The 92,693-nt window shown below is 70.0% G+C and carries 88 protein-coding genes, 1 tRNA gene, 2 rRNA genes and 2 pseudogenes (2 of these 93 only partly in view); 54 read left to right on the top strand and 39 right to left on the bottom strand.

What is annotated here, in order from left to right; all coding sequences use genetic code 11:
* The 4 genes from ACSP50_RS31285 to ACSP50_RS31260 form a co-directional block, all read left to right on the top strand.
* A 23S ribosomal RNA gene (locus ACSP50_RS31285) occupies nucleotides 1-2,075 on the top strand (it extends 998 nt beyond the left edge of the window).
* A 176-nt stretch (nucleotides 2,076-2,251) separates the two neighbouring features.
* Nucleotides 2,252-2,368 (top strand): 5S ribosomal RNA (gene rrf / locus ACSP50_RS31280).
* Nucleotides 2,369-4,479: 2,111 nt separating this feature from the next.
* Entirely contained in the window at nucleotides 4,480-5,427 is a 948-nt protein-coding gene (locus tag ACSP50_RS44900) for a Replicase polyprotein 1ab (RefSeq protein ID WP_014693310.1), read from the top strand.
* Nucleotides 5,424-6,422 carry an HAD-IIA family hydrolase gene (locus ACSP50_RS31260; protein ID WP_014693309.1) on the top strand — a complete coding sequence of 333 codons (999 nt, stop codon included), beginning with the start codon at nucleotides 5,424-5,426 and terminating at the stop codon, nucleotides 6,420-6,422. Before ACSP50_RS44900 ends, ACSP50_RS31260 begins: the two co-directional genes overlap by 4 nt.
* Nucleotides 6,423-6,594: 172 nt before the next feature.
* On the opposite strand, the gene ACSP50_RS31255 is transcribed toward ACSP50_RS31260, so the two are convergent.
* Complete coding sequence (locus tag ACSP50_RS31255; RefSeq protein ID WP_014693308.1) at nucleotides 6,595-6,825, bottom strand: hypothetical protein; 231 nt, start codon at nucleotides 6,823-6,825, stop codon at nucleotides 6,595-6,597.
* A 164-nt stretch (nucleotides 6,826-6,989) separates the two neighbouring features.
* Between ACSP50_RS31255 and ACSP50_RS31250 the strand changes: the two genes are divergently transcribed.
* Nucleotides 6,990-8,255 carry a methyl-accepting chemotaxis protein gene (locus tag ACSP50_RS31250; protein ID WP_231956757.1) on the top strand — a complete coding sequence of 422 codons (1,266 nt, stop codon included), beginning with the start codon at nucleotides 6,990-6,992 and terminating at the stop codon, nucleotides 8,253-8,255.
* A 96-nt stretch (nucleotides 8,256-8,351) separates the two neighbouring features.
* On the opposite strand, the gene ACSP50_RS31245 is transcribed toward ACSP50_RS31250, so the two are convergent.
* Nucleotides 8,352-8,687, bottom strand: a complete 336-nt coding sequence (locus tag ACSP50_RS31245; RefSeq protein ID WP_014693306.1) for an SCP2 sterol-binding domain-containing protein — start codon at nucleotides 8,685-8,687, stop codon at nucleotides 8,352-8,354.
* Nucleotides 8,688-8,782: 95 nt separating this feature from the next.
* On the opposite strand from ACSP50_RS31245, the pseudogene ACSP50_RS31240 reads away from it, so the two are divergent.
* The 13 genes and pseudogenes from ACSP50_RS31240 to ACSP50_RS31180 form a co-directional block, all read left to right on the top strand.
* Nucleotides 8,783-9,310 (top strand): annotated as a pseudogene (locus ACSP50_RS31240) (phasin family protein); the annotation flags it as partial.
* 799 nt (nucleotides 9,311-10,109) lie between these two features.
* Nucleotides 10,110-10,253 (top strand): hypothetical protein, encoded by a 144-nt coding sequence (locus tag ACSP50_RS31235; RefSeq protein ID WP_231956756.1) that lies wholly within the window; start codon nucleotides 10,110-10,112, stop codon nucleotides 10,251-10,253.
* A gap of 24 nt (nucleotides 10,254-10,277) precedes the next feature.
* Complete coding sequence (locus ACSP50_RS31230; RefSeq protein ID WP_014693303.1) at nucleotides 10,278-11,204, top strand: TlyA family RNA methyltransferase; 927 nt, start codon at nucleotides 10,278-10,280, stop codon at nucleotides 11,202-11,204.
* A complete protein-coding gene (locus ACSP50_RS31225; RefSeq protein WP_014693302.1) occupies nucleotides 11,201-12,088 on the top strand; it encodes an NAD kinase in 888 nt (295 codons plus the stop codon). The genes ACSP50_RS31230 and ACSP50_RS31225 overlap by 4 nt, the downstream gene beginning before the upstream one ends.
* 109 nt (nucleotides 12,089-12,197) lie before the next feature.
* The gene (gene recN, locus ACSP50_RS31220; protein WP_014693301.1) at nucleotides 12,198-13,955 is read left to right on the top strand and encodes a DNA repair protein RecN; all 1,758 of its coding nucleotides are present in this window, start codon (nucleotides 12,198-12,200) and stop codon (nucleotides 13,953-13,955) included.
* 73 nt (nucleotides 13,956-14,028) lie between these two features.
* Nucleotides 14,029-15,207, top strand: a complete 1,179-nt coding sequence (gene steA, locus ACSP50_RS31215) for a putative cytokinetic ring protein SteA (protein ID WP_014693300.1) — start codon at nucleotides 14,029-14,031, stop codon at nucleotides 15,205-15,207.
* Between the two features lie 7 nt (nucleotides 15,208-15,214).
* Entirely contained in the window at nucleotides 15,215-16,141 is a 927-nt protein-coding gene (locus ACSP50_RS31210) for a copper transporter (protein WP_014693299.1), read from the top strand.
* A gap of 292 nt (nucleotides 16,142-16,433) precedes the next feature.
* Entirely contained in the window at nucleotides 16,434-17,261 is an 828-nt protein-coding gene (locus ACSP50_RS31205; protein WP_014693298.1) for a hypothetical protein, read from the top strand.
* The gene (murJ, locus tag ACSP50_RS31200) at nucleotides 17,219-18,973 is read left to right on the top strand and encodes a murein biosynthesis integral membrane protein MurJ (RefSeq protein WP_231956755.1); all 1,755 of its coding nucleotides are present in this window, start codon (nucleotides 17,219-17,221) and stop codon (nucleotides 18,971-18,973) included. Before ACSP50_RS31205 ends, murJ begins: the two co-directional genes overlap by 43 nt.
* A 140-nt stretch (nucleotides 18,974-19,113) precedes the next feature.
* The gene (locus ACSP50_RS31195; RefSeq protein ID WP_014693296.1) at nucleotides 19,114-20,250 is read left to right on the top strand and encodes a glycosyltransferase family 4 protein; all 1,137 of its coding nucleotides are present in this window, start codon (nucleotides 19,114-19,116) and stop codon (nucleotides 20,248-20,250) included.
* On the top strand, nucleotides 20,247-22,484 hold the full coding sequence (locus ACSP50_RS31190; RefSeq protein ID WP_014693295.1) for a hypothetical protein: 2,238 nt from the start codon (nucleotides 20,247-20,249) through the stop codon (nucleotides 22,482-22,484). The genes ACSP50_RS31195 and ACSP50_RS31190 overlap by 4 nt, the downstream gene beginning before the upstream one ends.
* A gap of 124 nt (nucleotides 22,485-22,608) precedes the next feature.
* Nucleotides 22,609-24,288: a CTP synthase gene (locus ACSP50_RS31185; RefSeq protein ID WP_014693294.1), complete on the top strand. Its 1,680-nt coding sequence runs from the start codon at nucleotides 22,609-22,611 to the stop codon at nucleotides 24,286-24,288.
* The gene (locus tag ACSP50_RS31180; protein WP_014693293.1) at nucleotides 24,288-24,836 is read left to right on the top strand and encodes an NUDIX hydrolase; all 549 of its coding nucleotides are present in this window, start codon (nucleotides 24,288-24,290) and stop codon (nucleotides 24,834-24,836) included. The genes ACSP50_RS31185 and ACSP50_RS31180 overlap by 1 nt, the downstream gene beginning before the upstream one ends.
* 1 nt (nucleotide 24,837) lies before the next feature.
* Here ACSP50_RS31180 and ACSP50_RS31175 read toward each other — a convergent pair whose 3' ends face one another.
* The 3 genes from ACSP50_RS31175 to ACSP50_RS31165 form a co-directional block, all read right to left on the bottom strand.
* Nucleotides 24,838-26,181: an alpha/beta hydrolase gene (locus tag ACSP50_RS31175; RefSeq protein WP_014693292.1), complete on the bottom strand. Its 1,344-nt coding sequence runs from the start codon at nucleotides 26,179-26,181 to the stop codon at nucleotides 24,838-24,840.
* A gap of 78 nt (nucleotides 26,182-26,259) precedes the next feature.
* Nucleotides 26,260-28,122 carry a hypothetical protein gene (locus ACSP50_RS31170; protein WP_155123691.1) on the bottom strand — a complete coding sequence of 621 codons (1,863 nt, stop codon included), beginning with the start codon at nucleotides 28,120-28,122 and terminating at the stop codon, nucleotides 26,260-26,262.
* 49 nt (nucleotides 28,123-28,171) lie between these two features.
* Nucleotides 28,172-28,648: a YdbC family protein gene (locus ACSP50_RS31165; protein WP_014693290.1), complete on the bottom strand. Its 477-nt coding sequence runs from the start codon at nucleotides 28,646-28,648 to the stop codon at nucleotides 28,172-28,174.
* 60 nt (nucleotides 28,649-28,708) lie between these two features.
* Here ACSP50_RS31165 and ACSP50_RS31160 point away from each other — a divergent pair, with 60 nt between their 5' ends.
* Complete coding sequence (locus tag ACSP50_RS31160; RefSeq protein ID WP_014693289.1) at nucleotides 28,709-29,125, top strand: VOC family protein; 417 nt, start codon at nucleotides 28,709-28,711, stop codon at nucleotides 29,123-29,125.
* On the opposite strand, the gene ACSP50_RS31155 is transcribed toward ACSP50_RS31160, so the two are convergent.
* A complete protein-coding gene (locus ACSP50_RS31155; RefSeq protein ID WP_043512538.1) occupies nucleotides 29,095-29,475 on the bottom strand; it encodes a helix-turn-helix domain-containing protein in 381 nt (126 codons plus the stop codon). The two genes, ACSP50_RS31160 and ACSP50_RS31155, sit on opposite strands and share 31 nt — an antisense overlap.
* 89 nt (nucleotides 29,476-29,564) lie before the next feature.
* Between ACSP50_RS31155 and ACSP50_RS31150 the strand changes: the two genes are divergently transcribed.
* The 3 genes from ACSP50_RS31150 to ACSP50_RS31140 all read left to right on the top strand — a co-directional run bounded on the left by ACSP50_RS31150 (nucleotide 29,565) and on the right by ACSP50_RS31140 (nucleotide 32,574).
* On the top strand, nucleotides 29,565-30,368 hold the full coding sequence (locus ACSP50_RS31150; RefSeq protein WP_014693287.1) for an NAD(P)H-binding protein: 804 nt from the start codon (nucleotides 29,565-29,567) through the stop codon (nucleotides 30,366-30,368).
* A 37-nt stretch (nucleotides 30,369-30,405) separates the two neighbouring features.
* Complete coding sequence (locus ACSP50_RS31145; protein ID WP_043515886.1) at nucleotides 30,406-31,038, top strand: maleylpyruvate isomerase family mycothiol-dependent enzyme; 633 nt, start codon at nucleotides 30,406-30,408, stop codon at nucleotides 31,036-31,038.
* An 87-nt stretch (nucleotides 31,039-31,125) separates the two neighbouring features.
* Nucleotides 31,126-32,574, top strand: coding sequence for a cellulose binding domain-containing protein (locus tag ACSP50_RS31140; RefSeq protein ID WP_231956754.1), 1,449 nt, complete (start codon nucleotides 31,126-31,128; stop codon nucleotides 32,572-32,574).
* Nucleotides 32,575-32,627: 53 nt separating this feature from the next.
* Here ACSP50_RS31140 and ACSP50_RS31135 read toward each other — a convergent pair whose 3' ends face one another.
* Nucleotides 32,628-33,836, bottom strand: a complete 1,209-nt coding sequence (locus tag ACSP50_RS31135) for a barstar family protein (protein ID WP_014693284.1) — start codon at nucleotides 33,834-33,836, stop codon at nucleotides 32,628-32,630.
* A gap of 74 nt (nucleotides 33,837-33,910) precedes the next feature.
* On the opposite strand from ACSP50_RS31135, the gene ald reads away from it, so the two are divergent.
* The 4 genes from ald (at nucleotide 33,911) to ACSP50_RS31115 (ending at nucleotide 37,657) form a co-directional block, all read left to right on the top strand.
* Nucleotides 33,911-35,026: an alanine dehydrogenase gene (gene ald, locus ACSP50_RS31130; RefSeq protein WP_043512536.1), complete on the top strand. Its 1,116-nt coding sequence runs from the start codon at nucleotides 33,911-33,913 to the stop codon at nucleotides 35,024-35,026.
* Nucleotides 35,023-35,937: a site-specific tyrosine recombinase XerD gene (xerD, locus tag ACSP50_RS31125; RefSeq protein ID WP_043515883.1), complete on the top strand. Its 915-nt coding sequence runs from the start codon at nucleotides 35,023-35,025 to the stop codon at nucleotides 35,935-35,937. Before ald ends, xerD begins: the two co-directional genes overlap by 4 nt.
* 100 nt (nucleotides 35,938-36,037) lie before the next feature.
* Complete coding sequence (locus ACSP50_RS31120; RefSeq protein WP_014693281.1) at nucleotides 36,038-36,967, top strand: ParA family protein; 930 nt, start codon at nucleotides 36,038-36,040, stop codon at nucleotides 36,965-36,967.
* Between the two features lie 12 nt (nucleotides 36,968-36,979).
* The gene (locus tag ACSP50_RS31115; RefSeq protein WP_014693280.1) at nucleotides 36,980-37,657 is read left to right on the top strand and encodes a hypothetical protein; all 678 of its coding nucleotides are present in this window, start codon (nucleotides 36,980-36,982) and stop codon (nucleotides 37,655-37,657) included.
* A 16-nt stretch (nucleotides 37,658-37,673) separates the two neighbouring features.
* Here ACSP50_RS31115 and ACSP50_RS31110 read toward each other — a convergent pair whose 3' ends face one another.
* Complete coding sequence (locus tag ACSP50_RS31110) at nucleotides 37,674-38,522, bottom strand: SDR family NAD(P)-dependent oxidoreductase (protein ID WP_014693279.1); 849 nt, start codon at nucleotides 38,520-38,522, stop codon at nucleotides 37,674-37,676.
* Nucleotides 38,523-38,660: 138 nt separating this feature from the next.
* Between ACSP50_RS31110 and ACSP50_RS31105 the strand changes: the two genes are divergently transcribed.
* A complete protein-coding gene (locus tag ACSP50_RS31105; RefSeq protein WP_014693278.1) occupies nucleotides 38,661-39,104 on the top strand; it encodes a hypothetical protein in 444 nt (147 codons plus the stop codon).
* 99 nt (nucleotides 39,105-39,203) lie between these two features.
* On the opposite strand, the gene ACSP50_RS31100 is transcribed toward ACSP50_RS31105, so the two are convergent.
* The gene (locus ACSP50_RS31100; RefSeq protein ID WP_014693277.1) at nucleotides 39,204-39,794 is read right to left on the bottom strand and encodes a hypothetical protein; all 591 of its coding nucleotides are present in this window, start codon (nucleotides 39,792-39,794) and stop codon (nucleotides 39,204-39,206) included.
* Between the two features lie 92 nt (nucleotides 39,795-39,886).
* Here ACSP50_RS31100 and ACSP50_RS31095 point away from each other — a divergent pair, with 92 nt between their 5' ends.
* Nucleotides 39,887-40,453: a MarR family winged helix-turn-helix transcriptional regulator gene (locus tag ACSP50_RS31095; protein ID WP_157432811.1), complete on the top strand. Its 567-nt coding sequence runs from the start codon at nucleotides 39,887-39,889 to the stop codon at nucleotides 40,451-40,453.
* Between the two features lie 90 nt (nucleotides 40,454-40,543).
* Here the strand turns inward: ACSP50_RS31095 and ACSP50_RS31090 are convergent, their stop codons facing one another.
* Nucleotides 40,544-41,299, bottom strand: coding sequence for a DJ-1/PfpI family protein (locus tag ACSP50_RS31090; protein ID WP_014693275.1), 756 nt, complete (start codon nucleotides 41,297-41,299; stop codon nucleotides 40,544-40,546).
* A 90-nt stretch (nucleotides 41,300-41,389) separates the two neighbouring features.
* Nucleotides 41,390-42,376 (bottom strand): GlxA family transcriptional regulator, encoded by a 987-nt coding sequence (locus tag ACSP50_RS31085; RefSeq protein WP_014693274.1) that lies wholly within the window; start codon nucleotides 42,374-42,376, stop codon nucleotides 41,390-41,392.
* Between the two features lie 84 nt (nucleotides 42,377-42,460).
* On the opposite strand from ACSP50_RS31085, the gene ACSP50_RS31080 reads away from it, so the two are divergent.
* From ACSP50_RS31080 to ACSP50_RS31060, 5 genes are all read left to right on the top strand, one after another.
* Nucleotides 42,461-43,570, top strand: coding sequence for a hypothetical protein (locus tag ACSP50_RS31080; protein ID WP_014693273.1), 1,110 nt, complete (start codon nucleotides 42,461-42,463; stop codon nucleotides 43,568-43,570).
* 10 nt (nucleotides 43,571-43,580) lie between these two features.
* Nucleotides 43,581-44,525, top strand: coding sequence for a hypothetical protein (locus tag ACSP50_RS43595; RefSeq protein WP_014693272.1), 945 nt, complete (start codon nucleotides 43,581-43,583; stop codon nucleotides 44,523-44,525).
* 81 nt (nucleotides 44,526-44,606) lie between these two features.
* Entirely contained in the window at nucleotides 44,607-45,557 is a 951-nt protein-coding gene (locus ACSP50_RS31070; protein ID WP_014693271.1) for a ScpA family protein, read from the top strand.
* The gene (gene scpB / locus ACSP50_RS31065; protein WP_014693270.1) at nucleotides 45,554-46,444 is read left to right on the top strand and encodes an SMC-Scp complex subunit ScpB; all 891 of its coding nucleotides are present in this window, start codon (nucleotides 45,554-45,556) and stop codon (nucleotides 46,442-46,444) included. Before ACSP50_RS31070 ends, scpB begins: the two co-directional genes overlap by 4 nt.
* Complete coding sequence (locus ACSP50_RS31060) at nucleotides 46,413-47,177, top strand: pseudouridine synthase (RefSeq protein WP_014693269.1); 765 nt, start codon at nucleotides 46,413-46,415, stop codon at nucleotides 47,175-47,177. Before scpB ends, ACSP50_RS31060 begins: the two co-directional genes overlap by 32 nt.
* 42 nt (nucleotides 47,178-47,219) lie before the next feature.
* Here the strand turns inward: ACSP50_RS31060 and ACSP50_RS31055 are convergent, their stop codons facing one another.
* The 4 genes from ACSP50_RS31055 to ACSP50_RS31040 form a co-directional block, all read right to left on the bottom strand.
* On the bottom strand, nucleotides 47,220-47,720 hold the full coding sequence (locus ACSP50_RS31055) for a permease-like cell division protein FtsX (RefSeq protein WP_155123689.1): 501 nt from the start codon (nucleotides 47,718-47,720) through the stop codon (nucleotides 47,220-47,222).
* Between the two features lie 23 nt (nucleotides 47,721-47,743).
* Nucleotides 47,744-48,538 (bottom strand): alpha/beta fold hydrolase, encoded by a 795-nt coding sequence (locus ACSP50_RS31050; RefSeq protein WP_014693267.1) that lies wholly within the window; start codon nucleotides 48,536-48,538, stop codon nucleotides 47,744-47,746.
* Between the two features lie 62 nt (nucleotides 48,539-48,600).
* Nucleotides 48,601-50,430, bottom strand: coding sequence for a metallophosphoesterase family protein (locus ACSP50_RS31045; protein WP_014693266.1), 1,830 nt, complete (start codon nucleotides 50,428-50,430; stop codon nucleotides 48,601-48,603).
* A 10-nt stretch (nucleotides 50,431-50,440) separates the two neighbouring features.
* On the bottom strand, nucleotides 50,441-51,790 hold the full coding sequence (locus ACSP50_RS31040; RefSeq protein ID WP_014693265.1) for an acyl-CoA synthetase: 1,350 nt from the start codon (nucleotides 51,788-51,790) through the stop codon (nucleotides 50,441-50,443).
* Nucleotides 51,791-51,920: 130 nt separating this feature from the next.
* Here ACSP50_RS31040 and ACSP50_RS31035 point away from each other — a divergent pair, with 130 nt between their 5' ends.
* The 3 genes from ACSP50_RS31035 (at nucleotide 51,921) to ACSP50_RS31025 (ending at nucleotide 54,767) form a co-directional block, all read left to right on the top strand.
* Entirely contained in the window at nucleotides 51,921-53,018 is a 1,098-nt protein-coding gene (locus tag ACSP50_RS31035) for an RNA ligase RtcB family protein (RefSeq protein ID WP_014693264.1), read from the top strand.
* A 185-nt stretch (nucleotides 53,019-53,203) separates the two neighbouring features.
* Nucleotides 53,204-53,815 (top strand): peptide chain release factor-like protein, encoded by a 612-nt coding sequence (locus tag ACSP50_RS31030; RefSeq protein ID WP_043515872.1) that lies wholly within the window; start codon nucleotides 53,204-53,206, stop codon nucleotides 53,813-53,815.
* A gap of 1 nt (nucleotide 53,816) precedes the next feature.
* A complete protein-coding gene (locus tag ACSP50_RS31025; RefSeq protein ID WP_014693262.1) occupies nucleotides 53,817-54,767 on the top strand; it encodes an HD domain-containing protein in 951 nt (316 codons plus the stop codon).
* Between the two features lie 347 nt (nucleotides 54,768-55,114).
* Here the strand turns inward: ACSP50_RS31025 and ACSP50_RS31020 are convergent, their stop codons facing one another.
* Nucleotides 55,115-56,353 carry an alpha/beta hydrolase gene (locus ACSP50_RS31020; protein WP_014693261.1) on the bottom strand — a complete coding sequence of 413 codons (1,239 nt, stop codon included), beginning with the start codon at nucleotides 56,351-56,353 and terminating at the stop codon, nucleotides 55,115-55,117.
* Between the two features lie 499 nt (nucleotides 56,354-56,852).
* Between ACSP50_RS31020 and cmk the strand changes: the two genes are divergently transcribed.
* The 3 genes from cmk (at nucleotide 56,853) to ACSP50_RS31005 (ending at nucleotide 59,091) form a co-directional block, all read left to right on the top strand.
* Entirely contained in the window at nucleotides 56,853-57,533 is a 681-nt protein-coding gene (cmk, locus tag ACSP50_RS31015) for a (d)CMP kinase (protein ID WP_014693260.1), read from the top strand.
* On the top strand, nucleotides 57,530-58,966 hold the full coding sequence (der, locus tag ACSP50_RS31010) for a ribosome biogenesis GTPase Der (RefSeq protein WP_014693259.1): 1,437 nt from the start codon (nucleotides 57,530-57,532) through the stop codon (nucleotides 58,964-58,966). Before cmk ends, der begins: the two co-directional genes overlap by 4 nt.
* Nucleotides 58,967-59,017: 51 nt before the next feature.
* Nucleotides 59,018-59,091: transfer RNA gene (locus ACSP50_RS31005), tRNA-Pro, on the top strand.
* 69 nt (nucleotides 59,092-59,160) lie between these two features.
* On the opposite strand, the gene ACSP50_RS31000 is transcribed toward ACSP50_RS31005, so the two are convergent.
* From ACSP50_RS31000 to ACSP50_RS30925, 15 genes and pseudogenes are all read right to left on the bottom strand, one after another.
* Nucleotides 59,161-60,327: a site-specific integrase gene (locus ACSP50_RS31000; RefSeq protein ID WP_014693258.1), complete on the bottom strand. Its 1,167-nt coding sequence runs from the start codon at nucleotides 60,325-60,327 to the stop codon at nucleotides 59,161-59,163.
* Complete coding sequence (locus ACSP50_RS30995) at nucleotides 60,324-60,485, bottom strand: helix-turn-helix domain-containing protein (RefSeq protein ID WP_052311966.1); 162 nt, start codon at nucleotides 60,483-60,485, stop codon at nucleotides 60,324-60,326. The genes ACSP50_RS31000 and ACSP50_RS30995 overlap by 4 nt, the downstream gene beginning before the upstream one ends.
* Before the next feature lie 73 nt (nucleotides 60,486-60,558).
* Nucleotides 60,559-62,355: a replication initiator gene (locus tag ACSP50_RS30990; protein WP_014693256.1), complete on the bottom strand. Its 1,797-nt coding sequence runs from the start codon at nucleotides 62,353-62,355 to the stop codon at nucleotides 60,559-60,561.
* A gap of 1 nt (nucleotide 62,356) precedes the next feature.
* Nucleotides 62,357-62,650, bottom strand: coding sequence for a hypothetical protein (locus ACSP50_RS30985; RefSeq protein ID WP_014693255.1), 294 nt, complete (start codon nucleotides 62,648-62,650; stop codon nucleotides 62,357-62,359).
* Nucleotides 62,647-63,476 (bottom strand): annotated as a pseudogene (locus tag ACSP50_RS30980) (DUF2637 domain-containing protein). Before ACSP50_RS30980 ends, ACSP50_RS30985 begins: the two are co-directional and overlap by 4 nt.
* Complete coding sequence (locus ACSP50_RS30975) at nucleotides 63,473-63,763, bottom strand: hypothetical protein (RefSeq protein WP_014693252.1); 291 nt, start codon at nucleotides 63,761-63,763, stop codon at nucleotides 63,473-63,475. The pseudogene ACSP50_RS30980 and the gene ACSP50_RS30975 overlap by 4 nt, the downstream one beginning before the upstream one ends.
* Nucleotides 63,764-63,941: 178 nt before the next feature.
* Nucleotides 63,942-64,358 (bottom strand): RRQRL motif-containing zinc-binding protein, encoded by a 417-nt coding sequence (locus ACSP50_RS30965; RefSeq protein ID WP_014693250.1) that lies wholly within the window; start codon nucleotides 64,356-64,358, stop codon nucleotides 63,942-63,944.
* Nucleotides 64,355-64,681 carry a hypothetical protein gene (locus ACSP50_RS30960; RefSeq protein WP_014693249.1) on the bottom strand — a complete coding sequence of 109 codons (327 nt, stop codon included), beginning with the start codon at nucleotides 64,679-64,681 and terminating at the stop codon, nucleotides 64,355-64,357. The genes ACSP50_RS30965 and ACSP50_RS30960 overlap by 4 nt, the downstream gene beginning before the upstream one ends.
* Nucleotides 64,678-65,127, bottom strand: coding sequence for a hypothetical protein (locus ACSP50_RS30955; protein WP_014693248.1), 450 nt, complete (start codon nucleotides 65,125-65,127; stop codon nucleotides 64,678-64,680). The genes ACSP50_RS30960 and ACSP50_RS30955 overlap by 4 nt, the downstream gene beginning before the upstream one ends.
* Before the next feature lie 86 nt (nucleotides 65,128-65,213).
* Complete coding sequence (locus ACSP50_RS30950) at nucleotides 65,214-65,414, bottom strand: hypothetical protein (RefSeq protein WP_014693247.1); 201 nt, start codon at nucleotides 65,412-65,414, stop codon at nucleotides 65,214-65,216.
* Nucleotides 65,411-66,235 (bottom strand): FtsK/SpoIIIE domain-containing protein, encoded by an 825-nt coding sequence (locus ACSP50_RS30945; RefSeq protein ID WP_052311964.1) that lies wholly within the window; start codon nucleotides 66,233-66,235, stop codon nucleotides 65,411-65,413. Before ACSP50_RS30945 ends, ACSP50_RS30950 begins: the two co-directional genes overlap by 4 nt.
* Before the next feature lie 123 nt (nucleotides 66,236-66,358).
* Complete coding sequence (locus ACSP50_RS30940; protein WP_014693245.1) at nucleotides 66,359-66,733, bottom strand: hypothetical protein; 375 nt, start codon at nucleotides 66,731-66,733, stop codon at nucleotides 66,359-66,361.
* A gap of 11 nt (nucleotides 66,734-66,744) precedes the next feature.
* Complete coding sequence (locus tag ACSP50_RS30935; RefSeq protein WP_014693244.1) at nucleotides 66,745-67,665, bottom strand: hypothetical protein; 921 nt, start codon at nucleotides 67,663-67,665, stop codon at nucleotides 66,745-66,747.
* A 114-nt stretch (nucleotides 67,666-67,779) separates the two neighbouring features.
* A complete protein-coding gene (locus ACSP50_RS30930; protein WP_014693243.1) occupies nucleotides 67,780-67,989 on the bottom strand; it encodes a hypothetical protein in 210 nt (69 codons plus the stop codon).
* Between the two features lie 168 nt (nucleotides 67,990-68,157).
* Nucleotides 68,158-68,475, bottom strand: a complete 318-nt coding sequence (locus ACSP50_RS30925; protein WP_014693242.1) for a hypothetical protein — start codon at nucleotides 68,473-68,475, stop codon at nucleotides 68,158-68,160.
* Between the two features lie 236 nt (nucleotides 68,476-68,711).
* Here ACSP50_RS30925 and ACSP50_RS30920 point away from each other — a divergent pair, with 236 nt between their 5' ends.
* Together ACSP50_RS30920 and ACSP50_RS30915 are read left to right on the top strand one after the other, a co-directional pair.
* Entirely contained in the window at nucleotides 68,712-70,046 is a 1,335-nt protein-coding gene (locus ACSP50_RS30920) for a hypothetical protein (RefSeq protein ID WP_014693241.1), read from the top strand.
* 14 nt (nucleotides 70,047-70,060) lie between these two features.
* Entirely contained in the window at nucleotides 70,061-70,579 is a 519-nt protein-coding gene (locus tag ACSP50_RS30915) for an NUDIX hydrolase (protein ID WP_014693240.1), read from the top strand.
* A gap of 11 nt (nucleotides 70,580-70,590) precedes the next feature.
* Here the strand turns inward: ACSP50_RS30915 and ACSP50_RS30910 are convergent, their stop codons facing one another.
* Complete coding sequence (locus ACSP50_RS30910) at nucleotides 70,591-71,133, bottom strand: HD domain-containing protein (RefSeq protein WP_080128096.1); 543 nt, start codon at nucleotides 71,131-71,133, stop codon at nucleotides 70,591-70,593.
* A 541-nt stretch (nucleotides 71,134-71,674) separates the two neighbouring features.
* Complete coding sequence (locus ACSP50_RS42655) at nucleotides 71,675-72,211, bottom strand: hypothetical protein (protein WP_155123688.1); 537 nt, start codon at nucleotides 72,209-72,211, stop codon at nucleotides 71,675-71,677.
* A gap of 151 nt (nucleotides 72,212-72,362) precedes the next feature.
* Here ACSP50_RS42655 and ACSP50_RS42650 point away from each other — a divergent pair, with 151 nt between their 5' ends.
* Entirely contained in the window at nucleotides 72,363-72,560 is a 198-nt protein-coding gene (locus ACSP50_RS42650; RefSeq protein WP_155123687.1) for a hypothetical protein, read from the top strand.
* Between the two features lie 345 nt (nucleotides 72,561-72,905).
* Nucleotides 72,906-74,042 carry a site-specific integrase gene (locus ACSP50_RS30905; RefSeq protein WP_014693236.1) on the top strand — a complete coding sequence of 379 codons (1,137 nt, stop codon included), beginning with the start codon at nucleotides 72,906-72,908 and terminating at the stop codon, nucleotides 74,040-74,042.
* Between the two features lie 73 nt (nucleotides 74,043-74,115).
* Here the strand turns inward: ACSP50_RS30905 and ACSP50_RS30900 are convergent, their stop codons facing one another.
* Nucleotides 74,116-74,514, bottom strand: coding sequence for a hypothetical protein (locus ACSP50_RS30900; protein ID WP_014693235.1), 399 nt, complete (start codon nucleotides 74,512-74,514; stop codon nucleotides 74,116-74,118).
* A 71-nt stretch (nucleotides 74,515-74,585) separates the two neighbouring features.
* The gene (locus ACSP50_RS30895; protein WP_043512524.1) at nucleotides 74,586-74,852 is read right to left on the bottom strand and encodes a hypothetical protein; all 267 of its coding nucleotides are present in this window, start codon (nucleotides 74,850-74,852) and stop codon (nucleotides 74,586-74,588) included.
* A 221-nt stretch (nucleotides 74,853-75,073) separates the two neighbouring features.
* On the opposite strand from ACSP50_RS30895, the gene ACSP50_RS30890 reads away from it, so the two are divergent.
* Both ACSP50_RS30890 and ACSP50_RS30880 read left to right on the top strand, forming a co-directional pair.
* Complete coding sequence (locus ACSP50_RS30890) at nucleotides 75,074-75,292, top strand: DUF397 domain-containing protein (RefSeq protein ID WP_014693234.1); 219 nt, start codon at nucleotides 75,074-75,076, stop codon at nucleotides 75,290-75,292.
* A 1,616-nt stretch (nucleotides 75,293-76,908) separates the two neighbouring features.
* Nucleotides 76,909-77,103 (top strand): hypothetical protein, encoded by a 195-nt coding sequence (locus ACSP50_RS30880; protein ID WP_014693233.1) that lies wholly within the window; start codon nucleotides 76,909-76,911, stop codon nucleotides 77,101-77,103.
* 119 nt (nucleotides 77,104-77,222) lie between these two features.
* Here ACSP50_RS30880 and ACSP50_RS30875 read toward each other — a convergent pair whose 3' ends face one another.
* Nucleotides 77,223-77,525 (bottom strand): transposase, encoded by a 303-nt coding sequence (locus ACSP50_RS30875; RefSeq protein ID WP_197688102.1) that lies wholly within the window; start codon nucleotides 77,523-77,525, stop codon nucleotides 77,223-77,225.
* A gap of 191 nt (nucleotides 77,526-77,716) precedes the next feature.
* Between ACSP50_RS30875 and ACSP50_RS30870 the strand changes: the two genes are divergently transcribed.
* Complete coding sequence (locus ACSP50_RS30870; protein WP_369793969.1) at nucleotides 77,717-78,850, top strand: IS30 family transposase; 1,134 nt, start codon at nucleotides 77,717-77,719, stop codon at nucleotides 78,848-78,850.
* Complete coding sequence (locus tag ACSP50_RS30865) at nucleotides 78,847-79,410, top strand: hypothetical protein (RefSeq protein ID WP_155123686.1); 564 nt, start codon at nucleotides 78,847-78,849, stop codon at nucleotides 79,408-79,410. The genes ACSP50_RS30870 and ACSP50_RS30865 overlap by 4 nt, the downstream gene beginning before the upstream one ends.
* Before the next feature lie 299 nt (nucleotides 79,411-79,709).
* Here ACSP50_RS30865 and ACSP50_RS30860 read toward each other — a convergent pair whose 3' ends face one another.
* Complete coding sequence (locus tag ACSP50_RS30860) at nucleotides 79,710-80,252, bottom strand: DUF4240 domain-containing protein (RefSeq protein WP_043515865.1); 543 nt, start codon at nucleotides 80,250-80,252, stop codon at nucleotides 79,710-79,712.
* Between the two features lie 515 nt (nucleotides 80,253-80,767).
* Entirely contained in the window at nucleotides 80,768-81,259 is a 492-nt protein-coding gene (locus tag ACSP50_RS43215; RefSeq protein ID WP_014693228.1) for a hypothetical protein, read from the bottom strand.
* 238 nt (nucleotides 81,260-81,497) lie between these two features.
* Here ACSP50_RS43215 and ACSP50_RS30850 point away from each other — a divergent pair, with 238 nt between their 5' ends.
* The 6 genes from ACSP50_RS30850 (at nucleotide 81,498) to ACSP50_RS30825 (ending at nucleotide 89,710) form a co-directional block, all read left to right on the top strand.
* Entirely contained in the window at nucleotides 81,498-84,875 is a 3,378-nt protein-coding gene (locus ACSP50_RS30850; RefSeq protein ID WP_043512523.1) for a LamG-like jellyroll fold domain-containing protein, read from the top strand.
* Between the two features lie 161 nt (nucleotides 84,876-85,036).
* Nucleotides 85,037-86,527 carry an RHS repeat protein gene (locus ACSP50_RS30845; protein ID WP_043512521.1) on the top strand — a complete coding sequence of 497 codons (1,491 nt, stop codon included), beginning with the start codon at nucleotides 85,037-85,039 and terminating at the stop codon, nucleotides 86,525-86,527.
* Entirely contained in the window at nucleotides 86,434-88,158 is a 1,725-nt protein-coding gene (locus tag ACSP50_RS30840) for an RHS repeat protein (protein WP_043512519.1), read from the top strand. The genes ACSP50_RS30845 and ACSP50_RS30840 overlap by 94 nt, the downstream gene beginning before the upstream one ends.
* 11 nt (nucleotides 88,159-88,169) lie before the next feature.
* The gene (locus ACSP50_RS30835) at nucleotides 88,170-88,580 is read left to right on the top strand and encodes a hypothetical protein (RefSeq protein WP_014693227.1); all 411 of its coding nucleotides are present in this window, start codon (nucleotides 88,170-88,172) and stop codon (nucleotides 88,578-88,580) included.
* Nucleotides 88,580-88,882: a hypothetical protein gene (locus ACSP50_RS30830; protein ID WP_014693226.1), complete on the top strand. Its 303-nt coding sequence runs from the start codon at nucleotides 88,580-88,582 to the stop codon at nucleotides 88,880-88,882. Before ACSP50_RS30835 ends, ACSP50_RS30830 begins: the two co-directional genes overlap by 1 nt.
* Before the next feature lie 22 nt (nucleotides 88,883-88,904).
* Nucleotides 88,905-89,710, top strand: a protein-coding gene (locus ACSP50_RS30825) for an IS5 family transposase (RefSeq protein ID WP_085945605.1) whose coding sequence is annotated in 2 segments (ribosomal slippage) — nucleotides 88,905-89,235 and nucleotides 89,235-89,710 — 807 coding nt in all. Because the reading frame shifts where the segments join, the coding sequence is not laid out codon by codon here.
* Nucleotides 89,711-90,243: 533 nt separating this feature from the next.
* Here the strand turns inward: ACSP50_RS30825 and ACSP50_RS30820 are convergent.
* Nucleotides 90,244-90,840 carry a hypothetical protein gene (locus ACSP50_RS30820; RefSeq protein WP_043512516.1) on the bottom strand — a complete coding sequence of 199 codons (597 nt, stop codon included), beginning with the start codon at nucleotides 90,838-90,840 and terminating at the stop codon, nucleotides 90,244-90,246.
* A 1,340-nt stretch (nucleotides 90,841-92,180) separates the two neighbouring features.
* On the opposite strand from ACSP50_RS30820, the gene ACSP50_RS44335 reads away from it, so the two are divergent.
* Nucleotides 92,181-92,693: the 5' portion of a hypothetical protein gene (locus ACSP50_RS44335; RefSeq protein ID WP_043512514.1), read on the top strand. The gene runs 18 nt beyond the window's last position; the window shows 513 of its 531 coding nt (coding positions 1-513); the start codon lies at nucleotides 92,181-92,183; the stop codon falls past the right edge of the window.

The following is a 92,693-nucleotide window of genomic DNA, read 5'->3' as shown; positions in this document are numbered from 1 at the left end:
CGAATGCCGGTAAGTGAGAGCGCGGCAGTGAGACTGCGGGGGATAAGCTTCGTAGTCGAGAGGGAAACAGCCCAGATCGCCAGCTAAGGCCCCTAAGCGTGTGCTAAGTGGAAAAGGATGTGGGATCGCATGGACAACCAGGAGGTTGGCTTAGAAGCAGCCACCCTTTAAAGAGTGCGTAATAGCTCACTGGTCAAGTGGTTCCGCGCCGACAATGTAGCGGGGCTCAAGCACACCGCCGAAGCTGTGGCATTCACACTTGTGTGGATGGGTAGGGGAGCGTCGTGCAGCGGGTGAAGCGCCGGAGTGATCCAGGTGTGGACGCTGTACGAGTGAGAATGCAGGCATGAGTAGCGAATGAAGGGTGAGAACCCCTTCCGCCGGATGACCAAGGGTTCCAGGGCCAGGCTAATCCGCCCTGGGTGAGTCGGGGCCTAAGGCGAGGCCGAGAGGCGTAGTCGATGGATAACGGGTTGATATTCCCGTACCCGCAAAGAAACGCCCAAGACGAACCTCATAGTACTAACCACGCAAAGCCGGGGAGGACTTCGGTCTGAGTCGGTGGAGTCTGGGACCTCTGTGGGTAGTAGTTTAGTGATGGGGTGACGCAGGAAGGTAGATGATCCCGGCCGGTGGTTGTGCCGGGGTAAGCGTGTAGGCCGTACCGTAGGCAAATCCGCGGTGCATGAGGCTGAGACGTGATGCCGAGCCGTTCTGGTGAAGTCATTGATCCTATGCTGCCGAGAAAAGCCTCTAGCGATGTTTCGAGCGGCCCGTACCCTAAACCGACACAGGTGGTCAGGTAGAGAATACCGAGGCGACGGGTGAACTGTGGTTAAGGAACTCGGCAAATTGCCCCCGTAACTTAGGGAGAAGGGGGGCCGGACGCGTGAAGCCACTTGCTGGTGGAGCGTGGTATGGCCGCAGAGAGCAGGGGGAAGCGACTGTTTACTAAAAACACAGGTCCATGCGAAGTCGTAAGACGATGTATATGGACTGACGCCTGCCCGGTGCTGGAACGTTAAGGGGACCTGTTAGCTCTTCGGGGCGAAGCGGAGAACTTAAGCGCCAGTAAACGGCGGTGGTAACTATAACCATCCTAAGGTAGCGAAATTCCTTGTCGGGTAAGTTCCGACCTGCACGAATGGCGTAACGACTTCCCCACTGTCTCAACCACAGGCCCGGCGAAATTGCAGTACGAGTAAAGATGCTCGTTACGCGCGGCAGGACGGAAAGACCCCGGGACCTTTACTATAGCTTGACATTGGTATCTGAATTCGATTGTGTAGGATAGGTGGGAGACTGTGAAGCTCGGACGCCAGTTCGGGTGGAGTCATTGTTGAAATACCACTCTGTTGGGTTTGGGTATCTAACTTGCGGCCCTGATCGGGTCGAGGGACAGTGTCTGGTGGGTAGTTTAACTGGGGCGGTTGCCTCCTAAAGGGTAACGGAGGCGCCCAAAGGTTCCCTCAGCCTGGTTGGCAATCAGGTGTTGAGTGTAAGTGCATAAGGGAGCTTGACTGTGAGACTGACGGGTCGAGCAGGGACGAAAGTCGGGACTAGTGATCCGGCACTTGCGTGTGGAAGCGGTGTCGCTCAACGGATAAAAGGTACCCCGGGGATAACAGGCTGATCTTCCCCAAGAGTCCATATCGACGGGATGGTTTGGCACCTCGATGTCGGCTCGTCGCATCCTGGGGCTGTAGCAGGTCCCAAGGGTTGGGCTGTTCGCCCATTAAAGCGGTACGCGAGCTGGGTTTAGAACGTCGTGAGACAGTTCGGTCCCTATCCGCCGTGCGCGTTGGATACTTGAGAAGGGCTGTCCCTAGTACGAGAGGACCGGGACGGACGAACCTCTGGTGTGCCAGTTGTTCTGCCAAGAGCACGGCTGGTTGGCTACGTTCGGAAGGGATAACCGCTGAAAGCATCTAAGCGGGAAGCTCGCTTCGAGATGAGGTATCCCACCACCTTGAGTGGGTAAGGCTCCCAGCTAGACTACTGGGTTGATAGGCCGGAGATGTAAGCACGGTAACGTGTTGAGTTGACCGGTACTAATAGGCCGAGGGCTTAACCACACCAAACTTTATGCTCGATATGCGTCCACTGTGTGATTCACAGCAAACGAACAACCACCCTGTATTCGGGGGATTCCGGTTGGCCTGGGAAGAAGGCCGGCCGGTGTCTGCGGATCGATGCGAATCGGTCCGGCCCGGGTGTCAGGTTGCTGGTTTGGTTCCGCGCTGACAAGCGTTTCGGTGGTCATAGCGGAGGGGAAACGCCCGGTTACATTCCGAACCCGGTAGCTAAGCCCTCCAGCGCCGATGGTACTGCACTCGGGAGGGTGTGGGAGAGTAGGACGCCGCCGGACTCAACGTAACGGTCGAGGGCCGCCCCACACGGGGTCGGCCCTCGACTGCGTTTATGACTTCGTTCCCTAGTAACTTTGTGTTTGAGGCAAGGCCGCCCGCACCGTGGGGCCGCAGCCGTACCCGGAAGGATTGATCCGTGACTACAGGACCGCAGGACGGCGGCTCCAGCAACCGTGACGAGGCCCGGGAGGGCCGCGGTCGCGATGGCGGCGACGCCCGCCGCGGCGATGGAGGCGGATACCAGGGCGGAAACCGGACCGGCGGCGGTGACCGCGGCGGCTTCCGTGGCGGCGCCGGCGACCGTGGCGGCTTCCGCGGCGGTGACCGTGACCGGGGTGGCTACCAGGGGGGCGGTGACCGGGGCGGCTACCAGGGTGGCGGTGACCGGGGCGGCTTCCGTGGCGGCGATCGTCCGTCCGGTGGTGGTGGTTTCCGGGGTGGCGACCGTGATCGGGGCGGTTACCAGGGCGGTGGCGACCGGGGTGGTTTCCGGGGTGGCGACCGTGATCGGGGCGGTTACCAGGGCGGTGGCGACCGGGGCGGGTTCCGCGGTGGCGACCGTCCGTCGGGCGGCGGCTTCCGGGGTGGCGACCGTGACCGTGGCGGTTACCAGGGCGGTGGCGACCGCGGCGGTTTCCGTGGTGGCGACCGTGCCGTAGGCGGCGGTGACCGCGGCGGCTTCCGTGGCGGCGACGGTGAGCGCCGTCCGTTCCGCGACGATCGGGGGGGCGACCGCCCCTCGGGTGGTTTCCGTGGCGGCGATCGTCCGTCCGGTGGTGGTTACCAGGGTGGCGGTGACCGCGGCGGTTTCCGCGGTGGTGACCGTCCGTCCGGTGGTGGCTACCAGAGTGGTGGCGACCGGGGCGGTTTCCGTGGCGGCGACCGCCCCTCGGGTGGCGGTTTCCGCGGTGGCGACCGTCCGTCGGGTGGTGGCTATCAGGGTGGCGGCGACCGCGGCGGCTTCCGTGGCGGCGATCGTCCGTCGGGTGGTGGCTACCAGGGTGGCGGCGACCGGGGTGGTTTCCGCGGCGGCGATCGTCCGTCCGGTGGCGGTTACCAGGGTGGTGGCGACCGGGGTGGTTTCCGTGGCGGCGATCGTCCGTCGGGTGGTGGCTACCAGGGTGGTGGCGATCGGGGCGGTTTCCGTGGCGGCGACCGTGACCGGAGCGGCCCCCGTGAGGGCTTCCAGGGTGGCGGCGACCGGGGCGGCTTCCGCGGTGGTGACCGTCCGTCCGGTGGTGGCTACCAGGGTGGTGGCGACCGCGGCGGTTTCCGTGGCGGCGACCGTGACCGCGGTGGCTACCAGGGTGGTGGCGATCGGGGCGGCTTCCGTGGCGGCGACCGCCCCTCGGGTGGCGGTTTCCGCGGTGGCGATCGTCCGTCGGGCGGCGGCTTCCGTGGCGGCGACCGTGACCGCGGTGGCTACCAGGGTGGCGGCGACCGCGGCGGCTTCCGCGGTGGTGACCGTCCGTCGGGTGGTGGCTACCAGGGTGGCGGTGACCGCGGTGGTTTCCGTGGCGGCGATCGTCCGTCGGGTGGTGGCTACCAGGGTGGCGGTGACCGGGGCGGTTTCCGTGGCGGCGACCGTGACCGGAGCGGCCCCCGTGAGGGCTTCCAGGGTGGTGGCGACCGGGGTGGTTTCCGTGGCGGCGATCGTCCGTCGGGTGGTGGCTACCAGGGTGGCGGTGACCGAGGTGGTTTCCGTGGCGGCGACCGTGACCGCGGTGGCTACCAGGGTGGCGGCGACCGGGGCGGGTTCCGTGGCGGCGACCGTGACCGCGGTGGTTTCCAGGGCGGTGACCGTGACCGGGGTGGCTACCAGAGTGGTGGCGACCGCGGTGGCTTCCGGAGCGACCGGGACGGCGACCGCGGTGGGTTCCGCGGCGACCGGGACCGTGGCGCTGACCGGGGTGACCGTGGTGGGTTCCGGGGCGACCGGGAGCGGGACGGCTTCCAGGGGGACCGGCCCGAGCTCGACCAGGACGGGCAGCCGGTCTTCCAGGCGCCCGAGATCCCGGCCGACATCGACGCGAACGACCTCGACCAGGAGGTGCGCTCGGAGCTGACCGCGCTGGCCCGGGACGTGGCCGACAAGGTCGCCCGGCACCTGGTGGCGGCCGGCACGATCATCGACGAGGACTCCGAGGTCGCCCTGCAGCACGCTATCGCGGCGCGCCGGCTGGCGTCGCGGATCGCGGTGGTGCGCGAGGCGGTCGGCCTGGCGGCGTACGCGGCCGGCGACTGGACCACGGCGATCGCGGAGCTGCGCACCTACCACCGGATGACCGGGCGGCAGACGCACCTGGCCGAGATCGCCGACTGCGAGCGGGCGCTCGGCCGTCCGGAGCGGGCGATCGACCTGTACCGCGGCGCCGACATGGCGAAGCTGGAGAAGTCCGGCGCGATCGAGCTGCTGATCGTGGCGGCCGGCGCCCGGGGTGACCTCGGCCAGCACGACGCGGCCGTGGCGATGCTCCAGGTCAAGGAACTGACCGCGGAGGAGACCGCGGACTGGGCGGCCCGGCTGCGGTACGCCTACGCCGACGCGCTGCTCGCCGCCGGCCGGCGTGACGAGGCCCGCGAGTGGTTCGTCCGGGCCGCCGCCGTCGACGAGGACCAGCTCACCGATGCGGCCGAGCGGATCCTCGAACTCGACGGCGTGGTCATCGAGGGCGACGACGAGGACGACGAGGACCTCGACGACGATGCGGCCGAGGACGGCGAGGGCGGCGACGTCAGGGCCCGGTCCGGCGCCGATGACGACGAGGACCGGGACGACGACGAGGACGAGGACCTCGACGACGAGGACCGGGCCGACTCGGACGAGGACGACGACTTCGACGACGAAGACGACGAGGACGATGACACGGACGAGGCGGACGCCGAGCCGGTCACCGTGGCCGAGACCGACGTCAACACCGACGCCGTGAAGGCCGACAAGCACGAGGTTCCGGCGGCCGTGTTCGAGGCGCCCCCGGCCGGCAAGGCCGAGGACGAGGACGACGAGAAGGGCGGCGACGAGTTCGACAGCCGCCCGGACGACCGGCCGCGGGCATGACCGACCACCTCGCCGGCGGTTACGACCTCGCCATCTTCGACCTGGACGGCGTCGTCTTCCTGATCGACAAGCCGATCCCGGGCGCGGCCGAGGCGGTCGAGCGGCTGCGCGCGGACGGGACGTCGATCGCGTACGCGACGAACAACGCGTCCCGCCGGGCCGCCGATGTGGCCTCGCTGCTCACCGGCATGGGTGTCAGCGCCGCACCGGCCGAGGTGCTCACCTCGGCCGGCGCGGCCGCCGCGCTCATCGCCGAGCACGTGCCCGCCGGTTCGCCGGTGCTGGTGGTGGGTGCCGAGGCGCTGCGTGGCGAGGTGCGGGACGCCGGCCTGACCCCGGTCGAGTCGGCGGACGAGTCGCCGGTCGCCGTGGTGCAGGGCTACGGCCCCGAGGTGGGTTGGCGGATCCTGTCCGAGGCGGCACTCGCCGTCCGGGCCGGGGCCACCTGGTACGCCACCAACACCGACCGGACCCTGCCCAGCCCGCGCGGCCCGCTGCCCGGCAACGGCTCGCTGGTCGCGGTGCTGCGCACGGCCCTGGACCGGGAACCGGACGTGGTGGTCGGCAAGCCCGAGCCCGCCCTGTTCACCACCGCGGCCTCGCTCGCGAAGGCGGAGCGGCCGCTGACCATCGGCGACCGTCTGGACACCGACATCCAGGGGGCGGTCACCGCCGGCATGGACAGCCTGCTCGTCCTGACCGGGGTCAGCGGGCCGAGGGAACTGCTGGAGGCACCGGCCGAACGGCGCCCGAAGTTCGTCGCCGCCGACCTGTCCGGGCTGTTCCGCCCGGCCGGTCAGGCTGCGGTGCCGGCCGCCGAGGTGGACGGCTGGTCGCTGGACCGGGACGGTGACCGGGTCACCCTGACCGGCTCCGGCGACCCGGTCGACGCACTGCGCCTGCTGTGCGGGGCCACCTGGGACGGCGTCCCGGCCGGTACCGTCAGCGCCGGCTCGGCCGCGGCCACCGAACTGCTGAAATCCTGGGGCCTCTGATCCTGGGCATCAGCCGCTGAATGAGCGCGATCATGAGCAGCCCCGGCCGTCATCGGCCGGGGCTGCGGCGTTTCGGCGCGTGATGGTCCGGTCCGTCGCGGTCTCGCGCGGGCCGCGGCGGGGCGGCGATGCGGGGGGGGTGTGGTCACCCGCGTACCCCCGCAATCGGGTCTCAGAAGGGTTGCACCGGGTCGGTGTGGTACTGCGCCGGGCGCGGTCGGTGATGACGCCGGGGCAGCGGCGGGGCATCCGGATCGATGTGGAAGATGCCGTCGACCATGGCGACCATCGGCGAGCTCATGTAGTCGAAATCGGGCACCGCGACCCGCTCGGCTCTCTCATGCACATTCTCACCGGTGCAGGTGCCGTCGATCTGGGGAACGTCGGGGCGGACGTGATTCATGGGTTGCCTCCCAGTGACCCGGGGCGGCCGTCGTCCGGCGGTCGCAAGCTCCTCAACCTCATCGTGCCACCGCGGAACCCGGCCGGCGAGGAAAATCGCTCTGCCGCGATCAGGGTCAAGCGGAGGGGGAATCCGCCGATCGGGGAGGTGTGACTTCGCTTACGTTGCCACGCGGCGCGCGGCTGTCCGATGCCTCCTGGCGTGCCCGGCACCGGATCATCAGCCGGCTGCTCTGGTGCCACGTCCCGGTCTTCCTGGTGGTCGGCATGCTCGGCCCGCGCCCCCGCTGGGAGGTGTTGATGCTGGTCGCGGGCGTCGCCGGCTGGGCCGCGCTGATCCCGGTCATGCCCAACCAGCAGGCGCAGGCGTCACACACCGGCGTCGGGTTGATCGCCTGCACGTTCGTGGCGATCGAGCTGTCCGGCGGATCGATGACCGCCCACATCCACCTGTACGCGATCCTGATCTTCGTGGCGCTCTACCAGATGTGGGCGCCGCTGATCTGCGCCGTGCTGGTCGTGGTGGTGCACCACGGCGTACTCGGGCTGATCGCGCCGGAACGCGTGTTCGGCATGCACCACATGGGTGTCGGGTCCGCGATCGAACAGGTCGCCGTGCACGCCGGCCTGGCCGCCGTCGAGGTCGCCGGAATCGTCGTCTTCTGGCACTTCGCCGAACAGGCCGAGCGGGAGAACGAGCAGCTGGCGGCCGAAGCCGCGGCGGCCCGGGAGGAGACCGAACGGGCCGAGCGGGAAGCCGACCACCGGGCTGCCGAAGATCTGCGGCTGCGCTCCGCGGAGGCCGCCGCCCAGGCCCGCCGGATCAGCGAGGACGTGGCGTCGATCAGCGCGCAGGCGCACGCGGCGATCTCCGCGGTCACCGCGGTCGACCGGGAGCTGGCCGCGCTGACCGCGTCGGTGCGCGACATCGCGTCCCGGTCGGCGACCGCGGCCGGCACCGCCGCCGACGGCAAGGAGGCGGCCGCGTCGGCCGGCGAGAAGGTGCGCGCACTGGAACGCTCGGTCGGCGAGATCGCCGACGTGAACGCGATCATCGCGTCGCTGGCCGACCAGACGAACCTGCTCGCGCTCAACGCCACCATCGAGGCGGCCCGGGCCGGGGAGATCGGCAAGGGCTTCGCGGTCGTCGCCGGCGAGGTGAAAGACCTGGCCCGGGAGACCGCGACCTCGGTGGAACGGGTCAACACGGTGATCACCGCGATCGTGGCGGAGACCGACGACGTCGCGCAGACCTTCACCAGGACGACCGAGGCGGTGGACGGGATCCACGAGCTGCAGCTCTCCATCGCGTCGTCGGTGGAGGAGCAGGCGACCGTGCTGGCCGAGGTGACCAAGCAACTGTCGACGGCGACCGCGTCGGCCGATCAGGTGCTGACCGGGCTGCAGGAGCTCGCCGCCACCGCGCGGTAGCGGGTCGCCGGCCGTCCCCCGGCGATCACGTTCTTCCGCGGATGGGCTTGAACGATTCCGCGGCCGCCGTCCGTACTCGCTGGCGTGATCGTCGGGCTAGAGCAGCTTGCGGAGCTTGAGCAGGTCGAACGGGTTCGCCTTGATCGAGATCTGGCGAGTGGCGATCGCACGGGTGATGTCCAGCCGGCCGGCGATCAGGGCCAGCAGGTCGTCGCTGGTCGTGCTGAGGGCGATCTTCGCCTGGGGGTCGTCGCCGTCGGCGATGCCGGTCAGCAGGCCGCCGGTGATCCGGGCGTGGAAGGCCGTGGCCAGGTCGGTGACCCGGCAGGCCAGGGAGCGGTCGAAGTCGAGGCGGCCGCGGGCCTCCGCGTTCGCCTCCAGGCGCGTGGCCAGGTCGTGCAATGCCTGCCGGCACTCGTCCACGGTGGCCATCGGCATCCCCCCTCGCGACACCAGCACCGTACCTCAGGAAGTTGTCGGGGGCTCCCGGTAGCGTGGCACCCGACGTGGCGAGAGGAGGACCGATCATGCCAGACGCATGGCGGGCTTATCTGGACCTGGCGCTCGGGCTTACCGAGGCGCCCCGGAAAAAGGCGCAGCAAGTCGCCGGTGAGCTGCTCAGCCGGGGTGGTGCGACGGCGGCGCAGGTGCAGGGCCTGGTCGAGGACCTGCTCTCGGCCGGCATCGCCAACCGGGAGGCGCTGACCAACATCGTCCGCTTCGAGGTGGATCGCGCGCTCGGGCGGGTCGGGCTGGCCACCGCGGACGAGGTGTCCGAGCTGACCGGGCGGGTGCGGGACCTGGAGAAGCGGCTGCGGGAGGCACAGGCGCGGGCGGGTGCCCCGGCAGCCGAGCCGGCGCCGGCGGGTGCCCGGCCCGCCGAGGCCGCGCGAGCGGGTGCCCGGGCTGCCGAGGCGGTGCCCGGCTCGACCGTGCCTCCGGTGAAGAAGGCCGTCGCAAAGAAGGCCGTCGCGAAGAAGGCGGTGCAGGCTACGCCGAACGCGATGCCTTCGGCGGCGACCGGGCAGGGAGTCTCTGCGGCGCCGGCCAGGAAGGCGGGAGCGGCCGGGTCCCTTTCGGCTTCCGGCCGGAAGCCGGCCGGCCGGGCGGGGTCGTCGCCGACGACCGGGCCGTCCGTGACGCCGGCCAAGCGGGGGCCGCGGGCGGCGCCGGTCAAGCGGGCCGAGGTCGCGCCGCCGGCCGGGACGGTGGCGTCGCCGGTCATTGAGGTGAAAGAGGCGGCGGCCGCTACGGTCCTGCCGGATGTCGCTCCCGTGGAGAGCGTCGCGGCGCAGGCGGCACCCGCCAAGCGGGCCCCGGCCAAGCGGGCGCCGGCTCCGGTCAAGGGTGCGACGGCCAAGGCTGCGGCGGCTGCCGGGAGCGCGGCCGCGGGCGAGGGGTCGGCGGCTGTCGACGGTGCGGCGGCCGGCAAGGGCGCGCCGGTCGGGAAGGCGGCGGTCGGCAAGGCCGCGGCGAAGGGTGCGCCGGTCAGGAAGACGGCGGCCGGCAAGGCCGCGGCGAAGGGTGCGCCGGCCGGTGGCGCGCCGGTGAAACGGGCGGCGCGCAAGGCGGCGCAGGTGCCGGCGCAGTCGCAGGCCAGGAAGTCGCAGCCGGTGGCGGAGAGCTCCGGCCGGACCGAGAGCACGGAGGCGTGATCCCGTGACGTTCCCGCAAGGTGCGCAGGGCGGGCCGCGGCCCGGTGGTTTCCGGCCGGGTCCGCCATCCGGTGAATTCCGGCCCGGTCCGCCACCCGGTGGGTTCCGTCCGGGGCCGCCGCCGGGCGGCCCACGGCCGCCGGCGGATGGCGGCGAGCCGGTGGCGGCGGCGCATTACCGCACCGGCGACGATGGACTGGTGGCGGAGACCGGTCACGCGGCGGTGGACGCGGTGCTAAGTTCGCTCGCCAACGCCGCGCGGCTGGCCCCGGCCGAGCAGATCGCCGAGTACGAGGCCGCGCACCAGGTGCTCCAGGACACCCTGGCCGGCATCGACCGCTGACCGACGTACCGACAAAGGATCCCGATGGCCCGCCGTGCGCGTCTCGACGCCGAGCTCGTCCGCCGTAAGCTCGCCCGTTCCCGGGAACAGGCCGCCCAACTCGTGGCGGCCGGCCGGGTCCAGGTCCGGGGGACCGTGGCCCACAAGGTGGCGGCCATGGTCGACCCGGCCGATCCGGTGCTGGTCACCGGCGAGGACCCGCAGACCGAGTACGTGTCCCGGGGCGGGCACAAGCTGGCCGGGGCGCTCGCCGCGTTCGGCCCGAAAGGGCTGACCGTCCAGGGGCGGCGGTGCCTGGACGCGGGCGCGTCCACCGGCGGGTTCACCGACGTGCTGCTGCGCGCCGGGGCCGGCCGGGTGGTCGCCGTCGACGTCGGGTACGGGCAGCTGGCCTGGCCGATCCGGACCGACGGGCGGGTCGACGTGCACGAGCGGACCAACGTGCGCACGCTCACCGCCGAGGCCATCGGCGGGCCGGCCGACCTGGTGGTGGCCGACCTGTCGTTCATCTCGCTGCGGCTGGTGCTGCCCGCGCTGGCCGCCTGCACCGCGCCGGACGGCGACCTGGCGCTGATGGTCAAACCACAGTTCGAGGTCGGCAAGGAGCGGGTCGGCACCGGTGGTGTGGTGCGCGACTGGCGGCTGCGGGCCGAGGCGGTGCTGGACGTCGCGGCGGCCGCGGCCGAGTCGGGCCTCGGTGTGGTCGACGTGACCGCCAGCCCGTTGCCCGGGCCGAGTGGCAATGTGGAGTTCTTCGTCTGGTTCCGGCGCGGCGCCCCGGCCGCGGACCGGGAGCGGGTGGAAGCGGTGGTCGCGGCCGGCCCGTCCGGCGTGGTGCTGCCCGAGGAGTCCGTGGCGTCGGCCGGTTCGTCCGGCGCGGTGCTGCCCGAGGAGTCCGCGTCCGTGGTGGCGCGGGAGAATCAGCCGGTTGCCCCACTGGAGGACAGATGACTCGGTCGGCTTTGCTGGTCACGCACACCGGACGCCGGCAGAGTACGCAGCATGCCCGCACCGTGGCGCTCGATCTGATCGCCGCGGGGTTCGAGGTGCGGGTGATCGCCGACGAGGTGGCCGATCTGGGCCTGCCCGACGAGGTGATGGCGGTCGAGGGGCCGGCCGCGGCCGACGACGTCGAGATCGTGCTGGCGCTCGGCGGGGACGGCACCTTCCTGCGGGCCGCCGAGCTGGCCCGGCCGGTCAAGGCCCCGCTGCTCGGGATCAACCTGGGCAAGGTGGGCTTCCTGGCGGAGGCCGAGATCGAGCACATCGACCAGGCGGTGGCCGAGATCGTGGCCGGCGACTACGCGGTCGACGAACGGCTGACCCTGGACGTGCGCGCGGAGTACGACGGCCGCCTGATCGCCGAGTCCTGGGCGCTCAACGAGGTGACCGTGGAGAAGGGCCAGCGGGCCCAGATGCTCGAACTGATGGTCGACGTGGACGGGCGGCCGCTGTCCCGCTACGGCTGCGACGGTGTGGTGTGCGCCACACCGACCGGGTCGACGGCGTACGCGTTCTCGGCCGGCGGCCCGGTGGTCTGGCCCGAGGTGGAGGCCCTGCTGCTGGTGCCGATCAGCGCGCACGCGCTGTTCAGCAAGCCACTGGTGACCGCGCCCACCTCGACCTTCGTGCTGACCGTCGACCCGTACACGTCGTTCGCGGTGCTCTGCTGTGACGGACGCCGCACCTGGGACCTGCCGCCCGGCTCCCGGGTGACCGTCGAGCGGGGGCAGCTGCCGGTCCGGCTGGTCCGGCTGGCCCCCCGGCCGTTCACCGACACCCTGGTGGCGAAATTCGAGCTCCCGGTGGTCGGCTGGCGCGGCAACCGGCGCTGACCCGGGTGGGACGGATGGGCGGGCCGGCCCTCCCGCGTACCCCCGATTGACGCTGATCAGAAACACCCGCGCTGGGCATTTGTCGGGGGGTCCCACTACCCTCTGCCGTGTGCTGGAGGAACTGCGCATCACCGGACTGGGCGTCATCGACGACACGACCCTGCGGCTGTCGGCGGGGATGAACGTGATCACCGGTGAGACCGGCGCCGGCAAGACGATGGTCGTGACCGGTCTCGGACTGCTGTTCGGCGGCCGTGCCGACGCCGGGCGGGTCCGCGCCGACCCGGGCCGGGCCACGGTCGAGGGACGGCTGCGGCTGCAGGGCACCCTGGGCGACGCGGTCCGTACCCGGATCACCGACGCCGGCGGGGAGACCGACGAGGACGGTTCGCTGCTGCTGAGCCGTACGGTCACCGCCGAGGGCCGGTCCCGGGCGCACGTCGGCGGCCGCAGCATGCCGGTCGCCACCCTGAGCGAGCTGGGCGAGCAGGTGCTGGCCGTGCACGGGCAGTCCGACCAGCTGCGCCTGTTGCGCCCGAGCGAGCAGCGGTCCGCGCTGGACCGGTTCGCCGGCCCCGGCCACGAAAAACTGCTGGACGGCTATCGGGAGGCGTTCGCCCGCTGGCGCAAGGTGGTCGACGACCTGGCCGACCGCCGGCGCAACGCGCGCCAGCGCTCGCAGGAGGCCGACCTGCTCAAGCTGGGTCTCGACGAGATCACCCGGGTCGACCCGCAGCCCAACGAGGACGAGGACCTGCGCGCCGAGGTGCAGCGCCTGGAGCACGCGGAGGGGCTGCGGGTGGCTGCCGCCCTGGCCGCGCAGGCGCTGGCCGGCGGGGTCGAGGCGGCCGACGACACCGCCGACGCGACCACCCTGCTCGGCACCGCCCGGCGCACCCTGGAGGGCCAGTCCGGCGTCGACGCCAAGCTGGGCGACCTGGCGCTGCGCATCGAGGAGGCGGCCACCCTGGTGGGTGACGTCGCCTCGGAGCTCTCCGCCTACCTCGGCGAGCTGGACGCCGACCCGGCCCGGCTGGAGGCGATCTACGAGCGGCGGGCCGCGCTGCGCGGGCTGACCCGCAAGTACGCCGACGACATCGACGGCGTGATCGCCTGGGCGGAGAACGCGAAATCCCGCCTCGGTGAGCTGGACAGCTCCGACGAGCTGCTCGACGAGCTGGACAAGGAGCGGCAGCGGCTGGCCGCCACGGTCGGTGAGCTGGCCGGCCGGTTGACCGCGGCCCGGCGCGAGGCGGCGACCCGCTTCTCCGAGGCGGTCAGCGTCGAGCTGGCCGGCCTGGCGATGCCGCACGCCCGGGTCGAGGTGGCGGTGCTGACCCATGCCCCGTCCCGGGACGAGCCGGCGGTCACCGTCGACGGCCAGGAGCTGGGCGCCGGGCCGGACGGCGCGGACGAGGTGGAGCTGCGCCTGCTGGCCCACCCGGGCGCCCCGTCGCTGCCCCTGCAGAAGGGTGCCTCCGGTGGTGAGCTGTCCCGGGTGATGCTGGCCATCGAGGTGGTCTTCGCCGGGGCCGGTGGCCCGCCGACGCTGGTCTTCGACGAGGTCGACTCGGGGGTCGGCGGGACCGCGGCGGTGGAGATCGGGCGACGGCTGGCCCGGCTCGCGCGCACCCATCAGGTGTTGGTCGTCACACACCTGCCGCAGGTGGCCGCTTTCGCCGACCGGCACCTCGTGGTGGCGAAAGACACCGGTGGCGCGATCACCACGAGCGGGGTGCGCATCGTCGAGGAGACCGAGCGCGCCCGGGAGCTCTCCCGGATGCTGGCCGGCCTGCCCGATTCCGATCTGGGTATCGCCCATGCGGAGGAGTTGCTGGCGGTCGCCGGTCGAGAGAAGCGCGGATGAAAAGTCCCTTTTGTCGATGAGCTAGCGCATGTCTAACGGGGGCCGCGTGAAGCGGCATGTCAGGATGGCCGGGATGCGACTTCCCACCTTGCGCCGTGTGCGCACCAGCGAGCCGGGCCCGGTCTCCGGCGTGGCCCGGCTCGACCGGCGCACCAAGCGGCTGACCGGCCGGCTGCGTCCCGGCGAGATCGCCGTGATCGACCACGTCGACCTCGACCGGGTCGCGGCCGACTCGCTGGTCGCCTCCGGGGTGACCGCGGTGCTCAACGCCAAGCCGTCGATCTCCGGGCGGTATCCGAACCTCGGGCCCGAGGTGCTCATCCAGGGCGGCGTGGTGCTGGTCGACAACCTGGGCGAGGAGGTCTTCGCCGGGCTGCGCGAGGGCCAGGTGGTCAGCGTCGAGGGCGACCAGGTGCTGCTCGACGGCAAGCCGGTGGCCAGCGGCACCCGGCAGGACGCGGAGACGGTCGCCAAGAGCATGGCCGACGCCCGCGAGGGCCTGTCGGTGCAGCTCGAGGCGTTCGCCGCGAACACCATGGATTACCTCAAGCAGGAGCGTGACCTGCTGCTCGACGGCGTCGGCGTGCCCGACGTGCAGACCCGGATCGCCGGCCGGCACGTGCTGATCGTCGTCCGCGGTTACGACTACAAGGAGGACCTCGACGTCCTCCGCCCCTACATCCGGGAGTACAAGCCGGTCCTGATCGGCGTCGACGGCGGTGCCGACGCCCTGGTGGAGAACGGCTACACCCCCGACATGATCATCGGGGACATGGACTCGGTCACCGACGACGTGCTGCGCTGCGGCGCCGAGGTGGTCGTGCACGCCTACCCGGACGGGCGCGCCCCCGGCCTGGAACGCGTCCGCAACCTCGACGTCGACGCGCTCACCTTCCCGGCCGCGGCCACCAGCGAAGACCTCGCCATGCTGCTCGCCGACGAGAAGGGCGCCTCGCTGATCGTGGCCGTCGGCACGCATGCCAACCTGGTCGAGTTCCTCGACAAGGGGCGCGGCGGGATGGCCTCGACGTTCCTCACCCGGCTCAAGGTCGGCGGCAAGCTGGTCGACGCTAAAGGCGTCAGCCGGCTCTACCGGCAGAACATCTCCGGCTCGGCGCTGCTGCTGCTGGTCCTGTCGGCGCTGGCGGCGATGGCCGCTGCGGTGGCGGTCTCCACGGTCGGCAAGGCGTATCTGACCGTGGTGTCCGAGTGGTGGGACAATCTCGTCTTCCAGCTCGGCAATCTTCTCTGAGGGCGTCGTGATCAACTTCAGGTACCACGTGGTGTCGCTCACCGCGGTCTTCCTCGCGCTGGCGATCGGCCTGGTGGTCGGCACCGCCGCGCTCAACGGCCCGGTCTCGGAGAACCTTCGCGAGCAGCTCACCACGCTCAACAAGGACAACAACGTCAAGCGGGACCAGGTCAACCAGTACAAGGAGGAGCTGAACCGCAGCCAGGACTTCGCCGCCCAGGTCGCGCCGTGGCTCACCACGAAGCTGACCGGGCGCAAACTGGCCGTGGTGGTGCTGCCCGGCGGCAGGGACTCGGCCGACGGCGTCGTCAAGATGCTGACCACGGCCGGCGCGACGATCACCGCGCGGATCACCGTCGAGGACAAGTTCCTCGACCCGGGGTACGCGACCCAGCTGCTCGACCTGGCCGATCAGTCGTCGCAGCCGACCATCCCGTCGGCCGGCCTGCCGTCCAACAGCGACGGGGTGGAGACCGCCAGCGCGCTGCTCGCCCTCACCCTGGACCAGGGCGCCACCGTGGTGAACCCGGACGACGTCACCGCGGTGCTGACCGCGCTCGCCAAGCCCGGCTACATCTCGGTGGCCGAGAAGGCGAGCGGTGGCGCCGAGGGGATCGTGCTGGTCGCCGGTGCCCCGGCCACCGACAAGGACGCCGGAAAGAAGACCGCCAACGCGGTCACCGTGGCCAACCAGTTCCACCGCTACCGTCCGCTGGTCGTGGCCGGGGACGGCGCCGGCGACAACAACCTGGTGTCCGCGATCCGCAGCGACCCGACACTGGTCAAGCAGATCTCCACGGTGGACAACGCGAGCTCCGTGCAGGGGCAGGTCGCCACCGCGATGGCCACCCACGAGCGGCTGGTGCAGAACAAGGTCGGCCAGTACGGCCTGGGCACCGGCGCCACCTCCCTGGTCCCCTCCGCCGCGCCGTAGGCCGTGGCCGCAATCCGGCCGTGGCCGCAATCCGGCCGTCGCCGCAATCCGGCCGTGGCCGCAATCCGGCCGTCGCCGCGGCCGCCGGCCCGGCGATCGGGGCGCGAGGACAGCCCGGCCGCGGTGGTGCGCGTGTGTGGCTGCGCTGGTGCGCATGCCCGCGGGCTGCGTGGTGCGCCTGTGTGTTGGCTGCGGTGGTGCGCGTGCCTGCGGGCTGCGGTGGTGCGCGTGGTGCGGGCTGCGGCACCGACCCGGTCGGGTTTCGGTTGCCGGGCTAGGGCAGACTTTCGCCATGGGTTTTCTGCGTTCGCTCGGGACCGGCGCCTCGGTGGCGCGTGCCGTGCTCGGCTGGGTGCGCCGCGATCCGCAGGCGGCCGGCCTGCGCCGGACCAACTTCCACGGGCGCACGGTCACCCTGGCCGGCGGGCCGGCCCTGGCCGCCGGAGCGACCATCGGCGCGGCCAGCGGAGCGGCCACCGGCCGGCTCACCGCGGCGGTGGTCGCCGCGGGCGCGGTCAGCGGCGCGGTCGGCCTCTATGACGACATCGTCGGCAACCGGCCCGAGCAGACGACCGCGAAAGGCTTCGCCGGCCACCTGGGCGCGCTGCGCGAGGGCCGGGTCACCAGCGGCCTCGTCAAGATCGGCGGGGTGGGCGCGGCCGGGCTGGTCGCCTCCGCGCTGATCGGCAGTCGCCGCGACGGTGCGTTCGGCCGCGGCGTCGACGTGCTGCTCGGCGCCGGCGTGATCGCCGGCACGGCGAACCTGCTGAATCTGCTCGACCTGCGCCCCGGCCGGGCGATCAAGGCCGGGATGATCCTCGGCGCCCCGCTCGCGGTGGGCCGGCACGCGGCGATCACCGCCGGCACGCTCGGCGCGAGCGCCGCCCTGCTCCCCGCCGACCTGAACGAGGAGATCATGCTCGGCGACTCGGGGGCCAACGCCCTCGGCGCCCTGCTCGGCGTCGCGTACACCGCCCGCACCGGCACCTTCGGCCGCCTGGCCGCCCTGGCCGCGCTCGCCTCGCTCACCGCGGCCAGCGAGAGGGTCAGCTTCACCAAGGTCATCCAGGACACGCCGTGGCTGCGCAGCCTCGACGACCTCGGCCGCCGACCGGCGTGACCTCCCCGAACAACGCCGACGCCACTCCCGCGCCGCCGGCTGCTTCGGCAAGCCCGGCCGCTCCGGCGCCGCCGGTCCCCGCCGCCGGCGCGTCCACGGTCCCGGCCGGGTCGGCGAGTGCCGTTGCGGGCAGCGGGACGGGGACGGCGGCGAAGATCGCCGGCGCGGCGGCGCTGATCACCCTGCTCACCATCCTGGCGCGGATCGTCGGGTTCGGCCGGACCGTGGTCTTCTACTACACCGTCGGTGAGGGCGGGCACGGTGGCCTGCCGGATCTTTACTTCGCCGCGAACACCGTGCCGAACATCGTCTTCGAACTGGTCGCCGGCGGGGCGCTGGCCAGCCTGGTGGTTCCGCTGCTGGCCGGGGCGGTCGCCGACGGGGACCGCGCCCGGGTCGGCCGGATCACCTCGGCGCTGCTCACCTGGATGGTGGCGCTGACCGTGCCGCTCGCGCTGGGGGTGGCGCTGGCGGCCGGCCCGATCGCCGGCCTGCTGCACGGTGTGCCGCCGGAGCATCAGGCCATCGCCGCCCGGATGTTGCGGATCTTCGCGCCGCAGCTGCCGCTCTACGGCATCGGCATCGTGCTGACCGGTGTCCTGCAGGCGCACCATCGGTTCGCGTGGCCGGTGATCGCGCCGCTGCTGTCCAGCGTGACGGTGCTGACCGCCTATCTGGCGTATGCCGGGGTCGACGGCGCCCGGACCGATGTCGACGGGCTGTCCACCGCGGGCGAGCTCATCCTGTCGGTGGGCACCACCCTCGGCGTCGTGGTGCTCAGCCTGTGCCTGCTGATCCCGCTGGTCAGGTTGCGCCTGCCGATCCGGCCGGGCTTCCGCTTCCCGGGTGGCGAGGGCCGCCAGGCGGTGCGGCTCGGCTGGGCCGGTGCGGTCACAGTCGGCGCGCAGCAGGTGGTGGTCGCGTTGATCGTCACGCTGGGGGCGCAGCAGCTGGCCCGGTACAACGGCGCCCAGACGGTGTTCCTGCTGCCCTGGGCGGTGCTCGCCGTGCCGCTGGCGACCGCGGTCTACCCCCGGCTCGCCGATGCCGTGGTGCGGCGCGACGAGGACGCCTACGCGGTCTCCCTGGCCGGCACCGCGCGTTCGGTGGTGCTGCTGGCCGGGTTGGGGACGGCGGCGCTGGCCGGTCTGGCCGTCCCGGCGTCGCACCTGATGAACGCCGAGGGCGCCGCCCCGGGAATCGTCGGCTTCGCGCCCGGGCTGTTCGGCTACGCGCTGTTCGCCCTGCTGTCCCGTGCGCTCTACGCCCGGGGCGCGACGGTCGCGGCAGCGACCGCGGCCGGGATCGGATGGCTCTGCGCCGGTGTCGCCGTCGTGGTGGCCACCGCCGGTTTCGCCGGCGGCGCGGAGCTGGCCGGGCTGGGGCTGGCCAACGCGCTGGGCATGACCGTGACCGGGGTGCTGCTGGTACTGGCGGTGCGCCGGCATGCCGGGCCGGCGGCGCTCGCCGGGCTGGGCCGGGCCGCCGTGGCCGCGGTGGTCGCGGCCGGTCTGGCAGCGCTCGCCGGGTGGGGTGTGGTGGCCGGGCTCCGGTCGGCTTTCTGGCCGACGGCCGGGATTTTCGGCAGCCTGGCGGAGGGGGTGTCGGGCGGCGCGGTGGTGGCGGCGGTGTTCGTGGCGGTCGCGTTCGCGCTGGACCGGCGTGACCTGGGGCCCCTCGCCGGGACCGTGTCCCCGCGATGGCGAAGGTAGGGTCGGCGGCCGGAACGGACACGGGACGGTTACCGAGGTAACCGCGTCGCGGCCCGGATGGCAGCGGTCCCCGCCGATCCGGTAAACCGTTGGCCGAGGCAGGACGATCGGTGGCGGCCGGCAGGACGGGACGCGCGCGGATGAGGCGCGAGGAGAGGGGTAGACCGCTCGTGAGCAGCGACGACGGGTGGCACGGTTCGGTCGTGCTGGTGCTCGGCTCGGCGACCGGCGGCACCGGCGGACACGTCCTCTCGCTGGCCCGCGGCCTGGTCGCGGCCGGCTGCCGGGTGCTGGTCTGCGGTCCGGCCGCCAACGACGAGCACTACGGGTTCGGCGCGGCCGGGGTGGAGTACGCGCCGGTGGAGATCCCGGCGGATCCGGGGCCGCAGGATTCCGGGGCGATCCGGGCGTTGCGCAAGGCGATCGCCGGGCGGGACGCCGACGTGATCCACGCGCACGGGTTGCGGGCCGCGTTCGTGGTGTCGCTGGCCCGCACCGGGGTGCCGCTGGTGGTCACCTGGCACAACGCGGTGCTCGCCAAGGGGCTGCGCGGGCAGGCCGGCGCCCTGGTGGAGCGGATCGTGGCGCGCAACGCGGCGCTGACCCTGGGCGCCTCCGAGGATCTGGTGGAGCGGGCGGTCGCGCTGGGCGCGAGGAACGCCCGGCTCGGTCCGGTGGCGGCGCCGGCGATGCGGGCGCCGAAACGGACCCGGCAGGCGGTCCGGGCCGAGTTCCAGATCAAGGGGAGCACGCCGCTGATCCTGTCGGTCGGCCGGCTGCATCCGCAGAAGCACTATGACCTGCTGGTCGATGCGGCGGCCCGGTGGCGGGAGCTGGACCCGGCGCCGGTGGTGGTGGTGGCCGGGTCGGGTCCCAGCTACATGCCCCTGGCGCAGCGGGCGTCGCGGCTGCACGCCCCGTTCCAGCTGCTCGGCCACCGGGGGGACGTGCCGGATCTGCTGCTCGGCGCCGACCTGGCGGTGGTCACCAGCGACTGGGAGGCGCGGCAGTTGTTCGCCCAGGAGGCGTTGCGGGCCGGGGTGCCGCTGGTCACGACCGCGGTGGGCGGGTTGCCCGGGCTGGTCGGGGACGCCGCCGTGCTCATCCCGCCGAACGATCTGGACGCGCTGGACAACGCCGTACGCTCCGTGTTGTCGGACCCGCAGCGCCGGGCGGACCTGGCCGCCCGCGGTCCGCTGCAGGCCGCGACCTGGCCGGACGAGACCGCCGTGGTGACCGCGGTCCGCGCCGTGTACGCCGAGGTCAGCGCCCGGTGACCGGCCGGCTGGACCAGATCCGGCGGGTGCGTCCGCCGGGCACCCCGCGGGGCCGCGGCGCCGCCGCCTGGGTGCCCTACCTGCTGGTGCTGCTGATCGGCGCCGCGACGCTGGCCGGGTTGACGATCCGCCCGGCCGGGGACACCAAGCGGGGTGCCGCCGACTACGTGGTGATCGCCGCCGCGGCCGGGCTCCGCTGGGACGACCTCGACCCGCAGCGCACCCCGGCGCTGTGGCGGGAGGCGGCCAAGGGGTCCACCGGCTGGCTGTCGGTGCGCTCGGCGGATCAGGTGACCTGCCCGTCGGACGGCTGGCTGACGCTCGGCTCGGGCAACTACGCGGCCTGGGACACCCGTCCGGTGCGCGGCCGTTGCCCGGCGATCACCCCGGATCTGACCCGGCCGGACACGATCGGCGCGAGCGTGACCGCGCAGAGCACCGTGGTCCGGATGAATCAGGATCGGCTGCCGTACGGCACCACCCCGGGCGCCCTGGCCGAGTCGGTGCGATGCACGGTGGCGGTGGGCCGCAACGCCGCGGTGGCCGCCGCCCGCCCGTTCGGCCGGGTCGACGAGTACGTGGACACCCTGCCCGACGATCCGCGCAAGCTGCTCTCCGACTGTGTGCTCAGCATCGTCGACCTCGGCACGATCGCCGGTTCCGGTGCGGAGCGGCAGGCCGCGGTCGCCGCCGCGGACGCGAACCTGGCCCGGGTGCTGGCGGCCCGCCCGGAGCGGTCGCTGATGCTGATCGCCGGGGTGGCCGACACCGACGCCACCTCCCGGCTGCACGTGGCGATCGCCGAGGGGGAGGGCTGGCAGGGTGGCCGGCTGACCTCGGCCGGCACCGGGCGCGACGGTTACCTGCAGCTGATCGACGTGGCGCCGACGGTGCTGGCGGTGCTCGGCCGGCCGGCCCCGGACAAGCTGTTCGCCGGGTACGCGGCGAGTGTCTCGGGGGACCGCCCGGACGACCCGGCCAAGGCGATGCAGGGGCACAACGACGCGGATCGGCGGGCGATCGCCCAGCGCGGCGTCGCGTCGATCTTCTTCACGGTGCTGGCTGCCGTACAACTCATCCTGTTCGTCGGTGTGATTCCGGTTTTGATCCGTGCTCGCCGGCATGCCGGACCGGTCGCGCCGCCGCTGCCGCCGCGCCGCCTGGTCGCGGTGCTGGAGGCGGCGCTGATCGCGGCCGCGCTGGCGATCCCGGCCGGGCTGGTCGCCGACGTGGCGCCGTGGTGGAGTGCGGATCATCCGGCCTGGATGTTCGGCGCCGCCACGTTCGCGCTGATGGTGGCCGGGACGTGCGCGGTGCGGCTGGCCCCGCGGTTCCGGATGACGCTGTGGCCGATGGGCGCGACCGGGGCGCTGAGCGCCATCGTGATCGTGGTGGATCTGCTCACCGGGGCGCGGCTGCAGCTCAACGGGGTGGCCGGGTATTCGGCGACGCACGGTGTCCGGTACGCCGGTCTGGGCAGTGTCGGCCTGGGCGTGTTCGTGGCCGGTCTGCTGCTGGCCGCCGGCTGTCTGGCCCAGTGGGTCGGGCGCCGGTGGCGGCCGACCGTGGTGGTGCTGTTCGGCGGCCTGGGCGTGGTGATGGTCGGCAGCCCCTATCTGGGGGCCGATCCGGTCGGCGCGATCGCGGTCACCACCGGGGTGTGCGTGGCCGCCGCGATGAGTTCGGGGGGCTGGCTGACCTTCGCCCGGTTCGCCTGGGCGGGGGTCGGCGCGATCGCGGTGACCGCCGGGTTCGCCGCCTTCGAGCTGCACCGGGCGCCGCTGGAGCAGGGCACCCTGGGCCGGTTCCTGAGCGCGCTGGGCAGTGGGACGGCCGGTCCGGCGATGCAGCGGGCTGCCGCGGCCAACGGGCAGGCCCTGCTGGACAGTCCGCTGAGCCTGCTGGCGCTGGCCGGGGCACTGATGCTGGTCTTCGGCCAGTTCTCGCCGTGGGGTGGCCTGAACAGGGTGTACGGACTGCATCCGGCGGTGCGGGCGGCGATCGCCGGCACCGTGGTGGCGTCGATCACGGCCGGAGTGTTCGGCGGCACCGCGCTCGGGGTGGCCGGCGCGGCCGCCGCGACCGCGGTCCCGGTGGCCGTGCTGACCGCGTTGCGGGTGCTGCTGCATGCCGCGGATCGCACCCCGCCGCCCGGTCAGACCGACGGGCCGGGCGGCCCGTTGTTGCGCAAAGCCGACGAGGATCAACGGACAGTGACCGAAGGGGCCGGCTGACACGCACGCCCACCAGCCCGAACGTGGCGGGCCCGGCAATGAGTGTTACGGTGAATTCCCGTGGATGGGGCGAGGACGCCCCGGTCTGCAGATCTGGAACGACAGGCGACCACGGGAGCGGGCCTTGGCCTCAACAGTGCGCGACACGCGGCACATCTTCGTCACCGGGGGCGTCGCCTCCTCGCTGGGCAAGGGCCTCACCGCCTCCAGCCTCGGCAATCTTCTCACCGCCCGCGGACTGCGCGTCGTGATGCAGAAGCTCGACCCTTACCTGAACGTCGACCCGGGGACGATGAACCCGTTCCAGCACGGTGAGGTCTTCGTCACCGAGGACGGGGCGGAGACCGACCTGGACGTCGGGCACTACGAGCGGTTCCTCGACCGTGACCTGTCCGGCAAGGCCAACGTGACGACCGGCCAGGTCTACTCGGCGGTCATCGCCCGGGAGCGGCGCGGCGAGTACCTCGGTGACACCGTGCAGGTGATCCCGCACATCACCAACGAGATCAAGAGCCGGATCTTCGCGATGGCCGACCCGGACGAGAACGGAAACGTCCCGGACGTGGTGATCACCGAGGTCGGCGGCACGGTCGGCGACATGGAGTCGCTGCCGTTCCTGGAGGCGATCCGCCAGGTGCGTCACGAGGTCGGCCGGGACCACGTGTTCTACCTGCACGTCTCGCTGGTGCCGTACCTGGCGCCGTCCGGCGAGCTGAAGACCAAGCCGACCCAGCACTCGGTGGCGGCGCTGCGCAACATCGGCATCCAGCCGGATGCCCTGATCTGCCGCAGTGACCGGGAGATCCCCGAGAAGATGAAGCACAAGCTGGCGCTCTACTGCGACGTCGACGCCGAGGCGGTCATCGCCTGTCCGGACGCGCCCAGCATCTACGACATCCCGAAGGTGCTGCACGACGGCGGGCTGGACGCCTACGTCGTGCGCCGCCTGGGTCTGTCCTTCCGCGACGTCAACTGGCAGACGTGGAACGACCTGCTGGAGCGGGTGCACCACCCGAAGCGCACGATCACGATCGCGCTGGTCGGCAAGTACGTCGACCTGCCCGACGCCTACCTGTCGGTCTCCGAGGCGATCCGCGCGGCCGGTTTCGGCAACACCGTGAAGATCCAGATCCGCTGGGTGCCGAGCGACAGCTGCGAGACGCCGGCCGGCGCGGCCGCCGCCCTCAAGGGTGTCGACGGCATCGTGATCCCCGGCGGCTTCGGGGTGCGCGGCATCGAAGGCAAGGTCAACACTTCCCGGTACGCCCGGGAGAACGGCGTGCCGATCCTGGGCCTCTGCCTCGGGCTGCAGTGCATGACCATCGACGCGGCCCGCAACCTGGCCGGTCTGGCCGGGGCGAACTCGCTGGAGTTCGACGAGACCGCCACCTACCCGGTGATCTCCACGATGGCCGACCAGGAGGACATCGTCGCCGGCAAGGGTGACATGGGCGGCACCATGCGGCTGGGCGCCTACCCGGCCAGGCTGAAGGACGGCTCGATCGTCGCCGAGGTGTACGGCGCGACCGAGATCTCCGAGCGGCACCGGCACCGGTACGAGGTGAACAACGACTACCGGGACAAGCTCACCCAGGCGGGCCTGATCTTCTCCGGCACCTCCCCGGACGGCCGGCTGGTCGAGTTCATCGAGCTGGACCGTGCGACCCACCCGTACTTCGTGGCCACCCAGGCGCACCCGGAGCTGAAGAGCCGCCCGACCCGCCCGCACCCGCTCTTCGACGGTCTGATCAAGGCCGCGGTCGCGTACGCGGCCGCCGACGAGCTGCCGGTCGAGGCGAGTTGATGGGCTTCGAGCACGAGACGGTCGGCACCGTCGAGCGCTACCGGGGGGCGATCTTCGACGTGGTCACCGACGAGGTGACGATGTCCGACGGCGGCACCGCCCACCGGGACGTGGTCCGCAACAAGGGCGCGGTCGTGGTGGTCGCCCTCGACGAGGACGGCCGGGTGGTGCTGATCAAGCAGTACCGGCACGCGATCGGCGCCAAGATCTGGGAGCTGCCGGCCGGGCTGCGCGACGTCGACGGCGAGGACCCGGCGGTCACCGCGGCCCGTGAGCTGGCCGAGGAGGCCGACCTCACGGCCGGCCGCCTCGAGCACCTGATCGAGCTGCACACCTCGCCCGGGTTCAGCACCGAGCACGTGCTGGTCTACCTGGCCCGCGACCTGGCTCCGGTGCCGGTGGCGGACCGGTTCGCCCGGCACGACGAGGAGGCCGATCTGGAGGTCGTCCGGGTCGCGCTGGACGAGGCGGTCGCGATGATCTTCCGCGGGGAGATCACCAACGCGGCCGCGGTCGCCGGTCTGCTCGCGGCGGCCCGCACCCGCTGACTCACTCCGCCGCCGGGCACGACGCGCCCGGCGGCGGGATCGTGAGGTCGATCAGGTAGCGGTCGACCATCGCGGTGGTGCAGGCGGTGGCCTGGTACGAGCCGTGGCCGGCGCCCTCGTAGGTGACCAACCGACCGCTGGCGCCCAGTTCGGTGGCGACGTGCCGGGCCCAGCCGTACGGCGTCCGCGGGTCGTGCACGGCGTTGAGCAGCAGCAGCGGGGTGCGGGTGTGCACGTCGAGGCGGTGCGGCGGGTTGGCGAGCGGCTGCGGCCAGCCCAGACAGGTGCGGATCGCCAGCATCCCGGCGCCGTACGGCACGTCCGGTGACACCTTCGCGGTGATCGCGAGCAGCCGCTGGTAGGCACGGAAGTCGCGGACGTCCGCCGGGAAGTCCGCGCAGAAGATCCCGGAGGCCACGTCGAGCTTCGGTACCGGCGGGGGCGTGCCGTTCGCCGCGTTCCTGATCGTGGTGGCCAGCAGCGCCCAGTTCGGGGTCAGGCCCATCGGCAGCGCGGCCACCTCGAAGGTGCTCACGCCCGGGTAGTCGTGCAGCACGGACCGCCAGACGGCGCGGACGTCGCTGCCGTGCAGCGCGCACCCGGTGTGCCCGGCACACCAGGCCACGAACTCCTCGAAAACGTCCTGCGAGGCGGCGGCCTCGGAGCGGACGAACTCGGTGAGCGGCAGGTAAGGGTCGAAGACGCTCTCCAGCACGATGGCACGCACCCGATCGGGGAACCGTTCGGCGTACATCTGGCCCAGCACCGTGCCGTAGGAGCTGCCCTGGAAGGTCAGCCGCCGCTCGCCGAGCGCCCGTCGCAGCGCGTCCAGGTCGCGGGCGATGCTCACCGAGTCGGCGTGCGCGAACACCTCGTTGCTCGCCCGGCACCGCTGCCAGTAGGACCGGTTGGTGGTCACCGCGGCGTCGAAATCCGCCTGGTCGCGCAGGATGAGGGGCGGGCGGTCCGGTTCCGGCGCGCAGGTGGGCGCGGCCGTCCGCTTGACGGTACGGGGGTCGAAGCTGACGATGTCGAACCGATCCCGCTGTTCGGCGCTGAACCGGTTGTTGATCCGGACCCGGTCCACCCCGGAGTCGCCCGGCCCGCCGGGGCCGAAGACGAGCGTGCCCACCCTGGCGTCCTGGTGCGGCGTGGCCCGCTTGGTCACCACCGTGCCGAAGGTGGCGCCGTGCGGGTCGGCCCAGTCCACCGGCAGGGTCAGGGTGGCGCAGGTGAGGTTCGCGTCCGGCTGCTCGCACGGGCCCCAGTCCAGGCCGGGCGGGCGGTGTACCGCCACCGGGCCGGCGGCCAGGGCGAGTGCGGTGAACACGGCGGTCAGGCGCATGCCGACTCCTCGGATCGAGTGATGCTGACCGATTCATCGAACGCCCGCGCCGCCCCGAAGATCCATCCGGCGTAGCCCTTAGGGTGCCCCGGAGATCCGGTTCAGGGTCGCCGTGCACGCCGCCCGCCACGCCTCGTCCTTGAGGATCCGGTCGTAGTCGGCGCCGTGCGTCCAGACCGGCAGCGGCGGCTCCACCTCGGCGCGCAGCAGCGGGACGGCGGCGGCCGCGGCCGGGCCGATCTCGCCGAGGCAGGCGACCACCTGCAGCGCCGACCGGCGGCACCTGAGGTGGGCGGTGAGGACCGGGACGACCGGTGCGGCCTCGCCGGTCACCCGCCAGTAGGCGACCGCCGCCTCACCGGCCGTCGCGCAGTCCGGCGCGGCGAACAGCTCGCGCAGCGGGCCGGCGAACTCGGCGGCGGCCGGGCCCAGGTCGGCGACCAGCGCCCGGGCGGCGGCGTCCAGGGTGGTGGCGCGCAGCAGGCGCAGGGCGGCGGACGGGTCGCCGGCGATCCGCCAGAACGCCCGGGCGACGGCGTGCCGGGCCCGCTCGCTGCCCAGTGCGGCCAGGTCGGGCAGCGCGTCGGCGGCGGCCGGGCCGAGATCACCCAGGACGGTCGCGACGGTGACCGGATGCTCCCGGGCGAACCGGCGCAGCAGCGGGACCAGATCGCCGGCCGGCACCCCGGTGCGGGCCGCCGCCCGCAGCAGCGGGTCGCGCAGGCTTGCAGGGGCGGCCGGGAGCACGCCGGCGAGCACGTCGCGGGTGGCGGTGGCCCAGGGGCCGAGCAGGTCCAGGGCCGGGCCGAGCCCGTCGCAGCGCCCCGCGGTGAGCTGCCCGGCGAGGTACGCGTCGGCCCGTGGATCGGCCAGCCGGGCGAGCGCCACCAGGGCGGACCGGTCGTCGTGGCGCCGCATGGCGTCGGCGAGCAGCCCGGTGACCGGCGCGGCCGCGGAACCGGACACCGCGAGCCGCCGCCCGGCCCAGGAGCGCACCTTCTCGGCCGGGTCGTCGAGCGCCTCGGCGAGCGGCCGGACCAGTCGGCCGGCCGCCGGGCGCCAGCGCAGCAGCGGCTCGTCGGCGGCGAACGCGGCGTCCTCGCGGACCGCCTCCTCGGGGTGCCGCAGCCAGCCGGCGACCAGCCGGACCTGCAGCTCCCACCGGGGCCGCAGCCGGCGCAGCACCCACGGCAGCGGGTCGCTGCCGTGCGCCGGCAGCTCCTCGATCAGGCTGAACGCGTCGGGCGTGTCACGTTCCAGGATCTGCACGACCGGACCGGGCAGCGCCGCCGCCGGGTCCGCGGCGGCCAGCACCAGCGCGGCGGTCACCCGCACCAGCGGGGCCGGGTCGGCGAGCCGGTCGTCGGCGGTCTCGCCGCGGTCGCCCAGGGCCAGCACGGCGGCCGCGCGGACCACCTCGGAGCGGTCCCCGGCGGCGGCCTGGCGCAGGGCCGCGGAGGCGCCGCCGGCCACCTGCGGCCCGAGCGTGCCGATCACCCCGGCCGCCGCGGTCCGCACCGGGTCCTCCGGGTGGGCGGCGAGCAGCCGGAGGTAGCTGGGCAGGCCGGCGGCGACCGCGGTGCGCGCGGCGGCGACCCAGCCGTGCTCGGCGGCGATCCGCTCGCGCATCGCCAGGCCGGCGCGGACCGCCTGGTCGTGCTCGTGCACGTCGTGGTAGCCGGCGCCGGTGGCGATCACGGCGAGCAGCCCGAGCACCCCGGCCGGGTCGGCGCCGGGCGCGTCCAGGATCCGGATCAGGAACGGCACCGCGGGCGCGGTGGCCGGGTAGACGGTGCCCTGGTGCCAGATGTTGCCGTGCAGGTCGTGCAGCGCGTCGTCGTCACCGCCGGCGAGCGCCCGGATCAGGTCCGGGACGTCCTCCGCCGGGCCGTACGCGTGGGTCAGCGACGCCCAGTCCACCGTTGCAAGATCGTCCAGCACATGCAAGAAGGTACCGAGTTGCGGCCGGCGCAGGGGCCAAAGGGGGTGGTCACACCGTCCAGGCCGGTTCCAGCGGGACGCCGTCTCCGGACGAGCACGCGGCGACCGCCAACGGCTGCCCGTCGTCGGCGACCGCGAGCAGCGCGGCGAGCGTGTGCCCGGGCCGGACAAAATCGGCATCGGCCGGAGGATGGGACGGACCGTACGCGAACCGTATGATCCGGGCGGTGGCGAGGGTGGCCGGGAACGGCTTGCCGAAGGCGCGGACCACCTGGAAGTGGTGCACTTCGGCGCGCCGGAAGGTGTCGCGCTGGCCGGCGGCGATCGCGTCGTGGCCGTCGGCCATGAACGCCCGCAGGGCGGCCCGGTCCCGCCAGCAGCCGACGATCCGGGCGGTGCACGGGTCGCTCCAGCCGCCCGCCTGGGCCAGGAAGCCGGGCCGGCCGCGCAGCGCCGACCAGCCGGCCTGCGCGGCGGCGAAGCCGGCCACGTCGGTCACTTCGCAGACGATCACCTTGAGGAGCACGGCGATATTTTGTCGGACCCGGGTAGTAGGTTCACGACGCCCTACTGGATGGAGGGGATCGTGACCTTTCCGAAGCTGCAGTCCGTGGTGCTGGACACGCCGGACGCGCGGGCCCTGGCCGAGTTCTACCGGCACCTGCTGGGCCTGCGATATCGGCCCGGCGACGAGCCCCCGGCACCGGGGGAGGACGACGAGAAGGGCCGCGACTGGCTGGTGCTGGAGGGTGACGGCGGCATGCGGCTCGCCTTCCAGCAGGAGCCCGGGCTGAAACCGACCACCTGGCCGGACGGCACCGTCCCGCAGCAGATGCACCTGGACACCGCGGTGGACTCGGTGGCCGAGCTGAACCGGCAGCACGAGCGGGCCCTGAGCCTGGGCGCCACGCTGCGGTTCGACCGCAGCGACGACGAGGACGAGCCGCTGCGCGTCTATGCCGACCCGGCCGGTCACATGCTCTGCATCTTCGTCGCGTCGTAAGCGGCGCGTGCCCGGTCCACCTCGCCCAGGTGACCGCCGGCCCAGGTGGCCAGCTGGGCGAAGACCGGGGCGAGACTGCGGCCCAGGTCGCTGATCTCGTACTCCGCGCGCGGCGGCACCTCCGCGTGGTAGGTGCGGGTGATCAGGCCGTCGCGTTCCAGCTGCCGCAGCCGCTGGGTGAGCACCTTCGGCGTGATCGTCGGGAGGCGGCGCTCCAGCTCGACGAAACGCAGCCGGCCGCTCTCGTGCAGCGTCCAGAGGATCGGTGTGGTCCATCGGCTGAAGACGATGTCGACCACCGGGGCGATCGGGCAGGCCTGCAGGGGGTCGGTGCTGGTAACGCTCGTCACAAAATCATTACTATCCTCTAGGTACCTACCGTGTCCAGGCATTTAGCGTCTTTCTCACAGGTCCACGAGGGACCGGAGAGGGAGTCGCAATGATCGTGGTGACGGGGGCGACCGGCAATGTGGGCCGGCCGCTGGTGGCGACGCTGACCGAGGGCGGCGCACGGGTGCGGGCGGTGTCCCGCGCGGCGCCGCGGTGGCCGGCCGACCTGGCCGACCCGCCGAGCCTACGGCCGGCGCTGGCCGGGGCGGAGGCGTTCTTCCTGCTGGTCTCGGGCGCCGGTGCGCACCTGGATGGGCCGACCATCCTGGACGAGGTGAAAGCCGCCGGGGTGCGGCGGGTCGTGCTGCTGTCCTCGCAGGGCGCCGCGGCCCGGCCGGCGCACGCCCCGCTGCGGGCGTTGGAGGAGACCGTGCGGGGGTCCGGGCTGGAGTGGACGGTGCTGCGGCCGGGCGGCTTCGCCTCGAACGCGCTGGCCTGGGCCGAGTCGATCCGCGCCCGGCGGGAGGCGCGAGCCCCGTTCGGTGACGTCGGGCTGCCGCTGGTCGACCCGCGGGACATCGCCGGGGTGGCGGCCGCGGCGCTGACCGATCCGGCGCACGCGGGGCGGGTCTACGAGCTGACCGGGCCGGAGCTGAGCACACCGCGGCAGCGGGCGGCCCGGATCGGTCAGGCGCTCGGCGAGGCGGTGCGCTTCGTCGAGCAGACCGTGGACGAGGCCCGTGCGCAGATGCTGGGATTCATGCCGGCGCCGGTCGTCGATGGCACACTCGCCATCCTCGGCGCGCCGACCGCCGCTGAGCAGCGGATCACCCCGGATGTCGAGCGGGTGCTGGGGCGTCCGGCGGGCACTTTCGGAGGGTGGGCCGACCGGAACCGGCACGCATTCCAGTGATCATCCGGTGTCGCACGGTAACTTGTCCGCTGTGGACATGCTGTCGATGATCGCCGATGAGCGCCGCCGGATCGCGGAGCTGATCGAGTCGCTGAAGCCGAGTCAGCTGATCACGCCCAGCCTCTGTGCCGGCTGGACGGTGCACGAGGTGGCGGCGCACCTCTGCGCGCCGTGGATCTTCGGGGCCCGGCGGATCGTGCCGGCGGTGATCCGGCACGGCTTCCGGGTGCACCGGGCCAATGCCGACCTGGTCCGCGACCTGGCGCTGGACCTGACCGCCGACGAGATCGCGCTGCAGCTGCGGGCGAACGCCGAGTTCGACTTCAACCCGCCGGTGGTCGGGCCGTTCGGGCAGCTCACCGATCTGCAGGTGCACGGGCAGGACATCTGCCGCCCGCTCGGGTTGACCCGGGACCTGGTGCCCGAACGGATGCTGCTCGCGCTGGACTTCCTGATCAGCCCGAAGGCGCGCGGCTCGTTCGTGGCGCGTGGCCGCTTGGACGGGCTGCGGTTCATCGCCACCGACCTGGACTGGGAGGGTGGTCAGGGCCTGCTGACCGTGCGGGGCGCGGGGGAGGCGCTGATGCTGGCGATGACGGGGCGCCCGGTGGTGCTCGACGAGCTGCACGGCAGCGGGGCGGCGGCGCTGCGGGCACGACTGCTCGGTTGAATGTTGCGTACTCGTTGAACGAGGGACAGAATGGGAGCGCTCCCAATCCGTCCCCGTCGATTGGTATCCCCCATGAGACTCCGCACGATGGCGTTGTTCGCGGCCGGTGCGCTGGCCACCGCGGGCACCCTGGTCACAGCGCTGCCCCCGGCGTCCGCGGCCAGTGCCGGCTGCTCCGTCACCTACAAGATCGCCAGCCAGTGGCCCGGCGGCTTCCAGGGCGACGTCAGCGTCAAGAACCTCGGCGACCCGCTCACCTCCTGGAGCCTCGGCTTCGACTTCCCGGACAGCGGGCAAAGGGTGACCCAGGGCTGGAGCGCGACCTGGAGCCAGAGCGGCGCGCACGTCACCGCCGCCTCGATGGGCTGGAACGGCTCACTGGCCACCGGCGCGACCGTGGGTGTGGGCTTCACCGGCACCTTCAGCGGCGCCAACCCGGTGCCGGCCGCCTTCACCCTGAACGGAGTGGCGTGCAACGGGACGGTTCCCGCGTCGCCGTCCACCCCGCCTCCGCCGTCCGGCGCCGCCCCCGCTCTGAAAGTCAGTGGCAACAAGCTGGTCACCGCCGCCGGAGAGACGCGGCGGCTGCTCGGGGTCAACCGCTCCGGTGGCGAGTTCGCCTGCATTCAGGGCAACGGCATCTGGGACGGCCCGATGGACCAGGCCTCGATCGACGCCATGCGCACCTGGAAGATCCGCACGGTCCGGGTGCCGCTGAACGAGGAGTGCTGGCTGGGCACGGCGGACGTGCCCGCGGCGTACGGCGGCGCGGTCTACCAGACGGCCGTCAAGGACTACGTGACCCTGCTGGTCAGGAACGGCATCACGCCGATCGTCGAGATGCACTGGAACCACGGCCTGTACACCGGCCCGTCGTCCGGGTGCAGCGACGTCAAGGCGACCTGCCAGAAGCCGATGCCCGACGCGCAGTACGCCCCGTCCTTCTGGACCGGGGTGGCCGGCGCCTTCAAGGGCGACGACGCGGTCGTCTTCGACCTGTTCAACGAGCCCTACCCGGAGCGGGCCACCGGCGACGCCACCAGCGGCTGGAAGTGCTGGCGTGACGGCGGCACCTGCACCGGCATCGGTTACCCGGTGGCGGGCTTCCAGAGCCTGGTCAACGCGGTCCGGGCGACCGGGGCCACCAACGTGATCCTGGTCGGCGGGCTGGCCTACGCCAACGACCTCAGCCAGTGGCTCACCTACAAGCCGAGCGACCCGCTGAACAACCTGGCCGCCTTCGCGCACATCTACAACTTCAACACGTGTGCCACCACCGCCTGCTGGAACAGCCAGCTGGCGCCGGTCGCCGCGCAGGTCCCGCTGACACTCAGCGAGATCGGCGAGAACGACTGCGCCCACGGGTTCATCGACCCCCTGATGGACTGGGCGGACGCGCACCAGGTCGGCTACCTGGGCTGGACCTGGAACACCTGGGACTGCTCGACCGGCCCGTCGCTGATCAGCAACCACAACGGCACCGCCACCGCCTTCGGCCAGGGTCTCAAGGACCGGCTGGCCAGGGTGTCCAACTAGGGCGGCCGGGATCGCCGGTCGCGGCGCGGACGGCACCTCCGCGGCCGGCGTGATCAGCGCAGGTCGACCTCGACCCCGTCCTCGGCCAGCCAGGCGAGGAGGTGGTCCATGGTGATCGCCGGGCACCAGTCGCGGCGGTCGTAACCGGGGACCAGGTGCTTGCGGGCCACCGCCGAGTCGTGCCAGACGAGCCGGAAGCCGGGCGCCGCGCCCCAGCCGCCGAGCAGGCAGTCGTGCAGCGCTCCGGCGTTCCACCCGAAGTATCCGCCCGGGCCGTTGATCGCCTCGCCGATCGCGCAGTAGAAGCCGTCCTCGTCGGTCACGTGCCGGCCGTCCAGGTGGTACGTCCGCCCGGCCGGCCGGTCCGGCCCCGGCCGGTGGTGGGCCAGCGCGGCGCCGGCCCACTCGTGCCGCAGCGCCGCCGGGTACGCCGCCCACTGCCCCCGCTCGGTCGGTCGTCCGGCCTGCCAGCGCTCCCAGATCTCCCGGGCCCCGTGCGGGCGACCGCCTTTGATCGCATCCCCGTAGGAGCTCCCGAAGTCGACGTCGAGCAGCCCGTCGCCGAGCACCGACGGGCGCACGGCGGACACCTCGGCGCCCAGCCCGCTGTCCAGCATGTGCGTCGCGGTGCCGTCGTCGGCCACGCTGAAGATCGACGCGATGATCATCCGCCGGTGCCGGGCGGCGCCCCGGGTGAACGCGTCGATCGCCCGCCGCAGCCGCGGCTCGGGCCGGCAGCCGATCAGCGTCGCCGGTGCCGGCACCCGCTGCGGCCGGGACCGGAACACTCCGGACACGTCCTGGCAGGTGCCGAACGTCTCCTCGCCCTCGCCGGTGATCCCGGTCAGCACGTAGCCGTCGGCCTCCGGGGCCCGGTCCGGCCCGCGGCGCCGCTTGCGGTGCTCCGGATCGATCCGCAGCCGGCCCTCCAGGACCACGTCGAACACCCCGTAGCCGGTCGGGCTGGCCGACACCACGGTGAGGTCGAGCAACTCCTCGGTGCACTCCCAGCACTCCCGGGGATGCTTCGACTCCGGCCGGTGGATCGTCTCCAGTCCGATGTTGCCCAGCCAGGGCGCGCCGTAGCCGTCGCAGGCCGCGCGCAGCCGGCCGGCCGGGGCGCAGCCGAGCAGCGTGTACCGCTCGACCGGCGGCTCACCCGGGTCGGCGAACAGGCCGTCGATGTCGGCGCACGCCGCCACGACCGCGTCGCCGTCGTCGATGTTCTGGTCGACGAGAAGCCAGGGAAAGCCGCCACTCATCGGGCGACCGTACCGGTAAGTCTCCCTTGCGGTGATACCGAGTGGGTAGCGTGCCGGTCAAAGGGGGTAATACGGTGAAAATCGGCATTCCCAGCGAGGTCAAGAACAACGAGTTCCGGGTGGCGATCACCCCGGCCGGCGTGTTCGAGTTCGCCCGGGCCGGACATCAGGTGTTCGTTCAGAGCGCGGCCGGACTCGGCTCCTCGATCACCGACGCGGACTACCGCGAGGCCGGCGCCACCATCCTGCCCGACGCCGACTCGGTGTGGTCCGAAGCCGACCTGGTGCTCAAGGTCAAGGAGCCGGTGGCCAGCGAATACCATCGGATGCGGCCCGGCCAGGTGCTGTTCACCTATCTGCACCTGGCCGCCTCCCGGGAGTGCACCGACGCGCTGATGGAACACCGGGTGACCGGGATCGCCTACGAGACCGTCGAGCTCGCCGACCGGTCCCTGCCGCTGCTGGCCCCGATGTCCGAGGTGGCCGGTCGGCTCGCGCCCCAGGTCGGCGCGTACCACCTGATGCGCCAGGGCGGCGGCCGCGGCGTGCTGATGGGCGGGGTGCCCGGCGTCTACGCGGCCAAGGTGGTGGTGATCGGGGCCGGTGTGTCCGGGATGAACGCGGCCGCGATCGCGCTCGGCATGCAGGCCGAGGTCAAGCTGCTGGACCGCAACATCGCCCGGCTGCGGGCCGCCGACGCCGACTATCGCGGGCACCTGCAGACGATCGCCTCCAACGCGTACGAGATCGAACGCGCCGTGCTCGACGCGGACCTGGTGGTGGGCGCGGTCCTGGTGCCCGGTGCGAAAGCGCCGACGCTGATCTCCAACGATCTGGTGGAGCGGATGAAACCGGGCAGCGTGCTGGTCGACATCTCGATCGACCAGGGCGGCTGCTTCGAGGCGTCCCGGCCGACCACCCACGACGACCCGACCTACCGGGTGCACGGATCGATGTTCTACTGCGTCGCGAACATGCCCGGGGCGGTGCCGCACACCAGCACCTACGCGTTGACCAACGTCACCCTCCCGTACGCTCTGGAACTGGCCAACCGGGGCTGGCGCGACGCGCTGCGCCACGACCGGGCGCTGGCCGCCGGGCTCAACACCCACGACGGTCACGTCGTCTACGGCCCGGTGGCCGAGGCGCACGGGATGCCGGTGACGTTGCTGACGGAGGTGCTGAGCTGACACTCGACCGGGCGATAAAGGCGTACCTGGACCATCTCGGCGTCGAGCGTGGACTGTCCCGCAACACGCTCGCGTCGTACCGCCGCGACCTCGACCGGTACGCCGAACGGCTGGTCGCGGCCGGCATCGAGGACCTCGACCGGGTCCGCCCGGCCGACGTGACCGGCCACCTGGCCACCCTGCGTGACGAGGGTCTCGCCTCGTCGTCGGCCGCCCGGGCGATCAGCGCGGTCCGCGGCCTGCACCGGTTCGCCGTCCGCGAACGTCTGGTCGCGCAGGACGTGGCGGCCGACGTGCATCCGCCCGCGCCACCCCGGCGGCTGCCCCGGGCGCTCGACACCGACCAGGTCGAACGACTGCTCGCGGTGCCCGCCGCGGACAACCCGTTGGGTCTGCGGGACCGGGCCCTGCTGGAGTTCCTCTACGGCACCGGGGCGCGGATCTCCGAGGCGGTCGGCGCCGACATCGACGACCTGCAACTGGGTGCGGACAGTGCCGCCACGCTGCGCGGCAAGGGTGGCCGGACCCGGCTCGTCCCGGTCGGCGGCTACGCCCGTACCGCGTTGCAGGCCTATCTGGTGCGGGCCCGGCCCACCCTGGCCGAGGCCGGGCGGGGCACCCCGGCGATCTTCCTGAACGCCCGTGGCGGCCGGCTGTCCCGGCAGAGCGCCTGGACCGTGCTGCACCGCTGCGCCACCGCGGCCGGCCTGCCGGTCGACGGGCCGCACGCGGTCAGCCCGCACACGTTGCGTCACTCCTACGCCACGCATCTGCTCGACGGCGGGGCCGATGTGCGCGTCGTTCAGGAACTGCTGGGACACGCCTCGGTCACCACGACACAGGTGTATACGCTGGTGACCGTCGAGCGCCTGCGGGAGGTCTACGCGACCTCCCACCCGCGCGCTCGTTAGAAGCTACGCACCCTTAGGTGCGACACGCCGAACGGCTGACCCCGACAGGGCGGCGCGTGTGGCGTACAGTCGGGCATCGAGTCGGGAGGGGGCGAGGGCGATGTCAGGGAACGACCGTGCGGAGGCCTGGACCACCGCGCTCCGCGATCAGCAGAATTCCCTGGATCTGGGCGCCGACCTCGGTCCTGCCGACCCCACGGCGTACACGATGCGCCGTCCGATCCCGGAGCCGATGCCGACCGATCGGCACGGCCCCGCGCGGATCATCGCTTTGGCGAACCAGAAAGGTGGTGTCGGGAAGACGACCACCACCATCAATCTGGGCGCCGCCCTGGCCGAATACGGCCGCAAGGTGCTCCTGGTCGACTTCGACCCGCAGGGCGCCTGCTCGGTCGGGCTCGGGGTCAACCCGCACAACCTCGACCTGAGCATCTACAACCTGCTCATGCAGGACGACGTCACCACCGAGGACGTCATCATCAAGACCGATGTCGCCGGGCTGCACCTGCTGCCGGCCAACATCGACCTCTCCGCGGCCGAGATCCAGCTGGTCAACGAGGTGGCCCGGGAGATGGCCCTGGCCCGGGCGCTGCGCTCGGTCCGCAAGGAGTACGACTTCATCCTGATCGACTGCCAGCCCTCGCTGGGCCTGCTGGCGATCAACGCGCTCACCATCGCGCACGGCGTGCTCATCCCGCTGGAGTGCGAGTTCTTCTCGCTGCGCGGTGTCGCCCTGCTGCTCGACACCATCGACAAGGTGCGCGAGCGGCTCAACTTCGACCTGGAACTCGAAGGCATCCTCGCCACCATGTACGACTCCCGCACCACCCACTGCCGCCAGGTGCTGCAGCGCGTGGTCGAGGCGTTCGGCGACAAGGTGTACCAGACGGTCATCACCAAGACGGTGAAGTTCCCGGAGTCGACCGTGGCCGGCGCCCCGATCACTACGCTGGACCCGGCGTCCTCGGGCGCCCGCAACTACCGTCAGCTGGCTCGCGAGGTCATCGCCTCCAAGGCAGAACGAGGATAGGTCGCCGGTTCCGTGCTGTTCGCGCTCGGGACACCGGTCGCGTTCGCCGCACTGGTCGTCTCCTTCATCGCTGCCGTGATGCTGCGCGCCGTCGCGATCCGGTTCACCGCACGCACTGTCGGCCTCGCCGAGCGCGGCGACCGTCTCACCCCCAGCCTGCGCCACGACCTGGACCCGTTCGGTGCGGTCGGTGCGGCCCTCGGCGGCATGGGCTGGGGCAAGATCCTCACCGTCGACGACGTGCCGCGCTGGCGGGGCCGGGGCCGGGCGGCGGCGGTCTTCGCGGCCGGTCCGGTCGCCTGCATCCTCGCCGGTGAGCTGCTGGTCGCGGCGTTCGCGCTGATCTCCGCCGACGACTTCCGGTTCCAGAGCCTGACGGTCGGCATGGTGTTGCACGGCGTCGACGGCCCGCTGCCGTACGGCCAGCAGGTGCTGTTGTCGTTCGGGGTGGGACTGCTGGCGTTCGGGTTGCTCGCGCTGATCCCGATCCCGCCGCTGGACGGGTTCGGCATCCTGTACAACGCGATCCCCCGCCCCGGGCACGGAATGCAGTGGATGCGGCTGTGGTTCGAGGACAAGAACATCGGCGTCCTGCTGCTGCTGATCTTCAGCCTGTTCCCCGGTGGCTATCCGCTGGTCCTGATGATCCTCGACGTGCTCGGCCACTTCTTCCTGCGCGCCTGGGCCTGAGACCCCCGGACGCGGGTCATCGGCGGTCCTCGGCGGCGGCGTGGTGCACCGGGGTGAACACGTTGCCGTTGTGCGGCCCGACCCGCTCCCGGGACAGTCCGCCGCGTCGCATCAGCGGCCCCACCAGCACGTCGTACAGCGCCGGCGTCACCACGAACCCCAAGCTGATGATCTTGTTCGCGATCCCGACGTTCACCGTGCCCCGCGGCCGCCGCGCGCACCGCAGGATCGCCGCCGCCACCTTCTCCGGCGAATCCACCGGCGGCGGCGGTTGCCCGTACCGCCCCGCGAAGTTGGCCGCCCGCCGGTAGATCGGGGTGTCCACCGCCCCCGGCGACACCAGGCAGACATGGATGTCGGCGGCGTCCCGGGTCTCCAGCCGCAATGCCCGAACGAGTGCGCGCAGCCCCCACTTGCTGGTCACATACGAGCTCGTGTACGGCGTCACCACCGTCCCCAGCAGCGACCCGCCGAAGATCAGCACCCCGCGCCGCTGCCGCCGGAACGTCTCCAGTGCGACCCGTGCGACGTTCGCCGCCCCGAGCAGGTCGACCCGCACCACCTGGTCGAACACCTCGACCGGCACGTCCTCGAACCGCCCGTACGCCATCACCGCCGCGGTGTGCACCCAGACGTCCACGCGGTCGACGGCGGCGGCGACCTCCCGCACCATCGCCGGCTCGGTGACATCGGCGACGACGGTCACCACCCGCGCCCCGAGCGCGCGGCACTCGGCGGCGACCGTTTCCAGCGCTTCCGCGGACCGGGCGGCGAGCGCGAGCCGTGCGCCGCATCGGGCGAACGCGAGCGCGCTGGCCCGTCCGACGCCGCTGGAAGCTCCGGTGATCACGACTGTCGGGGGCATGACCGGCTGGTACCCCGAGCCGTCCGGCGCAACCCCCGCGCGCTCGCCCGCGTCGTCCGTCCACCGTGCCCGGCCCTCGTCGTGAGCGCTGGCGGCCGGTGCCGGCGAGGGCGGGCATGGTGGGATGGGACGGTGGGGATGGGCAGAGCCAAGCGGATCTGGTTCCGGCTGCTGAAGCACACGATCAACCGCCCGGCGATCGCCACGGTCCACCGCGGCTGGGGCCCGCTGTCGGTCGTCCAGCACGTCGGCCGCCGCACCGGCACCCGCTACGAGACCCCGCTGCTCCTGGTCCGGCGCGGCCCGGATTTCATCGCCGAACTCACCTACGGCCCGGACGTCGCCTGGCTGCGCAACGCCGAGGCGGCCGGCGGCTGCACGGTCCTGCACCGCGGCGCCGCCTACCGCATCGTCGGCATCGACGACTTCCCGGCCGGTGCCGGTGTTCGCGCTTTCGGGGTTCCCGCCGGGCTCGTCCTGCGGCTGACCCGCCGCCGGCACTTCCGGATCCTCCGTGGGGTCCGCGGGCACGCGCCATGGGCGGACCCCGGTGCCGGCCCGGCCGGCAAACGGTGGCCTTGATCGATGCCGGCGGGGACGCTCCGGTGTCGTCAGCCCTCGGCGCGACGGGTGCGCTCCGGTGTTGTCAGCCCTCGGCGCGACGGGTGCGCTCCGGTGTTGTCAGCCGTCGGCGCGACGGGTGCCGACCAGCCACGCCGACAGCCAGGACACCCCGATGGCCAGCACGAACAGGGACACGTCGAGAACCTGTTCCGGCACGAAGGCGCGCAGTGCCACCGGCACCGACCCCAGGGCGTAGAGCGCCAGTGCGCCTCGGGGCGGGATCGCGGTGGACGCCAGGGTGATGGCGAAGCCCACCGATCCCAGCAGGAACAGGATGGACGCGACGGTCAGCGCCACGCCCAGCGGGCCGGCGCGCAGATCCGCTATCTGATCCGTGCTCAGCCGGGAGAACACCAGGTTGATGACGAACTCGACGCCGACGAGCGCGGCCAGCGCGACGTAGTTCACCGCGAAGGTGAGCCGGCCGAGCCGGCCGATCCGCCCCTCGCAGATCAGGTAGAGGGCGGTGATCAGGGCCAGGGCGAAGACCTCGGCCAACGGTGCGAGCAACTGCGTCACCGCGGACGTCGGAACGAGGTGCGCGCGCTTGGCCGCGTTGACCACGAGCACGGTGGCGCCGAGCAGACCGGCGACGCCGGCGAGGCGCTGCAGGGAACGGGACAGCCGCACGGGTGCGGTGGTGACCACGGTGTGTCTCCTCCGGGTGGTAGAGCATCAGTCGCTGCAGTCTCGCACTAGTTACTGCGAAAACGCAATACTTGATTGGTATGCTGCTCCCCATGCCGGGCCCCAAGAACGTTCTCGTCGACATCTGGCTGCTCTCCTCGGTGGCCACCGCACTCGTCGCCGAGGAGCTCGCCGACAGCCCGTTGTCCGTGGACGAGTTCGCGCTGTACGGCCTGGTCAGCGACCTCGGTCCGGTGACCGCCACCCAGCTGTCCCAGTGGACCGGCATGTCGCCCACCACGCTGTCGGCCATGCTGCGCCGCTGCCAGGCGCGCGGTGAGCTGGCCCGCACGCCCAATGCCGCCGACCGGCGCAGCACGCTGGTGGAACTGACGGAGCAGGGACGCGCGGTGTACGGCGCGGCCCTCCCGGCGCTGGCCGTCGCGCAGCAACGGCTCGCCGAGCACCTCGACCTGCCGGACGACGATGCCCGGGCCACCCTCCAGCGGGTGGACGCGGCCACCCGCGCGGCGTTGAGGCTGCCGCCCCGGCCCTATCGCGTCAGCGCGCCGCCGGTCACCGGTGGCCTGCCGGCCGGCACCGCCGGGTTGACGGCCGACCAGGAGGCCGAGGTGCGGGCCTTCGCGGCCTGGCTGCGCTACCGCGACGCGGCGGGGTGACGGCTGCCGCGGCTTTCGCACCCGTGACCGCGGTGGACGGCTGGGCTGCCGCGGCTTTCGCACCCGTGGCCGCGGTGGTCGGCGGGGTGGTCACCGCCGGTTGCGGCCGCGGTCAAGGTCGCCGCGGCGGTTCTCCGCGGTGCGGCGGGTGCGCCGGAGGGCCTGCTGCCAGGCGACCGTGGCGACCGCCCGGAACGCGCCGGGTGACATCGCGATGCGGCGGCCCAGGCGGTCGGCGCGGTCGAAGATCTCCGGGCGGGCCTTGGACGGGTGGCCGGCGTCGAACGGTGGCCGCGGGTCGTACTCGATGAAGAGCTGCACCGTCTCGGCGTGGTCGCGGCCGGCGATCTCGCCGGTCAGCCACAGCGCCAGGTCCAGCCCGGCCGACACCCCGGCCGCGGTGAGGATCCTGCCGGACCGGACCACGCGGTCGTCGCGGCGGGCGGCGGCGCCGAAGGACTTCAGCGCGTCCTGGGCGATCCAGTGCGTCGTCGCCGGGTGGCCCCGCAGGATCCCGGCGGCGGCCAGGATCAGTGCGCCCGAGCAGACCGACGTGGTCCACGTCGTCGTCTCGTGGACCCGCCGCAGCCAATCGGTGAGCTGCCGGTCGACCATCGCCGTCGCGGTGTTCGGCCCGGAGCCGGGCACCAGCACCAGGTCGGGCCGCGGCGTCTCGTCGTAGCCGTGGGTGATCCCGAGGACCAGCACCCCGCTGTCGGTGACCACCGGCCCGGGCTCCGCCCCGACGAAGCGCACCTCGCTGTCCGGCAGGAACCGGAGGATCTCGTAGGGCCCGATGGCGTCCAGGGCGGTCATCCCCGGGTAGAGCACGATGGCGATCTGCATGCCGCGATGCTGTGTCGCGCCACCACCCGCACGCCCGCCCGGGCGGGGGGAAGGTCCGGATTCGTGGGCAGCCGGGCCGGATCCCTGTGATCATCCCGGGGAGGGGAGGTCCGCGAGGGGCCGTAGCCGGGCGGGTCGCCGGGTCCGGTACCGGGACGGGGGCATCCCGTAGCGGTCGAGGAACGCCTGCCGCAGCGACTCGGTCGACCCGAAACCGCACCGCCGGGCGACGGCGGCCATCGGCAGCCCGGTCGACCCGAGCAGATGGGCGGCCGCCTCGGTCCGCGCCCGTCGCACGTATTGCGCCGGGGTCAGCTGCACGTAGGCCTGGAACAGCCGGGTCAGATGCCGCTCGCTCACCCCGAACCGCCGGGCCAGCGCCCCGCTGCTCAGGTCGTCGGTGAGATGCCCGGCGACGTGGTCGGTGGCCCGGCGGCACACGAAGTCGTCGGCCCCGCGCCGGGCCAGGAACATGCTGATCTGCGCCTGCCCACCGGGCCGCTGCAGGTAGGCGACCGTCCCCAGGGCCACCCCGCGCGCGATCGTCGGCCCGTGGTCCTCCTCGATGAAGGCGAGGGTGAGGTCGAGCGCGCTGGTCACCCCGCCGGAGGTCGCCACCCGCCCGTCGCGGATCCACACCGGCTCGGCGTCGACCAGGACGTCCGGGTATCGGGCGGCCAGCTCCGCCGCGTACCGCCAATGGGTCGTCGCTCTTCGTCCGGTGAGCAGCCCGGCGGCGGCGAGCACGGTGGAGCCGGTGCAGACCGAGGCGATGCGGCGGGCGAGGGGCGCCAACCGGCGGACGTGTCCGACGACGATCGGGCTGGCCGCCGCCTGCTCGTGCCCGTTGCCGCCGGTGACCAGCAGGGTGTCGAGCGGTTCGTTGATCCGTTCGAGCTCGGCACCGGCGTCGAGGCGCAGCCCGGAGTCGCAGGCGACCGGACGGCCGCCCGGCGTGGCCAGCACGGTGCGGTAGGGCGGGTCGGCGCCGATCCGGTTCGCGATGGCGAGCGCCGAGGTGACGCAGGCGATGTCGAGCAGCTCCGACCCGTCATAGGCGACCACCAGGAAGAGCATGGCGGCCAGTGTAGGGCGCACCGAACAGTTGACCGTTTCGGAAGCTCCTGAGCGAAAAGCCGGTTTCCGGTAGCGTCCGATGACGTGGTGACGACCCTGTGCTTCCGTTGCGGGGGTGACGTCGCGGTGGAGCGGCAGTGGTGCGGTTACTGCGCCGCGCCGGTCGTCTCGGCCGCGCCGCCGACGCCCACCGCGCCCCCGGCGCCCGTTCCGGATCACCACCATCCGGGTGTACGCCGGAGAGGCCCCGCCCCGCTCATCGCGCTCCTGCTGCTGCTCGCCGTGGGTGTGATGGCGATCGCGGTGACCCGCCGGGTCGCCGACGATCCGCGGAGCGTCGCCGCGCGCTACTTCGACGCCCTGGCCGACGGGGACGCCACCGCCGCCCTGCGCCTGGTGGCCGGCTCCGTCGACCTCGACACCTCGCAGTACCCGCTGCTCAGCGACACCGCCCTGAAGGCCCGCGCGCACCGCCCCCGCGACGCGGAGGTCCGCGCGACGACCGACGCCGGCACCCAGTTCGGCGCCCCGGCCCGGATCGTCCAGGTCGACTATCGCGCCGACGACCGGGCGATCACCGAGAACGTCCTGGCGGTCCAGGAGAACCACCGCTGGCGGTTGCGGTTGCCGTTCGTCCGGCTCGCCGTGGCCGGGCAGCGCGGCCGGCAGGTGACCGTGAACGGGGTCGGGCTCGGCGCCGCCGGCCGGGTGACCGTGGCCTTCCCCGGCGCCTACGAGGCGGTCGCCGCCCCGGACACGCTGTTCGGCGAGAGCCGGGCGACCGGATTCGTGCAGAACGGTGGGTTCGACTACGTCGCACCGCTGCAGTTCGGGGTGCCGGAGCTGGTCGACGGCGCTCTCGACGACATCCGTGGGCAGGTGCGCGCCGGGCTGGACCGCTGCGCGGCGAGCACCGCCGCGCAGCCGCCCGGCTGCCCGTTCGGGCTGAACGTACCGGGTACCGGCGTCGCGGTGCGCTGGACGATCACCGCGTATCCGCAGGCCGAGGTGTTCGTCGACGGTGGCTTTCTGGCCGGGTCGGGGGTGCGGATCACCGGCTGGGGACAGGTGCACTGGATCGCCGGCTACACCGACCCGGCCGGGCGGAAGCGGTCTGCGAACGCCGACCTGCGCTTCCCGCTGGCCGGAGCCGCCCAGGCGACACCGACCGGCATCCAGGTGACGCTGATCTGATGGAGGACCGATGAGCATCTCCACGCTGGGGCCGGGCAACGGCGACGTCGCCTACCGGATGCAGAGCCTGCGGCACGGCCCGGCCGAGCCGGTGCTGGACCGTGGTGTACCGGCCGGGACGCTGCTGCGGCTCTGGCTGTGGGCGGCCGTGCCCGCACTGATCGTCGGGGCGGTCTTCGGCTTCCTGGCGCTGGTGCTCTTCGCGGTCTCCGGGCCCGGCCTGAGCGACGGGACCACGCCCGGCGACGGGATGCTGTCGGCCGGCTCGATGCTCGGCTTCATCGTGTTCTGGACGGTGCTGCTGGCGGTCCGGATCGACGAGCCGGTGGGGGAGTGGACCACCCTGCTGGAGGAGCGCTGGCAGGGTGCGGACTCGGCGTACGCGGCGATCTACGCGACCCTGCGGCGGCGCGGGATCCCGGTGGAGGTCGACGCCGTACGGCTGCGCAGTGATCTGCTGCCGCCGGAGGTGGTCGACAACCGCCTGCTGATCGCGGACCGCGACTACCGCATCGCGGTCTCGATCTTCCCGTACGGAAGCGGGCTCAGCGTGGGCTGGACGATGTGGCGCGGGCGGCGCGGGGCGACGGTGCTCGGGAACTTCCTGCGGGACGTCGGTGCCGGCATGGTCGGGCAGGGTGTGCGGGCCGAGGATCTGCTGCGCGGGGAGCGGGTGCGGGCGTTGCGGGAGGCGGTGCACGCGGCGGTCCGGGAGGGCGCCGAGGTGGCCGCGCAGGGTCTCGTGGTGCCGATCGGGCCGGCGTTCGGGGCGGAGGTGCCGATCCTGGATCTGCGTACGTCGGTGCCGGCTTTCCCCGCCTTCGCCGCGCCGCCGGCCCCACCGGCCACGGCCCCACCGGCCACGGCCCCACCGGCCACTGCCCCGGCCCCGGCCGCGGTGCCGCCGGCCCCGGCGGTGGTGGAGTCGGACGAGCCCGGGCCGCCGGTGAGCTGATGACATCGGTCGTTCGGGCAGCAACCCGCGTGACCCGGTGACGTTGATCTGATCGTGAGCCCGGAGCACGTTGTCACAGGCATGGTCTACGGTCGGCACGTGCTTGAAGAGCCCGCCCCGCCGGCACCGGATGCCGCCGTCCCCGACTCCGGCGGCTTCACCGTGCGGCTGCACAACTTCGAGGGCCCCTTCGACCTGCTGCTGCAGCTGATCGGCAAGCACAAGCTGGATGTCACCGAGGTGGCCCTGCACCAGGTCACCGACGAGTTCATCGCGTACATCCGCGGCATGGGCGACGACTGGGATCTCGACGAGACGAGCGAGTTCCTGCTGGTCGCCGCCACCCTGCTCGATCTGAAGGCGGCCCGTCTGCTGCCCTCGGCCGAGGTGGAGGACGAGGAGGACCTGGCCCTGCTGGAGGCCCGCGACCTGCTCTTCGCCCGCCTCCTGCAGTACAAGGCGTACAAGGAGGCCGCCGCGCACCTGGCCGAGCTGGAGGCGACCGGCGCGCGCCGCTGGCCGCGCCTGGTCACCCTGGAGGAGCGGTATGCGCAGGCGCTGCCGGACCTGGTCCTCGGGATCGGCCCGCAGCGGCTGTTCAAGCTGGCGCTCAAGCAGTTCACCCCGAAACCGGGGCCGCCGCAGGTCTCGATCGCGCACATCCACCAGGTCCGGGTCAGTGTCCGGGAGCACGCCGAGCTGCTGCGCGACCGGTTGCGCCGGGCCGGTCTGGCCAGTTTCAGCCTGCTCGTCGCCGACTGTGAGAGCACCCTGGAGGTGGTCGCCCGGTTCCTCGCGCTGCTGGAGCTCTATCGGCAGAATCTGATCGATTTCGAGCAGCCGGTGTCGCTGGACGAGCTGACCGTTCGCTGGATCGGCGGTGACCGCGAGGCGGAGCTCACCGTCGACGACTACGAGGGCAGCCCGGAGAAGATCACCGACAAGCCGGACCGTTCGGGGGACCCGGGCGCCGACCGGCTTGACGCGGTCGCCCCGGGCAGTGATCTTGGGGCCGTGGAGGAGAGTCAGTGAGCGACGAGCAGTCCGAGTCCCTGGCCGCGCAGATGGGCGCGTGGGTGCCCCCGTGGGAGCGCCGCCGCGACGAGCCCGACCGTGAGTTCCAGGACGCGGTGGACGCGCCGCAGGACATCCCGGGACAGGAGCCGGAGCCGACGGAGATCGAGGTCGAGCCGGAGATCCCCGTGCCCGACCCGATCGAGGAGGCCCCCGAGCCGCGGGAGCCGGCCACCCCGGTCGACGACCCCGGCGCCTACCTGGCCGGGTTCCAGGACGCCGCGGCCGCTGTCGCGGAGATCACCCCGGTCGTGGTGCCGGCTCAGGCCGCCGCCCCGGAGGCCGTCGAGCGCTCGCTCGACGACGCCGAGCTGACCGCCGCGCTGGAGGCCATCCTGCTGGTCGTCGACGAGCCGACCAGCGAGCTGAAGCTGGCCGAGGTGACCGAGCAGCCGGTGGAGCGGGTCACCCGCCTGCTCGACGACGTCTCGGCGCGCTACACCGCGGCCGGTCACGGTTTCGATCTGCGCCGCGCGGCCGGCGGCTGGCGGCTGTACACCCGTCCGGAGTACGCGGCGTACGTCGAGCGCTTCGTCCTCGACGGCCAGTCCGTCCGGCTCACCCAGGCCGCGCTGGAGACACTCGCCGTGGTCGCCTACAAGCAGCCGGTGACCAGGTCGCGCATCTCGGCCATCCGCGGTGTGAACTGTGACGGCGTCATGCGTACGCTGGTCACTCGCGGCCTGATCGAGGAAGTCGGCACCGAGCCGGAAACCGGGGCATACCTGTACCGGACCACCAGCCTCTTCCTGGAGAAGCTCGGCCTCAACTCGGTCGATCAGCTGCCGCCGCTCGCCCCGTTCCTGCCCGACGATGTGGAAGAAGTACTTGATGCCTCAGGCTGACACCGCCGAACGCCTCCAGAAAGTCCTGGCGGCGGCCGGTGTTGGATCCCGGCGCGCCTGCGAAGACCTGATCTTCCGGCGGCGCGTCACGGTCAACGGCCGGGTCGCCAAACTCGGCGACAAGGTCGATCCGGCCACTGCCGAGATCTACGTCGACGGGCAGCGGGTGATCACCAACACCAAGCTGGTCTACGTCGCGCTGAACAAGCCGCGGGGCGTGGTCTCCAGCCTCGACGACGACAAGGGCCGCACCGAGCTCGCCGACTTCCTCGACGACAACTTCGAGCAGCGGCTGTTCCACGTCGGCCGGCTCGACGCCGACTCGGAGGGGCTGTTGCTGCTCACCAACGACGGCGGGCTGGCCCACAAGCTGATGCACCCGTCGTACGGCGTCTCCAAGACCTATCTCGCCGAGGTGGTCGGCCCGCTGCCGCGCACCGTCGGCCGGGCCCTGCAGGCCGGCGTGATGCTGGAGGACGGTCCGGCGAAGGTGGACGCGTTCCGCCTGGTCGACGCCGTCGGCAAGACCGCGCAGGTGGAGATCACCCTGCACGAGGGCCGCAAGCACATCGTGCGGCGGATGATGGACGAGGTGGGTCACCCGGTGACCCGGCTGATCCGCACCGCGGTCGGCCCGATCCGGCTCGGTGACCTGCGCCCCGGCGGTTTCCGCCACCTGTCGAACGCCGAGGTCGCCGCCCTGTTCAAGGCCGTCGGCGACGACGAGGCCTGATCGTCCGGGCGCCGGCCGGGCTGAGCCGGCGCCCGCACGCGGTCAGCAGCCGATCTCGGCGCCCGGCTTGTCCTTGGACAGCGCGGTCATCACCACCAGGACCCGGTTCACCCCGGTGTTCTCCTTCAGCGGCGTCACCGGCGCGCAGTCGAACTCGCGGCCGGTGGTGGCCACCCGGTACGACTCGGGCAGGTTCTGCTCGGTCACGTAGTCGGGCAGCGGCTGCCCGGCCCGGGCGTAGGTGTCCTTCATCTCGGCGTACGCCTCGGCCCGGTTCTGCAGGTGCACGTCGCCCTTGGTCGGCAGCTTCTTCAGCGCCGCCTGGACCGCGTCCTTCTGCTGCTGGGTCGCGGTCTCCTTGAGGAACACCGAGACGTTGAACTCCCGCTGCGGCTGCGCCCGCCAGCCCGCCAGGTAGAGCCCGCCGAAGGTCGCCCCGGCGCCGACCACCAGCGCGATCAGGGCCGGCAGCAGCCGGCCGGGACCCCGCTTCGGCTCGACCCGCGGCATGAACTCCGGTGACTGATCAGTAACTTCGCTCACGATCGCAGGACGATACCCGGTCGTCACTGGTCCAGGAAGGTCTTCAGCGCGGCGTTGAACGCCTCCGGCTGCTCGAGGTTCGGCAGGTGGCCGGCGTTGTCGACGACGGTCAGTGCGGACGCGGGGATCAGCCGGTGCAGTGACTCGGCGTCGGCGACCGGGGTGAACTCGTCGTCGCGTCCGACCACGATCAGTGTCGGCACCTCGACCCGGGTGAGCAGCTCGGTGTAGTCGCGGCGTTCGGCCCGGCCGCGCAGGGCCGCGGCGGCGCCCTCCGGAGCGGTGTTCAGCATCATGGCGTACACGTGCCGGGCGACCTCCGGCATGGCCGCGACGTTGTAGGCGGCCATCATCCTGGGCAGGTTCTCGGCGGCGTAGCCGCCCATCCCCTCGGCCAGCAGCCGGTCGGCGACCCGGTTGCGGTGCGCGTGTCCCTCCGGCGTCTCGCCCTGGGCGAAGGTGTCGGCCAGCACCAGCCCGGCGATCCGGTCGGCGAACAGCCGGTGGCACTCCATCACGATCTGGCCGCCCATCGACAGGCCGCCCAGCACCACCTCGTCGAGCCCCAGGTGGTCGACGAGGGCGAAGGTGTCCCGGGCGAACATCTCCAGGGTGGTCTTTCCCGGCACCACCGTGCTGCCGCCGTAGCCGCGCAGGTCGGCGGCGACCACCCGGTAGCCGATCGCGGTCAGCGCGGCGACCTGCGGCCACCACATCGACCGGTCGAACGGGTGGCCGTGCACCAGCACGACGGCCGGGCCGTCACCGTAGTCGTCGTAGCTGACCGTGATCCCGTTGACGTCCGCCGAGCTTGTCATGGCCACACGGTAGGAAGGCGGCTGTCGATTGTGAAGATCCAATAGCGTCGTGGTGGCACGCGCTACCCCGCGGTCCGCTCCAGGGTGATCCGGTCGATCTCGGTGTGCGCCTGGCCGGAGCCGGGCAGCGCGTCGGCGAGGGTCCGCACGGTGAGCGTGGTGCGTCCGCCGGCGAGCCGGGGCGGCACCACGTCGACGGCGATGAACGCGTACCCGTCGTAGCGGACCTGCGACCAGTCCACCGACTCGGGCACCCGGACGCCCTTGGTCGCCTTGCCGTTGTGCTCGGCCCAGAAGTAGCTGTTGGCGACCGTGGACGACGTGTTCTCCCGCCCGTTGGCCCGGTGCCCGCGATACCGCTGGCCCTCGGGCAGCTTCTGCTCGCCCTTCGGGACGACCCCCGGCGGCGCGGGTGCCGGGGCACCCGGCGCCGGACGGAACGGATAGCGGGGGCGGCCACCGGAGCCGACGCAGACGTACGTCGTCCCGTCCTTCTCCGGATGCACCGTCGCGCCGTCCGGCGCCGCCCTGGTCCGCCGGCCGTGTCTGATCGGGTCGGTCCGCTCGAACAGGTGGTTGTGTCCCTGCACGGCCAGATCCACCCGGTACCGGGTGAACAGCGGCTCGATCGCGGCCCGCACCCCGCCGTCGGAGGCGTGGTTGTGCGCTGTGGAGAACGCGCAGTGGTGGAAGAACGCGACGATGAAGTCCACCCCGGAGCCGGCCGCCCGCCAGCGCTTGAGCGTGTCCTTGAGCCAGGCCACCTGCGCGCCGCCGGAGTAACCGGTGTTCGACTGCAGCTCCCAGGACAGCTCGTTGGCGTCCAGCGAGATCAGCCCGACGTTGCCGTACACGAAGCGGTACACCGACGGGCAGCCCCGCGGTCCGGTCGCCGGGAAGTCCAGGCGTTGCACGTGACCGCCGTACCCGTGGGTCGGGCTGTCACCGAGAACGGCGGTGTTGCCGTACACCGGTTCCATGTCGTGGTTGCCGGTGGCGAACATCCACGGTGTGTACGCCGCCTGCGGCTCGATCTGGTTCAGGAACACGTCCCAGACGTTCGGGTTGAACAGGTTCCTCCCGGCCGGCGCCTTCCCGGTCAGCGCCGTGGTGTCGTCGGCCGGCAGCCCGGTCCCGGACGTGTTGGCGTAGCAGATGTCCCCGGCCAGCAGCGTGAACGCGGGTCGCTGGGTGTCCATCAACCGGGTGATGGTGGCGGCCGGCGTCCGGTCGGTCCCGTACTTCCCGGCAATCGGATCGTTCGGCCCGTACGCGTTGTCGTCGAAGATCCCGGCCGGCCAGACCCGCGCCGGATCCCGGGGCGCGGTGTTCGTGCCGACGTCGGCGAACGCGGTGAAGGTGAACGGCTCGGCGGCGGCCGGCGCGGTGGTGAAATGGGCGTCGCCGGTCACCGTCCCGTCCGAGAGCCGCACCCGGTAGTGGTAGACCGTGTTCGGCTTCAGCCCGGTGATCCGGGCCTTGGCGTAGAACTGGCTGGCGACCGGCCCGCCCGGGATCGCGTACTGCCCGACCAGATGGGTGACCGCCGCCTCGACCCGGGTGCCGTAGTTGCCGGGCGCGTCGCCGACGTCGACGTACGCCCGCAAGGCGGCCGGAAGTGATCCGGTGCTGCTGACCAGCTGCGCGGTGACCGCCATCGCGTCCAGCGGTATGTCACCGGCCCCCGGGACGAAGGACAGATGCCGCCCGGAGACCACCACACCGGCGCCGCCGGTGGTGCCACCCGCCGCCGCGAAGGCCTGCCGGGCCAGCCGGAACTGGCTGCCCACGCCGGCCGCGACCGCGGTCAGCAACAGCGACCGGCGGGTCACCGCGCGGCGGGCGAGAAGCTGGTCGTTCCATGCGCTGAACTCGTCGACCGTGAACGTCACACGCCGTACGCTAATCCGTTTTGAGACGTTTTTTCTGGATCTTTCCCATCGCGTTGCGGGGCAGCTCCGGCACCAGGTGCACCGTTCGAGGCCGTTTGTGCGCGGCCAGCCGCTCCGCCACCCAGGCGATCAGCTCCACCGGGGCGACCGGGTCGGCGACCACGAACGCGGTCACCTGCTCACCCAGATCGGGGTGCGGCGTGCCCACCACGGCCGCCTCGTGCACCGCCGGGTGCAGCAGCAACGCGTCCTCGACCTCGCCGGCGCCGATCCGGTAGCCGCCACTCTTGATCAGGTCGGTGGAGGCGCGGCCGACGATCCGGTGCCAGCCGTCCGGGCCGATCGTGGCGACATCACCGGTGGGGAACCAGCCGTCGACCAGCTCGGCCGGGCGGACGCCGGCACCGCGCAGATAGCCGTCCAGCAGGGTGGGACCGCACACCTGCAGGTGGCCGATGCTGACACCGTCGTCGGGCAGCGGGGTGCCGGTCTCGTCGACCAGGCGGGTGTGGACGCCGTCCAGCGGGATGCCCACCTGCCCGGCCCGGCGGTCGCCGTCGGCCCGGGCGCTGACCGTGATCAGGGTTTCGGTCATGCCGTAACGCTCGACCGGGGACTGGCCGGTCAGCTCGTGCAGGGCCTCGAAGACCGGGACGGGCAGCGGGGCGCTGCCGGAAACCAGCAGGCGGGCCTTGGCCAGGGCGCGGGCCCGGTCCGGGGCGGCGGCGATCCGGGACCAGACGGTGGGGACGCCGAAATACATGGTGCCGGGAGTGCCGGCGTACGCCTCGGGCGTGGGTTTCCCGGTGTGGCGCAGTCTCGCGCCGATCCGTAGCGGGCCGAGGACGCCCAGGACGAGGCCGTGGACGTGGTAGAGCGGGAGGCCGTGGACGAGGACGTCGTCCGCGGTCCACTGCCAGGCGGTGGCCAGGGCGTCCAGGTCGGCGGCGATCGCCCGGCGGGAGATCACCACGCCTTTGGGGGCGCCGGTGGTGCCGCTCGTGTAGAGGACGAGGGCGGGGGTGTTCGGGCCGGGTTCCGCCGGCGTCTCATCCGATTTTTCGCTCAGGTCGTACGTGATGAGGTCGGCACCGGAGTCGCTGAGGATGTGGGCCCGCTCCAGCTCACCGGCGTCCGGTGGAATCGGGACGATCGGCACGCCGGCCAGCAATGCCGCGGTGACCGTGACGATCGTCGACAGATACGGAGTGGCTTCGACCGCGACCATCCGACGGCCGGCGATCCTGGCCGCCAGGGCGTTGGCCATCGCGAGCAGCTCGTGCCGGCTGACCGACCGGTCCACGGTGGTGACGAAGCCGGGAACGTCCGTGTCCCGCAACAGCGCGGTGAGCAGAGGCATGGGTGGATCATGCCAGGGGATATCCGGTTGCCGCCGCGCTCGGGGTCGGCAAAACTGTCCCGCATGACGTACTGACGAATCTCCCCGGTTTCCTTTTCTCGCCTCTTCTTCCTGGGAAAGAGCGTCAGTTTTGTCTGCCAGTGTGTCTGTTTTCGCTTCACCCTCCAGCTGGATCGAGTCGAGCGCGCTCGACCAGTGCCACCAGGTCGCCGCGCTGCCCGGCATGCGCCACGTGGCCGGCATGCCCGACCTGCACCCCGGCAAGGGGGCCCCGATCGGCGCGGCGATGCTGTCGTCGGTCCTCTACCCGCTGCTGGTCGGATCCGACATCGGCTGCGGCATCGCGGTCTTCCCGTTCCGGCTCAAACGCGCCGTGCCGGAGAAGCTCGCCGCCCGGTTCCCCGACCTGGACGTGCCCGACCCTTTCCACATGCCGCCGGTTATTGAGATCCCCGATCCGTTCGGCACGGCCGGCCCCGCCCTCACCGACAGCCTCGGCACGGTCGGTCGTGGCAACCATTTCGTCGAACTGGCCCGCGTCGACACCGTTTTCGACGCTGACCACGCCACCCGCCTGGGCCTGTCCCGCGGCGACCTCGTGCTGATCGTCCACAGTGGTTCCCGCGGTCTCGGCGAGCGGATCCTGCGCGCCCACACCGAGGTGCACGGCGCCGGCCCGGCCGCCGACCCCGAGGCGTACCTGTCCGCCCACGACGCCGCCGTCCGCTGGGGCTCGCTGAACCGCCGGGTGATGGGCGCCCGGGTCGCGGACGCCCTCGGCGCCCCGGTCGAGCCCCCGATCATCGACGAGTGTCACAACTCCGTCGAGATCCGCGACGGCCTCTACCTGCACCGCAAGGGCGCCGCCAACGGCGACGGCCGCGACGTCCTGATCGCCGGCACCCGCGGCACCCCGTCGTTTCTGGTCGCCGGCCACGCCGGCGCCGACGCCGGCTTCTCCGTGGCCCACGGCGCCGGCCGCAAGATGTCCCGAGCCGACGCCCTCCGGCGCGGCAAAGTCAAACACACCATCGAAGAATTACGCCGTACGCCGTTGGGCTCCCACGTGGTCTGCGCCGACCGGCAGTTGCTGTTCGAGGAGGCGCCGAGCGCCTACAAGCGCATCGAGCAGGTGATCGGGGACCTGACCGGCCACGCCCTGGCCAGCCGGATAGCCAGCACCGTTCCCCTGGTCACCTACAAGACCGCCCACGGCGGCCGGAAATGAACCGCCGGACACGGATCGGTCAGGGTGCTTCTGTCGGTCCCGGTTCGTCCGTCGTCGCTTCCGGTGGTGGGCGGGCGGTCGGGTCCGGTGGTGCTTCCGGTGGTGGGCGGGCCCTCGGGTCGGATGGTGCCTCCGGCGGCGGTCGGGCCGTTGCGTCCGGTGGTGAGGCGGTCGCGCGCGTTCAGCTGCTGCTGTCGGCGGGTCGCGGGCCGCAGGAGTGTTCGTGGGCGGTCGCCCAGCTGGCCCGCCGCCTGGAGGCGGACGCGCGTCGCCATCGGCTCGCCACCGCGCGCCTCGCATCGATGCCCGGCGAGCACCCCGCGACGTACCGTTCCCTGCTGGTGCGCGTCTGCGGCCCGGCCGACGCGGTCCGCGCGTTCGCCGCCTCCTGGACCGGCACCCTGTGCTGGCAGGCGCCGAGCCCCTACCGCACCGGCCCCGGCCGCAAGAACTGGTATGTCACCGCCCAGCCCGGCGACCTCGACACACCACACACCGCCTTCCGGGAATCCGACGTGGACATCGTCCCGGTCCGCACCGGCGGACCGGGCGGCCAGCACCGCAACAAGGCCAGCACCGCCGTCCGCGCCACCCACCGCCCGTCCGGCCTGGTCGTGGTCGTCGACACGGAACGCCGGCTCTCCCTGAACCGTGCCGCCGCGCTGCGCCTGCTCCGCGACCGCCTCCGCCGGCTCGACGAGGCCGCCGCCCGGCAGGCGGTCACCTCCCGCTGGCGTCTGCACGACGACCTGGTCCGCGGCGATCCGACCCGTGTGGAGCGCCCCTTACACTCGTGACATGGGCGCTACTGTAAGTGACCTGATCCGTATCGTCAGTGACGATCATCATAACGGGGACATCCCCCTGGTCTGGGACGCCTACCGATTCGCCGACCGTGCCCACCGCGGGCAACGCCGCCGCACCGGCGACCGGCTGATCACCCACCCGGTCGCGGTCGCGGCGATCGTCGCGGAACACGGCGGCTCAACCCCGGCGGTGTGCGCCGCCCTGCTGCACGACGTCATCGACGACGCCCGCATCCGCCCGTCGACCGTGCGCCACGAGTTCGGTACCACCATCGCCGACCTGGTCGACGACGTCGCCGCCCGAGTCGTCCGCGACCTCGACCTGTCCCCGCCCACAACGCCCCCTCCCCGCCGGAACCCGGTTCCGCTGCGTCGCGCCCCGGTTGCACCAGGTCGTGACCTGCTTCCGGCCGGCCGTGACCTGCTTCCGGCCGGCCGTGACCGAATTTCGGCCAACCGTGACCGAATTTCGGCTGGCCGTGACCGAATTTCGGCCCGCCGTGACCTGATGCTGATCACTGCCGCTGATCGGTTGCACAACCTGCGGACCGTCCAGCCGCTGCCACCATCCCGGCAGCGGGCGGTGTCCCTCGACACCCTGACGTTCCATGTGCCACTCGCCCGGCACCTGCGGGCCCCCGCGATCGTGACGGAGCTGACCGACCTGGCCTGCCGGCATCTGATCACCGCCGACCGGCCCGGCCTCCGGATCCGATCCCGGCGCCTGTTCACCGTCGCCCGCCGCACCGACCCCCGCTGGATCACCGAGACCACCGCGGCCCTCGGCGGCGGCGCCCTCTTGACCAGCGGCATCCTTCCCGAGTGGGCCGTCGCCACCGGCGGCGCCGGCCTGCTGACCCTGCTCACCGCCGCACTCTTCAGCCGCGACCCGAAGGCCGCCGATCGTCTCGCCTCGCTGATCCGCGCCTGGCGCCGCGACTGACCGGCCGCCGCCCTGGCGATCCGGTCGGCACCTGGTAGCCGTCCCATGACCCGGGCCCCACCCGCCGTGCAGGCGACGGGCCAGGTCGTCATGCGGTGTGACCTGACGGTGGCCACCGCCCCCTCGCTCGGGTGCGGTCGCCGATCCTCCAGCGCGGTGGCAACTCCCGTCCCGGGGCCGAGCCGGCGGGCGTGCAGCAGCTGGGCCAGGGCGGGGGCGAGCACCGGCCGGTGCGTGCCAGGCAGTGGAGCGGTCCCGGGTAGCGCGAGCCGCGGCGAGGTAGGGCCCCACGGTGGGCGCGGGCCGGTTCGGGTCATCGCCGCCGCCCACCGATCCGGACTGATCCGTCAGAGGGACATCCCGGCCAGTCCGGCGAACCAGCGGGTGATCATCGGCACCGCGAGGAGCTCGGATCCCTCGTGGACCATGCCGTCGTACGAGGTGTCCACCCCGGCGTCGACCACCGGGACCCGGACGCCGTGCGCGGCGAACGACCCCCGGCAGGCCGTCGTGTTGCCGGTGACCGCCTGCTCGTCGCCGGGGCTGAAGTACAGCCGGACCGGCACCCCGGGCGTCCACTCGCAGACGCTGTCCGCCTCGCGCAGCGCCGCCGCGAACCGGCCTCGCGGGTGCGACAGCAGGTCACGGCCGGCCGGGGTGAGCAGCAGGGCGGGCGACTCGGGCACCCCGGCGAGCACCTGCGCACCGGGATGGCCGGCGTCGAACAGGTCGCCGATACTGACGTAGTCCGCGGTGAACACCACGGCCGGATCCGGATAGATGTCGTGCCACCGGTCGTACGAGGTCAGCAGGTACGCCAGGTAGGCCGCCGCCAGCCGCGGCACCACCCCGGACGCCGGGTCCAGCGCCGCCGGGATCTCCACCCGGCGCAACGCGTACCCACCGCTGATCGGCGCGATCGCGGCCGCCCGGAACCACGGGTCGGCCCCGGACCGCAGCGCCCGGGCCAGCCCGAGCGCGGCCGACGCGCCCTGCGAGAAGCCCGACGCGTACACCTCCCGGTCCAGCTCACGGCCCTGCCCGGCGGTGAACGTGCGGGCCGCCCGGAGCAGGTCGAGCGACGCGCTCGTCTCGGTCGGCACGTCCATCCACGGGTGCGGGCCGGTGCCGGCGCCGAGCCCCAGATAGTCGGGCGCGACCGCGGCGAAGCCGGCCGACGCGAACGAGATCGCCGGCCCGGTCAGGAACGGGTCGGTGCCCAGTGACGGGGCATCCCCGCGATACACCGACGTGCCGTGCCCGAACGACACCGTGCGCAGGTGCGACGAGCCGTCGAGCGGGAGCACGAGCAGCCCGCTCGCGGTGGTGGGCCGGCCGTTCGGATCGACCGTGCGGTAGATGAGCTGGTGCAGGCTCACCCCGTACCGCGCAATGGTGGCGTCGAAGTGGTTGGCCGCGAGGAAGGCCGCGACCTGATCCCGGGACTGGTACGTCGTGACGGGATGGGCCGCGACCAGCCTGCCCCGCGCGACCGGCGACGGCCCGGCGGCAGCGGGCGTGCCGAAGCCCGCCGCTGCCACCGCCGCCAGCAGGACCGTTGCGATGGTTCGCCGAAGTGTCCGCATGCGACAGACGGTAGGCGCGTGGCCGGCCCGGCACATTGGGGTAGACCCGAGAAATCAGGGTGGAGCTGTCCCTACCGGGTTATCCCGATGGTCGCTGTGACCAGGGAGATCAGCGCTATGATCCGGGCTGCGAAGGTACGGACGGTATCGGCCCGATCGGCACGGCCGACCGGAATCGGTAGGGCCGGGAGTGCTCGTACCATTCGGGGGGATGCGCCGGTATGCGGCACGGCCCGTCGGGCAATCGGCGGTCTGCTGTCGACGTACACCGCAATCGTCAAGGACCGGCCACGGCCGCGAGTGGTGCGGGATTTTGTGCGCCACCGGCGCGCTCTTCGCTTCGCGATTATTCGGCGTACGCCGTGCGGCAGGCGTTGTCGCTGCCAGTGACCCCGGCGCCGGAACGGGTTGCGGGCGTGGGGAGCGACACCCAGGTTCGCCGGAGGCTTCGGCGGCGGGCACAATGGGAGGGTTGTTGCGGCGGGGACGAGGAGGAGCGGTGGCGCTAGAGGTACGGCCGGCGAGGTGCGTCGTGGCAGTCGACGGCCCGTCCGGCTCGGGCAAGTCCACCGTCTCCCGGCGCCTGGCCTCCGCGGTCGACGGCGTCTACCTGGACACCGGCGCGATGTACCGGGCGGTGACCTGGGCGGTGCTGCAGGCGGGCGCGGACCTGACCGACCCGGAGTCGATCACCAAGATCGCCCTGGAGACCGAACTGTCGATCGGCACCGACCCGCAGGCACCGCACTTCGCCGCCAACGGGACGAACGTCGACGCACCGATCCGCGGCCCCGAGGTGACCGCCGCGGTCTCCGCCGTCGCCGCGGTCCCGGCCGTGCGTAAACACCTGGTCGCGCTGCAGCAGGCGATCATCGCGGGCCAGCCGCGGATCGTCGTCGAGGGCCGCGACATCGCCTCCGTCGTCGCACCCGGCGCCGACCTCAAGGTATATCTGACCGCCTCGTCCGCCGCCCGCGCCCAGCGGCGCAGCGCCGAGGACGCCACCGATGTGGCGGCCACCGAGGCGGACCTGACCCGCCGCGACACGCTGGACTCCAGCCGCGCCACCGACCCGCTGCGCCAGGCCTCCGACGCCATCGAGGTGGACACCACCGGAATGGGCATCGACGAGGTCGTCCAGCACCTTTTGACTCTGCTGAACAGCAAGGTAAGTAAGTGACTGAATTTCCCGCCGACCTCGACATCAACGATTTCGAGGGTGGCCTCGACTTCCCCTCCCCCGCGGGGGAGGACACCTCCGACTCCTTCTCCGGCCCGGTGCCGGTGGTCGCCGTCGTCGGCCGTCCCAACGTCGGCAAGTCGACGCTGGTCAACCGGATCATCGGCCGCCGCCAGGCGGTCGTCGAGGACGTGCCCGGCGTCACCCGCGACCGGGTGCCCTACGACGCGTCCTGGACCGGCCGCCGATTCACCGTCGTCGACACCGGCGGCTGGGAACCCGACGCCAAGGACCGGGCCGCCGCCATCGCCGCCCAGGCCGAGATCGCCGTCCAGACCGCCGACGTGGTGATCTTCGTGGTCGACGTGACGGTCGGCGCCACCGACGTCGACGAGGCCGCCGTCAAGATGCTGCGCCGCAGCCACAAACCGGTCATCCTGGTCGCCAACAAGGCCGACAACCAGAACCTCGAACTCGAGGCGGTCTCGCTGTGGTCCCTCGGCCTCGGCGAACCCCACCCCATCTCGGCCCTGCACGGCCGTGGCTCCGGCGACCTGCTCGACGACATCCTCGACGCGCTCCCGCCCACCCCCGCCGTGATCGAGGGCGCCCCGCGCGGCCCCCGCCGGATCGCCCTCGTCGGCCGCCCCAACGTCGGCAAGTCCAGCCTGCTCAACCGCCTCGCCAACGAGGAACGCGCGGTCGTCGACTCGGTCGCCGGCACCACCGTCGACCCGGTCGACAGCCTGGTCCAGATGGACGGCGAAATCTGGCAGCTGGTCGACACGGCCGGCCTGCGCAAGCGCGTCCACCAGGCCTCCGGCACGGAGTACTACGCCTCACTGCGCACCGCCGGCGCCGTCGAGGCCGCCGAGGTCGCCGTGGTGCTGCTCGACTCCGGCGAGGTCATCAGCGAACAGGACCAGCGCGTCATCACCCAGGTGATCGAAGCCGGCCGGGCCCTGGTCATCGCCTTCAACAAGTGGGACCTGGTCGACGCCGACCGCCGGTTCTACCTGGACAAGGAGATCGACCGCGACCTCAAACGGGTGACCTGGGCAGTCCGCGTCAACATCTCCGCCAAGACCGGCCGGGCCGTCGACAAGATCGCCCCAGCGGTACGCCGTGCCCTGGCCTCGTGGGAGCAGCGCATCCCGACCGGGGCGCTCAACCAGTGGCTCACCGCCCTCACGCAGGCCACCCCCCACCCGGTCCGCGGCGGCCGCGCCCCCCGCGCGCTCTTCGCGACCCAGGCAGGCGTGGCCCCGCCGCGCTTCGTCCTGTTCACCACCGGCCCGTTCGACGCGGGCTACCTGCGCTTCATCGAACGCAAGCTCCGAGAGGAGTTCGGCTTCGAGGGGACGCCGATCGAGCTGTCCGTGAAACCCCGCAAGAAGACGGGGCCGGGGGGGCGGGGGAAAGCTCATGGGTGAGGTTGGTAAGCTTTAGGAGATGTCGCGCCGGGCTGGGGTTCGGGGCGGGATCGGGCTGTAGCGCAGCTTGGTAGCGCACTTGACTGGGGGTCAAGGGGTCGCAGGTTCAAATCCTGTCAGCCCGACGCAGGTCAGAGGGCATATCTCATCGAAGGATATGCCCTCTCTGCATGTCTGGGTAACTAACTGGGTGACTAAGCCCCAGGAGTGTCATCCGGACCGAAGATCCGGTCCATGGCCACCGCGCCGTTCAGCAGAACCGGGCGCAGTTGGTGGCGGTAAACGGTCTCGGTGATCGAGGTGCCGGAATGACCACACAGGTCGGCGATTTCCTCGATGCTCATCCCATTGTCGGACAGCAGCGAAACGAAACTGTGCCGTAATTCGCGGGGCGTCCATTCAGCCGGATTCATTCCGGGGACAGCCGCGACGATCGCGCGGAAGGCTCGCAGCACGTTGTGCCGGTCGAGCTGGGTGCCGACCTTGCTGGCGCAGACGTAGTCATCCGGTCGTGGATCTCCGTGCGCCGCGCGTTGCGCGGTGAGGACCCGGACACAGCGAACCGGCAGGGCGAGTGAACGCCGTGACTTCTTGGTCTTGGTGTCACCGTGGGCGCGCACCGAATGCCATACGTGGATGGCCGGCGGAATCGGTGGCTCGGCGTCCGGACGTCCGACCAGGTCGACGTGCTGCCAGGTGAGTTCTCGCAGTTCCTCGGTACGAGCACCGGTCAGCAGCGACAAAACTACATACGCGTGCAGGCTGCTCGACTCGGCAGCGACGAGGAGCGCTTTGGCCTGCTCGTAGGTGAGTGACTTGGAGGGTCGTCCGGCGGTGCCGGTCGGTACCTTGCAGAGTGCGACGACGTTGCGCATGACCTTGTCGCGGGCCATCGCTCGGTTGATGGCGCGATTCGCGATCGAGTGCAGCAGTCGCAGCGTGCGGGTGCTGAGAATCTTGGCTTTGTCGGCCAGCCACCTGTCAATGTCGGTGGCGCTGAGTTCCTTCTGTTTGCTGGGGTCACGGAGCTTGCGTGCACCGATCGCCGGGATGATGTGACCGTTGGCCAGCAGCGTGTAGTTGTTGACCGTTTCCTCGTCGACGTCGGGAAGTCCGTAGGTGAGCCAGTCCGTGACGGCGTCGGCGACCGTGTAGCCGGTCGTGGGGATCGACAGCCCGTCCTGGTACTCACGGATCTTCTGACGGAGTGCATTGTTGGCCTCGGTCTTGGTCTTGCCGCTTGCCTTACGGACGATGCGTTTACCGGCCGGGGTGTATCCGACGGTGACCGAGGCGATCCAGCGCTGGCGCTGTTCGTCCCAGTGCAGCCCGCCGTCTCCACGGCTGCGGCGTTTGGTCATGCGGCGACTCCTTTCTTGCTTTCCTGTTCGAGCAGGGTGACGTAGGCGGTGATGGCGCTGGCCGGGACCAGCCGGGTGCGACCCTCCTTGACGGTGCGCAACCGCCCCGAGCGGATCAGTTCATAGATGACGGAACGGCTCAAGCTCAGCATCCGCATGGCTTCCGGGATGCGGTAGAGCGCCTTCGGGGTGATGCCGTCCAACGGGTGACTCCTCCTTTTGCGGCTTCGATCAGGCGGCGTTCAAGGCGACAGGCCGGGACGTGCTCGCTTCGTGCGCGAGTTCCTCTCGGCCGATGGCTTGTCGCTCGCGGGCCTGAGCCGCAGCGGTGTTGGCGAGGAGTGCGTCGCCGGTGGTGTGCCAGCCGACTCCGGCGAAGGTCAGGGTGCCGACGATAAGCGTGGTTTCGTCGAGGTGGTCGACGGTGTGCACGGTGGCGTTGTCGGCCGGATCGGGCTCAGCCCGGCGGAAGTCGATGCGAGTCTCGCGGAGCAGGCGGAAGGTGACCGAGTACCGGCGGGCTTTGGTGAGGAAGTGGCCGCCGAAGCCGAGCATGTGCGCCCAGCGGCGGAGCCGGGCGTATGGGGTGGGCTGGCGGTCGTTGGGCCGTTGGGTGTCAAGGCTGGCTTGACGTTCGGCGACGCATACAGGGCAGGTCCGGTAGCGGGTGCGGGTACCGCAGTCCGGACAGTGGCGGGGCGCTCCAAAGGGCTGCCGGATTTTGGCACCGGCGGTGCCGGTGTAGACGGGGAGTCGGATCGCCGTTTTGCCAGCTGGGGCGTCGGGGTCGTTGCCGAGATGCCAGCAGGCGTGGATGAGCCGGGCGATGTGGTCTCCGGCGGGATCGGCGTGCTGCGTGATGGTGTCGCCGGTGATGCGCGTCGAATTGTGGCCGGTGATCTCGGTGCTTTTGGTGGCGTACTTGGCGAGGTATCCGGCGACCATGCTGTCGGTGACTTCGCCGGTGCCGGTGAGGCTGATCGGGCGGATGTCGATCTGTTCGCCCCAGGCCATCGGCCAGCCGTCCGGCCGGTCAGGGTGGTCTGGGGTGGTGAAGTCGATGTCGCTGGCGGCGGTGAGTGCGTCGACCAGGTCGTTGAGGCCGATGCCGGGTGGTGGGGCGACGACGCGGGTGGGGTCGGTGGGGTCGATGCCGTCGAGCCGGATCAGGGCGTGGAAGTGGACCGCGCCGCGGCGTTGCATCTCGGCGGCTTTGCCGTGGGCGAGGCGGACCGGTGGGATCCGGCGCAGGTTTTTGCCGTTGCTGACCTCGTGGAACGGGATGCCGCGGGCTTTGCAGAGTTTGGCGAGGCGGCGTTCGGCGTCCTGTTTGGTGCGGTGCCAGAGTTCGCCGGAGAACAGGTTCCAGACGACGTGGTGCTGGTGGTCGTAGCAGTCCAGGCAGAGGGGACGGCCGAGCTGGGGGTCGCCGGGTTCGTGGCGTGCCCAGCAGACGGCGGGTTGGTAGTGCTGGCAGAGGCCGGGGTTGCGGCGGGCGTGGCAGGGTTCGGGGCGGCAGCTACAGCGGGCGCGATTCGTGCAGGTGTGTTTGCGGACGTGGCGGGTGTGGACCGCGCCGAAGGAGGGGGCGGTGAGGGTGACGAACACGGCGGGGTGCCGGGCGACCGTGGTGGGGACGCCTTTGCCGCCGATGAGCCCGGCGCGCAGGATCTGGAACGCGTCGCGCTGGTAGGTGCGGGCGCAGGCGGGGCACACGGTGGAGCGCCGGTTACCGCAGGCCTTGTAGATAGCGGCATCGGGAAGTTGGTCGGTGTGCCGGGAGTCGAGCAGGCGCCCGGTGGTGGCTTCGATGGTGTCGAGGGTGCCGGTGAGCCGGACCGGGCGGGTGCACCCGGCGGCGGCGCGGACGTGGTCGAGCCAGTCGAAGTAGCCGGGTTGGGTGGCGCGGGTGAGGGCTTGGCCGGCTGCGGTGTAGTCGGCGGGTGGGGGTGTCCAGGCGTCGGCGTTCGAGCCCGCACCCCGGGCAGAGTTCTCCCGGGGTGCGAGGTCCAGCGTCGACGTGCTCATGTCAGGCAGCGATCCTGGTGGTGGCGAGCTGCGGGCCGTGGTGGCCGACGAAGGTGCTGGTGATGTGCCGTTCGATGACGGTGATGCGGCAGGCCGGGCATTGCCGATGGTGGGGTTCGTGACGGCCGCAGTCGATAACGGCGGTCTTGTCGCCGCAGCGGATGGAGATGGGGTTGCGGCAGGGGCCGCCGTCGACGGTGGCGACGATGGTGCGGCGGGTGTCGAACGGGTGCAGCTCAGGGTTGGCTGGGCAGGTGTGGGTGATGTGGTGGATGTCGACGTGGACGAAGGTCATCGGGCGCCGCCGGTCAGGGTCGGGATGTGCCCGTTGATGCGTGCCGGGTTGGTGTCCCGGATGGTGGTGATCAGGGTTTCGGCGACGGCCGGGGTGATGTTGAGTCGCAGGGCGAGGTCGTCGGCGGTGATGGGCTGGCCGGTGGTCTGCTCGTGCTGGACGACCGAGAACCGGGCGGCGGGCAGCAGGTGAGCCGGGACGACCGGCGCGGTCTGTGGGGTGGCCGGCTGTTCGACCGGAGCGGTCGGGCCGGTGGTGGTGTGCTCCGGTTCCGGAGTGGTCGCCGTACCGCGGGCTTTGATCTTGTTGACGGCGGTCATGAGTTCGGTGGCTTGTTTGTCGATGGCGGTGAAGTCGGGGCGGATGCGTCCGGCGACGAGTTCGACGCCGATGACCACGACGACGACCAGGGCGAAGACGATGCGCATGCCGAGGTCGCCGGGGCGGCGAAGTTGACGGTGGCCGAGAGCAGGGCTGCGCCGATGAAGACGGCCATGGCCCAGCGTTTGGCGTCTTTGACGATGCCGGGGGTGCGGACGACGATCAGCATCGAGACCATGGCGGTGTCGAAGATCGCCGGGGGTAGGTAGGCGAAGTAGCCCGCGCCGGTGCTGGCCAGGTAGTGGGCCTGGTGGAGGTAGCTGGTGATCAGTGCGCCGATGAGGGTGGCTCGGTTGTAGCGTTTGACGCTGTCGATGGCCTTGAGCATGTTCGGGACGGCGCTCTTGGCGTACTCGATGGCGAACTGTTCGGTGAGGTTGACGCTCGCGGGGGCGGCCGGGCCGGTGGTCGGCTGTTGGGCCGCCTTCCTGCGGAGAGGGTTCATCGGATGCCTCCGTCGTTGGTGACGGGGATGACCGCGACGACGCCCATGCAGGCTTCGCACCAGACGGCGGACAGGCCGTCGTCGAACAGTTCGTTGATGCGGTCGTCGAGGGTTTCGTATTCGGCGGGGAACAGCGACGTGCTGCCGCATTCGTCGCACCACTGCTCGGTCGGGCAGAGGCACAGGACCGGGCCGAGGTCCGGGTGGATACCGGCGGGGCTCATGCCGCCGATGCACCACAGGCAGTTGTCGGTGGCCAGGTGCTTGCCCAGGTCGATGAGGCTCATCGTGAGACCTCCGGTGACCGGAGCGCCTGGTCGGTCCAGCCGCAGACGTCACAGTCGCGGTAGCCGCAGTACTGGCAGCACTGCGAACGATCCTGGTCTTTCGGCATGACTTCTGCGCAGTAGTGGTCGCCGCACTGGCACCGTGTCGTAGCGGGGCTGTTGTTTTCAGGGTCCGTGGTCATCGGCTGCCTCCTACTTCGCAGCTCAGGCAGATACCGGTGCGGCGCGGGATGTAGTAGTCACGGGTGACGCCGCAGGAGTCGCAGGTGCGGCGGGCGAGCAGCATCTTGGCGACGACCGCGAGCTGCGCCGCGGTGGGAACACGTTTCGGCTTGGCGAGGTCGCGCCGGTAGAGGTAGGCGACGCGGCGTTGTCCGCGGTGCATCCACAGGATCTGGGCGACGGGGTCGTAGCCGTTGGGGCAGAGGCCGTCGGCGCGCAGCTGGCGTCGGGTGGCCAGGTGCTCGGGCGCCTGCCGGTAGGGGAAGGTGGGGAAGCCGTAGCGGCTGCCGGTGGGGTCGTAGAACTCGACGCGGATGCCGGTGCGGGCGCCGAGGGCTTCGAGGTAGTCGTTGGTCAGGGCGGAGGTGGTCATTTATCGCCTCCCCAGCGTTGCTGGGCGGCTTGGCGGGAGATGCCGAGCCGGTCGCCGATTTCGGCCCAGGAATAGCCGTAGGCGCGCAGGCCGATGACGGCCTCGCTGATGGCGTCGTCGAGCTGGGCGGAGAGTCCGACCATGTCGCGCAGGGCTTCGACGTCGCCGGTGGCGACGCGTTTGGCGAAGGCGCGGATGATGCGCCGGACGAAGGCGGCGTATTCGTCGTTCTCGACGACGTCGCGGCGGCGCGGCTTCGAAGGCCGGCTGTCACCGGCCGGGGCGGTAGGTGTCAAGGCAGGGTTGACGTACGACAGGCTCACCGGGCACCCCCGGTGTGGTGCAGACGATCCCAGTCGTCAGCGGCGTCGGTGAGGGTCTCGATGACCTCGTCGCGGGTGCGGCCCTCGTAGTCGTTCCAGTCGCCGACGACGTCGATGGCGCTGGTCTCGTAGAAGCCGGTCGGGGTGTATTCCAGGTCGAGCCAGGCGGCGAAGACGCGCAGGGCGCGGATGGCGGCGATGGTGTCGGGGTCGCCGTCGAGGGTGCACACGCCGGAGGCCAGGCAGCGGCCGGTGGCGGCGGTCATGATCGCGCCGGAGGCGCAGGCGGGCGGAAACTGCCCGTCGGTGATGGCGACCAGGTCGTAAAACTGGTGCTGGGTCCAGCCGTGCTGCTGGAGGTAGAGGGCGGCGGCGCGCAGCAGCGCGGCCGGGGTCATCGTCGGGTCGGTAACGGGTGTGTTGGCCGGTTGATGGGTAGGCTTCATGGCAGCCACGTCCTTTCGAGGCTGTTGGTGGAGGTCGGCAGAACCCGCTTGCTTGCAGGCTGTGGGGGTTCTGTCGACCGCTTCCGTTATGCGGTTGTGGTCCCCGGTGCCGTCCAGCGGCGAGGATGGTGCTTGCGCACATGGGCGGCGGTGATCGCCAGGGCGAGGACACCGACCGGTGCCTGGTGCCGGGTGAGGTGGCCGACGAGAAGGCCGGCGAGGTAGGCGGTCGTGGTGGCGGTTCCAGCGATTACGCCGGTGATGGCCTGAGCGCGGGTTTCGGTCATGCCGCCATCTCCCATTGGGTGCGCCCGGTGTAGGAGGTCGTGGTGGCGGGATTGGTAGGGCGGCGTAGCCAGGCGGCATAGTCGGCGATGGCGTAGATGTCGTCGTCGGACAGCCAGGCCGCCTTGATCGGGTACGGGAGCTTCTTCTCGGCGCGCAGCAGGGCTTCGCCGGGGTTGTCGGGGCTGATGGTGGAGGCGTCGAAGCCGACCTCTGCGAGGCCGGAGCCGAGGATGACGTCGGAGGAGCCGACGGTGGTGCACCGGAAGGCGCAGCGGTAGCCGAACAGGTCCCGCAGGCTGGCGGGGATGATGTCCCAGGAGGGGCGCTGGGTGGCGCCGACGACGGGCATGGCGCAGGCGCGGCCCAGAGCGACCAGGCCCCGGAGCAGGGTCGAGAACTCTTCCTGTTGGGCCTTGGTGCCTAGCACGGTCGAGAACATCGCGATCTCGTCGATGATGGTGATGATCGTGGAGAGGTTGTCCTCCCGTGTGATTTTGCGGCGGCGGTTGGCGAGCAGCCAGCGGTAGCGGTTGCGGGCGACGGTGAGCAGGCGACGCACGGTCTTGATGGCCAGGTCGATGTCGTCGCCGATGAAGGCGTCCATGATCGGTTCCCAGGGGCCGAGTTCGACCCATTTGCCGTCCATGCCGATCAGGCGGGTGTTGTCGCTGAGTGCGGCGGTCGCCGCGACGAGGTTGAGCAGGCCGGACTTGCCGCCGCCGGGCTCACCAGCGGTAAGCAGGTTGTGGTAGACGATGTCGAGCGTGACGTGCTCGCCAAACTCGTCGATGCCGATGAACAGGGGATCGAACATCGACATGCCAGGCCCGACAGGCACCCGGTCGGTGCCGAGCGGATCGCAGGCGATGGTGCTCACGAGCTTCGCCTCCCTTCCGGAGGTGAAAGGGCAGGACGCTCGCGGTGGAGCGCCCTGCGGTAGGGGTCAGATGGGTTCGGTGGTGACGAGCGGGTCCCACCCGGATTCGCGTTTCACGGCCGACGCGCGGCGGCAGAGTTCGGCCACGAGCTGGCCGCAGTTGTGCGCGATGGTTCCCAGGCGGGCGATCAGCTCGCCCCGCTGTTGTTCGGTGAGCCCGTGATGGCTCCCGTCGGTCACGTCCCAGCCGTCGTCGATGTAGAGCTGGGCGAGTCCGTTGCCGTCGCTGAACAGCCCGGCGGTCATCCAGGCCAGGTCTTCCAGGGCCTGCCGGGAGTCGATGTCGCTGACGATCAGTTCGTCGTTGACGAAGTCGGTGACGCCCTGCGGATCGAGGCGTTCGAGGTGCTGGGTCTGACCGTAGAGGTCGAAGATGCTCATACGGGTGCTCCTCAGATCCACTGGTTGATGTCGTCGCCGTCGTCGGCGGCAGTGGCGGGTTTGCGGCCGTTGCTGCTGGCAGCGGCCTGTTTCGGGATGGCCGGCTCGGTGGCCGTCGGGATGTCGTCGATGTCGGGCAGGTCGAGGCCCGTGACAGTGGCCGACTCTTTATCGTCGAGCGGCACGATCGGATCGATCTCGTCGATCAGGGGGGTGCTCACCTTGGCGGTGAGGACTTCGCGGCGCTTGATGTCGAAGCGCACGAACGCAGAATTGGTGCTACCGGCCAGGTCGACCCTGACCGTTTTGGCATGGCAGGCCACGGCGATCTTGCCGACCTGCTGCGTGAGGTAATCGACCGACAGGCCGGGCCGCAGTAGGACCCAGACTCGTTCCCCCACCGGGGTGGGCCAGGCTCCGAGGATCAGCGGGAGGCTACCGGAGCGGTTGGTGATGATGAACTGCGAGAAGCAGACGCGCAGGCGATGCCGCACGGCGACACACCAGAAGATGGCGACGGTCCAGCGGCGCAGGACCGGAACGCAGGCCGGGCCGCCGACCAGGACGGCAAGGATGACCGCGGTCAAGATTTGTGAGGTACTGGCGGCCAGGGCGGTCCAGCCCCAGGCCAGCAGGACGGTGGCTCCGATTTCGGGAGTCCACCACCAGAGCATTCGCAGGACCGGCCAGCTACGGACCAGTGCCCAGACGAGGGCGCCGCAGACAGCGGCGATCGGAGCCGCGACGAACGCGGCCAGCAGCGGGTGCATGTGGCCCTTGGCCACGACCAGAGCGACCAGGCCGCTCACGATGACGGTGAAGATGAACGCGAAACGCGCGTTCTCGGCAGCCGAGCGATGTACCCGCTGCTCGATGACGGTGACAGTTCCGGAGCCTCGCCCAGAACGGCCGGGACGGGTAGATTTGGACACGACACGTCCTCCCTTGCGGGTTGGATGGGTTCAGGCGTGGGGCCGGATGGTGTGCGACCGTTACCGGCCCCGCGCTTTCTTACTGGTGATCAGCGCCCACGCGGGACGCGATTGTCAGCGCTGAGCGCGCTGGGGCTTCGGCTGCACCGAGCCGTACCGGGAGAAGGCCATAACCGTGAGGCCAGGAAGAATGCGGCCAGCGGCCTGGTTGATGAGGTCTTTGGTCTCGAGGAGATCACCCTGTTCGGTGATCGGATTTTTCGAGTGGATGTCGATGGAGCCGTAGCCCCCTTGGAACATGTAGGACACGTAGTAACGGAACATGATGGGTTCCTTTCAAAAAAATGATGATGGCCGCATATTGCGGCCGGAGGCCGGAACGAAATCGCTCCGGCCATCCGATGAATGAGCAGGGATTACGGCAGCAAAAGGCCGCCTGGGATCAGATGCCACGGACACTGTGGCGGCAGTACGGATGGGGTTGCGAAGGGCCTACTTCGCCGAGGCACCGGAGAGCGGCTTCAGCGACACCGCACGGAACGCGACGCCGTTACGCCCGTTGGTCGCCCACGGAATGGCCTCGAGCTGCTCGATGGCGACGAGCTGTCCCACCGTCACGTTCGGCTTTTCGCCAGCCGTCGTGATGGCGATGACCTCGCCGCCGGTCTCGTCGAGCACGATGACCTGGGTGGACCACATGGGCCGGCCAGTGTTCTTCTCGGAACGCTGGTTGCCGTTCTGGTCGTTCTTCGGCTCGGTCGGCTTCGACACCGTCACCTGCTTGCCGGTCGTGTCCACGTACAGCTTCACGAAGATCTCCTTCGTTCCAGGGATCCAACTGGAATCCCGAACCTTTTTGTTGAGCCGATCGGCTCCGCCCTCCATGAAACGCGGAAAATTGGCCCCGCAGCAGGTCTCCAGATTTGATCCGCGGAGGGCATCACTGGCTGGCAGTGACTAGGACTGACTCGGGCCTTGCGAATGACACGTCGATAGGGCAGTGTGAATGCGGCGCATTATCGACTCTCACAGGGCGGAGGCTAGAGATGACGCCGCTGCGGCTGGAAAGGCAGAAGCTCGGCTGGTCGAGAACCCGCCTTGCTCACGAACTGGAGCGACGGGCGCAGGGAAGATTCAGCCTGGCCACCAGAGCGAGTCTTCTGCGGATGATCTCAGCGTGGGAAAGCGGCGCGCGAGACACCTCGGACCCGTATCGCACTCTGCTGTGCGAGGCGTATGGCCGGACCGCTGACGAGTTGGGCCTGGGTGGTGGCACCGACCGAGCAGAATCGAGCGTCGGCCTGTCCTACGCTTCATCGCTTGACGCGGCAGCCGCAATACTTTCTGACCTTGCCCGGTTCGATGACATGAAGCACCCTGCGGTGAGCCAGGGCCGCTACCAGCCCGATGCGTTGAACGCGGTATGTCTGGACTGGCTGTTCGGCACAGCCTCGAATGACATGCCAGCAGGCGCTGGAAAACGCGTCACCATGAAGGACGTCGAGGAGATCCGCGCCACCACGTCGATGTTCGACAGCCTGGATCGCCGATTCGGAGGGGAGAACGCCCGCAGTATGGCCGTGCGTTTTCTGCGCGAGGCGGTGCTGCCGAGATTCGGCAAGACATCCGACCAGACCGTAACTACTGAGCTTTACAGAGCAGCAGCGATCCTCTGCGAGCTGATCGGGTGGATGTCGTTCGACACCTCACGCAACTCGTTGGCACAGCGGTATTTCACCCAAGCGCTGCGATTGGCCGAGGCAGCTGGTGACCGCGCCTATGCCTCGTACATCTTGGCGAGCATGGCGGACCAAGCGCTCTTCCTGAAGAGGCCTGACCAGGCGCTACGACTTGCACAGGTCGCTCGCGATGCGGGGGAAAAGGCCGGCGTTGCGGTGGCCACAACCGAGGCGAGCATGCTGGAGGCTCGCGCATTCGCAGCCCAGGGTGACGAGAGCGGCTGCACCAGGGCGTTGCTTCGCGCGGAAGCCGCCTTCAACAGCATCAGCGCAGACGACAACCCGAGTTGGGCGAACCACTGGGGTGACATCTTGTTTGCCAGTCACGCTGGCACCTGTTGGGTCGATCTTGGTGCGCCGAAGGAGGCAGCGAGCTTGGTTCGGACAGTCTGGGACAGCGCGAAGGATCAGGCCCGTCGTCGGGTCTACAGCGGCGTTCAGCTCGCTCGCGTGGCGCTGCTTACGAACGAGGTGGAACAAGCGGTGTCGTATGGGATCGCCGCCCTTGAGGCGACGAGCGGCTTGACTTCGAATCGCTCGTTGCAGCAGCTTCGCGACCTGCGTGATCAGCTTGGAAACCATGCCAAGCATCCTGCTGTTGTGGAGTTCGAGGAGCGCGCTCGATTGGTGCTGGCCGCTTGAGTACCGTAAGCCTCGTGACGTTGGCCGAGGACCTGGACCGCGAAGGTGAACCCGAGCGGGAGTTCAACCCCGGGATCGCGCAGCGACTACCTAGGAAGCGGGTTGCTGGCGGAGCGCTGATCCGCGACTCGGCTGATCGAATCCTGTTCGTCGTGCCGAACTACAAGCCCCTGCTGGACATCCCCGGCGGCATTGCCGAGGGCAACGAATCTCCGCTCGCAGCGTGCCGACGTGAGATCAAGGAGGAGATCGGCCTAGACCTGCCGATCGGCCGACTTCTCGTGGTCGACTGGATCCCGCAGCACGGCGTGTGGCCGGACGGCGTGATGTTCATCTTCGACGGCGGCCGGCTAACCGACGACGAGTCCCGCGACCTGAAGCACACCGATGATGAGCTGGTAGGACTGAAGTTCCTTGCCCTCGATGATGCACGCCATCAGCTTCGGCCCTCAATGGTTCGCAGGCTCGAAGCAGGGATAGAGGCCTTGTCCGATGGAGAGCCGCGGTATCTGGAGTTCGGTCGGACTCAGTAAAGCGGATGGCCTTACCGGCGTTCCATCCGTTCGGATGTTCGGGCGATGGCTGCATTGAGATCATCGGCAGCCTCGGTGATGAACGCTGTCACGAGATGGCCCGGCCCGTAACGTTCCTTGATCTCGGCTACCCGCTCCTCGAAGGTCGTTCGTTCCCCGTCGGGTGTCGTGGTGAGATCGCAGAACCAGAGGGCGTCCCGGACCGGCGACGCCTCGTCATGGAAAGCTGCAAGTTCCTCCGCAAGGCCTCGCATCTTGGCTTCGCGTATCGCACACGAATGGTGCGCTACAAGGTGAACAAGCCGTTCCGGAGCACTGACGGACCGAAGGAAGTACGCCCCGTCTAGCGGATGGAAACCCGTCTGCACGAGATCTGGCGCATACCCGATGTCGTGGAGTACAGCAGCAGCCTCAAGCAAGCGGGCATCGTCGCCGGCGGCGTTACCAACAGTACGAGCCTTCGCCGCGACACCTTGAACGTGAGACCAGCGACGTGGCAGCACATCCGCGAGGACGCGTTCAGACGTTTGGTATGCCCAAGCGACCATCGACATGGACCCAACGATATCGGTGAACTCGCAGATTCGTATGCGTTGACGGAGCCGGTCGGCTGCCGGATCTTGTTCAAACTTTCTGTACGTCTTCAAGGCGGCCCGAAACGGGCCGCTCACGCCGCCGCCTGGGCGCGTGCCGGTCGCTTAGCTGGCGCACACGACCGGCACGCCGGCAGCCCGTCGGCTGGCGTGCAGGAGCGGATCGGGCCGCGGCGACGACAGTCCAACAGGCGGGTTGAGGCTGGGGAGTTTGGCCGCTGCCGACCGGTGCGGCCAGGGCGACGCGGCCGAGCTGCCGCGCGCGGCCGCAGCGCGAGTCACGGCCGTCGGCCGCCGGGCGCGGCGGCGCGCAGTGTGTCCGGGCCGCTCCTCCGAGGTCAAGGGCGCTTCGCGTCGCAAGCGACGGCCGCAAGCGGCCGCCCTGGACCTCGGAGCCTCTGCGGCCCTAGCGGCCAAGTGGTCAAGCGGCAGGCCGATGGCCTGCCCGCAGGTGGACGCGCGCCACCGCACCCGGTCCACCCGACTCTGCAAGAACCGTTCGCTACTTCAGCGTCAATGAGGAATTGACACCTTGGACGTCTTTGGCGGCCAATTCGCAAAGGCGCTTGTGGGCCTCTCCGAAAGCGTCGATTCTGTATTGTCGATCATCGCGCAGCTTGATGAATTGTTCCTCGTGCTTTGGATTATCTGGCCCCACTTGCGGTGCAGCGCAAAAGGTTTGATATTCCTTATGCGCTATGGCCGCCTGCTCGAACGCCCATCGCCATTCACTCATGCACTTCCTAAATTCGGCAGTGCTGAATATCGAGGCAAGTGCGTCCATGCGAGCCTGCTCCTTGGCGTCGCTCAAATCGTTTTTGTACTCTTCATCTGCAATAATGCATCGGCGTAATTGGTCGCGAGTAAGTGCAAACCACGTTACCAACTCCAAGTAAGCTGACTTTCGATCGGCGTGCGCGGCGATCTCTCTCTGGTAAACCCGTTCGCTCTGCTTGCTAAAATTCCCCAGAAAGAATTGAAACCCGGCCCCCGCTATCGCAAAAAATCCGGTTATCACAGCGGGCCAGAAGGGTGTCATCCGCATTCCTCATCTCTGGATCAGGCTGACACGGGCTTCCATGGTCTCCGTGTGCGTCAAGCCCTACGGTCCAGTAGGACTGCGAACAGGTGAGTTCTCGCCGCACGGGGACGCCTCGCCGCCTGCGCCTTAAGACCCTACTGTGGTGGACATGACGCGCAACATCGATGCAGTGCTTCGGGTCTCGCCTGCAGACGGACGGTGGTATGTGGACATCCCTGAGTTCAACCTGAGAGTGGATCTTCCGGCGTCAAGGCAAAGTAGCGACCTGCGTAACCGGCTAAACGACGCCGTGGCACCGCACGTGCCTGCGGGGACCGACTTCGTGATCAAGATGGCACCTGAGTGAGTGGCGCGCCTTCCTGAGTGACTAACTGGGTGACAATCGCCAACGATCATGGCGGACAAGCGTGGACGCTGATGGACGTGGACCCGCAGGTGAGCAGTGTGTTGACCAAGTTCATTCAAGATCATGAGTTGCCTGGGGGTCAAGGGGTCGCAGGTTCAAATCCTGTCAGCCCGACCAGCTTTTGAAGGCCGTTGGCAAGGACGAAAGTCCTGGTCAGCGGCTTTTTTCATGCATAGACATCGCTCGCCCAAGATCGCTTTAGTGGATCTTGTGGTCACGGGCGTGGTCACGGAAGTGGCTAGCGTGGATCTCACCTGCTCGAACGTGTGACCACGGGGAGACCTGATGACTGTCGGCTCGTACGAACTCTCCAACGGCAAGACCAACTGGTACTTCGTCATCGACCTCCCGATGGGAGACGACGGAAAACGACGCCAGCACAAGCGCCGCGGATTCCCGACCAAGGGCAGTGCGAAGAAAGCGGAAACCGAAGCGCGGAAAGCGTACGGGGACGCGAGCATCGCCGCTGATGGAAGCGTCGCGGCGGAGCTGGACGGCTGGTTGTCGGAGCGTGAACTCGATATCGAAGAGACCACGCTGGACAGCTACAAGAACATCATTCGGATGTACGTGGTCCCGCACATCGGGGGCCGGCAGCTCTACAGCCTCGACAAGCGGGTCGTGCAGGACATGTACAAGACGCTGTTGCGGGAGGGCGGCAAGGACAAGAAGCCGTTGTCGCCGACGACGGTGCGCACCACGCACCGGGTGTTGCAGCAGGCGTTCAAGGATTTGGGGATCAATCTGGAGAACGTGCGGCAGCCGCGGCCGGCCGAACGTGAGGATCACGGCCGTAAGGGGGTGTGGTCGCCGCAGCAGTCGAAGACGTTCCTGCGGCATCACCGCGATGCTCGACTGTATGCGGCGTGGGCGTTGGCGATCGTCGCGGGTATGCGCCGTGGGGAGCTGGCGGGGCTGCGCTGGGCGAAGATCGATCTAGATCAGGGGATCGTGTACGTGCATATCCAGCGGACGATTTGCGGGAACAAGGTGATCGAGAAATCGCCGAAGGGCAAGAGTCGCCGGCCGGTAGCGATCGGCCCGGCGATGGTGAGGGTGCTGCGTGAGCACAAGGTCCGGCAGGACGCTGAGAAAGCGGAGGCCGGGCTGTTGTATCACGACCGGGACTACGTGTTCCCGCGTGAGGATGGGGAGCCGTACTACCCGCGGTACTTCACCGACATGTGGGAGAAAGCTTGCCTGGAGGCGGGGGTGAGGCAGATCGTGCTGCACGACGCCCGGCACACGTCCGCGACGGCGGGTGCGGACGCTGGTGTCCCGGAGCATGTGATGCAGAAGCGGCTCGGTCATGCGGATGGGCGGACCACGCGGGAGGTGTACACGCATGTGTTGCCGGAGAGCGAGCGTAAGGCGGCTGAGTTGATGGACTCGGCGTTGCAGGACTGGGACGAGGCGGCCTGACCGGTTCGGTGCCGGCTGGCGGTGTTTGCGGGGGACGGGCGTTCACGCCCGCCCCGCGGTCTTGCGGTGGTGGTTAGTCGTCGTGGCGTTCGTCGACGACGTACGGGGTGCCGGCGAGCGAATTGCCGATGGGGGTTTTGGCCCAGGTGGTCAGCAAGCTGGGGTGGTCGGTGCAGAGGTTGAGCAGGGCGACGATCTGGTCGACGGCTGGTGGAGTGTCGAGATGGCAGTCGAGGATGTTTTCGCTGGTGGCGGATCCGTCGTCCTCGGAGTCGTCGTAGTCCGGGATCCACTGCTGTAGTTCCAGAGTCCAGAGGCTGCTGTGGCTTTTGTCGGGGTGGGGTGCTGACAGCTCGACGAAGTACCGCTCGGGATTGTTGTCGGCGGGGTCCTCGGTGATGGACAGGTACTCGGCCTCGAAGCGGCAGGTGTTGCTGGGATGGCGCCATCGGGCTTCCGCGAGGAGTCGCAAGTTTTTGATGCCGAGGCGAAGCTATTCTGCTCGCGGAGACACTCAACCGCCAGCACGATCACGCCGAGGCGCTACACCAAGCGGTTGACGCCGATGCCGCCAGCAGCAGCCGGCCGGCCAACCGGGGTCGCGCTGTCATCATCGCCGGCGTCATCGCGGACATCACCGTCTGCCTGGGCCTGCCCGACGCCGCCGAAGCGTGCCGCCGCTACCGTCGTCAGGCCGCCGAGCACAACGGCGATCCGAACCGGCTCGCCGTGGCGAACGCGCTCACCGTGATCGCCGAGCACCGCGGCGAAGCGTGGAATGAACTCGCCCGCATCCGCGACAGCTACCACCGGCGAATTAGCCCTTGGCTGACTCTGATGCTGCACCGAGCGGTCACCGCGACACCAACGGAGACGCTACGCCATCCGACCTCACCGCGTCTTCTTCCCGTCCTGCCCGGCGCCATCCTGAGCCCTGACCCGGGCATGCCGGACCCCGATTACCTCACCCACCGCATCGCCCGACTCGGCACCGGCGGGACTACCCAGCCGTGCCCACCGAAAGGATCGACATGGACAACGCACTGGTGAGCGGCGGCCCGGCGTGGCAACGCAGCAGCCGCTGCGCGACCAGCACCTGCGTCGAAGTCGCCGCCGTCGACGACCAAATCTTGATCCGCGACTCGAAGAACCCCGACGCCGACGCACTGCAGGTAAGCCGCGCGGATTTCGCCGGCTTCCTCGCCGCCGTCCGGGCCGGTGACTTCGACGAGGGTCAGGCTTTCACCTGAAGCACGCGGATTCCACACCTGCGGCCGCCGGGCCACGCCGGCGACCGTCCAAGGTTTTGCCTGCCAACGGCGTCAGGCAAGACCGGGTGATGGTCGCAGTACCCAGCAGTGCCTTCACCCGGGCCGGGTGCGTACGCACCCGCGCGTGTGCACCCGGCACCCGCCTCGCCGCCTGTGACCAAACCGCGGCACCCCATGAACGTGTTCAGCGATGGAGGTCAAACCATGCCCGCCCGTCGCATCGGCCGTACTCCGACAGCATCACTCGTGACCGGGACCGCGGTGCGGGCAGGTCATCGCCACGCCAGAGTGTGACCCGCACCGCGACCTGCCGACACCGGCCGGTGATCGCCGATCGAGCGCCCAGACCGCAGCCGGATCCCGGCGAGGGAACCGACCGTGAGCAGGCGGCGGCCACGACAGCAGCCGCGCCACCGGCCACCAGTCACGCACCGGCCCTACGTGGGGTCCGGCGTAGCCTGCGAGCAGGACTTTCGGCAGGCGCTGCGCCAATATCTCGATCAGGTGGAACCGAATTCGGTGGGCGTCGACGCCGGTGCTGGGCACTGGTGTACTGCAACCGCGATCGGAGTGAAAAGCGCCGTCGCTACGGCCCAAGCCGCTTGCGGCCTGGAGGCTGACCGCCTGTGCTGGCCGCGGCAGGCAGGTGATTGCTCCGCGCTCCGGGTCCTGACAGCGGCTCGCGAGCAGATGAGTGGCGAACGCACCCGCGCGGTCAACGCGCTGACCGCGCTGCTGCGCAGGGCCATCTCGGTGTTGGCGCCCGCCGAGCCTCGACCACCACGAGCGTCGCAGCCTGGCGCACCCGCAGCAACGGCATCACGCTGGCCACCTGCCGCGCCGAGGCCATCCGGCTAGTCCAGCTGGGGGAACTGGACCTCATCGGCTGCAAGCCGTCCGCGGTGCCCGCGCCGACTACTCCGCCGCGCACATCCTCTGGGCATTCGTCCTGGTCATGAGCCGGCGCCTAACTCGCTTACGGCGCCGGCCGACAGCCTGACGATCGCGTCAGGCCAAGTTCTCGGCTAGTCCGAACATCTCCTGCCTGATGCTGCTCTACGCCCAGCCCGCCAGCCGCATCGTCCGTCTCACCAGCGACGACATCCTTCGCGACGGCGATCAAGTCCTCATCCGCCTGGGCACACCGCCCTCACCAGTCCCTGAGGCACTCGCCGGCATCCTGCTCCAGCTCGTCGACGGCCAACCGGACCCGACGAGCGCCGCCAACCCCGGCAACCGCTGGCTGTTCCCCGGCTACAGGGCCGGCCAGCCACTGCATCCGAGAACCCTGCTGCTACTCATCCACCAGCCCGGCATCCCCGCCAAAGCCACCCGCGTGGCCGCATTACGCCAACTCGTCCTGCAAGCCCGGCACCAGTCATCGCCGACGCCCTCGGCTACCACAACAAACACGTCGCCAAGGTCTGGACCAAAACAGGTGGCACCTGGAAGACCTACGTCCCCGGCGACCACAGCAAATGACCATCCGATGGGGCGTTCCTGTCCTCATATACGCAGTTGTTTATGAAAACCGTTTTCATATACGTTGGGGCTGGTTGGCCAGCAAGGCTGATTCACTCGCGGGAGGAAGCCGCATGATCCATTTCCTTCATCACTACACGGAGATCATGACTGATCCTGCGCACTTTGCCGCCGAGATCACGATGATGCTCTTAGTCGATGTGCTCTTCCTCGGACTGATCTGGCCACTGCTACGTCGAGCCATCGACAGGCGGGTACAGAACCGGCACCGCGCCATCGAGGACGCCGACACCCACCAGCCTCGATAAGCCACAGGCCACTGCAGCACAACGAGTTCCGGCGCTCTCAACCCAGCAAGCATGGATGCTCGGCTCAGGTCGCGGCTGGTGACACAGGGTTCTGCTGCACCGATAGGTGACAGGTCAAGTCACGCGGCCTGACTGGCCGCGGCCCGGCGCAGGACCTCGTTCTCCTGCTCGAGGAGCTTGATCCGCTTGCGGGCCTCGCGCAGCTCGGCGGAATCATTGCGACTCACGCCGGGCTCGGCGCCGGCGTCGAGTTCGGCTTGGCGCAGCCACTTGAACAACGTCATCGGGTGGACCCCGAAGTTCTTGGCGATTCGCTCGACCGTCACGCCCGGGTCACGGCCTTGGGTGATCCGCACGACGTCATCGCGAAACTCCCGGGGGTAGGGCTTGGGCACAGCAACATCCTTCCAGCCCGCCGTCACGGCAAGCCATCTCAGATGATTCTGGCGGCCTGCGGTGGCCCCACCCGGACCGGCTTAGGTTCTAACGGTCGTCGCAACACCTGACCCGTTCAGGAGTTGCCGTGTCCAAGCCTCGTTGTCCGCGCAAGCCACCCGGTGCCGGCCCGGAGCAAGCGAAACGTGATCACTACCTTCGCCTCATGGCGCAGGGCATGAACAACTCGGCGGCCTGCAGGGAAGTCGGGATCAACCGTCGCACCGGCACCCGCTGGCGATACGGCCGGACCATCATCAGCGCGGACGGCGAGTCCAGGGTCTATGCGCCGATCGCTGTGCCGAAGCGGGCTGTTTCGGCCCGCTACCTGTCCGAGTCCGAGCGCATCACCATCGCTGACGAGCACCGAGCCGGCAGCTCGATTCGGGCGATCGCCGCACTGCTGGACCGAGCGCCGTCCACCATCAGCCGAGAGATCAGCCGTAACAGCGACCCGGCAACCGGCGACTACCACCCCTTCGCCGCCCACCAGCAGGCGGCGGCACGTCGCCCACGACCCAAACCAGCGAAGCTACAAACCAACACCGAGCTGCGCGACCTGGTCCAAGAGTTGCTAAATCAACGGTGGAGCCCGGAGCAAATCTGCCGTGCCCTGCCGCTGCAACATCCCGACCGGCCAGAACTGCGGCTAACACACGAAACGATCTATCAGGCGTTGTACCGGCCCGATCGAGGCGGCCTGACACGCAGTCGCTCGCCGCTGCTGCGCACCGGCCGCACGTATCGCAAGCGCCGTCGCAGCCGCGAGCAACGCACTCCGCGGTTCACCGACAGCTCGAACAGCATCCACGACCGTCCCATTACCGCCGACGACCGCGGCATACCTGGACACTGGGAAGGCGACCTAATCATGGGCGCCCACAACCGGACGGCCATCGGCACCCTGGTCGAGCGCAGCACCCGCTACGTCATGCTCGTCCATGTCCCGCAAGGTCGCAACGCCGCACACTTTCGCGACCAGCTCATCACCGCGTTCTCGACCCTGCCGACGGAGCTAAGGCAGTCGTTGGCCTGGGATCAGGGCGTCGAGATGGGCCGGCATGCCGAGTTCACCGCCGCCACCAGCACACCGGTCTACTTCTGCGACCCGGCCAGCCCCTGGCAGCGCGGCTCGAACGAGAACACCAACGGCCTGCTCCGCCAATACTTCCCCAAGAGCAGCGACCTCAGCGTGCACACCGCCGAAGACCTGACCGCCGTAGCCGCCGAACTCAACAACCGGCCGCGCAAGACCCTCGGCTGGGACACCCCTGCCCTGCGGTTCGCCCGGTTACTCGCCGAAGCCGCATGATCACGTTTACTGATCTGCCGAGAACCGTGCACTCGACAACGCATCGCGGCACTGCAACTATGGAGCCTGTGCCAGGTCGACCACCACCAAAGCCGTACGACTTCGCCGGTCCGAGAGCACGCTACTTCAAAGCACTGATCCAAATGGTAATCGGGATAGTCGCCGTTCTCGGCATTGGCGTATGGCTAGTCGTCAAACTGTTTGAACGCCCGTTCCCGGCAGTGCACGATCTCAGTGACGGGATTTTCGGCGGCATCGGCTTCGCCCTCGGATTGGCAGCCGTGGTGGAGCTCGCCTACACCTTGTTCACCGATGGCCCCGATGAGGCGCTGAACCCGGTGATGCTGGGTGTTGCGGCTGCACTGTTAATCCAACTTGGCAGGGTCGAGACTTTCAAACTCGGCGAGGCGCTGGCCGGACTGCTATACGCGGCCGCGTTGGCCGGTCTATTTGCGACTAGGCGTTGGCTGGCCGAGCCGGAGGACGAACAGAGCTGGAGCCCGCCGGCAGGCTGGGCAAAACGATGGCGTCGTGGCTCTACCAAGTGGCATGTACGTTAGGCCGTTGCTGCTCGTCGGACCCGCCACGGCGTAACAGTTCAGATGCGCGGATTTGCCGCCATCCGCGCGCCGGCAAGCCGTGGCGGGCGTCGCTACTGGCGTCGCTGATGTACTCGCTAGGCTCGACGTCGTAGTCGTTCACCAGCAATGTTGCGACGACCGCCTGAATCCGCCCCGTCCGGGTGGGGCCACCGATACCCGTCAGAATCACATCTCAGATGTCACCTATTGGTGCAGCAGACCCGCTCCCCCTGAACGAGGCCACGCCCTGCGGCGCCGGTTGGTTGTGAGTGGGGTCGTTATGCCTCGGCCGACTGGTAGTGCAAATCGGTAAGGCGCGGCAGGCGTTGACGCATCTCAGCCTCGTCGTCGAAGTCCCAGGTGAAGTCGAGTTCCGGGTACCGGATGGTGAAGGCATCATGTGGCAGCTCATGGCCGGTCGCTGCCAGGTACGCGTTCGAGGCAACGTTGAGGACATCTCCATCCTCCAAACACTCGCCGGCTGCAGCGGATTGGATGACGATGGGGTTGTCGGCGAGAGTGTCCGGATCGGCGACTGCTTGCTGGAACACCGTGCGTCCCTGAGTGATCAGCCAGCCGCGGAAGTAGTCGAAACCGTCATCAGAGGCACCGCCGTTGACTACGTAGGCGGCCGCCCAAAGCTCGACCCGGTACGACTCGGCGAGCAGATCCCACAAGGGCTGAGCGAAGGAGGCAATCTCAGCTGGCTCACGTTCTGCCAGCAACTCGACCATGCGTTGTGCAACCTCGTCTGCCTGCAGTGAGCCGTCCCGCTCCCGTCGAGCCTGTTCAACCAGTTGCCACACATCATCGGTGTCCACGATCAGGGAGTGTCGCACGCTCCGCAGCAGCGCCCCGCTGGACGTGGTCGACAACGCGTCGCGACAACCAACCTGCGGCGTTGATCGACAAGGTCGGATGCAATGATCTCCGCAGGTCCATGTACGCTGCCTCGGCCGAGATGCATACAGACCAGTGCCCGCTCCCGCCGATACCTTTGCCACCGAACACCGCGATGATCGACTTCGCCGGTCAGGGCGGTCGTGCAGGTGACTCCGTTAGGTTGGGGCTGGCCGGGAGTTCGGCGTCGAGGTAGACGGTGACGCCGTCGCCGTTACGCCGCGACCGCTGTCGGCTCTGGCGGGTGACGGTGAGGACCTCGCCCTGGTAGCGGTCGGTGCGGTCCCGGATGTCGTCGTCGATGATCGGGGACAGTTAGGCCTCCCACGCGATACGCTGGCTGCCGTCGTGGGTGTCGATTTCTGAGGTGCTGTGCACGGCTGTCCGCGGTCCTCTGCACGGGGTGAAGATCAGAGGCATTCGAATATTGACGGCGTCACACCTGGTCCGCACTGGTCACGGCCAGCAGCCACTGCGGTTCGTGTTTCGGGGTCAGGCCGAGCACCCGTAGTACTACGCCGAGCTTCTCGTCCAGATCGTGCTGTTCCCTGATTGCGACGAGCTCGCCGAGGTTCACCGGCCGGGTTGCACCTGACCGACCCTGCACCGTGTACGCGGCGAGCAGACACGATCGGGTAGAACCGCGGCGGAGTGCCCAGCCATCCTCGACGAAGGTGACGCCGTAGCGATCGCGGACGGCATGCCCCTGCTGGTGCCAGTCGGTCACGGTAGGGTCGGCGTCGGGGATCGTCATGTACAACCGGCCGACGAAGTCGGCTGCGCCGGCCGGGGCGGGGACACCGTCCGGGGTGCCGCTCAGCCACGGCAGATCGAGCAGGCCGTTCCCGTCGACTTCCTCGAACGTCAGGTGGGGGACCGGATGGATCTGGTACCCGAACATCAGCGCAGCGTCGTACCGCATGGTCATCGTGGTCTCCTCCCTTCTTCACCGATCATGGCGGGCACGGTGCCCGGCCGGATCTGTTCCGGGCGATCCTCGCCGCCACGGACCGCCCGCTACCGGGCAGTCATATAGGGCTACACAGCGCCTCGTTCCCGCCCGACAACCCGCCCGGAGCCGCTCCTGCGCCCGGCAGCCGGCCCGAGTGACCGCCGCTGGCACCGGAGTGGCGCCACGCCAAAGGGGGCAACAGGATCCTCATGGGATGGGCTTCGCGGAGGCCAGCGGCCGCTCACTATGGCCGGCATGGACCGGTAACAGGCTCACCTCGGTCGCCACGGACGCGCCCGCCGCGGGCGCTTCCGCACCGACCTGGACCTACACCTACGACGGCAGCAAGCTGACCCGGGTCTGCAGCCCGCTGTCGGCCACCTCATGCACCAGCTACACATACGTTTCCTCCTCGCACTACCGCTCAGTGGTGCTCGACGACAACCCGGCAGCGTACTGGCCGCTCGGCAGCACCGCAGCCAGCCTCGAGAACGTCGTAGCGCGCAGCCCCGACGAGAACAAGGCCACCGCCCGCAACGTTGTAGCCAACCGGCCCGGCGCATTGGCCGGCTCGCCGGACGGGGCACTCGGCTTCACCGGCGCCGCTGACAGCTATGTGACGCTGCCGGAGGCACTGCTGGCTCCGTCCGTGGCGTTCAGCATCGAGCTGTGGTTCAAGGCCGCCGCCGGCAAGTCCGGGGTTCTCTTCGGGTCCCAGGCGATGCAGATTCCCGCCGTCTCAGCCGGTGGGTGGGCGCCCAACTTGACAGTCGGTATCGACGGCAAGCTGCACGGCTACCAGTGGACTGCCGGCGGTTCAGCCTCCAGCCCGATGGTTTCGCCCGGTGTGGTTACCGACGGGCAGTGGCACCACGCGGTGCTCACCATGGCCGTTGACAAGCAGAGCCTCTATCTCGACAGCGCGAAAATCGGTGAGATCTCCGGCAAGGTCGTCGACCACATCGGGATGACCCGGCACTACTTGGGCAACGGATACACCAAGGACTGGCCGTCGATGGGGGCCGGATACTTCCCGTTCACCGGTGAGATCGATGAGGTCGCCGTCTACCGGCATCCACTTTCAGCCGCCCAGGTCAGCGCGCATTACAGCGCGCAGGCGGCCACCTCACGGTTGGCCACGGTGGTCGAACCGGGGCAGTTCACCGCCACGTCCGCGACCTACGACCACGCGTCCGGCCGGATCACCACTATGACCGACCGCAACGGCGCCCAGTGGACCCTGGCGCCGCCAACAGTCGGCAACCGGGTTCGCGTCGTCACCTTGTCATCGACGGCCCACGACGCCATCACTTATACCTACGACGCCGACCACAACGGCCGACTGGTCCTGCGTACCGACAGTGCCGGCAGCGGCGACTGGGAATACGATGCCGCCGGGTTCGTCAACAACTACACCAACCCCAACAACCGCACCCGCTACTTCTATTACGACCAGCGGGGTAACCGGACCATTGACGTCGACAGGTACAACGGCACCTGGCGATACCGCTACTACGGCTACGACCTCTACAACGATCCGCTCGACCCCCGCAACGACCAGCTGCAATGGTCGACCGACGGCCGCAGCGACGGAATGTCCTACGAGCACCGCACCTGGTACTACCGCGACGAGAAAGGCCGGCCAACCGCGGTCGTCAAACCTAGACTGCCCGGGCAATCCAGCCCGACCGCACGCAAAGACTTCACCTACACCACCGGCACCGAGGACGCGATCGGCGGCGGCACCACACCCCCTGGCCTGATGTCCACCGAGTCGAACTTCGCCGGCGGCATCACCCACTACTACTACAACCGCGCAGGCGACCGAGTACGCACCGTCGACCCGGTCGGGCTGACCACCGAGGTGAGCTACGACGCGATCGGCCGCCCGACCACCTCCAAAATCAGCGCCGTCGTGAACGACGCCACGGTCGACTACGGCACCACCACGACCACCTACAACACGGCATCGCTGCCAGACACCGTAACGTCGCCGGCAATCGTCAACCCGATCACCGGCATCACCCACACCGCACGCACGAAATACACCTACGACGCCGCCGGCCACACCACGCAGGTCGACAACAGCGACACCACAGGCGGCGACGCCACCCGCACCTGGAAAACCGGGTACGACCCGGCCGGCCGGGTCACCTCCTCCACCACCCCGGACGGCGCCGTTGTCACCACCGAGTGGGATCAGGCCGGCAACCAAGTCCGCGAAAAGCGGCCCGGCGGGCAGATCCTGGAATACAAGTACGACGACCTCGGCCACCTGACCGAGACGGCCACCACCGGCGACGGCGTTGACCCCATGGACCCAGCCACGACCCGGATGGTCGTGGAGTCGCGCGCATACGACCCTGCCGGCCAGCTCGCCTCGGTGGTCGACGCGATGGGACGCGAAACGGCGTACACCTACTGGGAAAACGGCTTCCTGGAAAGCATCAGGCAGATCAAACGCGACGCCGACGGCACGATCGCGTCCACGGTTTTGCAGCAATATAACAACTACGACGGCGCCGGCAACGTGGTGCGCCGCACCGAGGCCGGCGGCGTCGTGCACGACTACCTGTACGACAACGCCAACAACCTCATCCAGGACGTCCTCGACCCGGCCGGGCTGATGCGCTCCATCTCCTACCGGATGCGCGGCGACGGCCAGCCGGAATCAGTGGTCTCCGGCAACGGTTTGGCACTGGGCGTCAACACCCCCGGTGAATCCGCCGTACTGTCCAACAGCGGGTCCCTGGTCGACGGGTCGCAGGCCCGCTACGCCGACGGCACCACGTCCTTCACCTACAAGTTCACCCTGCCCGCCGACACCACCGGCGCCAGCGTGAACATCGATATCGACAACCAATTCCTCGTCGAGACCAGCTCGGACAACAGCACGTGGACCAAGATCTTGGAGGAGACGCGCGACATTCGCGACGGCTCCAACCGCGCGGTCCGCACCCTCGACCTAACTCCGGCTCTCGGGGCCGGCAAGACGGTCTACCTGCGGGTGCGTGACAGCCAGCCAGCCAACGGCTGGGGCGGCCGTGTCGTGCGCTCGGACCTGCGTTTTCAGCGTGCCGGCGCGCCCCCGGAGGCGGCAAGTTTCGGCTACGACGCGATGGGCCGTGCCACCAGCACCACGATGACCGATCCTACGGACAGCCCACAGGCGCTGATCACGGCGACCAAGCGTGACCCGCGCGGCCTGCCGGTCTCGGTCACCGACCCGGCCGGCGCGGTCACCAGCTACACCTACGACAACGCCGGTCGGCAGGAAAGGATCGTCGAGCCCGCCAGGTCGGTATGGCGCAACGGCGTCGCCACCGACAACGTCACCCCGACCTCGGTGGCCGGCCGCAACACGTTCGGCGAACTGACCGAGTCACGCGACGCCAACGGCGCAGTCGCACGAATCGTGCGGGACGGAGCGGGCCGCCAAGTCGAGCAAATCCTGCCCGCCTACACCCCGCCCGGCAGCACCGCGATCACGCCGAGCACCAAGACCGCATACGACGATCGCGGGCTCGCGGTGACCGAGACCGACGGCCTGGGCCGGGTTACCAGCTACGAGCACGACAAAACGGCTGGCTGACCAGCGTCACCGGACCCGACCCCGACGGCGACGGGCCCAAGACCAAACCCGTAACCCGTTACACCCACGACCGGGTCGGCGAGATCCTCGAGACGACCGACCCGCTCGGCGCCCGGCGCCTGGCCACCTACGACGAGCGTGGCAACCAGGTCACCGACACCGTGACCGAACGGGCCGGCGGCACCACCTACTACTACACGACCACCATGACCCCGGACGACCGCGGCCGGACCACCGCGATCACCACACCGCTCAACCACACGACCAAGACCAGTTACAACACCGCCGACGAGCGGACAACAACCACCGACGCCGACGGTGTACTCACCGAGTTCCGCTACGACGCGTCCGGCCGCACCATCGCGCAGATCGTCGGCACGATGGCAACCGGCTGGACCTACGACGCGCTAGGCCGCACCATCGCGGTCACCGGACACACCGTCACCAATGGCGTGCTGTCCGCGCCGCTGCGTACCAGCCGAACCAGCTACGACCGAGACAGCCGGGTAACGCGCAAGACCTCCGCCGAGGGCCGGATCACCGACTACGGCTACGACGGCGGCGGCAACGTACGCACCATCACCCAGCTGCGCACACCCACCGACCCTGCCTCCGCAGTCACGGTCGGGCTCGACTACGACGCACTCGGCAACCGCACCCGTACCAGCGACGGCAACCAGCATGTCACCGAATACCGCTACAACGACTGGGGCGCGCCCGTCGAAGCGGTGGAACCAGCCACCGCCGCGCACCCGGCAGCCATGGACCGCACCTGGACCTTCATCTACGACCAGGGTGCCCAAGCGATCCGTGCCAACCTGCCCGGCGGCGTGTCCGTCGAACGCGACTATGACGGGCTCGGCCAGATCACCACGGAACGCGGCAGCGGCGCCGAGGGCGCCAGCACCACCCGATCCTTCGACTACGACGCGCTGGGACAACTCCGCAAGGCCAGCACCACCGGCGGCGACAACACCTACAGCTGGAACGACCGCGGCCTGCTTACCGACGTCGCCGGGCCCGGTGGCACCGCTACCTACACCTACGACGCCGAAGGCCGGCTTTCCAACCGCAGCGACGGGGCCGGCCCAGCCGCGTTCACCTACACCAGCGCCGGGCGGCTCAAAACGGTCACCGACCCGCTGATCGCAAAAACGCTCACCTACACCTATCGCCCCACCGGTGAGGTGCAAACAGTCAGCCAAGGCACCGGATCGCTGTCACGCACCTACGGCTACGACAACCTGGGCCGGCTGGCCAGCGACACCCTCACCAAAGCCAACGGCACCCAGTCCGCCAAGCTCGCCTACACCTACGACAGAGACGACCTGCTGACCGGTAAAGCGTCACCGGAATCGCCGGCGACGGCGCCAACGCTTACGGCTACGACGGCCTCAGCCGGCAAACCTCATGGACACGACCCGACAATTCGACCGTCGCGTACGGCTACGACAACGCTTCAAACCGCACCACGGTCAGCGCCGGCACCGACACCCGCACCTACGCATTCGACGAGCGCAACCGGCTGCTCACCGCGACCGGCGGCACACAACCCAGCTTGGCTAACACCTGGTCACCGCGCGGCACCATCCGCAGCACCACCGAAAACAGCGCCACCACCACCTACACGTTCGACGCCTTCGAACAGATGACCACGGCCGCCGACCCCGGATACACAGTCACCTACGCCTACGACGCACAAGGACGGGTGGCCACCCGCAACGGCATCGCCTTTGGATACGGCGGAATCGACAACTCGCCAGTACTCGTACCCGGAGCCGGGCACACCCCCCGAGGGCAGATCTTCCGCGATCCCGACTCGCGACCGCTGTCAGCGACCCTGGACGGCAGCCCCGGCCGCGGGCTATTCGCCGATGCCCGCCACGGCGACATACGCGGCTCGTACGACCCGGCCGACGGCAGCCTGAACCGATCCGCCGTCTACGACCCGTCCGGTGAAGTAGTTGCCTCGACCGCAGACAAACTGCCCTTGGGCTTCCAGGGCGGCTGGTCTGACCAGGACACCACACTGCTCAACACCGACAGCCGCTGGTACAACCCCGAATCGGCCGGATTCAACTCCCGCGACACCTACACCCTTAAGCCCGATCCGGCGGCACAAGCCAACCAGTACGGCTACGGCAACGCCAGCCCGCTAAACAACATCGACGCCGACGGGCACAACCCGCTCGTGGCGCTCGGCGGCGTATTCCTGGGCTCCAACCCGGTCGGCTGGGCCATCCTCGGGATAGTCGCGGTTGCCGGCACCGGATACCTGGCTTACCAGGGCTACCAATCGTACGAGTACAGCCACAACGTCGCCAACAGCGCCAGCAGCTGGGGCGGCATGGCCACGCAGACCAGTTCGTACGCGTACCAGCAAAACGCGTACGCAGCTCACCTCAGCGCGGCAGCGGCGCAGGGTCAGGCCCAGGCCACCTACCAGCTCGCGATCGCGCAGGCGGCCGCCAACGCGCACGTGGCTGCAATGACCGCCGCGTACAACGCCTACGTCGCGCAGCGGATCGCCGCAGCGCAAGCCGCAGCCGCCAGACTGAAAGCCGAGACCGACGCCGCTGTGAAACTCGGCCAACAGCGTCTCGCCGCGGACGCAGCCCAGCACGCGGCGGCCGTCAAGGCAGCCCAACCGGGACCAGTCGGTACCACGGTGGTCAAGCCACCAGCGGCGATCGCTCTAGTCGGTGGCGCCGGCCTGGTCACCAACATTGACGCGACGAAGCAGCTGCCCGGGACGGTGTTTGCTGGCGCGGGTGGCAACGACGCACCGAACATCGCGGCCGCAGCGGGCGCAGTGGCCGCCACCGAAGGGCTGCAGATTGCCGGCGGTGATAACGGGGACGACGACGGCTGTGGCCAGAAGGCAGCCGAGGATCTCGCGGAGGGGTTGGCCGACTGGGTTGATCCCAACGACATCAACTTTTCGCAGCGGACAGTCTCGCCAAACGACTACGTGCAATCGATGAAGGACGGCACCTGGGACTGGAACAGGGAGGGCACCGCGCTGCGTGTGCTTGAGCGTGACGGCCAGTTGGTCAGCTATGACAACCGCCGCTTGGACGCCGCTCGCGAGGTGCGTGCCGAAGACCCGACGTACCGAGTAAAGATCGAAGTTCTTGACCCCGAGGCGGCTAACCCAGCCAAAAGCACCGGCATGAATTGGGATAAAAGCTTCGAGAAGCGTATGACGAGCAAGCGGAACAAGGACGAGAATGGCTGCCGGGTACCGTGGCAGGGCTTGCATGAGCGGCCGAAATGGGAGTGAGGCGTACGGGCATGATTGCCGACATGTGGCAACAGGGAGAGGTGCCGGCGTTTTCCGGTCTATACCGGGCGGATGGCACTGCCCGCGCCATCGAGGTTGACGGTGCGGCTTTGAGCCGGTTCGAGGTTGGCGAGCCGTTCAACCCGGCCGAGCGACTCGCCGTTGACCCAGACGCGGTGGCTGAGGTAGACGAGTCGGCGCGTACCGCAGTCCCGGACGGCTACATAATCAGTGGTGAAGGTGCTCACGGATCGGAAGGATTCTTCGCCCGGCTGGATGCCGCGGGCCAACTGGTCTGGGTGCTCTTCCTGCGGAACGGGAATCCGTTCTACGAGATAGTGGCTGACGGTTCGCGGGCGACGTTCATAAACAACCTGGGTAATGCCATCACCATCGATCTGACCGACCCTCTGTACGCGTAATGGAAAAGATCATCGTCAATCACAAGCACGTGGCGGGCGCCGACTACTCAGGGCAATCCATCGGGCAGTTCAGCGCCCAAGGTTCTACCTTCGAGGACTGCCGGTTCGACCGCAGCATGCTCGGGCAGGCGTCCTTCGGATCGGGGACGGAGCAGTCTTACTACGTCCGCTGTTCCTTCGATAGAACCTCTTTGACTTTTCTCGGCGGGTTCGCCCGGTTTGTTGGTCGCACGTTTACAACACCCGCTTTAAAGCTCCTAACACGATCTGCTGAATCGATGTTTGTCAGCGTTGCGGGGTGAAGATCAGTCTCGTTCGGTCGTCGTGAGCAAGGCGTGGGTAATCGATGACGAGTTGTGGGAGTTGATCGAGCCGGTACTGCCGCCGTGGCCGGCGAAGGCTCCGGGGCCGCGGCCGGTCCCGGACCGGCTGTGTCTGCAGGGCATTCTGTTTGTGCTGCATACCGGCATCGGCTGGGAGGATCTGCCGCAGGAGCTCGGCTTCGGCTCCGGGATGACCTGCTGGCGCCGGCTGCAGTGCTGGACCGAAGCCGGCGTGTTCGACCAAGTGCATCAGATACTGCTGGCCAGGTTGAACGCGGCGAATCGGATCGACTGGTCGAGAGCGGCGATGGACGGCAGTCACATCGACGCGAAAAAGGGGGTGCCGGGACAGGCCCGTCGCCGGTCAACCGCGGCAAACCCGGCTCGAAGCACCACCTGATCTGCGACGGCAACGGCACTCCGATCTACGTGCTGACCAGCGGTGCGAACGTGCCTGACATCAAACGGGCCCTCGATCTGCTCGACTGCTACCCGCCGATCGCCGGTCGGCCCGGCCGGCCGCGGCGACGCTTCGGCGCCTTGCTGGCCGACAAGGCCTACAGCAGTGCAGCGTTCCGTCAGGCCTGCCGCGAGCGCGGCACCGAACCGATCATCCCGAAGCCCAAGACCACCGGGATCAAGGGCCTGGGAAAGCTGCGTTACGTCGTCGAACAGACCTTCGCCCTGCTGCACCAGTTCCGCCGGCTCGCGGTGCGGTGGGAACGCCGACTCGACATCCACGACGGCCTGGTCAGCCTCGCCTGTGTCCTGATCTGCTGGCGCCGAGTGATTAACTGGACCCGCTAAAAGATCGTGTTAGGAGCTTTTACAGTCGATTGTGATGAACCTAATCGGCGAGTTGGCAAAGTAGCGAGTATTGGTTGAGCGTGCCCGCCCGACTTCCCGCCCGACTGCCCGCCGGCCCGATAGCGCGGCGGCGACCACCGTCACCGCGGCAAGGGGCGCGCGAGCATGACGCCCCGCGCCCTGCGGATTCCGACGGGCAAGGATTGGCGGCCACGACGGCCGCCCGTAACGTCCCGGCTCGCACGCGTCGCTGTCGGTACTGGAAGGATCGCGTATTTGACTGTTGCAAGTTCGTCGCGACCGCCCGCTTTCGCGTCACGCAGCGTTATGCAAGCTGGCCTGCGGGCGATATGGCATACGGCGCGCAGAGGATCAGCAGACGCTCGCCACCGTCGAAGCCGAACTCCGGGCCGAAAAGCTAACAGCAACGCTGGTCAGAGTCGCGCGCCGAGCGGTGTGTCGCTCGGGCTATCAAGCGATTGACCAGCGTTGCTGTTGACTCTAAACAGGAAACTACGTGGCAGCCTTCCTGGTTACACCCGGCACTGCCAGGAGTACGGGTCGTAGAAGTTGGTGAAGCGGTCGACGGCGCTGTTGCGCATCTTGGTCTGCTGGCAGGCCTGGAGCACGTTCACGGGGGAGTAGACCGGCCCGTTGGGGCTTTGCGACTCGCACTTCCAGTCGTAGACGGTATTGCCGGTCAGCACCGCACGGTCGCCCGTCGGGTGATGCGAGCAGTAGCCGTCGAGAGCCGGCGCGGTGACCTCATCCGTGCTGGCCTTCCAGCACTGCACCGACGCCGGGGCGTAGAAGTTGTCGATCCGGTCGAAGACGAAGGCCGCGGAACCGGGCAATTCACCGGGGTAGGTCCACTGGCATGCCTTCGTGAACGACAGGTCCGTGTTCTGGCCATCCCGGGTGCGGCAGTGCCAGTCGTAAGCGGTGCCGCCGGACAGCACGGCGTCCACGTTGCCTTGTGAGCGGCAGTAGCCGCCCAGGTCCACGGCGCCTAGCTCGGTGGCGCCGATTGGTGAGGCGCTGGCTGCGGTCGGCGACGTCATGAGCGTCGCGACGGCGCCGAGAAGCACCATCAGGGTCGCGAGGATTCCTCGGACCGCGCTGCGGGTCATTCGGGACATGGTTCTGTGTCTCTCTTTCTTCGGGGTGAGCGTCCGGGTTCGGCGCTGGAGCGGAGGGCGTCGTTGCCGCATTTGTCGTGCCTGACTGGACCTCCTATGGGGTGGACCGGTCGCGCCGGCGAGGTCTACATCGATCCCGCGTGGAGGGGCACTGACCACTTTGGGCGTTCAGGATGATCTTTGCAAGTCCAGAGCAAAACTTTCAGTCGACGTCACACTAACTACCGTCGAAGCGCCGATCCATAGATGGGTGGCGTGCGACGCGGTACGCGCGCGGCCGGACGTCCTAGGGTCCCCTCCTCGGCTTTCTGCTGTTCAGCCGCTAGGCGTTCGTGGCGTGCCGGCGGTATGCGGCTCGCCTTTTCTGATGCCTTGCATTTTCAAGGTCTGCAAGAAGTTGCGTAGTGGTACTGCATCCCTTAGCCGTGGAGGGCCAGCGGCGCTGATCACCGAGACGCTGCGGTAGATGCCTCCTCCCATACGGTTGCCGGCTGGAAGGCGGTGCCTGTGGTGCCTGGCGGGGGGCGGGTGCCGGGGCCAGCGGCGGGAACGCCGTGGCGGCCGCGCTGTGGGTGCCGGTGCGGATCCGGTCGTGCTGCAGGGTCAGGGTGTTCGCGGAGATCTGCCACTGCCGGGCGGCGGCCCGGACTGGGCCGGGCTCGGCGGCGGCGGCCAGCACCAATTGCGGGCAGGCCACGCCGTCGTCCGGGTAGGGGCGCAGGGACGCTACCCAGCGGCCGGCGGCGGCTCAGCACCACACTGCTATCCACCCTCGGTCGCCTATGGCACGACCACCGAGGTGGATCTCAACCAGCCAGCCCGGCCCCTGCTGGATTGGCCGGGCACCATCGGACCAGCTGGCCCCATGCGCGCCCGTATCCGGATCGTCTCGCCCGGAGAAGCCGGTTGTATCGACGGGGTGACTACTTACACCCCTGCCTGGCGAACGGCGGTCACCCGGAACGGATGGTTGCTGCTCTACGCCGGGCATCACCTGTGGGACCCCGCTGAAGCCGCACCGACCGCAGCGTCGATCGGCGCAGCATGGCAGGCCGGAACCCTCGCCGCAGCCAGACTGCGAACACGTCGCACCCCAGACCCTCCTGATGTGCTTTTAACGGCCAACGGCGGCCCCGCCCGGACGGCTTCGGTTCTAACGGTCGTCGCATTACTGTCCTTGGCCATCCGGGATGAGGTACTGCCACTTGATGTAAGGCATCCAGGTGGTTCTGCCGGATAGGTGAGGCACGAACGAGTGTCAATGACCAACCGATGTGACCGGTGATCTCTCGGTCCATTGATTGGATTAGCGGTCAGCTACCATCCCGCTCGTGTCAGTTACCGATGCCGCCGTCGCGGCGGACCTCGTTCCAGCGGGACTTGAGTTCTTGGAGCGGGTCAGCGATGAGGTCAGCTTGCCGCTGCCACCTGCTCCGCCTTACTACTCACCGGCCAGTTGCGGACCAGAGCACGGAAGGTTCGACTCGGACGAGATGGTCGACGTCGAAGACCCCGAGATGCCGGCGAAGGTCAACGCTGGCTGGCTGCACATGGCTACCGAATACGGCGTCCTCGACAGCCGTCGTGAGTTCCTTCTCAACGTCAACTACAGCGACCCTGAAGAGGTCGAACCCGAGTACGCCTGGGTCAGGGTCCGGCTGTCGGACCATTGGGATCTGGCCGGAGGCCACTCGACCGCCCTGCGAAGCGGCTTCGGAGGGCTGTTCACCGATCGGTTCGTGCCGGAGTTCTCCATGCTCTCCACCGACCACAAGGCGATGCTCAACACGACCGTCTGGGGCAACGGCACCGTCAGCACCATCGTCATCCGCCCCGACCGCCGC

Origin of the sequence: Actinoplanes sp. SE50/110 (genome assembly GCF_900119315.1) — a bacterium.
Taxonomy (GTDB): Bacteria; Actinomycetota; Actinomycetes; order Mycobacteriales; family Micromonosporaceae; genus Actinoplanes.
This window is presented reverse-complemented; position numbering and strand designations above follow the sequence as displayed.

Bases quoted from the DNA above. Each gene is read 5' to 3' on its own strand.
- ACSP50_RS30995 (WP_052311966.1), bottom strand. From the start codon at position 60,485: ATGCGGATGCTGAGCTTGAGCCGTTCCGTCATCTATGAACTGATCCGC.
- ACSP50_RS42655 (WP_155123688.1), bottom strand. From the start codon at position 72,211: ATGACACCCTTCTGGCCCGCTGTGATAACCGGATTTTTTGCGATAGCG.
- ACSP50_RS31050 (WP_014693267.1), bottom strand. From the start codon at position 48,538: ATGACAAGCTCGGCGGACGTCAACGGGATCACGGTCAGCTACGACGAC.
- ACSP50_RS30930 (WP_014693243.1), bottom strand. From the start codon at position 67,989: ATGTTCCGTTACTACGTGTCCTACATGTTCCAAGGGGGCTACGGCTCC.
- ACSP50_RS31095 (WP_157432811.1), top strand. From the start codon at position 39,887: ATGCCGGGCCCCAAGAACGTTCTCGTCGACATCTGGCTGCTCTCCTCG.
- ACSP50_RS31070 (WP_014693271.1), top strand. From the start codon at position 44,607: ATGGTCTACGGTCGGCACGTGCTTGAAGAGCCCGCCCCGCCGGCACCG.
- ACSP50_RS31085 (WP_014693274.1), bottom strand. From the start codon at position 42,376: ATGCTCTTCCTGGTGGTCGCCTATGACGGGTCGGAGCTGCTCGACATC.
- ACSP50_RS31145 (WP_043515886.1), top strand. From the start codon at position 30,406: ATGCTGTCGATGATCGCCGATGAGCGCCGCCGGATCGCGGAGCTGATC.
- ACSP50_RS30890 (WP_014693234.1), top strand. From the start codon at position 75,074: ATGGACAACGCACTGGTGAGCGGCGGCCCGGCGTGGCAACGCAGCAGC.
- ACSP50_RS31225 (WP_014693302.1), top strand. From the start codon at position 11,201: ATGACTCGGTCGGCTTTGCTGGTCACGCACACCGGACGCCGGCAGAGT.
- ACSP50_RS30830 (WP_014693226.1), top strand. From the start codon at position 88,580: ATGGAAAAGATCATCGTCAATCACAAGCACGTGGCGGGCGCCGACTAC.
- ACSP50_RS31180 (WP_014693293.1), top strand. From the start codon at position 24,288: ATGGGCTTCGAGCACGAGACGGTCGGCACCGTCGAGCGCTACCGGGGG.
- ACSP50_RS31230 (WP_014693303.1), top strand. From the start codon at position 10,278: ATGGCCCGCCGTGCGCGTCTCGACGCCGAGCTCGTCCGCCGTAAGCTC.
- ACSP50_RS30920 (WP_014693241.1), top strand. From the start codon at position 68,712: ATGACGCCGCTGCGGCTGGAAAGGCAGAAGCTCGGCTGGTCGAGAACC.
- ACSP50_RS31140 (WP_231956754.1), top strand. From the start codon at position 31,126: ATGGCGTTGTTCGCGGCCGGTGCGCTGGCCACCGCGGGCACCCTGGTC.
- ACSP50_RS30910 (WP_080128096.1), bottom strand. From the start codon at position 71,133: ATGTCGATGGTCGCTTGGGCATACCAAACGTCTGAACGCGTCCTCGCG.
- ACSP50_RS30820 (WP_043512516.1), bottom strand. From the start codon at position 90,840: ATGACCCGCAGCGCGGTCCGAGGAATCCTCGCGACCCTGATGGTGCTT.
- ACSP50_RS30985 (WP_014693255.1), bottom strand. From the start codon at position 62,650: ATGACCTTCGTCCACGTCGACATCCACCACATCACCCACACCTGCCCA.
- ACSP50_RS30940 (WP_014693245.1), bottom strand. From the start codon at position 66,733: ATGAGCATCTTCGACCTCTACGGTCAGACCCAGCACCTCGAACGCCTC.
- ACSP50_RS30870 (WP_369793969.1), top strand. From the start codon at position 77,717: ATGAACAACTCGGCGGCCTGCAGGGAAGTCGGGATCAACCGTCGCACC.
- ACSP50_RS30950 (WP_014693247.1), bottom strand. From the start codon at position 65,414: ATGACCGAAACCCGCGCTCAGGCCATCACCGGCGTAATCGCTGGAACC.
- ACSP50_RS31260 (WP_014693309.1), top strand. From the start codon at position 5,424: ATGACCGACCACCTCGCCGGCGGTTACGACCTCGCCATCTTCGACCTG.
- ACSP50_RS31135 (WP_014693284.1), bottom strand. From the start codon at position 33,836: ATGAGTGGCGGCTTTCCCTGGCTTCTCGTCGACCAGAACATCGACGAC.
- ACSP50_RS31245 (WP_014693306.1), bottom strand. From the start codon at position 8,687: ATGGCCACCGTGGACGAGTGCCGGCAGGCATTGCACGACCTGGCCACG.
- ACSP50_RS31205 (WP_014693298.1), top strand. From the start codon at position 16,434: ATGGGTTTTCTGCGTTCGCTCGGGACCGGCGCCTCGGTGGCGCGTGCC.
- ACSP50_RS31175 (WP_014693292.1), bottom strand. From the start codon at position 26,181: ATGCGCCTGACCGCCGTGTTCACCGCACTCGCCCTGGCCGCCGGCCCG.
- ACSP50_RS31025 (WP_014693262.1), top strand. From the start codon at position 53,817: ATGGGCGCTACTGTAAGTGACCTGATCCGTATCGTCAGTGACGATCAT.
- ACSP50_RS30955 (WP_014693248.1), bottom strand. From the start codon at position 65,127: ATGAAGCCTACCCATCAACCGGCCAACACACCCGTTACCGACCCGACG.
- ACSP50_RS31110 (WP_014693279.1), bottom strand. From the start codon at position 38,522: ATGCCCCCGACAGTCGTGATCACCGGAGCTTCCAGCGGCGTCGGACGG.
- ACSP50_RS30965 (WP_014693250.1), bottom strand. From the start codon at position 64,358: ATGACCACCTCCGCCCTGACCAACGACTACCTCGAAGCCCTCGGCGCC.
- ACSP50_RS42650 (WP_155123687.1), top strand. From the start codon at position 72,363: ATGACGCGCAACATCGATGCAGTGCTTCGGGTCTCGCCTGCAGACGGA.
- ACSP50_RS31060 (WP_014693269.1), top strand. From the start codon at position 46,413: ATGTGGAAGAAGTACTTGATGCCTCAGGCTGACACCGCCGAACGCCTC.
- ACSP50_RS43595 (WP_014693272.1), top strand. From the start codon at position 43,581: ATGAGCATCTCCACGCTGGGGCCGGGCAACGGCGACGTCGCCTACCGG.
- ACSP50_RS31020 (WP_014693261.1), bottom strand. From the start codon at position 56,353: ATGCGGACACTTCGGCGAACCATCGCAACGGTCCTGCTGGCGGCGGTG.
- steA (WP_014693300.1), top strand. From the start codon at position 14,029: ATGCGACTTCCCACCTTGCGCCGTGTGCGCACCAGCGAGCCGGGCCCG.
- ACSP50_RS30990 (WP_014693256.1), bottom strand. From the start codon at position 62,355: ATGAGCACGTCGACGCTGGACCTCGCACCCCGGGAGAACTCTGCCCGG.
- ACSP50_RS31090 (WP_014693275.1), bottom strand. From the start codon at position 41,299: ATGCAGATCGCCATCGTGCTCTACCCGGGGATGACCGCCCTGGACGCC.
- ACSP50_RS43215 (WP_014693228.1), bottom strand. From the start codon at position 81,259: ATGACCATGCGGTACGACGCTGCGCTGATGTTCGGGTACCAGATCCAT.
- ACSP50_RS30835 (WP_014693227.1), top strand. From the start codon at position 88,170: ATGATTGCCGACATGTGGCAACAGGGAGAGGTGCCGGCGTTTTCCGGT.
- ACSP50_RS31040 (WP_014693265.1), bottom strand. From the start codon at position 51,790: ATGCCTCTGCTCACCGCGCTGTTGCGGGACACGGACGTTCCCGGCTTC.
- ACSP50_RS30865 (WP_155123686.1), top strand. From the start codon at position 78,847: ATGATCACGTTTACTGATCTGCCGAGAACCGTGCACTCGACAACGCAT.
- ACSP50_RS31105 (WP_014693278.1), top strand. From the start codon at position 38,661: ATGGGCAGAGCCAAGCGGATCTGGTTCCGGCTGCTGAAGCACACGATC.
- ACSP50_RS31255 (WP_014693308.1), bottom strand. From the start codon at position 6,825: ATGAATCACGTCCGCCCCGACGTTCCCCAGATCGACGGCACCTGCACC.
- ACSP50_RS30945 (WP_052311964.1), bottom strand. From the start codon at position 66,235: ATGTCGATGTTCGATCCCCTGTTCATCGGCATCGACGAGTTTGGCGAG.
- ACSP50_RS31150 (WP_014693287.1), top strand. From the start codon at position 29,565: ATGATCGTGGTGACGGGGGCGACCGGCAATGTGGGCCGGCCGCTGGTG.
- ACSP50_RS31000 (WP_014693258.1), bottom strand. From the start codon at position 60,327: ATGACCAAACGCCGCAGCCGTGGAGACGGCGGGCTGCACTGGGACGAA.
- ACSP50_RS30905 (WP_014693236.1), top strand. From the start codon at position 72,906: ATGACTGTCGGCTCGTACGAACTCTCCAACGGCAAGACCAACTGGTAC.
- ACSP50_RS30880 (WP_014693233.1), top strand. From the start codon at position 76,909: ATGATCCATTTCCTTCATCACTACACGGAGATCATGACTGATCCTGCG.
- ACSP50_RS30975 (WP_014693252.1), bottom strand. From the start codon at position 63,763: ATGAGCCTCATCGACCTGGGCAAGCACCTGGCCACCGACAACTGCCTG.
- ACSP50_RS31195 (WP_014693296.1), top strand. From the start codon at position 19,114: ATGAGGCGCGAGGAGAGGGGTAGACCGCTCGTGAGCAGCGACGACGGG.
- ACSP50_RS31120 (WP_014693281.1), top strand. From the start codon at position 36,038: ATGTCAGGGAACGACCGTGCGGAGGCCTGGACCACCGCGCTCCGCGAT.
- ACSP50_RS30850 (WP_043512523.1), top strand. From the start codon at position 81,498: ATGGGCTTCGCGGAGGCCAGCGGCCGCTCACTATGGCCGGCATGGACC.